Origin of the sequence: Synechococcus sp. MU1625 (assembly GCF_020514205.1) — a bacterium.
Lineage (GTDB): Bacteria > Cyanobacteriota > Cyanobacteriia > PCC-6307 > Cyanobiaceae > Parasynechococcus.
The window spans coordinates 111,397-223,412 of the sequence record NZ_VTLA01000001.1 but is presented as its reverse complement, the minus strand read 5'-3'; the positions used below and the strand labels follow the sequence as shown (position 1 = coordinate 223,412).

General features: G+C 58.0%; 120 protein-coding genes and 3 tRNA genes (1 of these 123 running past the window's edge). 53 read left to right on the top strand and 70 right to left on the bottom strand.

What is annotated here, in order from left to right; all coding sequences use genetic code 11:
* Positions 1 to 1,112 carry the 5' portion of a glutathione-disulfide reductase gene (gene gorA / locus FZX13_RS01280; RefSeq protein WP_226406573.1) on the bottom strand. It extends 247 nt beyond the left edge of the window, so the window shows 1,112 of its 1,359 coding nt (coding positions 1-1,112); its start codon is at positions 1,110 to 1,112; its stop codon lies off the left edge, out of view.
* A gap of 145 nt (positions 1,113 to 1,257) precedes the next feature.
* Here gorA and FZX13_RS01275 point away from each other — a divergent pair, with 145 nt between their 5' ends.
* From FZX13_RS01275 to FZX13_RS01265, 3 genes are read left to right on the top strand one after another with little or no spacing between them, the layout of a single operon-like run.
* A complete protein-coding gene (locus tag FZX13_RS01275; RefSeq protein WP_226397783.1) occupies positions 1,258 to 1,503 on the top strand; it encodes a hypothetical protein in 246 nt (81 codons plus the stop codon).
* Complete coding sequence (locus tag FZX13_RS01270) at positions 1,478 to 2,710, top strand: glutathione S-transferase family protein (protein ID WP_226406571.1); 1,233 nt, start codon at positions 1,478 to 1,480, stop codon at positions 2,708 to 2,710. Before FZX13_RS01275 ends, FZX13_RS01270 begins: the two co-directional genes overlap by 26 nt.
* 23 nt (positions 2,711 to 2,733) lie before the next feature.
* Complete coding sequence (locus FZX13_RS01265) at positions 2,734 to 3,402, top strand: ParB-like protein (RefSeq protein ID WP_226397785.1); 669 nt, start codon at positions 2,734 to 2,736, stop codon at positions 3,400 to 3,402.
* On the opposite strand, the gene dnaA is transcribed toward FZX13_RS01265, so the two are convergent.
* A complete protein-coding gene (gene dnaA, locus FZX13_RS01260; RefSeq protein ID WP_226406569.1) occupies positions 3,403 to 4,797 on the bottom strand; it encodes a chromosomal replication initiator protein DnaA in 1,395 nt (464 codons plus the stop codon).
* Positions 4,798 to 4,884: 87 nt separating this feature from the next.
* On the opposite strand from dnaA, the gene FZX13_RS01255 reads away from it, so the two are divergent.
* Genes FZX13_RS01255 through FZX13_RS01245 form a run of 3 tightly spaced genes read left to right on the top strand, consistent with a single transcriptional unit; the run spans position 4,885 to position 7,332 of the window.
* Complete coding sequence (locus FZX13_RS01255) at positions 4,885 to 6,012, top strand: trypsin-like peptidase domain-containing protein (protein ID WP_226408196.1); 1,128 nt, start codon at positions 4,885 to 4,887, stop codon at positions 6,010 to 6,012.
* 1 nt (position 6,013) lies between these two features.
* On the top strand, positions 6,014 to 6,655 hold the full coding sequence (locus FZX13_RS01250; protein WP_226406567.1) for a TIGR04282 family arsenosugar biosynthesis glycosyltransferase: 642 nt from the start codon (positions 6,014 to 6,016) through the stop codon (positions 6,653 to 6,655).
* Positions 6,643 to 7,332: a TIGR04283 family arsenosugar biosynthesis glycosyltransferase gene (locus FZX13_RS01245; RefSeq protein WP_226406565.1), complete on the top strand. Its 690-nt coding sequence runs from the start codon at positions 6,643 to 6,645 to the stop codon at positions 7,330 to 7,332. Before FZX13_RS01250 ends, FZX13_RS01245 begins: the two co-directional genes overlap by 13 nt.
* 29 nt (positions 7,333 to 7,361) lie before the next feature.
* Here FZX13_RS01245 and FZX13_RS01240 read toward each other — a convergent pair whose 3' ends face one another.
* Genes FZX13_RS01240 through hisG form a run of 3 tightly spaced genes read right to left on the bottom strand, consistent with a single transcriptional unit; the run spans position 7,362 to position 10,296 of the window.
* Positions 7,362 to 7,865 carry a GNAT family N-acetyltransferase gene (locus FZX13_RS01240; protein ID WP_226408194.1) on the bottom strand — a complete coding sequence of 168 codons (504 nt, stop codon included), beginning with the start codon at positions 7,863 to 7,865 and terminating at the stop codon, positions 7,362 to 7,364.
* Complete coding sequence (locus FZX13_RS01235; protein WP_226406554.1) at positions 7,865 to 9,643, bottom strand: ABC transporter ATP-binding protein; 1,779 nt, start codon at positions 9,641 to 9,643, stop codon at positions 7,865 to 7,867. The genes FZX13_RS01240 and FZX13_RS01235 overlap by 1 nt, the downstream gene beginning before the upstream one ends.
* Positions 9,643 to 10,296, bottom strand: a complete 654-nt coding sequence (gene hisG, locus FZX13_RS01230) for an ATP phosphoribosyltransferase (RefSeq protein ID WP_226406552.1) — start codon at positions 10,294 to 10,296, stop codon at positions 9,643 to 9,645. The genes FZX13_RS01235 and hisG overlap by 1 nt, the downstream gene beginning before the upstream one ends.
* Positions 10,297 to 10,336: 40 nt before the next feature.
* On the opposite strand from hisG, the gene gloB reads away from it, so the two are divergent.
* The 6 genes from gloB (at position 10,337) to FZX13_RS01200 (ending at position 15,059) form a co-directional block, all read left to right on the top strand.
* Positions 10,337 to 11,122: a hydroxyacylglutathione hydrolase gene (gloB, locus tag FZX13_RS01225; RefSeq protein WP_226406550.1), complete on the top strand. Its 786-nt coding sequence runs from the start codon at positions 10,337 to 10,339 to the stop codon at positions 11,120 to 11,122.
* Positions 11,123 to 11,150: 28 nt separating this feature from the next.
* Complete coding sequence (locus FZX13_RS01220; RefSeq protein ID WP_226406548.1) at positions 11,151 to 11,543, top strand: RidA family protein; 393 nt, start codon at positions 11,151 to 11,153, stop codon at positions 11,541 to 11,543.
* A gap of 45 nt (positions 11,544 to 11,588) precedes the next feature.
* Positions 11,589 to 11,816: a DUF3136 domain-containing protein gene (locus FZX13_RS01215; RefSeq protein WP_115023604.1), complete on the top strand. Its 228-nt coding sequence runs from the start codon at positions 11,589 to 11,591 to the stop codon at positions 11,814 to 11,816.
* A 316-nt stretch (positions 11,817 to 12,132) separates the two neighbouring features.
* On the top strand, positions 12,133 to 12,387 hold the full coding sequence (locus tag FZX13_RS01210) for a hypothetical protein (protein ID WP_226406546.1): 255 nt from the start codon (positions 12,133 to 12,135) through the stop codon (positions 12,385 to 12,387).
* A 373-nt stretch (positions 12,388 to 12,760) separates the two neighbouring features.
* Positions 12,761 to 14,149, top strand: coding sequence for a PhoH family protein (locus FZX13_RS01205; RefSeq protein ID WP_226406544.1), 1,389 nt, complete (start codon positions 12,761 to 12,763; stop codon positions 14,147 to 14,149).
* A gap of 31 nt (positions 14,150 to 14,180) precedes the next feature.
* Positions 14,181 to 15,059: an LOG family protein gene (locus tag FZX13_RS01200; RefSeq protein ID WP_226406542.1), complete on the top strand. Its 879-nt coding sequence runs from the start codon at positions 14,181 to 14,183 to the stop codon at positions 15,057 to 15,059.
* A gap of 110 nt (positions 15,060 to 15,169) precedes the next feature.
* Here the strand turns inward: FZX13_RS01200 and FZX13_RS01195 are convergent, their stop codons facing one another.
* Positions 15,170 to 16,300 (bottom strand): acyltransferase, encoded by a 1,131-nt coding sequence (locus FZX13_RS01195; protein WP_226406540.1) that lies wholly within the window; start codon positions 16,298 to 16,300, stop codon positions 15,170 to 15,172.
* A gap of 310 nt (positions 16,301 to 16,610) precedes the next feature.
* Between FZX13_RS01195 and FZX13_RS01190 the strand changes: the two genes are divergently transcribed.
* On the top strand, positions 16,611 to 16,886 hold the full coding sequence (locus FZX13_RS01190; protein ID WP_226406538.1) for a hypothetical protein: 276 nt from the start codon (positions 16,611 to 16,613) through the stop codon (positions 16,884 to 16,886).
* Positions 16,887 to 17,091: 205 nt separating this feature from the next.
* Here FZX13_RS01190 and FZX13_RS01185 read toward each other — a convergent pair whose 3' ends face one another.
* The 3 genes from FZX13_RS01185 to FZX13_RS01175 form a co-directional block, all read right to left on the bottom strand.
* Positions 17,092 to 17,439, bottom strand: coding sequence for a hypothetical protein (locus tag FZX13_RS01185; protein ID WP_226406536.1), 348 nt, complete (start codon positions 17,437 to 17,439; stop codon positions 17,092 to 17,094).
* A 263-nt stretch (positions 17,440 to 17,702) separates the two neighbouring features.
* Positions 17,703 to 17,966 carry a hypothetical protein gene (locus tag FZX13_RS01180; protein WP_115024281.1) on the bottom strand — a complete coding sequence of 88 codons (264 nt, stop codon included), beginning with the start codon at positions 17,964 to 17,966 and terminating at the stop codon, positions 17,703 to 17,705.
* 191 nt (positions 17,967 to 18,157) lie between these two features.
* Positions 18,158 to 18,334: a hypothetical protein gene (locus FZX13_RS01175; protein ID WP_170952131.1), complete on the bottom strand. Its 177-nt coding sequence runs from the start codon at positions 18,332 to 18,334 to the stop codon at positions 18,158 to 18,160.
* 233 nt (positions 18,335 to 18,567) lie between these two features.
* Between FZX13_RS01175 and FZX13_RS01170 the strand changes: the two genes are divergently transcribed.
* Positions 18,568 to 18,936 (top strand): DUF1622 domain-containing protein, encoded by a 369-nt coding sequence (locus FZX13_RS01170; RefSeq protein WP_115093588.1) that lies wholly within the window; start codon positions 18,568 to 18,570, stop codon positions 18,934 to 18,936.
* Positions 18,937 to 19,759: 823 nt separating this feature from the next.
* Here FZX13_RS01170 and FZX13_RS01165 read toward each other — a convergent pair.
* The 9 genes from FZX13_RS01165 to ftsH all read right to left on the bottom strand — a co-directional run bounded on the left by FZX13_RS01165 (position 19,760) and on the right by ftsH (position 25,344).
* Positions 19,760 to 20,218, bottom strand: a complete 459-nt coding sequence (locus tag FZX13_RS01165; protein ID WP_226406534.1) for an aromatic acid exporter family protein — start codon at positions 20,216 to 20,218, stop codon at positions 19,760 to 19,762.
* Between the two features lie 6 nt (positions 20,219 to 20,224).
* Complete coding sequence (locus FZX13_RS01160; protein WP_370630787.1) at positions 20,225 to 20,383, bottom strand: DUF1651 domain-containing protein; 159 nt, start codon at positions 20,381 to 20,383, stop codon at positions 20,225 to 20,227.
* 172 nt (positions 20,384 to 20,555) lie between these two features.
* The gene (locus FZX13_RS01155) at positions 20,556 to 20,798 is read right to left on the bottom strand and encodes a hypothetical protein (protein ID WP_226406530.1); all 243 of its coding nucleotides are present in this window, start codon (positions 20,796 to 20,798) and stop codon (positions 20,556 to 20,558) included.
* 297 nt (positions 20,799 to 21,095) lie between these two features.
* Positions 21,096 to 21,168: transfer RNA gene (locus tag FZX13_RS01150), tRNA-Ala, on the bottom strand.
* Positions 21,169 to 21,227: 59 nt separating this feature from the next.
* A complete protein-coding gene (gene lexA, locus FZX13_RS01145; protein WP_226406528.1) occupies positions 21,228 to 21,851 on the bottom strand; it encodes a transcriptional repressor LexA in 624 nt (207 codons plus the stop codon).
* Between the two features lie 66 nt (positions 21,852 to 21,917).
* Positions 21,918 to 22,142 (bottom strand): hypothetical protein, encoded by a 225-nt coding sequence (locus FZX13_RS01140; RefSeq protein ID WP_226397804.1) that lies wholly within the window; start codon positions 22,140 to 22,142, stop codon positions 21,918 to 21,920.
* 11 nt (positions 22,143 to 22,153) lie between these two features.
* Positions 22,154 to 22,465: a hypothetical protein gene (locus FZX13_RS01135; RefSeq protein ID WP_226406526.1), complete on the bottom strand. Its 312-nt coding sequence runs from the start codon at positions 22,463 to 22,465 to the stop codon at positions 22,154 to 22,156.
* Positions 22,466 to 22,467: 2 nt separating this feature from the next.
* Entirely contained in the window at positions 22,468 to 23,424 is a 957-nt protein-coding gene (gene argF, locus FZX13_RS01130; RefSeq protein WP_226406524.1) for an ornithine carbamoyltransferase, read from the bottom strand.
* Between the two features lie 45 nt (positions 23,425 to 23,469).
* Positions 23,470 to 25,344 carry an ATP-dependent zinc metalloprotease FtsH gene (ftsH, locus tag FZX13_RS01125; RefSeq protein ID WP_186571798.1) on the bottom strand — a complete coding sequence of 625 codons (1,875 nt, stop codon included), beginning with the start codon at positions 25,342 to 25,344 and terminating at the stop codon, positions 23,470 to 23,472.
* Between the two features lie 84 nt (positions 25,345 to 25,428).
* Here ftsH and FZX13_RS01120 point away from each other — a divergent pair, with 84 nt between their 5' ends.
* The 7 genes from FZX13_RS01120 (at position 25,429) to FZX13_RS01085 (ending at position 33,431) form a co-directional block, all read left to right on the top strand.
* On the top strand, positions 25,429 to 26,085 hold the full coding sequence (locus tag FZX13_RS01120) for an SOS response-associated peptidase (RefSeq protein ID WP_226406522.1): 657 nt from the start codon (positions 25,429 to 25,431) through the stop codon (positions 26,083 to 26,085).
* A gap of 82 nt (positions 26,086 to 26,167) precedes the next feature.
* Positions 26,168 to 26,863 (top strand): potassium channel family protein, encoded by a 696-nt coding sequence (locus FZX13_RS01115; RefSeq protein WP_370630786.1) that lies wholly within the window; start codon positions 26,168 to 26,170, stop codon positions 26,861 to 26,863.
* 159 nt (positions 26,864 to 27,022) lie between these two features.
* The gene (locus FZX13_RS01110; RefSeq protein WP_226406520.1) at positions 27,023 to 27,535 is read left to right on the top strand and encodes a hypothetical protein; all 513 of its coding nucleotides are present in this window, start codon (positions 27,023 to 27,025) and stop codon (positions 27,533 to 27,535) included.
* Positions 27,536 to 27,917: 382 nt separating this feature from the next.
* Complete coding sequence (locus tag FZX13_RS01105) at positions 27,918 to 28,895, top strand: hypothetical protein (protein WP_226406518.1); 978 nt, start codon at positions 27,918 to 27,920, stop codon at positions 28,893 to 28,895.
* Between the two features lie 287 nt (positions 28,896 to 29,182).
* On the top strand, positions 29,183 to 29,554 hold the full coding sequence (locus FZX13_RS01100; protein WP_226406516.1) for a hypothetical protein: 372 nt from the start codon (positions 29,183 to 29,185) through the stop codon (positions 29,552 to 29,554).
* Positions 29,555 to 29,679: 125 nt separating this feature from the next.
* Positions 29,680 to 29,994 carry a hypothetical protein gene (locus tag FZX13_RS01095; protein ID WP_226406505.1) on the top strand — a complete coding sequence of 105 codons (315 nt, stop codon included), beginning with the start codon at positions 29,680 to 29,682 and terminating at the stop codon, positions 29,992 to 29,994.
* Positions 29,995 to 32,933: 2,939 nt separating this feature from the next.
* On the top strand, positions 32,934 to 33,431 hold the full coding sequence (locus FZX13_RS01085; protein ID WP_226406501.1) for a hypothetical protein: 498 nt from the start codon (positions 32,934 to 32,936) through the stop codon (positions 33,429 to 33,431).
* A gap of 38 nt (positions 33,432 to 33,469) precedes the next feature.
* Here the strand turns inward: FZX13_RS01085 and FZX13_RS01080 are convergent, their stop codons facing one another.
* Positions 33,470 to 33,550, bottom strand: coding sequence for a DUF1651 domain-containing protein (locus FZX13_RS01080; protein WP_226397919.1), 81 nt, complete (start codon positions 33,548 to 33,550; stop codon positions 33,470 to 33,472).
* A gap of 214 nt (positions 33,551 to 33,764) precedes the next feature.
* Complete coding sequence (locus FZX13_RS01075; RefSeq protein ID WP_226408190.1) at positions 33,765 to 34,037, bottom strand: DUF1651 domain-containing protein; 273 nt, start codon at positions 34,035 to 34,037, stop codon at positions 33,765 to 33,767.
* A 55-nt stretch (positions 34,038 to 34,092) separates the two neighbouring features.
* On the opposite strand from FZX13_RS01075, the gene FZX13_RS01070 reads away from it, so the two are divergent.
* Complete coding sequence (locus FZX13_RS01070) at positions 34,093 to 34,311, top strand: hypothetical protein (protein ID WP_226406500.1); 219 nt, start codon at positions 34,093 to 34,095, stop codon at positions 34,309 to 34,311.
* 209 nt (positions 34,312 to 34,520) lie between these two features.
* Here the strand turns inward: FZX13_RS01070 and FZX13_RS01065 are convergent, their stop codons facing one another.
* The 3 genes from FZX13_RS01065 to FZX13_RS12865 all read right to left on the bottom strand — a co-directional run bounded on the left by FZX13_RS01065 (position 34,521) and on the right by FZX13_RS12865 (position 38,499).
* The gene (locus FZX13_RS01065) at positions 34,521 to 35,354 is read right to left on the bottom strand and encodes a PfkB family carbohydrate kinase (RefSeq protein WP_226408188.1); all 834 of its coding nucleotides are present in this window, start codon (positions 35,352 to 35,354) and stop codon (positions 34,521 to 34,523) included.
* A 2,471-nt stretch (positions 35,355 to 37,825) separates the two neighbouring features.
* On the bottom strand, positions 37,826 to 38,026 hold the full coding sequence (locus FZX13_RS01060) for a hypothetical protein (protein ID WP_115092853.1): 201 nt from the start codon (positions 38,024 to 38,026) through the stop codon (positions 37,826 to 37,828).
* A gap of 347 nt (positions 38,027 to 38,373) precedes the next feature.
* A complete protein-coding gene (locus tag FZX13_RS12865) occupies positions 38,374 to 38,499 on the bottom strand; it encodes a hypothetical protein (RefSeq protein ID WP_255617889.1) in 126 nt (41 codons plus the stop codon).
* A 303-nt stretch (positions 38,500 to 38,802) separates the two neighbouring features.
* Between FZX13_RS12865 and FZX13_RS01055 the strand changes: the two genes are divergently transcribed.
* Positions 38,803 to 39,312 (top strand): hypothetical protein, encoded by a 510-nt coding sequence (locus FZX13_RS01055; protein ID WP_226406499.1) that lies wholly within the window; start codon positions 38,803 to 38,805, stop codon positions 39,310 to 39,312.
* A gap of 67 nt (positions 39,313 to 39,379) precedes the next feature.
* On the opposite strand, the gene FZX13_RS01050 is transcribed toward FZX13_RS01055, so the two are convergent.
* The 6 genes from FZX13_RS01050 to FZX13_RS01025 all read right to left on the bottom strand — a co-directional run bounded on the left by FZX13_RS01050 (position 39,380) and on the right by FZX13_RS01025 (position 43,187).
* Entirely contained in the window at positions 39,380 to 39,634 is a 255-nt protein-coding gene (locus FZX13_RS01050; protein ID WP_226406498.1) for a hypothetical protein, read from the bottom strand.
* 342 nt (positions 39,635 to 39,976) lie between these two features.
* Positions 39,977 to 40,273 (bottom strand): hypothetical protein, encoded by a 297-nt coding sequence (locus FZX13_RS01045; RefSeq protein ID WP_226406497.1) that lies wholly within the window; start codon positions 40,271 to 40,273, stop codon positions 39,977 to 39,979.
* Positions 40,274 to 40,588: 315 nt separating this feature from the next.
* Positions 40,589 to 41,041, bottom strand: coding sequence for an MAPEG family protein (locus FZX13_RS01040; RefSeq protein WP_226406496.1), 453 nt, complete (start codon positions 41,039 to 41,041; stop codon positions 40,589 to 40,591).
* A gap of 50 nt (positions 41,042 to 41,091) precedes the next feature.
* Complete coding sequence (locus FZX13_RS01035; protein WP_226406494.1) at positions 41,092 to 41,523, bottom strand: hypothetical protein; 432 nt, start codon at positions 41,521 to 41,523, stop codon at positions 41,092 to 41,094.
* Between the two features lie 111 nt (positions 41,524 to 41,634).
* Complete coding sequence (ribD, locus tag FZX13_RS01030; RefSeq protein WP_226408186.1) at positions 41,635 to 42,699, bottom strand: bifunctional diaminohydroxyphosphoribosylaminopyrimidine deaminase/5-amino-6-(5-phosphoribosylamino)uracil reductase RibD; 1,065 nt, start codon at positions 42,697 to 42,699, stop codon at positions 41,635 to 41,637.
* Positions 42,699 to 43,187 carry a DUF3122 domain-containing protein gene (locus FZX13_RS01025; protein WP_115092858.1) on the bottom strand — a complete coding sequence of 163 codons (489 nt, stop codon included), beginning with the start codon at positions 43,185 to 43,187 and terminating at the stop codon, positions 42,699 to 42,701. Before FZX13_RS01025 ends, ribD begins: the two co-directional genes overlap by 1 nt.
* A gap of 71 nt (positions 43,188 to 43,258) precedes the next feature.
* On the opposite strand from FZX13_RS01025, the gene FZX13_RS01020 reads away from it, so the two are divergent.
* Positions 43,259 to 44,239: a helix-turn-helix transcriptional regulator gene (locus FZX13_RS01020; RefSeq protein ID WP_226406493.1), complete on the top strand. Its 981-nt coding sequence runs from the start codon at positions 43,259 to 43,261 to the stop codon at positions 44,237 to 44,239.
* Here FZX13_RS01020 and FZX13_RS01015 read toward each other — a convergent pair.
* The 3 genes from FZX13_RS01015 to FZX13_RS01005 are packed head-to-tail and all read right to left on the bottom strand — an operon-like array spanning position 44,158 to position 48,028.
* Complete coding sequence (locus FZX13_RS01015; RefSeq protein ID WP_226406492.1) at positions 44,158 to 46,656, bottom strand: GH116 family glycosyl hydrolase; 2,499 nt, start codon at positions 46,654 to 46,656, stop codon at positions 44,158 to 44,160. The two genes, FZX13_RS01020 and FZX13_RS01015, sit on opposite strands and share 82 nt — an antisense overlap.
* 59 nt (positions 46,657 to 46,715) lie before the next feature.
* Positions 46,716 to 46,958: a hypothetical protein gene (locus FZX13_RS01010; protein WP_226406491.1), complete on the bottom strand. Its 243-nt coding sequence runs from the start codon at positions 46,956 to 46,958 to the stop codon at positions 46,716 to 46,718.
* Complete coding sequence (locus tag FZX13_RS01005; protein ID WP_226406489.1) at positions 46,955 to 48,028, bottom strand: sulfotransferase; 1,074 nt, start codon at positions 48,026 to 48,028, stop codon at positions 46,955 to 46,957. The genes FZX13_RS01010 and FZX13_RS01005 overlap by 4 nt, the downstream gene beginning before the upstream one ends.
* A 32-nt stretch (positions 48,029 to 48,060) precedes the next feature.
* On the opposite strand from FZX13_RS01005, the gene cbiE reads away from it, so the two are divergent.
* Positions 48,061 to 49,320 carry a precorrin-6y C5,15-methyltransferase (decarboxylating) subunit CbiE gene (gene cbiE, locus FZX13_RS01000; RefSeq protein WP_226406487.1) on the top strand — a complete coding sequence of 420 codons (1,260 nt, stop codon included), beginning with the start codon at positions 48,061 to 48,063 and terminating at the stop codon, positions 49,318 to 49,320.
* A gap of 7 nt (positions 49,321 to 49,327) precedes the next feature.
* Here cbiE and FZX13_RS00995 read toward each other — a convergent pair whose 3' ends face one another.
* From FZX13_RS00995 to FZX13_RS00985, 3 genes are read right to left on the bottom strand one after another with little or no spacing between them, the layout of a single operon-like run.
* Entirely contained in the window at positions 49,328 to 49,771 is a 444-nt protein-coding gene (locus FZX13_RS00995) for a DUF192 domain-containing protein (RefSeq protein ID WP_226406485.1), read from the bottom strand.
* Positions 49,772 to 49,777: 6 nt separating this feature from the next.
* Positions 49,778 to 50,455 (bottom strand): winged helix-turn-helix domain-containing protein, encoded by a 678-nt coding sequence (locus FZX13_RS00990; RefSeq protein ID WP_226406483.1) that lies wholly within the window; start codon positions 50,453 to 50,455, stop codon positions 49,778 to 49,780.
* Entirely contained in the window at positions 50,452 to 51,360 is a 909-nt protein-coding gene (locus tag FZX13_RS00985) for an NAD(+) kinase (protein ID WP_226406481.1), read from the bottom strand. Before FZX13_RS00985 ends, FZX13_RS00990 begins: the two co-directional genes overlap by 4 nt.
* A 182-nt stretch (positions 51,361 to 51,542) precedes the next feature.
* Between FZX13_RS00985 and FZX13_RS00980 the strand changes: the two genes are divergently transcribed.
* Positions 51,543 to 52,532, top strand: a complete 990-nt coding sequence (locus FZX13_RS00980; protein WP_226406479.1) for a hypothetical protein — start codon at positions 51,543 to 51,545, stop codon at positions 52,530 to 52,532.
* A 449-nt stretch (positions 52,533 to 52,981) separates the two neighbouring features.
* Here the strand turns inward: FZX13_RS00980 and FZX13_RS00975 are convergent, their stop codons facing one another.
* From FZX13_RS00975 to FZX13_RS00945, 7 genes are all read right to left on the bottom strand, one after another.
* On the bottom strand, positions 52,982 to 53,827 hold the full coding sequence (locus tag FZX13_RS00975; RefSeq protein ID WP_226406477.1) for a formylglycine-generating enzyme family protein: 846 nt from the start codon (positions 53,825 to 53,827) through the stop codon (positions 52,982 to 52,984).
* A gap of 14 nt (positions 53,828 to 53,841) precedes the next feature.
* Entirely contained in the window at positions 53,842 to 56,238 is a 2,397-nt protein-coding gene (locus tag FZX13_RS00970) for an arylsulfatase (protein WP_226406475.1), read from the bottom strand.
* A 138-nt stretch (positions 56,239 to 56,376) separates the two neighbouring features.
* The gene (locus FZX13_RS00965) at positions 56,377 to 57,678 is read right to left on the bottom strand and encodes an NAD(P)/FAD-dependent oxidoreductase (protein ID WP_226406473.1); all 1,302 of its coding nucleotides are present in this window, start codon (positions 57,676 to 57,678) and stop codon (positions 56,377 to 56,379) included.
* A gap of 84 nt (positions 57,679 to 57,762) precedes the next feature.
* Positions 57,763 to 59,316: a DUF1254 domain-containing protein gene (locus FZX13_RS00960; RefSeq protein ID WP_226406471.1), complete on the bottom strand. Its 1,554-nt coding sequence runs from the start codon at positions 59,314 to 59,316 to the stop codon at positions 57,763 to 57,765.
* A 42-nt stretch (positions 59,317 to 59,358) separates the two neighbouring features.
* Positions 59,359 to 60,927: a DUF1254 domain-containing protein gene (locus FZX13_RS00955; RefSeq protein WP_226406470.1), complete on the bottom strand. Its 1,569-nt coding sequence runs from the start codon at positions 60,925 to 60,927 to the stop codon at positions 59,359 to 59,361.
* Positions 60,928 to 61,111: 184 nt separating this feature from the next.
* Positions 61,112 to 62,113 carry a DUF1254 domain-containing protein gene (locus tag FZX13_RS00950; protein WP_370630767.1) on the bottom strand — a complete coding sequence of 334 codons (1,002 nt, stop codon included), beginning with the start codon at positions 62,111 to 62,113 and terminating at the stop codon, positions 61,112 to 61,114.
* A gap of 172 nt (positions 62,114 to 62,285) precedes the next feature.
* Positions 62,286 to 63,317 carry a neuromedin U gene (locus FZX13_RS00945; RefSeq protein WP_226406468.1) on the bottom strand — a complete coding sequence of 344 codons (1,032 nt, stop codon included), beginning with the start codon at positions 63,315 to 63,317 and terminating at the stop codon, positions 62,286 to 62,288.
* Between the two features lie 331 nt (positions 63,318 to 63,648).
* Here FZX13_RS00945 and FZX13_RS00940 point away from each other — a divergent pair, with 331 nt between their 5' ends.
* Both FZX13_RS00940 and FZX13_RS00935 read left to right on the top strand, forming a co-directional pair.
* Positions 63,649 to 65,562 carry a hypothetical protein gene (locus tag FZX13_RS00940; protein WP_370630766.1) on the top strand — a complete coding sequence of 638 codons (1,914 nt, stop codon included), beginning with the start codon at positions 63,649 to 63,651 and terminating at the stop codon, positions 65,560 to 65,562.
* 46 nt (positions 65,563 to 65,608) lie between these two features.
* On the top strand, positions 65,609 to 66,529 hold the full coding sequence (locus FZX13_RS00935) for a hypothetical protein (protein WP_226406464.1): 921 nt from the start codon (positions 65,609 to 65,611) through the stop codon (positions 66,527 to 66,529).
* Between the two features lie 26 nt (positions 66,530 to 66,555).
* Here the strand turns inward: FZX13_RS00935 and FZX13_RS00930 are convergent, their stop codons facing one another.
* Positions 66,556 to 67,167 carry a ferric reductase-like transmembrane domain-containing protein gene (locus FZX13_RS00930; RefSeq protein ID WP_226406462.1) on the bottom strand — a complete coding sequence of 204 codons (612 nt, stop codon included), beginning with the start codon at positions 67,165 to 67,167 and terminating at the stop codon, positions 66,556 to 66,558.
* A 149-nt stretch (positions 67,168 to 67,316) separates the two neighbouring features.
* Positions 67,317 to 68,324 carry a phenylalanine--tRNA ligase subunit alpha gene (gene pheS / locus FZX13_RS00925; protein ID WP_226406460.1) on the bottom strand — a complete coding sequence of 336 codons (1,008 nt, stop codon included), beginning with the start codon at positions 68,322 to 68,324 and terminating at the stop codon, positions 67,317 to 67,319.
* A 71-nt stretch (positions 68,325 to 68,395) separates the two neighbouring features.
* On the opposite strand from pheS, the gene surE reads away from it, so the two are divergent.
* A complete protein-coding gene (gene surE, locus FZX13_RS00920; RefSeq protein ID WP_226397833.1) occupies positions 68,396 to 69,205 on the top strand; it encodes a 5'/3'-nucleotidase SurE in 810 nt (269 codons plus the stop codon).
* 296 nt (positions 69,206 to 69,501) lie between these two features.
* On the opposite strand, the gene FZX13_RS00915 is transcribed toward surE, so the two are convergent.
* Together FZX13_RS00915 and FZX13_RS00910 are read right to left on the bottom strand one after the other, a co-directional pair.
* Positions 69,502 to 70,248 carry a phycobilisome rod-core linker polypeptide gene (locus FZX13_RS00915; RefSeq protein ID WP_226406458.1) on the bottom strand — a complete coding sequence of 249 codons (747 nt, stop codon included), beginning with the start codon at positions 70,246 to 70,248 and terminating at the stop codon, positions 69,502 to 69,504.
* 606 nt (positions 70,249 to 70,854) lie between these two features.
* Positions 70,855 to 71,415: a DUF3611 family protein gene (locus tag FZX13_RS00910; protein WP_115023707.1), complete on the bottom strand. Its 561-nt coding sequence runs from the start codon at positions 71,413 to 71,415 to the stop codon at positions 70,855 to 70,857.
* 54 nt (positions 71,416 to 71,469) lie between these two features.
* On the opposite strand from FZX13_RS00910, the gene FZX13_RS00905 reads away from it, so the two are divergent.
* The 5 genes from FZX13_RS00905 to FZX13_RS00885 all read left to right on the top strand — a co-directional run bounded on the left by FZX13_RS00905 (position 71,470) and on the right by FZX13_RS00885 (position 75,058).
* Entirely contained in the window at positions 71,470 to 72,411 is a 942-nt protein-coding gene (locus tag FZX13_RS00905) for a bifunctional riboflavin kinase/FAD synthetase (RefSeq protein WP_226408183.1), read from the top strand.
* Between the two features lie 134 nt (positions 72,412 to 72,545).
* Positions 72,546 to 73,604 (top strand): thiamine phosphate synthase, encoded by a 1,059-nt coding sequence (locus FZX13_RS00900; RefSeq protein WP_226406457.1) that lies wholly within the window; start codon positions 72,546 to 72,548, stop codon positions 73,602 to 73,604.
* A 3-nt stretch (positions 73,605 to 73,607) separates the two neighbouring features.
* Positions 73,608 to 73,826 carry a sulfur carrier protein ThiS gene (thiS, locus tag FZX13_RS00895; RefSeq protein WP_186571736.1) on the top strand — a complete coding sequence of 73 codons (219 nt, stop codon included), beginning with the start codon at positions 73,608 to 73,610 and terminating at the stop codon, positions 73,824 to 73,826.
* 18 nt (positions 73,827 to 73,844) lie between these two features.
* Positions 73,845 to 74,792: a DUF1517 domain-containing protein gene (locus FZX13_RS00890; protein WP_226406456.1), complete on the top strand. Its 948-nt coding sequence runs from the start codon at positions 73,845 to 73,847 to the stop codon at positions 74,790 to 74,792.
* A gap of 98 nt (positions 74,793 to 74,890) precedes the next feature.
* A complete protein-coding gene (locus FZX13_RS00885) occupies positions 74,891 to 75,058 on the top strand; it encodes a hypothetical protein (RefSeq protein WP_226408344.1) in 168 nt (55 codons plus the stop codon).
* A 4-nt stretch (positions 75,059 to 75,062) separates the two neighbouring features.
* Here FZX13_RS00885 and larB read toward each other — a convergent pair whose 3' ends face one another.
* From larB to era, 6 genes are all read right to left on the bottom strand, one after another.
* A complete protein-coding gene (gene larB, locus FZX13_RS00880; protein WP_226406455.1) occupies positions 75,063 to 75,737 on the bottom strand; it encodes a nickel pincer cofactor biosynthesis protein LarB in 675 nt (224 codons plus the stop codon).
* Positions 75,734 to 76,117, bottom strand: coding sequence for a TIGR03792 family protein (locus FZX13_RS00875; protein ID WP_370630785.1), 384 nt, complete (start codon positions 76,115 to 76,117; stop codon positions 75,734 to 75,736). Before FZX13_RS00875 ends, larB begins: the two co-directional genes overlap by 4 nt.
* A gap of 60 nt (positions 76,118 to 76,177) precedes the next feature.
* A complete protein-coding gene (gene trmD / locus FZX13_RS00870; RefSeq protein ID WP_226406453.1) occupies positions 76,178 to 77,392 on the bottom strand; it encodes a tRNA (guanosine(37)-N1)-methyltransferase TrmD in 1,215 nt (404 codons plus the stop codon).
* 6 nt (positions 77,393 to 77,398) lie between these two features.
* Entirely contained in the window at positions 77,399 to 77,860 is a 462-nt protein-coding gene (locus tag FZX13_RS00865; protein ID WP_226406452.1) for a phycobiliprotein lyase, read from the bottom strand.
* 21 nt (positions 77,861 to 77,881) lie between these two features.
* Positions 77,882 to 78,784 (bottom strand): phytanoyl-CoA dioxygenase family protein, encoded by a 903-nt coding sequence (locus FZX13_RS00860; RefSeq protein ID WP_226406451.1) that lies wholly within the window; start codon positions 78,782 to 78,784, stop codon positions 77,882 to 77,884.
* A 64-nt stretch (positions 78,785 to 78,848) separates the two neighbouring features.
* Complete coding sequence (gene era, locus FZX13_RS00855; RefSeq protein ID WP_226406450.1) at positions 78,849 to 79,784, bottom strand: GTPase Era; 936 nt, start codon at positions 79,782 to 79,784, stop codon at positions 78,849 to 78,851.
* A gap of 62 nt (positions 79,785 to 79,846) precedes the next feature.
* On the opposite strand from era, the gene FZX13_RS00850 reads away from it, so the two are divergent.
* Positions 79,847 to 80,368: a hypothetical protein gene (locus FZX13_RS00850; protein ID WP_115092885.1), complete on the top strand. Its 522-nt coding sequence runs from the start codon at positions 79,847 to 79,849 to the stop codon at positions 80,366 to 80,368.
* Positions 80,369 to 80,377: 9 nt separating this feature from the next.
* Here FZX13_RS00850 and FZX13_RS00845 read toward each other — a convergent pair whose 3' ends face one another.
* The 6 genes from FZX13_RS00845 to FZX13_RS00820 all read right to left on the bottom strand — a co-directional run bounded on the left by FZX13_RS00845 (position 80,378) and on the right by FZX13_RS00820 (position 87,710).
* On the bottom strand, positions 80,378 to 81,796 hold the full coding sequence (locus tag FZX13_RS00845; RefSeq protein WP_370630784.1) for a sugar porter family MFS transporter: 1,419 nt from the start codon (positions 81,794 to 81,796) through the stop codon (positions 80,378 to 80,380).
* A gap of 136 nt (positions 81,797 to 81,932) precedes the next feature.
* Entirely contained in the window at positions 81,933 to 82,664 is a 732-nt protein-coding gene (locus FZX13_RS00840; protein ID WP_115092958.1) for a Bax inhibitor-1 family protein, read from the bottom strand.
* A 68-nt stretch (positions 82,665 to 82,732) separates the two neighbouring features.
* Positions 82,733 to 83,728, bottom strand: a complete 996-nt coding sequence (locus FZX13_RS00835; RefSeq protein WP_226406448.1) for a PhoH family protein — start codon at positions 83,726 to 83,728, stop codon at positions 82,733 to 82,735.
* An 8-nt stretch (positions 83,729 to 83,736) separates the two neighbouring features.
* Positions 83,737 to 84,129, bottom strand: a complete 393-nt coding sequence (rpsP, locus tag FZX13_RS00830; RefSeq protein WP_115023731.1) for a 30S ribosomal protein S16 — start codon at positions 84,127 to 84,129, stop codon at positions 83,737 to 83,739.
* A gap of 79 nt (positions 84,130 to 84,208) precedes the next feature.
* Positions 84,209 to 85,678, bottom strand: a complete 1,470-nt coding sequence (ffh, locus tag FZX13_RS00825; RefSeq protein WP_226406447.1) for a signal recognition particle protein — start codon at positions 85,676 to 85,678, stop codon at positions 84,209 to 84,211.
* A 55-nt stretch (positions 85,679 to 85,733) separates the two neighbouring features.
* Positions 85,734 to 87,710 carry an ARC6/PARC6 family protein gene (locus tag FZX13_RS00820; RefSeq protein ID WP_226406445.1) on the bottom strand — a complete coding sequence of 659 codons (1,977 nt, stop codon included), beginning with the start codon at positions 87,708 to 87,710 and terminating at the stop codon, positions 85,734 to 85,736.
* Between the two features lie 101 nt (positions 87,711 to 87,811).
* Between FZX13_RS00820 and pdhA the strand changes: the two genes are divergently transcribed.
* Positions 87,812 to 88,897, top strand: coding sequence for a pyruvate dehydrogenase (acetyl-transferring) E1 component subunit alpha (gene pdhA, locus FZX13_RS00815; RefSeq protein WP_226406443.1), 1,086 nt, complete (start codon positions 87,812 to 87,814; stop codon positions 88,895 to 88,897).
* Positions 88,898 to 88,943: 46 nt separating this feature from the next.
* Here the strand turns inward: pdhA and FZX13_RS00810 are convergent, their stop codons facing one another.
* Both FZX13_RS00810 and FZX13_RS00805 read right to left on the bottom strand, forming a co-directional pair.
* On the bottom strand, positions 88,944 to 89,885 hold the full coding sequence (locus tag FZX13_RS00810; RefSeq protein WP_115023736.1) for an RpoD/SigA family RNA polymerase sigma factor: 942 nt from the start codon (positions 89,883 to 89,885) through the stop codon (positions 88,944 to 88,946).
* 174 nt (positions 89,886 to 90,059) lie between these two features.
* Positions 90,060 to 91,583 carry an NAD(P)H-hydrate dehydratase gene (locus tag FZX13_RS00805; protein ID WP_226406441.1) on the bottom strand — a complete coding sequence of 508 codons (1,524 nt, stop codon included), beginning with the start codon at positions 91,581 to 91,583 and terminating at the stop codon, positions 90,060 to 90,062.
* Between the two features lie 51 nt (positions 91,584 to 91,634).
* On the opposite strand from FZX13_RS00805, the gene mnmA reads away from it, so the two are divergent.
* Positions 91,635 to 92,786: a tRNA 2-thiouridine(34) synthase MnmA gene (mnmA, locus tag FZX13_RS00800; protein WP_226397852.1), complete on the top strand. Its 1,152-nt coding sequence runs from the start codon at positions 91,635 to 91,637 to the stop codon at positions 92,784 to 92,786.
* Here mnmA and lnt read toward each other — a convergent pair.
* Complete coding sequence (gene lnt / locus FZX13_RS00795) at positions 92,738 to 94,153, bottom strand: apolipoprotein N-acyltransferase (RefSeq protein ID WP_226406439.1); 1,416 nt, start codon at positions 94,151 to 94,153, stop codon at positions 92,738 to 92,740. The two genes, mnmA and lnt, sit on opposite strands and share 49 nt — an antisense overlap.
* A gap of 53 nt (positions 94,154 to 94,206) precedes the next feature.
* Here lnt and FZX13_RS00790 point away from each other — a divergent pair, with 53 nt between their 5' ends.
* Genes FZX13_RS00790 through sodX form a run of 4 tightly spaced genes read left to right on the top strand, consistent with a single transcriptional unit; the run spans position 94,207 to position 96,086 of the window.
* Positions 94,207 to 94,536, top strand: a complete 330-nt coding sequence (locus FZX13_RS00790; RefSeq protein ID WP_115023741.1) for a phasin family protein — start codon at positions 94,207 to 94,209, stop codon at positions 94,534 to 94,536.
* Positions 94,537 to 94,587: 51 nt separating this feature from the next.
* On the top strand, positions 94,588 to 95,187 hold the full coding sequence (locus tag FZX13_RS00785; RefSeq protein WP_115023743.1) for an FKBP-type peptidyl-prolyl cis-trans isomerase: 600 nt from the start codon (positions 94,588 to 94,590) through the stop codon (positions 95,185 to 95,187).
* A gap of 42 nt (positions 95,188 to 95,229) precedes the next feature.
* Positions 95,230 to 95,703 carry a superoxide dismutase, Ni gene (gene sodN, locus FZX13_RS00780; RefSeq protein ID WP_226406437.1) on the top strand — a complete coding sequence of 158 codons (474 nt, stop codon included), beginning with the start codon at positions 95,230 to 95,232 and terminating at the stop codon, positions 95,701 to 95,703.
* 50 nt (positions 95,704 to 95,753) lie between these two features.
* Positions 95,754 to 96,086 (top strand): nickel-type superoxide dismutase maturation protease, encoded by a 333-nt coding sequence (gene sodX / locus FZX13_RS00775; protein ID WP_226406435.1) that lies wholly within the window; start codon positions 95,754 to 95,756, stop codon positions 96,084 to 96,086.
* Here sodX and FZX13_RS00770 read toward each other — a convergent pair.
* A complete protein-coding gene (locus FZX13_RS00770; protein WP_226406434.1) occupies positions 96,069 to 96,737 on the bottom strand; it encodes a hydantoin utilization protein A in 669 nt (222 codons plus the stop codon). The two genes, sodX and FZX13_RS00770, sit on opposite strands and share 18 nt — an antisense overlap.
* Before the next feature lie 67 nt (positions 96,738 to 96,804).
* On the opposite strand from FZX13_RS00770, the gene FZX13_RS00765 reads away from it, so the two are divergent.
* Genes FZX13_RS00765 through FZX13_RS00735 form a run of 7 tightly spaced genes read left to right on the top strand, consistent with a single transcriptional unit; the run spans position 96,805 to position 100,851 of the window.
* Complete coding sequence (locus tag FZX13_RS00765; RefSeq protein ID WP_226406432.1) at positions 96,805 to 97,191, top strand: cation:proton antiporter subunit C; 387 nt, start codon at positions 96,805 to 96,807, stop codon at positions 97,189 to 97,191.
* Positions 97,188 to 98,708: a proton-conducting transporter membrane subunit gene (locus FZX13_RS00760; RefSeq protein WP_226406430.1), complete on the top strand. Its 1,521-nt coding sequence runs from the start codon at positions 97,188 to 97,190 to the stop codon at positions 98,706 to 98,708. The genes FZX13_RS00765 and FZX13_RS00760 overlap by 4 nt, the downstream gene beginning before the upstream one ends.
* Positions 98,705 to 99,100, top strand: coding sequence for a hypothetical protein (locus FZX13_RS00755; RefSeq protein WP_226406421.1), 396 nt, complete (start codon positions 98,705 to 98,707; stop codon positions 99,098 to 99,100). The genes FZX13_RS00760 and FZX13_RS00755 overlap by 4 nt, the downstream gene beginning before the upstream one ends.
* Complete coding sequence (locus FZX13_RS00750; RefSeq protein ID WP_186571712.1) at positions 99,097 to 99,351, top strand: hypothetical protein; 255 nt, start codon at positions 99,097 to 99,099, stop codon at positions 99,349 to 99,351. The genes FZX13_RS00755 and FZX13_RS00750 overlap by 4 nt, the downstream gene beginning before the upstream one ends.
* On the top strand, positions 99,348 to 99,668 hold the full coding sequence (locus FZX13_RS00745) for a monovalent cation/H(+) antiporter subunit G (protein WP_226406420.1): 321 nt from the start codon (positions 99,348 to 99,350) through the stop codon (positions 99,666 to 99,668). The genes FZX13_RS00750 and FZX13_RS00745 overlap by 4 nt, the downstream gene beginning before the upstream one ends.
* Positions 99,665 to 100,171, top strand: coding sequence for a hydrogenase subunit MbhD domain-containing protein (locus FZX13_RS00740; RefSeq protein ID WP_226406419.1), 507 nt, complete (start codon positions 99,665 to 99,667; stop codon positions 100,169 to 100,171). Before FZX13_RS00745 ends, FZX13_RS00740 begins: the two co-directional genes overlap by 4 nt.
* The gene (locus FZX13_RS00735; RefSeq protein ID WP_186571709.1) at positions 100,168 to 100,851 is read left to right on the top strand and encodes an MnhB domain-containing protein; all 684 of its coding nucleotides are present in this window, start codon (positions 100,168 to 100,170) and stop codon (positions 100,849 to 100,851) included. The genes FZX13_RS00740 and FZX13_RS00735 overlap by 4 nt, the downstream gene beginning before the upstream one ends.
* On the opposite strand, the gene trpC is transcribed toward FZX13_RS00735, so the two are convergent.
* From trpC to FZX13_RS00710, 5 genes are all read right to left on the bottom strand, one after another.
* Positions 100,848 to 101,732, bottom strand: a complete 885-nt coding sequence (gene trpC, locus FZX13_RS00730; RefSeq protein WP_226406418.1) for an indole-3-glycerol phosphate synthase TrpC — start codon at positions 101,730 to 101,732, stop codon at positions 100,848 to 100,850. The genes FZX13_RS00735 and trpC overlap by 4 nt on opposite strands.
* 41 nt (positions 101,733 to 101,773) lie before the next feature.
* Positions 101,774 to 103,216, bottom strand: a complete 1,443-nt coding sequence (gene lpdA / locus FZX13_RS00725) for a dihydrolipoyl dehydrogenase (RefSeq protein WP_226406417.1) — start codon at positions 103,214 to 103,216, stop codon at positions 101,774 to 101,776.
* Positions 103,213 to 104,001 carry an RNA methyltransferase gene (locus tag FZX13_RS00720; protein WP_226406416.1) on the bottom strand — a complete coding sequence of 263 codons (789 nt, stop codon included), beginning with the start codon at positions 103,999 to 104,001 and terminating at the stop codon, positions 103,213 to 103,215. The genes lpdA and FZX13_RS00720 overlap by 4 nt, the downstream gene beginning before the upstream one ends.
* Positions 104,002 to 104,072: 71 nt before the next feature.
* Entirely contained in the window at positions 104,073 to 104,321 is a 249-nt protein-coding gene (locus tag FZX13_RS00715; RefSeq protein WP_115024300.1) for a hypothetical protein, read from the bottom strand.
* 35 nt (positions 104,322 to 104,356) lie between these two features.
* Positions 104,357 to 104,440: transfer RNA gene (locus FZX13_RS00710), tRNA-Leu, on the bottom strand.
* A gap of 150 nt (positions 104,441 to 104,590) precedes the next feature.
* Here FZX13_RS00710 and murA point away from each other — a divergent pair.
* The 5 genes from murA (at position 104,591) to FZX13_RS00685 (ending at position 108,960) form a co-directional block, all read left to right on the top strand.
* A complete protein-coding gene (gene murA, locus FZX13_RS00705; protein WP_226406404.1) occupies positions 104,591 to 105,892 on the top strand; it encodes a UDP-N-acetylglucosamine 1-carboxyvinyltransferase in 1,302 nt (433 codons plus the stop codon).
* A 33-nt stretch (positions 105,893 to 105,925) separates the two neighbouring features.
* Positions 105,926 to 106,008 (top strand) — tRNA-Leu (locus FZX13_RS00700).
* 13 nt (positions 106,009 to 106,021) lie between these two features.
* Positions 106,022 to 107,203, top strand: a complete 1,182-nt coding sequence (locus FZX13_RS00695; RefSeq protein WP_226397859.1) for an aspartate aminotransferase family protein — start codon at positions 106,022 to 106,024, stop codon at positions 107,201 to 107,203.
* Complete coding sequence (locus FZX13_RS00690; RefSeq protein WP_226406402.1) at positions 107,204 to 108,418, top strand: dihydrofolate synthase; 1,215 nt, start codon at positions 107,204 to 107,206, stop codon at positions 108,416 to 108,418. It abuts the gene before it with no gap.
* Between the two features lie 53 nt (positions 108,419 to 108,471).
* Positions 108,472 to 108,960 carry a pentapeptide repeat-containing protein gene (locus tag FZX13_RS00685; protein ID WP_226397861.1) on the top strand — a complete coding sequence of 163 codons (489 nt, stop codon included), beginning with the start codon at positions 108,472 to 108,474 and terminating at the stop codon, positions 108,958 to 108,960.
* 3 nt (positions 108,961 to 108,963) lie between these two features.
* Here FZX13_RS00685 and FZX13_RS00680 read toward each other — a convergent pair whose 3' ends face one another.
* From FZX13_RS00680 to FZX13_RS00670, 3 genes are read right to left on the bottom strand one after another with little or no spacing between them, the layout of a single operon-like run.
* A complete protein-coding gene (locus FZX13_RS00680) occupies positions 108,964 to 110,313 on the bottom strand; it encodes an FAD-binding oxidoreductase (protein ID WP_226406400.1) in 1,350 nt (449 codons plus the stop codon).
* Positions 110,314 to 110,331: 18 nt separating this feature from the next.
* The gene (locus FZX13_RS00675) at positions 110,332 to 111,612 is read right to left on the bottom strand and encodes an amidohydrolase family protein (RefSeq protein ID WP_226406399.1); all 1,281 of its coding nucleotides are present in this window, start codon (positions 111,610 to 111,612) and stop codon (positions 110,332 to 110,334) included.
* The gene (locus FZX13_RS00670) at positions 111,609 to 111,977 is read right to left on the bottom strand and encodes a DUF4359 domain-containing protein (RefSeq protein ID WP_226408181.1); all 369 of its coding nucleotides are present in this window, start codon (positions 111,975 to 111,977) and stop codon (positions 111,609 to 111,611) included. The genes FZX13_RS00675 and FZX13_RS00670 overlap by 4 nt, the downstream gene beginning before the upstream one ends.
* Positions 111,978 to 112,016: the final 39 nt, after the last annotated feature.

The following is a 112,016-nucleotide window of genomic DNA, read 5'->3' as shown; positions in this document are numbered from 1 at the left end:
ACGCCGTCCTCGCCATGGCGTTCAGTCGCCTCCTCTTCCGATAAGCCAACGGTCGCCAGCTCTGGATCACTAAACACGGCACTGGCCACCAGATCGTGGTTCACCTGCCGCTGACGCGAACCGAACACGCTGTCGGCGAAAGCACGACCTTCATCAATGGCGACAGGCGTGAGGTTGACCCGGTCAGTGACATCGCCGACGGCATGAATGTAAGGAACTGAGGTGCAGGAGTTGCCGTCAACCCTGATTCGCCCGTTGTCCACGGCAACACCAGCAGCCTCCAGACCCAGATCTGCAAGCCAGGGGCGACGCCCGGTGGCCATCAGCACACCCCCACAGTCGAGGGACTGACCATCCCCCAGTCGCACAGTCAGCGCACCGGGATCCCCCTCCACAGCCGCGACCGTCTGACCCAAGAGCACGTCAATGCCCTGGTCACTCATCCCGCTGAGGACTGCATCCGCCAACTCCCCATCAAACCCGCGCAGCAGCCGAGGGCCGCGCACCACCTGGGTGACCGCAACACCGAGGCCTCGAAGGATGCAGGCGAACTCACAGGCGATGAATCCTGCGCCGACCACCACCACCGCCGGAGGGACATCCTCAAGCTGGAACATGTCATCACTCACCCAAGTTTTTTCAATCCCTGGGATCTCCGGCCGTGCCGGACGGCCACCCACTGCCACCAGAAAACGAGGTGCTGAAAGCTCCGTCTGAACGGGCCCACCGCGTAAATCGGAGATGCCCATGCGATCCACAGCCGTGAAGCGACCCCAACCGGAGATCAGCTGAACGCCAGCCTTGTCTAGAAATCCAAGGTGGAGCGCATTGAGCCGATCCACCTCGGCGCGCACGCGCCGCAACAGGTCAGGCACATCAGAACGCACGGATTGGATGTGCAGCCCATAGGCCGATGCATCCGCCAGTTGATGCCGGGCCTGGGCGCCGTAGACCAAAAGCTTCTTGGGAACACAGCCGCGGATCACGCAGGTGCCCCCAACGCGATCCCCCTCAACGATCGCGACGCGGGCTCCATGGCTGGCAGCGCGTTTTGCGGCAGCAAGCCCACCGGAACCCGCCCCAAGAACAATCAGATCCAGATCAGCGCCCATGACAGCCGTTTGCTTCCCTCCATTCTTCTTCCCACGGGGGTGACGGAGACGACGGGCATATTCGTAAAGATGGAGTTATGGTCCGGGGAAGAGGGCCGTAGAAGCCCAAGACGAACCGGACGTATTTCAACAGCGTCCTTAAACCATGAAAAATCCTTCCAAACGTCGCAGGCATTCGCCTGACCCTGAGCTGCAGCAAAAGCGATTGCAGCGTCGCGAAATCGCGATGATGATCACCAGCGACGACATGAAGCTGCGGCTCAAGCAGCTCGCTGAGCAGGGCCGCCAACAAGACTGTCTGGCGCTGATGCATGAACTTGGCGACTGGCAGTCCTATGGACGGACCACGCTTGCGCCGATCCTGCATGCCCCCTACATCGGAATCAGCTGAACCACTGAGTTGGTTGGAACTGGCCGGGCTGGCGAAGGCTGAACCGGATCGAATTGAAGGGCCGACCAGTGCCCAGGCCAACTTGCGTTTGTTCGGTCAGCCTGAATCAAGCCTGATGGTCACGCTTTACCGCGACCATCACGCCTGGTGTCCCTACTGCCAAAAAATTTGGCTGTGGTTGGAGTTCAAGCGCATCCCCTACCGGATCCGCAAAGTCACCATGCGTTGCTATGGCCCCAAAGAGCCATGGTTCCTCGAAAAAGTGCCCTCAGGAATGTTGCCCGCCCTCGAGCTGAACGGGCAGCTGATCACGGAAAGTGATGAGATCCTGCTGGCACTCGAACAACAGTTCGGCCCCCTCGGCATGGCAATGACGTCGCCGGAAGCCCTCGAGCTGCGCCGTCTCGAACGGCTGCTGTTTCAGGCCTGGTGCATCTGGCTGTGTTCGCCACGATTGAGCCCCAAGCAACAGATCCTGGCCCGGGACCAGTTTCAGGGGATCGCCCGACGCTTCGAAAGTGAGCTAAATCAGGTTGAAGGTCCATTTCTGCGGGGGCAGGAGCCACAAACCGTTGATCTGATCTTCGTTCCCTACGTGGAACGAATGAATGCCTCGCTGGCCTACTACAAGGGATATCGGCTGAGGGCTGAACATCCAGCCATTGACCGCTGGTTCCGCGCCTTGGAGCAACTGGAGACTTACCGCGGCACCCAAAGCGACTTTCACACCCATGCCCATGACCTTCCTCCCCAGATGGGCGGCTGCTGGTCGGACGACGCAACGGAAGCGCAACGCCTGGCCGAACGGATCGACCGAGGCGATGGCCTTGGCGAAGACGAAGCCTGCTGGGTTGGGGTCAATCAAGCCGATCAGGCCAGCATCGCTCTCGGCAGGGTCCTCCGACACCAGCAGCGGCTACGGGAGGTCAATCCAATGGGTGCTGATGCCTTTGACCGGCCCCTCCGCTGTGCACTGACCCAATTGATCCACAACACTCCATGCCCTCCTCCATCTGGAAGTGCGGCGGGGCTCCGCTACCTGCGCGATCGGATTTCAGTTCCGAGAGATATGCCCTTACCGGCAGCTCGTTTGCTGCGTCGGGCGCTCGAATCCACCGCGCAACTGGACGGGCCTAAGCAAGCCAAGCCTCTCCCGGTGCGGGATCGCTTTGATCAGGATCCCCGTCCCTTCTTAAGTGGGTCATAGTGCGGAAGCGTCAAAACTGAGTCGTGCCCCTGCGGCTGCCTGCCTACCAACCGATTCCGGCCCCCGAGCAGGAAAACGAACTGATCGAGGTGTCAGCGGCACAGTTGCAGCCGACCCAATGGTGTGTGGGGCTGGCTGAGATCTGGTCACGCGAGAGTGATTTCGCCCAAGACACACGCCAGCAGCGTCTTGCCTACCTGCGCGGCAAACCCGTCCCCCTAATCCGCTCTGCCGATGGCGCCATGTGGATGCTGGATCGTCACCACCGGCTGCGGGGCCTGATCGGCATTGACCCAGGCGCCACCACCTGGGCTTATGTGGTGCAGGAGCTAGCGACAACTGATAAAAGTGCCGTGCTGTCGTTTCTGCAAAGCCAAGGGTGGCTTTATCTCTACGACGGTCGGGGCATCGGTCCCCGCCCAACCGAGCAGTTGCCCACCAGCCTGATGGGGCTCGAAGACGATCCCTACCGAAGCCTGGTCTGGAAGCTCAAGCAGGAAGGCTGGATTAAACCCCAACCGCTGATCCCATATCACGAATTTCGTTGGGCAGCCTGGCTACGCACCCGTCCCCTGCCACCCTTCAGCTCCAAGCGACTGGATCCGGCACTCGCGGCAGCACGCCAGCTGGTCTGCTCTGCGGCAGCTCAAGACATGCCGGGCTGGAAAGGCGACAAGAAAGCCTGCCGCTGATCAGCGCTTCTTTCTGGAATCGATCTGCAGCAGATCCTTCACTTTCTGCACCTGACCCGCGAGCTGGGGATCGGACGCCAGTTTTTTCTCGACTTGCTCAATCGCGTACATCACCGTGGTGTGGTCCTTTCCGCCGAAGTTGTCGCCGATTCTCGGCAGGCTGAGGTCGGTGCCCTGGCGCATGAGGTACATCCCCACCTGACGGGCCTGGCTGACGGCACGGCGACGGGTGCTGCTGCACATTTCCTCGGCCGTGACATCAAACACTTCAGACACCTTGTCGATCACCTGTTGCGGCGTGACCTCCACCCCCTGACCGGTGGGGTCCAGCATTGGCGCCACCGATTCCACGGTCATCGGCAACCCCGTGATTGAGGCGAAGGCCACAGCCCGGGTCAGGGCCCCTTCCAACTCGCGGATGTTCGAGGTGAAGCGCCCAGCGATGTACTGGATCAGATCTCGGGGCAGCGACATGCGCTCCTGCTCCGCTTTCTTCTGGAGGATCGCCATACGTGTCTCCAGATCAGGTGACTGAATGTCAGCGATCAGCCCCATCTGGAAACGGGAGATCAGGCGCTGCTGCAGGCGTGGGATCTGACTGGGGGGACGATCACTGGCGATCACCACCTGCCGCCCAGCCTCGTGCAGGGCATTAAAGGTATGGAAGAACTCTTCTTGGGTGTACTCCTTGCCTTCGATGAATTGAATGTCATCAACCAGGATCAGATCGGCGGCGCGATAGCGATCGCGAAAGGCCTGCATGCCGTCCTTGCGGATGGCCTGGATCAGGTCATTGGTGAAGGTTTCGGTGGAGACGTAGGCCACGCGAGCCCCGGGATCGATTTCCAGCCGGTAATGGCCAATGGCTTGCATTAGGTGGGTTTTTCCCAAGCCCACGCCGCCGCAGATGAACAGGGGATTGAACTCCCTCCCTGGCGCTTCGGCCACGGCAAGAGCCGCCGCATGGGCCATTCGGCTGTTGGGGCCGACCACGAAACGGCCGAACACATATCGGGGGTTGAGCCCGGGCAGGTAGCGCCGCGGTGAGCCGCTCCGGGCCGGAGCCGACACTGATTCCTGGGCGGCCGCAGGCGGCGCTGCATCACTCGCATCTGCGGAATCATCACTGGTTTCCTGCAGCGGCAGGGCGGTTTCCGCCAGCACGGTCACCTGAACGGGCTGACCGCTGATGCTGCTGGCCAGCTCCGCGATCGTGGGCAGCAGCTGCTCCCGCAATCGGACGCTGGCGAACGGATTGGGGGCCAGAAGCTTCAGCTCTCCATTGACAAAGCCACTGCAACCCGTCGGGCGAATGAAGGTCTCGAAGGTGGGCTTGCTCAGCTTTGCCTGCAACCCATCTCGCACCTTGATCCAGAGCTCTTCGCCCGTCTGCACCTAAAACCGCCATGCACCCGAGCGCTGAATCTACGCATGCCGATCCGCTCAGGCCGTCTTAAATGCATCAGCACACATCTCGTCGTGATGCCCAACGCCCAGCATTGGTTCGCCATCGTCCTGGCCGGGAGCGCACTCTCCGGTTGCAGCCTGGTGAGGGACCAGCTGGGCCTGACCCCCAAAGCACCGGTGGCACTGCCTCCTGTGGTGCACGATCAGCCCCGCAGCGCTCCACTGCAGCCGGGAGACAACGTGATCGTGAAGGCTGTGGACCGCGTCGGACCTGCCGTGGTGCGGATCGATGTAGTCAAAGAGGTGAACAACCCCTTCGGTGGGATCTTTGGCATGGGACCGTCCAGCCAGCGTCAGCAAGGCCAGGGATCAGGATTCATCACCAGGGCCAGCGGCCTGATCTTCACCAACGAACACGTCGTGCGCGGAGCGGATCAGGTGGCGGTGACCCTTCCGGACGGACGCAACTTCAAGGGCAAGGTGCTCGGCACAGACCCACTCACCGACGTTGCAGTGGTCAAGGTGGTGGCTGACAACCTACCGGTGGCGGCCCTGGGCAACTCCGACCAGCTCAGGCCGGGGGAATGGGCGATTGCCATCGGTAACCCATTTGGTCTCAATAACACCGTGACCGCCGGCATCATCAGCGCGGTAGGCCGACTGAATGCGATCAGTGAAGGCCAGCGGATTCCTTACATCCAGACCGATGCAGCCGTGAATCCCGGCAACAGCGGAGGCCCCCTGATCAATGCCGCCGGTCAGGTGATTGGCATCAATACGGCGATTCGGACCGCCCCTGGAGGCGGTTTGAGTTTTGCCGTTCCAATCAACCTGGCGAAGCGCATCGCGCAGCAGATTGTGAGCACCGGCCAGGCCTCCCATCCCTTCATCGGGGTGCAGCTCATGAACCTCACCCCGCAGCTGGCACGGGAGATCAATGCCACCAACAGCGCCTGTACGGTTCCTGAAGTGAATGGCGTCCTGGTCAAGGATGTGGTCAGCGGCACTCCGGCTGCTGCCGCTGGCATCCGCCAGTGTGATCTGATTCTCAAGGTGGAGAACAAGGCTGTTCAGACGCCCACCGAAGTGCAACTCGCCGTGGATCGCGGCCAGGTGGGAGAACCGATGGAGCTCACCCTCCAACGCAATGGAGAGGAGCTGATGGTGCAGGTGCGCCCGCGCGAACTGCCTCGGAACAACTGAGATGCTGCAGATCATCGTGATGGCCCGATGGCCATCACCGGGCCGATGCAAACGCCGCCTGTCCCGTGATCTCTACAACAGGCTGGGCTTGTCCAACAGCAGCGAGCGCGCCGCCAGGATCCAGACGCGTCTTACCGAGCACACCACCGCTGTGGTGCGCGGGCTCGCCGACGCGATGGTGATCGAGCCGGTGCTGGCGGTGAGCGGGCTTGGACCCAACGCTGCCGCACGCTGGGGACAACAGCTGGGGTTGCCGCTGGTGCGGCTGCAGGGGCAGGGGCAACTCGGCACCCGATTGCGACGGCAGTTGATGCAAGGCCATCGCCGCGGCATGCCATCCCTCGTGATCGGCACGGATCTGCCCGAACTCAATCCCGATGACTTGAAGCGGGCCATCGAACAACTGCAAACCCACGATTTGGTGCTGGGCCCAGCCTCAGATGGTGGCTACTGGCTGCTGGGGATCGGAGCGAACCTGATCCATACCCCCAAGCACTGGCCGCTGATTGGCATTCCCTGGGGCGGTCCGACGGTGCTGGAATCAACCCTGAAGGCTGCCAGCGCGCATGCAATCTCCACCGCACTGTTGCCCAGGAGGAATGATCTGGATCACTCGAGTGATCTGAAGCCATGGCAGGGCTGAGCGTCGTGATTCCGACCCTGGAGGAAGCCAACAGGCTTCCGCTGCTGCTGGCGGATTTGCAGCGTTGGCAAGGGGAGTTGGAGATTGTTATCTGTGACGGTGGAAGCAGGGATCAGACCCGACAAGTGGCTCACCTCGGCGGCGCCACCGTGCTCGACAGCCCGACTGCAGGACGAGGTCCGCAGCTGCGCTGGGGCGTCGACCACAGCTGTCATTCCTGGGTGCTGGTGCTGCATGCCGATAGCCGACTGCCTGGCTCCTGGCACCACAGGGTGGAGCAGATTCTGAACACACCGCAAGCGCGCTTCAGCGCCTGGAGCTTCGAGTTCAAAGTGGATACAGAGGCGCGGCCCATGCTGTGGCTTCTGGAGCGAATGGTGAACTTGCGCAGCCGTTGGCTGCAGCGTCCCTACGGCGATCAGGGACTGCTCATTCATCGCCAGCTGTATCAGCGCATCGGTGGCTACCGCCCGCTGGCACTGATGGAAGACCTGGACCTGGTGGAACGCCTCAGCAAGATCGCGACCATCCGCTCGTTGAACTGTGCCCTGCTGACCAGCGCTCAGCGCTGGCAGAAGCGAAGCGTGCTGATGCAGGCCTGGCGCAACGCCCGTCTGCGATGGCTATGGCGTCAGGGGCGATCAGCAGATCAACTGTTGCGGATGTACCAGCGCTGAACGATCCGATCAGTTCAGTTCAGTTCAGTTCAGTTGGCGTACCAGAAGGCACAGCGATGGCCCTGGGGCTCCAGATCCCAACCCTGGCCTTGATAGAAGCTCACGACGCCGGGGTCCGCGAACAGGCTGACGCGCTCTGTTCCCATCTGAGCCAAGGCGTTGAGGATGTACGCCATCATCTGCTTGCCAAGTCCATTGCCCTGATACAAGGGGTGCACCGCGACGTCCCAGACGGTGGCTTCGAAAACACCATCCCCGGTGCAGCGCGCAAAACCAATCAAACGAGGAACCCGAGCGTCGTGACGCCACAGCCCGACCTTGAGCAGGCTGTGAGTCAGTGCTTTGCGAACCCGTCGAATCGGACGGCGGCTCCAGCCCACAGCTTCCAGAAGTTGCTCAAGCTCCACCAAATCAAAGGGGTATTCCTGGCTAAAGACCAACGTGAGCTGGTCGTTGGCACAGGGGCAGAGACGGGCCCCCTGGCCGTACTGCTGCAGCAGAGGCTCAGCAGGTATAGGCAGGGAGGAACCGATCACAAACGCGCCAACCCCCGCTCCTGCAGCTCTGCGAGCTGGGCATAGAGGCCACCTCGGGCCCTGAGCTCGTGATGGGTGCCCTGTTCGATCAGTTCACCTCGGCGCAACACAAGGATGCGATCGGAGGCTTCCACCGTGGCGAGACGGTGGGCAATGACGATGGCGGTCCGTTTTTGCAGAAGACGGTCCAGATCGGCCTGAAGCGTCGCCTCCGTTGAAGGATCCATGAAGGCAGTGGCTTCATCCATCACCAACACCGTTGGATTGCGGATCGCCACCCGGGCGACAGCCAGCAATTGACGCTCTCCTGAGGAAAGATTGCCCCCACGCTCGCGCAGTTGCGTCTCCAATCCGTTGGGGAGTCGGGACAACAGCTCGTTGAGACCGAGCTCAGCACAGACCTGAACAAGCTCCTGATCACTGACCGGAACATTCAACCGAAGATTGTCGGCCACATTGCCGCTGAACAGGAATGTGTCTTGCAGCACGACCCCCAGCTCACGCCGCAGATCTGCCATCGGGATGCTGCGGATGTCACGTCCATCCAGAAGGATGCGTCCCTGCTGGGGGTCATAGAGGCGGCAGAGCAGACGAATGATGGTGCTCTTGCCGGAACCCGTGGGGCCCACCAGCGCCACATGCTCTCCAGGAGCGATGCGGAAGGAAAGATTGCGGAGGATGGGCTCATCCGGCCGGTAAGAGAAGCTCACGTTGTCGAAGATCACTTCGCCGCCACCGCCAGCAACGTGAGGATCAACCCCCTTGGCCTCGGCGATTTCGAGGGGCTGCTCCATCAACTCACCGATTCGTTCCACAGCAGTCAGTCCGCCCTGAATCTGCGTGAAGCGCTCGGCCAGCTGACGCAAAGGATCAAACAAACGCTGTGAATAAAGGATGAAGGTGGTGAGGGTGCCCAACCCCATCACGCCACTGGTCACCATCCAACCCCCCAGAGCCAGAACCAACGCAATGGCTGCGAGCGCGACCCATTCAAGAAAAGCGGAAATGCTGCTGTCGTAAAAAATGGTTCCGTTGACTGCGTTGCGGTAAGCCGTGCCCGTGCGGAGGAAGCGGGCACTGTTGACCGTTTCGCGGCGATACATCTGAACCACCTCAAGGCCCTGGAGGTTCTCCTGAAAGTCGGCGTTGAGCTGGGAGAGCTCTTCTCGAACGCGGTAGTTGGCCTTGCGGTAGCGACGCTGCAGCCAGAGAACAGCAAGCGTCACGGGCACCTGCGTGCACAGCAAAAGCAGCCCGAGCCTCCACTCGATGAAGAGCATCGTCGAAGCAATGACCAGAAGGCTCACCAGATCACCAAGCACCCCCACAGCACCACTGCCGAACACCTCGGCCAGAGCATCCACGTCACTCGTGAGCCGCGTGAGCAACTTGCCGACCGGCATGCCGTCGTGAAAGCGCAAAGACAGCGACAGCGAGTGCTCAAAGAGGTCGTCGCGGATGCGAGCGGTAAGGCGTTGACCGACGGCCTGAATGTTGAAGCTCTGCACCCCCTGCAAGCAGAGCCTCAGCAGCACCGAGATGAAATAGAGCCCGATGATGACGCGGATCGATCCGGAAAGACTCAGCCCCGAAAGCCACGGAAGACTGGGTTCTCCGCGCAAGACACTGACAGCCTGGCCGACGAGAAGTGGCTGAACGGCACCCGCAAAGGCCACGGGAACCAGCAGCACCAGGGTGACCAGAAGACGCCGACGATCCCGCACGAGATAACGGCCCAGACGACGAACCCGGCGCCAATCCGCAACAGCTCCCATCAGCTGGGACTCCCGACGGGCGTTCGTGCGGCGCGGATCGCCTCCACGATGGAGGCAAGGGGACCATGGTCCAGGCGAATGGACAGCGGATGCCCCACCAGCCGAGCCGTCGACTGGAACAGGTCCTCGATGGCAATCAAGCCGTTGTCCCGCAGGGTCCGACCCGTAGCCACAAGATCAACAATCGCTTCCGACATCCCTGTGATCGGCCCCAGCTCCACCGAACCATTGAGATGCACCAACTCGACAGGAAGATCGAGTGCATCGAAATATTCCCGGGCGCAGTGCGTGAATTTGCTGGCTACCCGGCAATGGGGAGGGAGATCTGCGGCTCGGGTGTAACCACTGCTCTCCTGAACCGCCACGGCCATTCGGCAACCGCCAAAGCCAAGATCCACCAGTTGGGCTACAGGTAGCTGATGTTCCTTGAGCACGTCGTATCCCACCACGCCTAGTTGGGCCTGGCCGTAGGCCACGTAAGTGGGCACATCACCGTTACGAACAAGCAGGGCCCTGGCACGTCCGCAGGGGGTGGGCACCATCAACTGGCGATTGTTCTTGTCGAGAACAGCTGAGAAATCAAGACCTGCCGCCGCAAATCGGGCGACCGAATCCTTAAGTAGCGCTCCTTTGGCCAACGCGACGGTGATCATGGGTCCAGCGCTGACCGGTTAACCAGGCAGGACTTTAACGATGCATTCCTCACTTCATGCCCTGCCTGTGCTGCAAGACAACGTGATCTGGGTCTGGGTGAAGGGAGCGGAGGCCGTTGTGATCGACCCCGCCATCGCCTCTCCGGTGCGTGACTGGCTGGAGCAACGACAGTTGACACTGGCCGCTGTGCTGCAGACCCATCACCATTCCGACCACATCGGAGGAACACCGGATCTGCTGAAGCGTTGGCCCAAAGCCGAGGTCATTGCATCCAGAGCTGACCGGGAGCGGATTCCTTTCCAAACCATGCCGGTGGGGGATGGTGACCAGCTCACCGTGCTGGGAGAGCAGGTGGACGTCATGGATGTCGCCGCCCACACCAGGGCCCACATCGCTTTTTTCACTCCGAACCTGCAAGACGAGGCCATGGGCCCCGTCTTGTTCTGCGGTGACACCTTGTTCGGAGCAGGCTGCGGCCGCCTGTTCGAAGGCACCGCTGAACAGATGCATGAAGCCCTGCAAAAGCTGGCCAGCCTCCCTGACGAGACCAAGGTTTGTTGCGCCCATGAATACACAGAGGCCAACCTGCAATGGGCCGTTGAGCAACGCCCTGAGGAAACGGTTCTGGCTGACCGCTTGCAGGAGGTGCGAACCCTTCGTTCAAAAGGCGCCCTCAGTCTTCCGAGCAGCATCGGTGTAGAACGTCGCACCAACCTGTTCCTGCAAGCCAAAACAGCCACCGAGTTGGGGGTGCTGCGCACACGGAAGGATCAGTGGAGACCGGGGACGCCCCAACGCGAAGAACGGGATCACCAACGGCGATGATCATGGTGATCGCGTGAAGAACCACCCCATGAGCGCCAAGGCCATCACCACTCAAGACGCGCCTGCACCGGTTGGGCCCTACAACCAAGCCGTCCTTGCCGGCGAGTGGCTCTACTGCTCTGGGCAGATTCCGCTTGATCCAACCACTGGGGAGATGGTGGGAAACGGTGATGTCGCCGCGGAAACGCATCAGGTGCTGAAGAACCTAGTCGCTGTCTTAAAAGAGGCCGGAGCCACGCCGAAACAAGTGGTTCGCACAACGGTGTTCCTGGCAGACCTCAGCGACTTTCAGACCGTCAACGGCATCTATGCCGACGTGTTTGGGAGCGGGGTCAGCCCAGCACGGGCCTGCGTTCAAGTGGCAGCACTACCCAAGGGAGCAAGGGTGGAAATCGACTGTGTCGCATGGCTTGGAAGCTGAGCCTGACCCACGGGGGCATAGGTTGGAAATGGCTTCAGTGGTCCTATGCCTCAGGCGAAACTCACCATCGGTGAATTAGAGGCGGGCTATCCGATGTATTGCAAGGCGCTGAGGCGCCTCCTCCAGCAAGGGAAAACAGCTCAAGACATTGAACGCACCGTCTGCTGGGGACATCTTGAAACCCTGAACCGCTGCCTCCCAACCCGTTACAAATCACCCTCCTACCTGCTGGCCCTGATCCGCCGCGATCTGGAAAAGCCTCAGGAAACCTGAAACTGATCAAATCAGAGGTTTCCCATACATCACTAGGCGAACGCTTCATTTTCAAGCGAAAAACACAGTTAAACCAGGGTGAGAAGCAAGGTCCTGGGAATGACCCGCTGTATTTTTCGCAAACCAAAACGGCAGTTCAGGTTCAGTCAGTGGCTTGCCGTGACAATGGTGATGCTGGGAGCTGCCCTGTGCCTGGAACTGCAGGCAGGGCTGAGCACCGACCAGGAAACAGGTGAGATGTCACCCTTAGTGGGCCAGCTTCACCATCCTTGATCGAAAACTGCTCTCAGCGAAGGGAGAGCATGACAATGCAGGGATGACCATTGAAAAGCTCGAGCAGCTTGCCGCGGTGATCGTGACGGCTGGCCTGGTGGCCGGCAATTTCCTGTTGTTCACCCCTTGGCGAGATGGCCGAGATCCGAGACAGCAACATCCTGAAAGCTCGATGCCTCAGAACTCAAGATCGCTTCGATTCATCGGCATGAATACAGATTTCAATGCAACAGATCATCGATATGAAAGCACTCAAATATCAGATAACCAAAAGCAGAACAAAAAGGCCAACACCTGAACCATCGGTGGCACCAGAAAAAATCAAAAAGAAGCCAAGCGAATAACTGGCCGAAACGGAAGACAGCCTGCTTTTGTAACGGCAAAGGTAAAGTACCTATTGCATTCAAACGCGAAAGGAGTAGAGAAGATACAGCCGAAAAAAAGAAAGATGAGGAAAACTACAATCACTTTTCAAGAGGCTTATGCGTCACGAGCCAATCCAAAAGCAGGCGGAGTCAATCTTTCTCTAAGAACCAGAAAAGAGAAACTCAAGACCCATCATGCAAAGCAAGGCATTGCCTAGAACCAGCAAAAATACGGAAAACAAATCAGAAAAACTAAGCTCGCCAATACTTGATCTAATTCCAAATAAATCTCCATGGTGAAAATCAATGAAAGGAAAAGTTGTTGTTCTCGACACCAATGTGCTGCTCCATGACCCCGAAGCTCCACACCGCTTTGGAAACTTGAGAGTCGTCATTCCAATGCAGGTGGTCGAAGAAATTGATCGATTCAAAAAAGATCACTCTGAGAAAGGAAGGAATGCCCGCAGGATTGCAAGACTCTTGGATTCCTATCGACAGCGAGGAAGCCTTGCTGATGGCGTGCTGATTGAAGGCACTAACAAGGGAATGCTGCAAGTGATTTTCTGTCAAACTAATGCCCTCAAAGAATTACCTCCAGAGCTGGGGGTTGGCGGCGGCGACAACAACATCCTCGCGGTGGCCTTGGAGCAGATGCGATGCAGTGGGCTGAAAGAGGCACCTGAGGTTGTGCTGATCAGCAAAGACATCAATCTGAGGATCAAGGCTGATGCGGTGGGATTACAAGCCGAGGACTACATCAACGACAACGTCTCCATCGACGATTTATACACGGGATTCCGTGAGCTCAGCACAGATGCTCAAACGATGAAGACACTGCATGACGAGGATCAACTCTCTCTCGCAGCAGTAACAGATAGCGAAGAACAACATCTCCAAGCCAATGAAGGCGTAGTGATGGTGGATCAGCACAACGACAGCCACACCCTGCTTGCCCGTCTTCAAGGCAACAGCAACACCCTCAAACCTCTGCACTGGCTGAATCGCGCCCATTTGGGGCGGATCAAGGCGCGGAACCGAGAGCAAAGCTTCGCGCTGGATTTGCTGCTCGATCCATCCATCGCTCTGGTGACCTTGGTGGGCAAGGCAGGAACAGGCAAAACATTGTTGGCCCTGGCAGCTGGTTTACACCAGGTCGCTGATACCCATCAATACGCACGATTATTGGTGACGCGCCCGCCGATCTCACTCGGGAAAGACATTGGCTACCTGCCGGGAACACTTGAAGAAAAACTTGGTCCATGGATGAAGCCGATCATCGACAACATTGACTTCATCACCGGCACTTCACCTGGCGATGCCGCTGAACAGACGAAAAGACAAAAGCAGCGAGAGCCACGTAACGCCTGGGCAGACCTCCAAGGCATGGGCTTACTGGAGGTTGAAGCCATCAACACCATTCGAGGGCGATCGATTCCCAATCAGTTCCTGGTGGTGGATGAGGCGCAAAACCTAACTCCCCTGGAAGTGAAGACCATCGTCACGAGGGTGGGCGAGGGCACAAAGGTTGTCTTCACCGGTGATCCCTATCAAATCGACAACCCCTATGTCGATGCGGAAAGCAACGGGCTCACATGGCTGGTCGAAAAGCTCAAAGATCAGCCCCTCGTGGGACACATGACCCTCACGAAGGGAGAGCGCAGTGAACTTGCTGAGCTGGCCGCAAATATCCTCTGATTCATAACGACATAACCAAGAACTCATCACCATGACTCAATTTGCTAATTACTCAAAACCCGAGCAAACCAATCTGGATGCCATTCTAAAATCAACAACCTACAAAATCGCCCATGAAGATCCAGAATTACTGAACAGCAGGGCCATGCGAGGCGTGAGAATGCTGCTTGAGATCACCAAACCAGATCTTCATCTACAAACAGCCGGCATTGAATCAACCATCATTGTTTTTGGTGGAGCCAGAATTATCGATAGAGAAACTGCAACACAGCGACTCAAGGAAGCAGAACAACACCTGAGTAAAAATCCAGGATCTTCAAGCTTAAAAAGACAGGTGATTCATCATCAACAGTTAGTGGAGCTATCTCGTTTTTACGATTCAGCCCGTGAATTCGCCCGCTTAGCATCTCAGCATGGCCAAGGCAACAAAGAAAACGACCATGGATGCTCATCACACGTGATCGTGACCGGCGGTGGGCCAGGAATCATGGAAGCAGCGAACCGTGGCGCCTTTGAAGCCGGATGCCGATCGATCGGACTCAACATCTCCCTACCATTTGAACAACACCCAAATCCCTACATCACTCCAGACCTTTGCTTTAATTTCAATTATTTCTCTCTTCGAAAATTCCATTTTGTGATGCGATCTATTGGAGCCATTCTCTTTCCAGGTGGATTTGGCACGCTGGATGAACTGTTTGAGCTACTCACCTTGAGACAAGTTGGTACAAAAGGAAGCATGCCAATTGTCCTCTTTGGTAAAGACTTCTGGAAGCGGCTTGTTGATTTTGAATACCTCGCTGAGACAGGCTTGATTTCAGGTGATGACTTGAAATTAATTCATTTTTCTGACACTCCAGAAGAGGCCTGGGACTACATACGAAGCCACACGGCATCAGCCAGACAATAAAAGCCCCGCCATTGCTGACGGAGTGAAGCGTGTGAGGCTTTATCGGGAGATGGATAGAGACAAACAGTGCCTTGCTCTTATCAATTCAAGCCAAGGCCTAACTACGGCCTTCAAAGCACTCTCGCCACAGCTGGAATACGTCTGAGCTGACCAGCAAGAGCGAACGAAACAATCGTCGTCACGACCGTTGCAGATATTGCAATGAGCCAAGGGTTGATTCCGATAAAACCAATTGCCATCAAAACCCCAACAAGAATCAATGAATGAATAACATACGCTCCATAGCTATTAACCCCAGCGGTTGCCAACCATTGGCCAAAGCGATCTTCATTGCGCTGGAACCACAAGATTAGATAGGAGAGAATTCCCCATGCGATGAAGGGATGGAAGAATTTACCAAGAAAGACTAATCTTGCCGGCTTATCCACAAGGCCAGGATTAAATGACAGAGTCAGGGCAAGGCCAAGGAAACATAGGATTAAAAACATGGAAAAGCGGAACCACTTCACAACAAGATGAGTGTCGAGCCTCTCAAACCAGCGATGGAACGATGCCTTACATCCCGCAAAAAACAAGAATGCATATGTAAAAATGTGCATTCCTTGTGCGCCCAGACCATTTAAAGGTGACTTCACTAAAGCAGACCAGAGTTCGGTTTGCGTTGTCATCACCACTTCAAGAGACCCTAGAACCACGGCACTGATCAACCATGAACGGATCCTTGGCGTGGAAACAGATGTATCGACTGCATATTGATCTCCTCTCAGCGCCACCCAGGCACAATAAAGCAAATCAAAAGCAAACAGAACGACTAAGAACCACAACACAATTACGGTATTAAAAGGAAGATTACTCAATGGCAATTTCGCAAAAGGGCTGGCCGGCGAGAGCCTGCTGAGCAGAAGTAAGCTGTTGTTAATCAACAGCATGCCAACCAAGAAGGGAACACCCAGCCGAAAGAGGCGGTCTTTCAAATAGTGCACCACTCCCTTCTTATGCACTGAGCGAGGAACGAAATATCCAGAGATCAAAAACATCATCGGCATGATGAAAGAATTTATCGCATACATGTACCAGGTGAAAAATCCTTTGAAGAATGGACCAACAGAATCCTCAACAGGAATGCGAACGCCAAGCCAGCCAATACCCCCTCCAAAAGCTATTGGGACATGGAGTGCAATGACGAGAGCAACCACCACTGCCTTGATTTGATCCAGATAAAGCGAACGCTTCACAGTCATTGATTGTCGAACGGTTATAGATCTAGTTTCACCAGGGATACCAGGTTATTGCTCCCCCATATGGGTGATACCTACCTGAGAAGTGAGTGAGTAATGAAGCCAATATGTGTCATTGAATGCTTTTGTATGGCAGTGCAACGCCCCTCGAATCCTCCGTCGCGGCTACGGCCTGCGAACAACTGCCAAATCCGGGGGTGTTTTTTACCCAATTTCAGCAGTCCCATCCACCAGTTGAGGGATGCGGGCCTGCGGGGACCCGGGTCAAACTTTCCGCATCAACAAACCATCAATGAAATATCTGCCACACCTTATGGCCCTCCTGCTGGTCGGGAGTACTGCTGCTCACGCACGCGTAAAGGATCACTTCGAGCAAGCTGTTATGAAGTGCATATCAAATCCAAGTGAGATGAATTGCAAAACGGCGGCAGAGTCAGCCGATCAATATGCCTACAGGTTGAGAAATAGCGATAAGAAGTGTCTTACCGTCATCGCTGTTGTTGGTGCTACAGCAGTAACAGCGCCATTTATGGGCAAACCCGAGCTGCTGATCGATGAATGGAACCGTTACCAAGAAGGATGCGGTTGAGGAATGTTGAAAGCAACCAGATCTCCATACCGGTTAGAGCCTCACTCCCAGGTGGCAACCCAGCAACCTGTCTGATCTTCGTGCGTCAGGAACGGGTAAAGCCAGTCCAGTAAAAGCTTCTCCACCACTGGCTCCCCAAGGTCTTTGCGCGCCCCCAGAAAAGATCATTCTCATCGACAAGCCTTCGATGGATTGGGGCTTGGATCTAAACACCACCGGCGCAACCGTTCCATTTGTTGCAGGGGCGTTCCCAGAACACACGCAGTTGCCCCCTGGGTGACTTGAAGATCAGTCCACCTTCCTCGGCGATGCGTTCGTAGCTCTTGCCCTGCTGGTCAGCAGCGAAGAAGTAAGCGACATTGTCGCGATAGACCCTGACGTTGCCTTGTCGTTGGCTGAAGCCGCATTCCTTCAGTTCAGTCGGTGAGAAACCTGTCTCCTGGGTAAAACACCAGACATCAGCAGTGTCGGCACGGGCTGGTGCTGCAACCAGGGCGGTGATGGCGATGGCTGCAGCGGCCAGTGTTGTGCGAATCATCGTGTCCAAGGGCATGGGTGGGTGTGCTTCCAATCAATCGCAGCGTGGACACTGGCGACCAGGTCGCCCAGCAGCGAAAGGGCAATGCGGGTGTCTTTAGACATGGAACAAACGTGACTGCCTTGAGGGTTCCCCTAGGTGGGTAAGCAATAAAAAAACCCAGGAGGGAAGAGAGGTCTCCTGGGTTGGGGTTTTCGTCCACTGCCACTTAAAGAGGATTCTTCAGATTTGTTCTGAGGCTCCGCTGAGAGTTTTGTTGGCTTCAGGCGCTTGCAGGCTCAGACCTTGTTTCCTTCGTCGTCCCAATACTCGATCCTGTTCACGTCCAGGTCTTCTTGCTTCAACTTGGCGACGATCTCCTTTGCTCTTGCCCTTAGGTACAACTCGTCGGTCACCAGACTTTGGTAAACGATCTCCTCCAGCGTCTCTTCAGGAGCTTCTGAGACGATCTGCTTCACATCGTCTTTGCTCAGCTTCACGTCAGTTCGGATGCTGACGGTCTGGTCGAAGTCGAACTCGATTTCGTTGATTACCGATTCCATTTGCTGGCTCTGTCTTGTGGTGAGAATCGCTGCTTGTCGTAGAAGCTAGCCCGCACCGGTTGATTGTTCTGCCTGACGGCAGTGAACCCAAAGCAGGGGGGATGGTGTCTTTGGAAGTTCCCGCCGGAGGGAACCTGCACCCAATGGAGCGGAGTCAGTTCAGCGTTATCAGGATGGATTGCCCAGGCGCGTCACTCCCCTGCTGGATTAGCGCGTTGGTAGTAGCCCTGTCCTGCGGGATTGCGCTGCTGGGCCTCAACAGTCGAAGGCATCAGCCCATTCACCGCAAGAAAAGCGGTCGCGCCCATAAGGGCACCTGCCAGACCACCGACAAAACCAGCAGCAACAGTGCGATGTAGACCTTTCATCAATTCAATTCATCTGACGACAAGGTCGCCGAAATGGCATGGCAGCACCTCCCCCATTCGAGCCATTGTTGTGCCTGATGTCAGGAGCACCACCCACCAGTCGAGGGATATGTAGCCCACGTGTCGCGCCCAGTCTTCTTAAGCCGTACTACAACTACAGGATTAGCTATTGAAATTTCATAATCAATTACTACCATTGAATTGAAAATCATACACACAAAAAGTCTCAGCGAATGGAATGGTTTGAACATCTGCTGACACATACAGCTGACGTATTACGCTTAATCCTTGAGTACCTCTCCGTTCTCTGTGTTGGCGTTGGCCTGATTGCAGTATTCAGTTCACGTGGACCACTTCGGAGCATCCTTCGGCGGCACCTCCCCCCTCATCTTTTACAGCGTGGACCATTGACAGCAGCCCGCTTGACGTTTGGCGGATGGCTTGCTTTGGCACTTGAGTTTCAACTTGGAGCTGATGTGGTGCAAACCACAATCAGCCGGGAAGCATCCGACTTGATTGCACTGGGCGCTGTGGCAGTAGTGCGAACATTTTTGAATTATTTTCTTAGCCTTGAACTCCAAGAGAAAAAGCAAACCACATAAATGGAATAAAAACCATCCAACTAAGGGGTAATTTAGACAGCCATATCCCTCAAATGGATAACCCAAAAACCCCACTATTGCTGAATGGCTGAAGTGTGAGAGGTTTTGTCGGGAGATGGATAGCGACAATCACAACTCCTCCTGCTTTTCTACGACGGGTTTTCTATAGCCTTAAGCCTGCTTCATAGACGCCGTCAGCAGGCTTAAGGCTTCCCAACAAAGCTGAATAGACATCAGCAATACATTTGCAAGTAAGAGCTATGACCTTGGTCCAGATGGCACCCGCAATGACGATGTCAATCATGATCATTGGTCTTGTTCTCTCTGAACCAACCCTCACAGATCCAGCTGGCATCCATCTCCCCCATTCGGGCAGTTGTTCTACCTGGTTTCAGGGCTTCTCCTCCCCAAATTGGTGAGGGGGCTTTTTAGTGCCCAAAGCACTGGTCAGTTGACCAGTACCTGATTCGAACAGCGCTGGTTCTTGGTCGAAGTCATCCTGTATTTGGAAGTTCCCAAAAGCTCGATCCAATGGTTATCAACAACCATAAGGCGCTATTGCGAGAACTGGTTCCTCTTCTCATCCAGAACAGCAAGCACAGCATTACTCGACTAGTGCTGCGCATTGTCACCAGCCTATTGTCAACATCAGGTGAGTTTGCTTCCTCCGAGCACCCAAAGCAGAAACAGGAGAGCAATCCAAGGGGTCATGAACGAACAATAAGTCTGGGCTAATACCAAGACCAAAACTGCTCCAATTGCTGTTCTTAGTGGGTACTTGATCATCTAGACATGATGTTTGCGACAACACGCTTGTTGTTCATTAATCTTGCTTGCTACTTTTGGGCCAGGCTTTAACCACAAAAAGAGCAACCGCTATCCCAAGCGCAACATCGACAAATCTTGCAGCAGCTGTAAACCACACCACAGATTTGTCTGGATCGCTGACGACCACCGTTAAGGCTATGGCGCCAAATCGTAGTGAGCTTGGGTGCAGCCCTGCAGCACGACATAGCAACCCAAGCAAAGCGATAGCCAGACCGTAATTGATAAGGTTGTATGCCGTAAAACTAACTTGCAGCGCCGCCAGAAAAACGCCAATGAGAGTGCCTACAAGACGACGACGGGCTGTAGCAGCAGCGCCTTCAAAAGCATCTAAAGAACAAACGATTGCGGAGATGGGCGCCCAATAAGGGTCTGGCAAATGAAGAGCTTGAGCTAAGCCCATTGAGACGACTGCAGCGACCGCCGTTTGAATTGGGCTGCTGATAAAAGATTGCATGGATACCTAGCGCATTGATGGTGTGCACCATGGCAAGCCTGTTTTGAGCATCTTGTCCCACGCCTCGATGGCGTTGTGCCTGAGCATTCGCCTGCGGGTTTGCGGCACTGGTGGGCGTGGTGGAACCCAGCGATCGTGGCGCACCGCAAGCCACTGCGCATGCACCGTTGCTGAGTCGGCCTTGAACTGACAAAGCAGCTGTTGCTCAGGACTCACCAGCCAACCCTTACCGCCGGAAAAACCGGGCGGTGATGGTTGGTGGCGCGGTCCTTACTTGGCATCCGCTGAAGTCTGGCCAGCAGTGAACACTCATGTGAGAAGCAAGTTGGCTGGGCGATCAAAAACCGCGCCCGTCACGTTCCCTCATTTCCAGGCGGAGTTGCTGGTAGCGAAGCAAGGCCCGCTCCTCATCCAACTGAGGGAACAACAAACGAGCCTCTTCCAGGCTCGCGGGCTCCAATAGCCAGTCATCAGAGCGATCCGGGGCCACCTGCTCAGGATTGCGATCCCATAGCTGACTGCCTGGCATAACCCAGCCAAACCAGCGACGAAAGCGATCGAACAGTTCGAGTGGATGCATCTGTGGTGCGGTCCTTGTTCGGCATGGGGTGGAGTCTGTCTAAGACCTTCGGCACAATGATCTGGTGCGATGAAACCATTGATGTGGGCAGAGCACCTGACGATCGCGAGATGCTGCACCTGCCTGGCTGAGCACGATCTGAGCGCTGCCATCTCAACGATGGGCACGGGGGCTCCACTGACTCCAGAGGGATCTAATCCTGGAGTCCGTACGGGTGGAGGTAGAGCAATTAGACGCTAGAGCTGGTTTGCTCTAGCTTTTGCTCTACTTGGGTTGATCCACTCAGTGAAAACCTAGTGGAGCCAAGGAGATTCGAACTCCTGACCCCCTGCATGCCATGCAGGTGCTCTACCAGCTGAGCTATGGCCCCATTGCGACGTGGAAGCTTCGTGCGACCGGCGTCGTGTGAGAGCTTACACCGCGAAGGCCTCAGACCTGACGCCAAACAGCAACCAGGCGACCTTGCACCTCAACCTGCTCGGCAGGGAGCTCAATCGGTTGATAGGCAGGATTAGCTGCTTCGAGAACCACCGTCGCGCCCTGGCGATGGAAGTGCTTCAGCGTGGTGCCGCTGCCGGCCACCAGAGCGCTAACAACCGTGCCGTTGCGCAGCCGCTGGGGATCCTGAACAGGCTCCATAAGCACCACATCACCATCAGCGATGTGGGAGTCGACCATCGAATCTCCATTCACCGTCAGCGCGAACAGACCACGGGTCTCCAGCACAGGCGCCAAGTCCAGGTGCTCTTGAACATCATCAAAGGCGGTGACCAGACCACCTGCAGCGACGGCCCCAAGAACCGGGATACCCGCTGCCCCCACCATGTCACCCAATAGCTGCAAGGTGCGTGCCTGGCCCTCCTGCCAGGTGATCCATCCTTTCTGCTGGAGATGACGCAACCGGCTTTGGATTGGAGCGGGCGAACGAAGCCCCATCGCGTGCATCATCTGGCGAATCGATGGACTATGGCGATGCGTGCCGATGTAGTCAGCCAGCCAGTCGTAAAGCTCTTGCTGAGCAGAGGTGAGAGGCTCCTGAAGGGCACGAGTCACCGCAGAAAAGGTTCGGGCAATACATTTGTACCGTTCCTCGCCCGGCTCCGCAACCGCTGACTCAGGTCAGACGAGCTTCCACACCGCAGGCTCTGGGATGCTCGGCGCCACGTTGAGATCTTGGGGTTCCTTGAAGACCACGCGCCATTCAGGAACACGGCAGGTGACGTAACCGGGATGTTCAATCACCAAACCCGGTTCATCGGTTTGGGTCGCCACCCAGCCCGACATCCAGTGCCCCTCCTCAGACAGGCCACCTTTGAACCAGACCCAACAACGTTCCTTGCGCATCACGAGGCTCTTCAGCGGTTCTTGTAGTTCTCAAGCTGTTGCGGGCACGCAGCCATCAGATAACCCATTAATTGCCCCGTGATCCGGGCCCGCTCCTGATCATTCGGTGCGGTAGGGATGTCCTCGTAGCGCATCGACGTGTCTCGCTCAAACAACGCTTTGAGCTCAGGGTCCGGCAACGCATAGAACGCATCCACGCCCATGGCGCAGATCTGCTCTCCTGTCCATCGGGCAATGGTGCTCTGCTGTTTTTTGCTGGTGGCTAGTACCGCTGAACCCGTACTGGCCGTAACCATCAACAGCAGCAAAAAAAACCAGACCACCTTCACAGACCTCCCATCAACACCGCCAACAGAGCCTGTTGTGCATGCAGGCGGTTTTCCGCTTGATCGAAGATGCGGCTTGCCGTTCCCTCCATCACTTCGGCACTGATCTCCTCGCCGCGGTGGGCTGGCAAGCAGTGCAGAACGATCGCTTCTGAGGACGCCAGATCCATCAGGGATTGATCCACGCAGAAACCGGCAAAGGCCTGCTCACGCTGCATCTGCTCAGCTTCCTGGCCCATCGAGGCCCAGACGTCGGTGTAAACGGCTTGAGCACCGGCCACAGCCTCCCGGGGATCGGTCACCACATCAATCGATGCCTCATGCTGCGCCAGGGATCGTGCCTGCTCGAGAACGCCCGGCAGAGGTTCGAAGCCCTCTGGACAGCCAATCCGCACATTCACCCCCAGCAAGGCACCGCACAGCATCAGGGAATGGGCGACATTGTTTCCGTCGCCTACATAAGCCAGGGTCTGCCCCGCAAGATCGCCATGGGCTTCCTGCATGGTGAGGAAGTCAGCCAAGGCTTGGCAGGGATGTTCCAGATCGGTCAAGGCATTGATCACCGGAACAGACGCCCAATGGGCGTAATCCACCAGCTCCTGCTGCGCGAAGGTTCGAATCGCCAGAACGTCGCAATACCTGCTGAGAACACGGGCCGTGTCCTCGAGGGGCTCCCCGCGGCCGAGCTGCGTCACAGAAGGATTGAGGTCAACCGTTTGACCACCGAGGCGGGCCATGGCCACCTGAAAACTGACGCGGGTTCGGGTAGACGCCTTGCTGAAGATCAGCCCCAGCACACGGTTGCCGAGATCGATCCGACGATCACCGCTCTTCAGTTGTGCAGCCAGATCCAGCAACGCCGCTGTTTCATTGGCGGAGAAGTCCGCCGATGACAGGAAATCACGGCCGCAAAGCGGAGAGAGGACAGCAGCAACACCCGCAGGAGCGGTAGCCATCGCAACGGTTCAAAGGACAGTTATCGGGGATGAGGCCCGCTGCCGTCAAGCGGTCACGCCTGAAGGCAGCACACTCGCCTCGAGCATGTGCTTGAGGTCATCACCCTCGATGACCTCTTTTTCAAGGATCTTCTGGGCGATCGTCTCGAGCAACGCCATGTTCTCCCGAAGGATCGCCAGGGCATCGTCATGGGCCTGATCCACGAGCCCGCGAACCTCCTTATCGATGGCCTGAGCAGTGGCGTCGCTCACGGAACGCCTCGGGTTGTTGCCACCCCCCAGGAAACGACCACCACCCTGCTTGTCGTAGGCAAGCGGCCCAAGGGTGTCGCTCATGCCGTAGGTGCCCACCATCTGCTCCGCCAGATCGGTGGCCCGCTGCAGGTCATTCGCAGCCCCTGTGGTGATCTTGCCGAACACAATCTCCTCCGCGGAGCGACCGCCCAGCAGCGTTGCAATCTGACCCTGCAGTTCCTCCTTGGAATTGAGGAAACGCTCCTCTGTGGGCAGCTGCAACGTGTAACCGAGGGCACTCATGCCGCGCGGAACAATCGAGATCTTGGCAACTTTGCTGCCGCCTGGCATGAGGTGACCCACGATCGCGTGGCCCACTTCGTGATACGCGACCACCTTCTTCTCGTCGTCCTGCAACACCCGGCTCTTTTTCTCCAATCCAGCCACCACCCGTTCGATCGCCTCTCCCAGGTCTTGCTGCTCGACGCTGGTGCGCATCGCACGAGCCGCCAGCAAGGCAGCTTCGTTCACCAGGTTGGCGAGATCAGCTCCAGCAAAACCACTGGTGGCCTGGGCAACGCTGTCGAGGTCAACCCCCGGTGCCAACTTCACCTTCTTGGCATAGATCTCGAGGATGGTTTTCCGGCCCGAGAGATCCGGACGGTCGACCAACACCTGACGGTCGAAACGACCGGGGCGCAGCAGCGCAGCATCCAGCACCTCAGGTTGGTTGGTGGCCGCGAGAACAATCACTGGCTTGTCCTGAGCGGTGAAACCATCCATCTCGGTGAGCAGCTGGTTGAGGGTCTGCTCCCGTTCGTCATTGCCTCCGACGACACCCATCGAGCCCGATCGGCTCTTGCCGATGGCATCGAGTTCGTCGATAAAGATGATGCAAGGTGCCTTCTTCTTCGCTTCTTCAAACAGGTCGCGAACGCGGGCGGCACCGGCACCAACGAAGAGCTCCACGAACTCCGAACCGGAGATGATGAAGAACGGCACCTCCGCTTCGCCAGCGACGGCCTTGGACAGGAGGGTCTTGCCAGTGCCAGGGGGGCCGACGAGCAACACGCCTTTTGGAATACGTGCCCCAATCTCGGCATAGCGCTCGGGCCGCTTAAGGAAATCGACAATCTCCGTGAGTTCCTGCTTGGCCTCATCAACACCCGCCACATCAGCGAAGGTGATCCGCGACTCCTCATCGGGCACGTACACCTTGGCTTTGCTCTTGGTGAAGCTCAAAGCTCCCTGCGCTCCACCACCCATCGAACGGCGGGCGAAGAACTGAAGCACCAGGATGAAGATCAAGGGGGGCACCACCCAGCTCAGAATGGTGGTGAAGATGTTGGGCTTCTTCGGGGGTGCTGCAGCGAATTCAACGCCCTTGGTCTCCAGGCGCTGGGGCAGATCCATGTCGAAGATCGGCGTGGTGGCCAGCACCGGAGGCGTGCCCTCTTCGGGATCACTCAGCTCGTAACGGATCTGGTCCTGAGTGATGAACGCCCGCTTCACCGCACCGTCATTGACCTGGTCAATAAACAGCGAGTAAGGCACTCGAGGCACCTGCTGCATGCCATTGCTGGGAATGAAGCTGCTGAGCAACAGCAGCACCCCGAAGCCAATCAGCACCAGATTGATGATCCCGAAGCGGCGGTTCGGCTGGTTGTCGTCCTGGCGGATCGGCATGGATGGCCTGAAGTTCCCGCCACGCTACGAGGGATCTCTTGCAATCAATGGGTGTGAGAACCGAACGGCACCTAGGTTCTGGCCATGTGCGGCCGCTATTGCCTCGAAACGCCTCGCGCTGAACTGCAGCGGGTGCTGAACAGCTGGCTTCGGCCGGACGACAGCGCATGGCTGGCCCACTACGCCCCCCGCGACTTGATCCGACCCCAGGAGCCGGTGCTTGCCGTGCGGCGTGAGCATGGCGAAGACCACCTCTCCCACATGCTTTGGGGTCTGCTGCCGGGCTGGGTCAAGGACCCGCTTCAGGCTCCACGACCGATTAATGCCCGCGCGGAAACCATTGCGGAAAAAGCCTCATTCCGCGGTCCATGGCGTCATCACCGCTGCCTTCTTCCCAGCACGGGTTTTTTTGAGAAGGGACATCTGATCCGTCGCAAAGACCGGCAGCTGTTCTGGCTAGCCGGCATCTGGGATAGATGGATTGGGCCCGATGGCAGTGAAGTGGAGACCTGCTGCGTGATCACGACACGACCGAACAGCATGGTGAAGCCGTTGCACGATCGAATGCCGGTGATCATTCCCGACGGGTTGGAAAGCATCTGGCTGGAACCTGGAGATGGGGCACACCGTCGCGCCCTCGAGCCGATGCTCACGCCATCGCCACCCGACCCATGGGAATGCCGAACGCTGAAGCCAGCATCCAGCAAGAACAACCACCAGCAACTGTCCCTCCTGGAGTGAACAGCGCTTGACAGCCGTCGCTTGTTGCCGACCCTGGGGGGCAGCCGCAGTTGCCAACGTGCTGGTGGGACTGGTTCAGCGAATCCTGCTGCGCGATGGCACACAGCTGAAACTGCTGCTGCTCTGCACCCTGATCGCCACCGTTGGCTTCGCCTTTCCTCGCTTGGACTGGGCGACTTACATCGGCTACACCCTGATTGCCTTACTGCTTACGCAGGTCATGGTGGGGAGCAGCAACGCTCCGGATTGGAGTGATGCTCTGTATCGCGGTCTGGGACTGTTCGCAGTTGCCACGATGTGGCTCTGGCTCCTCACACCCCTGGAGCTGATCTACAGCGGCATGCCGCTGGCCCTGAGCTGGAGCGTGCTGGTGGGCTGGAGCGTGATCCGCCTGGTTACACGCCTCGCCAGCACAAAACGCGTTACCGAAGCGCTGCTGATGGGCGCCACCGCGGGGTATCTGCACATCGGCCTCACCGCAGGGCTTGTGATGAGTGCCCTGGAGACCATCCAACCCGGCAGCTTCGAACCCCTGGACCTGACCAATTTCAGCGATACCAGCGTTCTGGCCAGCGCCCGCATCTTTTCAGCGATCAATTACTTCGCCTTCGTTTGCCTCACCACCGTCGGTTTCGGAGACATCAGTCCGGTGCTGCCCCTCGCTCGAATGGTGAGTGTGGCCACGAGCGTCGCCGGACCGCTCTACCTCGCTGCCGTGATGGGCGTGCTGATCGGCCGCTATGCCAGCAGCCTCGACCGGCAATCCAGAGACCAGTGAGTGCCAGCAGAAATGCAGCCACAGCAATAGTTTTTAGAAACTCAGCGTGACGCTTGAGTTGACTTGAAGCATCAAAAAGGTTGCTCTGGGCACCCACCTGGCAGAAGGAAGTTGGCTGGGCTCCTGAGGCTGGATATATGAGGGAGAAGCGGTTGAGGCATGACTCCGTTGTTTGGGCGGGTGTATTCATCCAATTCTCATCGAATTCACCCCAAATCAGGGAGGAGTTTTTTCATTGCAATTGCGATTATGTCTTCCGTAGCGCAAGCCTCATCCTTGAACCATATTAAATTGTTGAATTCAATCAACCCTTCAGGTCTCGCTGAAAAATTCTCTATCTCATTGATTTTGCTTGCTTTCTTGTCCGTAGTCACAGGGACCAAATCCAAAGCTGTTACTACCATGTCTCAACAGGAGGCAAGTGAAAAAGTGATTTTTCTCGCCGACGCGCTTTGTAAGGCAGCAAAAACGCAGAGACAGATGATGGGAATGTATGGAGGATTATCTGGAGGCAGTGCTAATGGTAGTAGTGCAAGTTCTGCACTCAAATTATTAGACGCCTGGGTAATTAGAAACTATACGGAATTGCGAGCATCGGAAGCAGAGTTTGGCTATTCAATGCAGGAAGTCTGGATTCAGCCAGCGAAGAACAGAATCATGCAAACTTGCTGATAAAGATCACACTCTCTTTCTCCACCAGCAACGGCGGGTTTTTTTCTTGCCTGAGCAGAGAGGGGAACACTCAAGGCAGTCACGACTGACCCATGACCAGCGACACCCGACTTTTCCCTTGGATTCACTAGCTCTTTACTGCAATAGAGAGCCAATTAAATGCTTACTAAAATATATTTATATGTTAAAATCAGATATTTATTTCAATACCAAGATTCGCTTGTTGATTATGGTAATTAATACGGTTCCGAGAGGGTGCTATGAAAATATTCCATGATCGCACCCATTGCCAGGCTTATCGTATTTTGGAACATAGACCGTAATTCATGATACCGCTTTTTGGGTTGACCCTTCTACATTAAGATCTCCTGTCACTGGCTAAATGAAAAATCTTCCTAAGTGGAACGCGAGTGAAGCGCAAATCTTTTTACAGGCTATGAATTCAGTCGGCAGCCTTGATGCCAATGGGAGCCCAGAAGCTATTATCCTTGAATTCATAAAATCAGTCCAAAGCCATGTTCTCCATAGCGATATTGATATTCAATACTTAGAGTCAATAACACCAGCCGCATGCGCAGCACTTATTAAGGACGAAGATAAAAGGGTTCAATTAATACAGATACTGATCTTGTTGCCCTACGTGGATATGAGCCTAAATTCACAAATGATTGACATGGTTGATGAGTATGCAAATGCATTTGGGCTTAATCCAAATACTTTAAGAGACTTGCACAAGGTCAAGGATAATCAGCTAAAGCGTCTTTTATGGGACTATGGACGTCGCTCAATGGATGAATTTCTTGGTTTGAACTCAGCGCCTAAGCTTGTCAAGGGATTTGTCGATGCTATTCATCAATCAGTTGGCGACCCAATATTAGCAAGCAAGTATAAGGGTCTCGTAAATTATCCCGAGGGGAGCCTTGGGCATTCAATTTTTTATTGGTATCGAGATAGGGAATGGCCGTTACCTGGTGAACATAAAAGCATGTCAGAACTCTTGATAAAGCATGACTGCTGTCACATTCTTGGAGGATTCAACACCGATACATATGGCGAAATGAATGTAGCTGCATTTCAAGCAGGACTTTTTAGCGACGGGTTTGGATTTGAATCTTTGCTAGAGGTAATTTTGGATTTTCATCTAGGGAAGAAGTTTTCGACTGTAGGCGATATTATTCCACCATCAACTGGTTCCTTTGTTCCCGATGATGCAATGGCTGGCTATGAAAAAGGGTTATGTTGTAATGTCAATATCATCCAGGACCTTGACTTCTGGTCTGTTGCCAATGTGCAAGTATCTGCTATCAGAGAAAACCTCGGAATTCCGAGAATAGATGGCCCTATTTTGATTAAGCCTTGATTACCGTATCACCATCTCGTGATTATTAAATACCAAACCCAAAATCTCATAAAAGTGTGACCATCCGCCAAAACCCATTGAAATCGAGGTTTTTTCTTTAATCACATCCATGGTCCCGAGAATTTCAATTTTATACCTTGCGCTACTTTTCCTTTAGCTCGCTTGCAAGGCATGGTGCGTCATTGCTTGTGCAGAGCGGGGAACACTCAAGGCAGTCACGACTGACCCATGACCAGCCGCTTGCATCGTGGCTAGTACTGCAGAAGTTCAACTGCTCAATGGCCCTAATGAAGCCAACCACCCTTCTTGGAACACTGATCTTGCTCAGCACCTGGAGCAGTGTGGGCGCCACTGAGGCCGGTACATATTCTGTTCAAAAAACCGACAACAGCATTGAGCAACGCATTGCAGCTGCACAAGGTGACGACAGCTGGTCGCACATGTTGAAGGCAAGGCTGCACCAACCGCTGGAGATCGCTGGGTGGGCTAACGGTGGCTATCGACGTGGCTGGGTTAACGGCGGTGGCGGTGGCTGGCGCAATGGTGGCGGTTTCGCTAATGCCGGGCGCGGTTTCGCTAATGCCGGTGGTGGTGGCTGGCGCAATGGTTCAGGTGCCTGGGGCAACGGTGGCGGGCGACGTGGCTTTGCGAATTGGTAAAACTGCGAGCTATCCATCTCTCGACAAAACCTCATACAAACCGCCCCGCTATGACAGGCGGGGTTTTTTATTGCCTACCTAGATGGGGGATAAAGCCTGCTGAATAAATCACTAGATCGGGGGAGGTGATTCCCAGCTGGAACGGAGATGGTGTGTTCACGGGGGACGACCTCCACAACACCAAAACTCAAATGAAACTCTTCACCGCAATCGCTACCGCTGTTGTTCTCGGCGGTTCACTGATCGCTACTGCAACCCCTACCTCAGCTCAGTACTACGGCGGCGGTTATGGATACAACAACAACACTCGGAACGGATATGGAAATGACCCCTATGCAAGCCCGCGTCGGAATACTTTCACCCAAAAAACCAATGCCTATGGCAGAACGTATATGACCAGCCCAGGCTTCAACCAACAGTGCGCTGGTTATGGCTGCTGAGCAATTCTTGTCGGGAAGCCTGATGCCTATTGGCTGAAAGCAATACAAAACCCGCAAGGGAAAAGCAGGGGGCGTTGTGATTGTCGCTATCCATCTCCCGACAGAACCCTATCCACCATCTAGATAGTCATGATCAACATCGCCGTTATTGCAGCAGTGATTGGGACAACAGAACTGCTCTTCGAACTTCTAGATAACTACGAATGAAAACACCATGACAGGAACCACAGCAAAAGCCCATCTTTATGACCGACTAATGGAACCCCTCAGGGGCTGCAGAGGGCTCAACATCTACCGACACAGCCTATTGAAGCGGGTCATGGAGATGACTGATCTAGAGGTCCGAGAGTGGTTGGACCAGCTGGAACAGCTCCACCAACCGTCCCCCTGATCAGCACCCCATCAGCAAAAAAAGATGGCGGGCTCTGTATATCTACCAAACACTTGACTCATGATGGCTAAAAACAATGACATTCATCCAGCACTAATAATTTCCTGCTTTGTAATGCTCGGAATCACCATTGGTACTGCGGTGGCAATGGAAAAGTTCCCTTTCTCTACAAGCCTAGAAACTACAGAACTTGAAGCAGAAGATTTAGTGTACCGAGGCTCATCATCAGGTTCACTACGTCCTGGAGTTGAGGTTAAGTAGGAAACAGCGATTGTCGCCATCCATCTCCCGACAAAACATTATTCACTAGCAACAAAACAACCATGAGAAGCAACTTCACCTACAAAAAAGACGTCTACTACGGTACGTTCGTTGCAATTGCTCTAGCCATAGCATGCGGATCTGCTGGATGGTGGCATTTCCATCGATTGCCCCATGGCGAGCAACCTCTTAAGGACTTTATCTTCAACGTTCACCGATGAGCACCGGATCTCTTAAAGCCCCGGTATTCGTTTCAATTCAATGAACCATGCCCCGTCAGATAAAGCAGAGAGAGGAAGCTTGCTGCTTATTATTCGCAGCAGTCGCATTGTTGCGAGGTGGTCACCGCGCATTCTTTCAAGGGGACCACTGATACGCAGCTAACGACATTTGAATCCCTAAATACCAGAACTTGAACTCCGCCACTGGGATCTTCAACCAATCCCACAGCGAGCCCAACTAGTTCTTCACCATTGGCATTCGTGTAGTTCAACAGCTCAAGACGTTGAAATTCCTCAGGAGTGGACATGAGCAAAAAATTCTGGAGAGCTGAATAACGCTGAACTGACTCCCCAGCAAAAATTTTGACAAGGGAGTCAGTGGGTTGTTCAGCGTCCAATGGGGCCGTTGCGAGGACCATTGGATGGAGGGGAAACTCCGATACCACCATGGCGATGGCGTGAGGTCAGCGCAGTTGAAATTGAGTTATTAGTGCCGACCAAATGAGATGAGGTCACGGCTCAACCTCAGCACCCCAAGTAGGGTCAGTGCCTTACCAGCCCAACCGCAAAAGCTCTTTCCAGCGTTGCTCTGCAGCATCGCGGGATAAGAGACAAGTCCCTCACCTTCAACCAAGTCGGTGCCTAGAGCTTGCACCGCTTCTTTAGATGCGGTCCCTGCTGGAGCTGCTTCTGCCTGAGGTTGCAGCCAACCATCGTGTAGCAGTGCTGATCGACGCCATAGGTGAAGTGCTGGGAAGTCATGCAACCCACTCCGCCTTTCCAGTTCTGCAGATCTCGCTCATCAACGAAGTCCCACTCCTCCATCACCGCCCAGCGTCAGTACATTAGTACTAGCCGGCGCAGTGGTCGACGGTCAAGCAGTGGAACCAACTGCTCGCAGGCAGCCAGGCACGCCACCCCAACATTCGATGGCTCAGTCCATCAAGGCAATGCGCCTTAATGCCGATGACTTTGTGCCCTAAAGGCACAAAACTGAGTGCATCGAAACCGGAGGAGCCCATGACGGCCGAAACTCCACCCCAGCAGATCAAAGAAGCAGACTGACTTTCTGGCCCCTGCTCCAACAGTCTCAAAAATGACCTGGGTTGGTCGTTTGGTTAGGTACACATCAGATACGTCACGCCAATCGACGCTCCACTTGCATCGTCTCAGGTGCCCTCGGAGAAAACGACCCAACACCTAGAGCAAATGGCCCCAGGGCGCCTCTAGCCAGAAGCTTCGACCCTCTCTCTCTTCAGCAGTGATGGGTTGAACCATGCACAAACGAGCGAGCTAGGCCGTCTCTCCACCGGGAGGGGCGGCCTTCCTCTTTGGGCATTAGATCTTGCGCCTGAAGACAAGGCCGAACAGTAGAGGCAAAAAAGTAACGAGCAATACATAATTCGAGAGCATCTGTAACCGCACGAACACGTTCCATCGGTTACAAAAAGACGGCCATTGGCTCTTCTGTCATGTTCGAAAAGCTTGTTGTTATTCAGCTTGGCGCTCTCCTATTCGCCAACACTCATGATCACGACACGGAATGGGTGAAGTGGGGAGGGATCGTCGTTTCTATTGCAACTGTCGTTGTGGGTGTAGCGACTTAAGGCCGATCGGCCTAATGGTCGACTAACCCTGCATAAGCGAGCTAGGCAGTCTTTCCACCGGGAAGGGCGGCCTTCCTCTTTGAAAAGGCTAGAAATTGTTCCCCTAAGCAGCCTTGCTGTTTTTGCAGGGACGTTCACCTCGCCTCAACTTGAGCCACATCGCTTTCTCCAGAGCCGTGAGCTTTGGAGACGTTTCATGCAAAGCAGCTTGAGCACGTGCCCTGGCCGCAATGATGAAGCGGGCTGTCTTGTCTACCCCGTCGAATGCCATGTCCATAAAGAGGAAGACAGTCGAAAAGTAGAGACCCGAAATGAGCGCGCATCGAATGACAGTGAGCCCTCACTTGAGTGAGTGATCATTGGCTCGAATATCTACAACCCCAAGAAGCTCGCTCCCACCGACCGGCATATTCCAGTCAGTGCCCCGGGATTTAGGCAACGAGAAAAATCGCATAATCCTTGCCAGAACTGACGACAGAGGAGCAATCACTAGTCTTCCGGCATGGACGCATTGCTTCTAGCCACCGATTAGGAACTGGCGCTTTCGCTACCGCCTTCAAGCGATTTCTCCAGCTGATCAACATCCTTCTGCAGTTCCTCGACCCGCTGCTGCAGTTCTTGCTCACGGGCGTGCTCGGCCTCATCCATCTGCTGGCGGCCGCCGTTGAACGGGCCATGGCGATCCGAAACACCACGAGCTTCGATCAGCTCTTGCTGGACGGCGAAGGCTCAACGCTGCATGACCTCATCGCGGATCCGCAAAACACCAACAACCTGGATCAGCTGGATTGGGATCTAGCCGCCGAAGCCATCGAAGCAGTCTTACCCGAAGACGACGAACGCACCGAATGGTTCAAACGCAATCAGCTGCAGGGCGAAACCCTCAAAGCGATGGCGGAAGCCAGCAGTCCGATGGAAAGTCGACCGAGCATCGGACAGGTGCGATTGCGCGAATGATGGCGCGGTTTGTATCGGTCGTCACACAATGACTTCAATCAACGCACCGGCGGCCTGCACCGACGCCATCCTGTTTTCAGCATCTTTTCCCACGCCTCGATGGCGTTGTGCCTGGTGATTACAGGACCGATCGTGATTCAGCCTCGCTTGCTGTTCCTATTGGATATTGAACGCCGCAATGGACAGGCCAAGGCATTAAATGGCTTGTGATTGCCGTCAAAGATGAGTGCGCCGATTGGTTGAGAATGTGCGATGTGGATTTCCATGATTTCTCCAATGACTGAGTAGGTCTAGCGAACCGTTTTGAGCAGTTGGTGCGTCACCTGACACCATTCATCTCACTGGTGGTGAACACAGCCGCCAACCTGTTTTGAGCATCTTGTCCCACGCCTCGATGGCGTTATGCCGAAGCATCCTTCTGCGGGTTTGCGGCACCGGTGGGCATGGTGGAACCCAGCGATAGGTGCGCACCGCAACCCACTGCGCATGGACCGTTGCTGAGTCAGCTTTGAACTGACAAAGCAGCTGTTGTTCAGGACTCACCAGCCAACCCTCACCGCCAGGCTTTTCCTGCGGGGGGTTGGTAGAGCGATCCTTGTTCGCCATGGGGTGGAGTCTGGCCAGCACCCTCGCCAAACTGAAGCGTTGCCAGCGAACGCCCATGCCGATCCCCTGGGGTGATCACCTCGATCTGGCCCGATGTGTGGCCCTGATCGGGGAGGAAGACCTGGGGGAGGCCACCACAATGCTGGGCCGATGCCTGATTCACCTGCAGCGGGACCTGCTGCTCGAGACCTTGCGCGTGCGCACAGAAGAACCGCCCATGGCCCGGCCACGCGCACAAATCTGCGCACATCTACCGGCAGATCAGTTGCAATAACTGAAAAAAGAGGCCGCTATGCCAGCAGCCTCGACCGGCAATCCAGAGACCAGTAAGCACCAGTCAAAATTAGAGATGAATGGGGGTGAGCCAGGCACCAGCCGAGCGAGACGGTCAAGGTCTGGTGACCACCACGGCCCGTCGGCAGAAGAAACCGGCCCGAACCGATGTGGAGGGGATCCTCGGTCAGGGCGAACCGTCCAAGTTGACTAGCCGTAGGGTCCAAAGCGCGTCGCACAGGCGGCACCACACTGCGCACCCAAAGCGATGGCCTTCGCCAAGGACCATCGCGCGGCAAGGCCGGTGACCACCCCCGCCGCAAAGCTGTCTCCGCAGCCATAGCTCTCCACCACTGGCCCTGGGAGTGGCGCTGGGTCATAGCGCCCGCCAGGACGACTGAGGCCCCCTGCGGCACCCTCCGTGCGAATCAACGTGTGGGGAGCTGGGTTCAACTGCTCCGGCTCCACCCGCTCACCCGGATCAAGCCCACTGCCAATCAGGGCGTCGAGGGACACCTTGGCCTGTTGAAGCACAGGCAAACGAACCCGCGGAGTCGCGGCAAGGACTGCAGCAGAGCGGCAGGCTTTCAACAGAGGGGCGTCAGCTGCCGTGACGAAGAGGCCGTCGCACTCGCCCAGGGTCTCCCAGGGCAGGTCATCGTCGAGTGATGGGGTCAGCCGCTCGCCGATCACGGTGATCGCCCGATCCCCCTCACCATCGACCAAGCTCAGGCCCCGCCTGGTTTGCGCCTCCCTCCAGGCGACATGCACCTCAAGGCCCAGATGTTCGAGCCGCTTAACGCAGGCTTCGCCGACCGAATCACGGCCTAGGGCCGTAAAGAACTGGACGGGCTGCTGCTGCAACCGTGCCATCTGCACAGCAACGACAGCACCACCGCCGGCGGGTTCCTGCAGGGTCCGCAGGGCGTGACCAATGGCCCCGGGTCGGGGCAATTGATCCACCGCCAGAAATTCCACCCACTCGACATGGCCGACGACGGCCAAGCGCAAGGGCGGCAGGGCTGAGGCGGAAGACAACGGCAGTCCCAGACGACTGGACCCCCATCTTCTCTGGTGATGCAGCCCGAATCACAAGAGAGGATGGGGTGAGGGATGGGTCGTGCTGCCCTCTTGCGCGTCAGATGTAAGCCGATAGGCAGGTTGATCTGCACATGGACCGGGCGTGATGAACCGGCTTTTATGCGCCTATCGAACTTTCTCTTACTGGTGCTTGGATGCTCCGATGGGGCAATGTGACACAGCCATTTGCCTCATGATTGCTGCTATTGCGGTCTGATTGTTGAATGCGCGATAGACAGAGAGCTGTTTGCTCAATTCGTGGCATGTCTTCTGTTGGGAGTCCATGAGTAAACCCTTGGCACAGAAATCATGGCCTCAGTAAGCATGGGGTAAATGTGCCAAATGCCACAAAATGAAATTGACGTGCGTCGAAGGCTTCAATGGCCAGACTAAGCATTAATGCTCCTAAAAGTTTTGTGTGATCAATGATGCAGAACCACCGCAATCAGCTTATTAAGGTTTAGTTGGCAAGCGAGATGGCCATGGGATTTACTATTCCAACGTTCTCAATCGGAGTCGTTTTGTATATCTTCTTTCACTTTTTACTGGGTGGTGTATTCAGCTAGTTCACGCAGCCTGGCTTGATTAATCAGACCTTGAGCGCTGCCACGAGGTCTGCCGTCGCGTTGGCTTTGGCAACCGATTGGCGCAAAGAAGAGCGACCGCCCAATCAACCCCAGGAGATTGGGCGGTTCACCCCCTCTCGTCGGGCGTGGAACAACCCGGCTTTCAGGATTTCGCTTCCTGACGATTCAATGCTTGTCAGAAAAGAACGCACCTGTGCTCTATATGCGGCATCCGCATGGCAGCATCAGCCTTGGTTCTGAGGGGTGTTCCCGTAGAAGATTCCAGCGACAACCAATATCAAGCCAGCGAGGGGCAAAACGAACAGAACCATTCCCCAGGGATTCAAGAGGATTCAAGAGGAACACGCTGTGAGCGGATCGCCCTGGCAAATATTACTTTTAAAAGTACATGGCCCGGAGTCTGGCTGAATCAGTCAGTCGCTTACTGCAACAGGACGGAACCACATCACTGAGCGATAAGCAATGCGGTTCCGCCACCGGTAGCCCTGCATTCATAACCACCGGCTCTTCATTCTTATCCCTGGCAATTGCCGGAATTACGCGTCACTTACTACAGAACGCAACCTTTTAAATAGACCTTCTCCAAGCCCTAACCAAAAGCAGGGGCATAGAGGTATGGGGTGGAGGATTGACGACACTGCTAAGAAGGGTCGTCAACGCTGAGTTTCCCCACTCAGGCTCCACCGAGTCAAAGATGGCTCAAAAGACCTGATAAGTCAGTGCTGTGGCTGAAATCTGAGGAGATATGGCTATCGGCGGGACAGATTGTGTTTTTGGGGGTGATTGTTCCTAGACAATCGTCATCAGGGTCGAATTCGACAGAAGTTGGGCCGCAGAGATGCAAGCCATGGCTGAGCAAAGCCGTTTGCATGCGGACTGCAGCGGCTTTGTACCCACGGGAACGGATCAGCGTCTAGGGCCTTAGGCCGTTGCTTTGACGACGAAAGCCATAACAAGCACTGCAATCGCAACGGTTCCACTGAAGTAAGCAACGTTCGTGTGGAGTCCTTTCATGCAGCCTCTGGGGTTTGCATGAGTCTGCTGTTTTTTTCTCTCGCCGGTGGCTAAGGCTTAATGCCTAAATCCTCCTCAACGAGGAAGGCCGCCCTTCCCGATGGAAAGACGGCCTAGCTCGCTCGTTTGTGCATGTTGAACCCGTGAGTTGTTCAGGGGTTGAGAGGCCAGCCCACCTACGACAGGAATGGGGTGACCTCTCCTATTGCTCGCTTCCGACACCCCCGCTTTCCCAAGACAGGGGCCATGCCGCATGCCATTGCTGGCGAGAGGCGAAGTGTCGGGCTCTTCAAGCGTCTGGGGCCAAGGTTCCAGGTGGTGGACTCTCTGACTCTGGTGAGTGCCCCCCGGCGAGACGGTGCCGGGATTTAGGGCAAGCCCATGGATGGTGAGAAAACCTGTGGAGCAGTGGCTTGAAAAGTCAGGCGACTTCTGCGTTTTGCTGCGGTGGAGTGTCGGCCGTCATGGGCTCCTCCGATCTCAATGAACACACTCTCGTCAGCGGTGCAGGGTCTGGCAATCAGCTGTCGTGCTTATTGCCTTCTGAGGCTGATCGAACGATTGTGGGGATGGCGTGCCAAGCCCAGTTTCCGGTCAACACTGACGAGGCAGAGACGTCGTCAGCCTGCAGGCCATGCCACGCATGGACGACGCCACATGTAGAAACACCCCGACAGAGAAGCCGGTCGGCTAGGGATGCCTGGTGAGCCCTGTAGCCATCGTGCTTGCCCAGAAAACCCCTTGGACAAAGACGGGATTTATGACCCCAAACCCTGTGCTGATGATGGTCATGCCGGGAATAACAAATCTTGCTCTAGCTATGGCTATAGCCACTTATTCGCAGCAACCACCTTGTTGCAAGGGGATCACTGTTACGTCGTTGACGACATTTGAATCAATTAGTACCCGTACTTGAACGCCACCATTGGGCTCTTGGCCTAATTCCACAGCAAGCCCAACGAGTTCTTCACCGTCAGGTCGCGTGTAACTCAACAGCTCAACCCGAGCAGGTTCTTTGGCAATGGACATCAGCATCTCTAAAAGCAGTTCAACGCTGATCTGACTCCCTGCATCGTCAGAAGGGAGTCAGTGGTGTTACCAGCGCCCAATGGCTGTGGATCCATTGGATGGAGGTCTTGGGGACTCCAAATTCACCTTGACGGCGACCATAGGGACAGCACCGTTCAAATGAGTCACTGGCAGCGACCAAATGAGCTGCAGGAGAGTTGTGGCGCTCTTCACCACCAATCCAGTGACCATTAAAAAACCCCATCTTTCGACGGGGTGAAGAGTGAATGCAAAGCGTGAACGCAAAACGTGCATTCAACCCATTTCTCTTCCCCACAGGAATCAATGGAGCCCAGCCAACTTGCTTACACCAGTCATACTTTCACCTCACGGAAGTTGGTGGAGTAAGGGAAGCGGTAGCCAAGCTCCATCTCCTCCAGCTGTTCTTCAGCCAGATAAAGGCTGCGGGTGAAGAAGCACAAATTCTCGCTATTACACACCAAAAATTTACCGTCGTCGATTCTTTGAATGGACGAACCTCGTGGGGTCTGAGCAATCAGATCTTCTGAAGCCATTGAACTTGCCAAGAAAGCCCCTTTGTCATGGCTTTAATCATCAAAGCCATGGCGTTACAACGCTCACAGTTCGCCAATTTTCCAGCCTATGAAGACCAGCCCCATAGGTGCGACAAAGAGAATTCAGCGAACTATTGGTAGCAATAGATACTCAAGTTAAGCATTGAGAAGAATTTCTTAGCATCACCAGCAAATAAGCTAAAAACAGTCTCACCGAAAATAGGCAGCATGAAGTGGCTTCTCTCAAAACTAGGGCTGTTAAGACAAGAAAAAAACACCCAAACCTTGAAGAGAGACGTCTCCTTCCTCAAAGCCTCGGCCAAGTCCAATACAATTAGTTGCGAATGGGGCTTGAGAAAGCAGACGCAGCAATTAATAAGTCAGAACCAAGGCACGACGTTAATGATAAGAATCAGAGATGCATCAGGCGATGGAACTATTGCTAACAAATCCATTGAAATTGGACGTCATGCCACGCAAGCCCAGATCGACACCCCTTTTCCAAATGGCCTAATCCTTCTCGAGCTTGGCTACAAAACACCGGAAGGCGACTTCATTACCCTTGAATATAGATTTATAGACCTTGGACCTAAAAAATGCACGACGCCGGAATTAACGAATTGGTTTACGAATGAATCAAAGAATATTCACCAAGAAATGTACGACTTAGCGACCCGAGGAGTGACACTTGGAGGATCCGAGCGAATAAGAGTCGATCAGCAAACCATCAGCCAATAGCCATAACTATGCGAAACCTCGCCATGACAACCGCCCCATAACAACCGCGTGCACGAGGCTTTGGGAGTCAGTCAGATCCAAACCCTTTCTTGGGGGCTTTGCTGATCTGAGGCCTAGGCTTATTACTTTTTGACATCACAACTGCATCATCCTTGAATATCTTACCTTCAATCCAAACCGTCAACGCATAAACAAGTATAAGCGCTGGAACAAGAATTAGCCATTCGTTCTGAAATTCGTAAGGAATTTGTCTAACACCAAATACAGTTAGATACCCTGTAGCCAGCGTGAGAATGAGGCGTCGAATGGTGCCAGAGTTCAACTGTTTCAAGCCAGATCCTTAATGCTACCAACTAGATCCAACCTCAGCATCTATCTATCTCTGATCTCATATTAATTTCATTTTCCGTGAATCAACTCGCCTAAACCCTGCACATTCCTGGAATGTCATCACTGAAATCAGCTCTGCCCACTTTTAATTGCTTAATCTGCTCCAAAGCAGGCATTACTGCTGCATTCATATGGCTTCAACTTGAAGTCACATTTTGAGCCTTCACTCTTTTCACTTACTGACTTAGAAGCAAATCTTCCCCAAGCAAGTTAATCATTAGGCATTTCCCACTCCATTACTGGGTTGTGCTCAGCAAGCCGCGTCAAAAACTTCTCATTTCTCTTCACGAGATTTTTTCACGGCTAAGCCGGCTTCAACCGCTGTTCCAGCCGCCAGAGCGATGAATCCAACCAGGCCAACCAATTGGTTTTGAATGTCCTGGGCACCCTCTGCTCCTTGGCCAAGCACTGCCCCAAGCACGAACCAGGTCGTGGCCAGAGCAGATGTAATCCAGTAGGCCTTCCAGCGGCGCTGGTACAGGTACCCGGCGCCTAAACCCGGCACCACGTTCAAGGTGACGGCCACCCAGCCTGCTGATGCGGCGAGGATCTCTCTCTTGGTGGGGGCCATAACGCCAAATGTTTCTAACTATCTTTGCGGGCTTCGACGCCTGCCGTGCCTCGCGGCGCCCTTAACCGGGAACGCGACCTGCTGCTGGAGATCTGGCGTGTGCGCACGGAAGAGCAACCGATGCCTCAGCTATGCGCACAGACTCCGACAGATCAGCTGCAATAACTAGAGAACAAGGCCGCTACGCCAAAAGCCTTGAACGCTGGCAAACAAAACAAAAACGAATCAACTTGAAACTCAGAGAGTGGACTCACAGACAAGACCCAGTCAAAAGACATCCACCTCAATCACCTCAAGAGCTATCAACATCGATCGCTATACAAGGGCTGCCAATCCCACGCCATAAAGAATTCCACTGCACAGCAGACCCAGGAGCCAAGCCACGGATCGAGCGATGGGAACATTGAAGAGATAGGCACTGATGTAAGCAACACGTAGCGCTGGATGCGCCAAAGCCACCGCAACGGTGATGGACGGAAGGGTTTGTCCGTTCAAAACAGCAACAACAGCAAGCAGTGCCGCAGGTGCATGGATCGTGAAGGCTTCAAAACTGTTTTGCTGTGCCCAACTAGCACGCTTTCCCCACGCCGGAAAACGATCAAACATGGAACGAAGAGCCGCCAGATCCTTGATTTCAAGCCTTGCGCTGAATCGAGCGATGTAGAGGAGGAGGATGCTGATCAGCAGCGTGGCGAACGACAGCACCAACGACCACAGATAAGGCGCGGCACTCGCAACAGTCGATTGCGACAAATCAGAAATCAACATTCACAAATCAAGCCTTCTTCAATGCTAAAGACTTTAGGCTCAAAAGCAACTTAATTTGATGTCTGACGAAGGCTTGCGATGAACGCCGCCACGCAAATACCCCATATCACTCCTTTAACAATAATCCCATTAATATCTTCAATGGGATGATCTGGCCGAAAAGTCGCCCCACGAAGATATGCTTCTAAGTGCGCAAAGAAGGGCACGAACATTCCTCCTGCCGAATATCCCCAAGCACCAGCCAAATAAATCGTGGACTGTGCAAGCTTGGCAGTGCATGCGGCAGCAGCAAGGATCAGCAAAACTCCCGACCCATAATCCTCAAGCATCGTTGTTGCATTGATCGCAAAATAATCAAGGCCTCGACGTGCTGTTTCTCCAAGAATAAATATTGTTCCCATGGCGTAGGCCATGGCCTGAGTGCCCTTCATACATTCATTTGATTCAAATTTCATTCTGAGGGCTGATGCCGAATTGTGCATGCAGCTCACGTTGCACAGCTGCATCGTTCGAGAACAATCCGATCGTTCCCTGAACTAGAGACCCAAAGTTGTTCATCACCTGAGGGGAAGACTCACTGAAGAGGAATGGATTCAGGAGCTGCTGCGCCAACGCAGCAACCAGTCCTGCCCCAGCGGCTCGCACTGGTGCCATCCCCCTTGAAACACCTCATCCATGGCGCTGAAGTCCAGCTCCCCCAGAGGAGTGCGGGCTGCTGTGCCCCCCATCAGCTTCGGTGCCACCACCGCCGCAATCTCCTGCACACAGCCCTGTCGGATCGCCGCGGCCGCCAACTCGGGGCCGCATTCCCACAGCACTTGGTTGCAACCGCGCTGCGCCAGGGCCTCCATCAGCTGCAACGGATCACAGACCGAAAGCCCAAGCCCCTCTGGGCCGCATGGCAGACGATTGGGATCAGCATCGGGCCCATGGGCCACCAGGGTCGGAGCCACCGCGGTGTTCCAGAGCTGCGCCTGATCCGGTAAGTCCAAACTGCGGCTCAGTACCACCCGCAGCGGTTCCGGTGAACGCCTGCCCCGGCTGGTGAGTAACGGATCATCGACGCGAACCGTGCCGCCCCCCACGATCACAGCATCCATGCCACTGCGCAGCAGATGCACCCAATCACGCGCCGGCGGGCCGCTGATCCATTGGCTAGCGCCATTGGGCAAGGCGGTGCGGCCATCCAGGCTCATGGCCCACTTCAGAATCCCGAAAGGCCTGCCGGTGCGCAAGCGATGCAGGAAAGCCCTGTTCTGCTGCAGGGCCTCGTCGCGCAGCACTCCGCTGATCACCTCCAGGCCAGCCTCACGCAGTTGGCGAATCCCCCCCCCATCCACACGAGGGTCTGGATCCTCAAGAGCAACCACAACACGACGGATACCGGCTTGCACCACCGCCTCACTGCAGGGGGGAGTGCGGCCGTGATGGCAGCAAGGTTCCAAGGTCACCACAAGGGTCCCTCCACGTGCCGCAGCGCCGGCTTGCAGCAGGGCACCCACCTCGGCATGGGCTTCACCGGCCCGCGCATGAAACCCCTCGCCGACGAGACGCCCATCCCGATCCAGAACCACAGCCCCCACCAGGGGATTGGGGCTGGTATGACCTTGGGCAAGGGCAGCCAGGGCCAGCGCCCGCCGCATCCAGATCTCCCACATCAGCTGAGGGGAAGTTCCTGCAGCGAGCGCCATTCACCAACGACGTAGGGAGGTACGGGCAACTCGGTGAAGACTCCCGGCAACGCCAAGCGAAGCGGCCGATTGTTGCTGAGATCGTTCAGCAAGGGATCGAGGGCAAATTCAGCCGCCGCCTCACGACCATCCGTGGCCAGCACCGGATTGGCCATGGTGATGTCATCCAGCAGCCATTCGCGTCGACCCGCCAGCACCTGAAGACCCACCGGGTGATCCAGACGCAATCTTCCGGGATAGCCCACAACGCGCAAGACGACTGGCTGACCAGGAGGCCCCTCGCGATAGGCCACCGCCTGCCAGCTGTCGTAATCGAGATCCCGCAGGCTCTCCAGAGAGCGCACCATGGCGACACCGGTCTCACTCTCGTGTTGGTGAACCTGGGCCCAGGCCATCCCTGGCGTGAGCAACAACAGCCCTAGAGCGGCCATCAGACAACACAGGAGACGGCGCATACCGGAAAAATCAGTCAGAGAATTCTCACAACAAATCATCCCAACAGGTGAGTTTGACCAACAATTGACCGATGAAGCTCGACTTCAACTCAGCTCGAGGCCTCGGCGCGACCCTCCGAACACTCGGCTTTGAGATTGATGTGGCTCAATTGAGCCAGGGCGCTCTCGATGGAGTCTTCCACCTGGGTGGTTCGCGGCAGCTGCCGGTCTTGTCGATCCAGACCAATCAAGACCTAGTGCTTCACGGCAACAGGCGCCCGGGGATGTTGCCCATCAGCTTGAACACCACCGATCAGCAGCCGGTGGTTCGTGGCGCGGAAACTCATCCGGGCTCCATTCATGGTTTTCATGCAGGCCTGACAGACACTTTTTTTCTGCTTCCCTCAGGGGCTCACATCCAGGTGGCGCTCGTCTCGCAGAGAAGGCTTGAACAGCTCGCCACCACCACCGGCGACCACCAAGTGCTTGAGGTCATCCATGGTTCCAATTCCGCCAACCTCCACCCCCAACGGTTTCAAGAAATCAGCGCGTTAATCCAGGACCAACTGATGGGAGTGGCCCAGGAGGATCTGGTCGAGGTCGCGATGCTTGAAGCCTTGACACCGCATGAGCTGAAGGGAACAGCGAGTGGTGAACTCGGCGTGGGGACCGCCCTAATGAAGGATCTGGTCAGATGGGGGTTCGAGAACAGCCGCCAGGCCATCACGCTTGACGATCTAAGCGCAACGATCTTTGCCTCACGCTCCTCCATCGTTCAGCACTGTCGTCAGACCTTCGGCATCGGTCCCATGGCGCTGCTCAAACAGATCCGGCTCGCTCAGGTGCAACACGCCCTGGGAGAGCCGGACGTGCAACACGCCATCCGCTGTCGAACGGTGCAAGAGGTTGCCTCCCATTACGGTTTTCAAAGTCGCAATCACTTCGCTCGGGATTACCGCAACCAATTCGGAGAATCCCCAAGAGCGACACTTCAACGGGCATCCGATCCGGGGATTGGACTCCAGTCGGTCTCGGTCGCCCAGAGTCCCCAGATCGCCATGGCCCGGAGGTAATGACAGGCCCGGTAGGTGTTCACAGCAGTGATGGCTTCAGGGGTGCGGAACTGCAAGCCGCCGGAATACACCTGCTCGACCACCGCGGAGCAGATGGCTTCCGCCGTCTGCTTCTCGCCCATCAATCGGTAGTAGCTGGCAATCCCGAAGTTGATCCCCGTCCACACCTCCAGGGGGTGGGTGCCATTGGGATCCAACGGAGTGCCATCCCGGCGTAAGCCGTTGGCTACACCAAGGGATCCGCCATCAAAGGCCTCGAAACAAGCCTCTTTGACGGCCTTCAACGTGCTGCGACTGTTGCTGTCACTCACCACCGGCGGAAGACCTAACAAGCGTGCATAGAAATCTCCGCAAAGCTGATCGGCCATGACCACCGGCGTGCCGCTCTCGGCATCGATGTCGTAGTACTCGCCGTTCCAGAGCAACTTGTCGAAGTTGCCACGGGATTGCTCCAACCAACCGCTGAATTCCTTCTGCTCGGCTGAGGTATCAAGACCTGTCTTGAGCTGCAGAGTCTGGGCAATGGCAAGAGCAGCCTCGAGAGCCGCGATCCAGAGGGCACCGCAATAGGCACTCACCCCCTTCAGAGGCCAGTCATCGAAGGTCTGATCTGGAGCACCGCCGTTGTCGGGCAAGCCATCATCGTTGACGTCGAAGGTCTTGAGGTAGCGGAGGGCCTCGACAGCCGCCGGCCAGCAGTCGGCCAAGAAACGAATGTCTTCACCGCTGGGCGCCAGCTTGGACGTGCGCCAAACCTGCAGGACAAAATCACTACCGAGATCTTTCCAGAGGTTGCAGTCCTGATAAGCGGTGTAGTTGGTTGCATCCCAGGGAATCTCGTTGGGAGCCCCTAGATCATGGGGCGTGGCTCCTTTCACCTTGCGGTCTGCCTCCACCCGGCCTTTGCCCTGGGTGAAATACCAACCGATCGGCCGCTGCGTGGCATCCGCCGCCGGAATGGCCCGGGCAAAACTGCGCAACACGGCCTTGTCGAGCTCGGGCCAGAGCTGCAACAGGGCAAAGGATCCATACAGACGAACATCGAGGCTCTCGTACCAGGCGTAGTCGAGGCACTCCAAAACGCCGAAGCGGCCGTGGGGATCATCGGCTGAGGCCGCGCTCCAGAGACTGCCGCCACTGCAGAGGTCGTAGAGCTCATTGAACAGAGCCATCCGCAGCGGTTCCGGCAAGTCCTGGCGTTGCAGCACCGGCTGCTGCCAGGCCTCGATCTGCTGGCGCCACGTCTGCCAGTCGCGCAGCGCTTCAGCGGCAATGGCAACCGCCTGGTTGCCATCAGCACCGAAGAAGTCGGTATAGCGGCGCAGAGCTTGGCTGCCGGTTGCAAAAGCCGTCACGGGAAGATCCCAGCTAATCACCACCGGGATCTCGATGCTCTGCCCGGGAGCCAGCTGACACTGCACCGCCAGAGCCGCGCTGAGGGGATCATCGGATCCACTGCGTCGATCGTTGTTGCTCTCGGGGATGGAGCCATCGGCACTGAAGCTGTCCCACAACTCACGGCCATCGCCGCTGGGATTCCATCGGCTACAGCGCTGGACGGTCACACCAGGCTGCTCGGCCGTGGCGATGCACCACTGCCCCTCGCCTTCGGCGACGGGTTTGGAGACGTTGCCCTCCAGCACCACCCCCTTGAGGGAGCCATCCTCAACGCAACGATTGCGCTGACCGTTGGTCATGCCGATGGCCGGGGCGTAATTGTGCTCGGGGCTTCCGTCATCGCGGAAGTGAACCTCGGCCGAGGCATCGGTGTTGGTGAACCAGCCCGTGGTGTTGCGCCAACTCAACAACAACGACAAATCCAGAGGCTGGTCGGTGGGATTGCGCAGCGTCCAGACGAACACCGCGACCGGATAACTGGTGCGCTGATAGTCCCCAGGCAGGATCGGACTGAAGGCCTCACATCGCACCTCAGCGTCATAAACCCCCTCGTAGCTGGTCCAACTCAGCGGGTAACGGGCGGCGTAGATGCCGGTGCTGCGTTCCGGCGTGCTGGCCGGATACCACTCCCAGGCCTTTAGGGGCTGGCCAGCCTCCGGACGCGACGCATCCTGATGGGGCTGAACCGCCAGGGCATGAGCCCGATTGCCCCGACCATTCCCCTCAAACAGAGCGAACTGGCAGTCGGGTAATACGCCGAACCAGTGCTCACCACCATCGAGGTGCCAGAGGTTGATGTTGCCGTCGGGGGCACGACCGAAGCAGCCCGCCCCGAAGCCCCCAAGCGGCATGCCGTGGTTGGGCCCGTCATCGAGGTTGCTGACGTAGCGAACCGTGTAGGGCTTATCCCAGCCCAGGCCAAAGGGATGGCTCCAGCAGGCCTCCGGTGGTTGCCAATTGGAGGTTTTGGCGCCGCGGCCCAGCAGGGAGTTCAGAGCGGACCAACCGAACGAAGCCATGCAGGGGCCGAGAGTCGCCCCAGATTGCCAGGTTTACCGCGATCAGCCAGCGGTTCAGATCAGCCCGTGGACAAGGGTGATGGATTGTCCTCGGCGTCGAGCAGGGCATCCAGCGTGACCGCCGTGCGAACCAAGGATTGGTAACGCTGGAGGCTGCGCCGGTTCTGATCCAGCCAACGACCGGGGGCCGTCCCCTCAAGGTCGGGCTGATCAGGATCGAGCAAGGGGAGATCGTCCTCCCGCGCAATCAGGGCGATCACAAGTTCATGCAAACGCTGACGGCGATCGTGGGATGGGGTCATGCCACCTCCATCAAGTCGTGCAGGCGCTGTTGCGCTTCAACGGGCAGGGTCACAGGATCGGCGATGTAGCTCCGAGCTTGGGCAATCCGAGCCTGAATCGGTGCCTCCGCCACGAACCAACTGCTGAGCCCAAGTTCGTCATAAATCCGCTTCACCGCCGCAAGGGGTTGGCTGACCAGCGCGTCGTAGGGCAGCTCAATCAACTGACCCTGAGGGATCCGATGCCGAGACGCCTCAAAGGCCTGGAGCAGCTGGCGATGGGCCGCCACCGTTTCCTCCACCTGGGTCACGGCATCGGGCACGGGCTGGAGCCCCACCAAGCCACCCAATCGCTGCTTCACCTGAACCAGCGAACGGATCGAAGCCTGCGGATCACGAGACAGCACCACGAACCGCGCCTTGGGGAAATGCCGCAGCACCAGCTCCACCCGGGCGGAATGAGCACTGTTCTTGATCAGCAGACCAGTCTTGCCCGGGCCGTCGTGGAGCCAGGTGAGCTTGGTGAAGAGCAGCCACTCTCGCTCAAACGCACGGGACAACCCCAGAACGTTGCGACGGAAAAACCATGTGTAGGCCTGTGGGAAAGCCATCCCCGCCATGTTGGTGTCCATGGTGAGTCGTGCCAGACCAACCTCATCTTCCTGGGGATCGTCCGGTCCCCAGGGCACCGCATCGATCGGCCGCTGCCGCGTCATGAACGCTTTGAGTACCGAACGAATCCAGGGTTTGAGCAGCAACGCCACCTGCGGCGCCATGGTCAGCGAATTGCGTGCCGTCGCCAGCGTTGGGTCGCAGGCCAGCAACTGATGCAGATAGGTGGTGCCACTGCGCCAGTGGCCAATCACCACGATCGGGTCGTCTGGAAGTTCGACCTTCTGCAACCGGCGAGCAAACAGCCAGGACTGAACCCAAGCCAGGGGCTCCACCACCAGCCCACTGAGTCCCATCACCAGGCTCACCCTCCAGCAGGAGAGGGCCGGACGACGAAGCTGCAAACCTCGAAGCAGCACCGCAGGTCGCACAAAGCCTCCCGCCACCAAGCGATCGACCAGCAAATCCCCCCGTCCCATGGCCCAACAAACCCTGACACCAGAATGACGGGATGATCGATGTGATCGGTACCGACGCGGGGGCTCCAGCCTCGCTGCCCGCTCCACAGCAGAAGCTGCTGCGGACTGCCGCGCTGATTGCTGCGCCACAACGGTTGCAAGCCGCTGTGAGGGAGTGGCTGGGGGACGACCTGCAGGAACTGATCAGCAGCGACGACCCGCGGGCTCTCGTGGGCAGCCTGCAATCAAGACCGGCGGCACAATCTGTGGTGGTGCTCGCCAGCGGTGATCCGCTCTGGTTCGGCCTAGGGCGCATCCTTTGCGACCGCATCGGTGCGGAGCGGCTTCGGTTTCATCCCGCCCCCACATCGCTGCAACTGGCCTTCGCCCGCATCGGTCGCCCCTGGCAGGACGCCGACTGGGTCAGCCTGCATGGACGGGACCCCGAGATCCTGGCCAGCGCCTTGCAAAAACGACCGGCGGCCGTGGCGGTGTTGACGGACCCCAACCAGGGTGGCGCTAGCACCGTGCAGCGGATGTTGCGCAGCAGCGGCCTTGAAGCCAGCACAGACCTGTGGCTCTGCGAAAACCTCGGGCACGCCGATGAGCGGGTGCAGCAGATCGCCCCAGGCACGGCCCTGCCGGAGGATCTGCATCCGCTGCTGATTGCACTGCTAATCGCACGGGAACCCGCCGTGCCGGATCTGCATGAGCTGCCGTTGTTCGGGCTCGATGACGGGCTCTACCTGCAGCACAGCGATCACCCCGGACTGATGACCAAGCGGGAGGTGCGCGTCCAACTGCTGGCCGAACTCGCCTTGCCTGAGCACGGCGTGCTCTGGGATCTGGGGGCGGGTACCGGCAGCGTCGGACTGGAAGCTCTGCGCCTGCGCCCACGGCTGCAACTGCTGGCAGTGGAACGGCGCGCCGGTGGCGCTCAACTGATCCAGCGCAATGCGCAACGGCTAGGCGTCAGCCCCGCAGTAGTGCTGGAAGCAGACGCCATCCAGGTCATGAATGGCGCCCTTCCCAAGGAGCTCAGCCATCCAGATCGTGTTCTGCTCGGAGGCGGAGGGGCGCAACGGGAGCGCTTGCTGCAGCTGGTTGTGGAGCGTCTGCGGTCTGGAGGCGTTGTCGTGATTCCCCTGGCCAGCCTGGAGGCGTTAGCCAGCGTTCGGCCCCTGCTCGAGAACGCCGGGTTAGCGGTGCGCGTGCAACAGCTGCAGGCCTGGCGAGGACAACCGCTGGGGGACGGCACACGCCTGGCTCCGATGAACCCAACCTTGATCGTGACTGGAACGAAGCCAGATTGAGACGACTTCAGTTGGAGGGTGTGACCGGGGCAATCTGAACCGGATCGCCGACGCCAATTCCAAGCCGCTCCGCCTCCCCGGCACCGATCTCGATCACCGCTTCAACAAAATCAGCCCGTCCGTTGCCATCCGCATCAGCGGCGTAGGACCGACAGGGCAGCGCAGCGCAGGTTGGAACTGCGCGAACCAAATCGAGCACCCGCCCATCGCGAACAAAGATCATGTCCAGAGGCGCAAGGGTGTTGAACATCCAGAAGCGCTGCGGCTGCGCGGTGGAGAAGGGGAACCACATCCCGCGCAAGGGCGGCAGGGCTGGCCGCCGCATCAAGCCCAGCCGCTGCTGCTCCGGAGTGCGGGCCACCTCGAGATCAATGCAACGCTGCTGGGCCACGCACCAGCGGGCACCAATCGGCAACCACTGCGGGGGCGGCTCAGGGGGCAGAGCATCCATGGCCGCTCAAGCCTCCGGCAACACCTGACCAAGGCAGTAGCCCCGGCCGCGCACGGTGTGCAGCAGACGGCGCTCACCGCCAGCCTCCAGCTTCTGGCGCAGATAACGCACGTACACCTCAACAACATTGCTGCTGGACCGCTCCCCTTGCCACACCTCCTGAAGCAAGAGATCACGGCTCAACACCTGGCCCCGTCGCCGCAACAGCACCTGCAGGAGCATGAATTCCCGCGCCGTCAAAGCCAACACACGCCCCCCGCGACGCACCGTTCGGCTGGTGGGATCAACGCTGAGATCATCGAGCTGAAGCAGCACCGGTCGCTGACCCGACCGCTGCTGGATCGTGCGGTGCAGGCGCAGACGCAGCAGCAGATCGCTGGGCCCGATCTCAGACAGCCAGAAATCGTCGGCGCCGGTTCCCAGGCAGGAGGCGCGCGCTTCAACGCTGTCGCGTTCCAGGTCCAGCAGGATCGGCATGCCCCCGAAACGGTTGCGCAGATCCTGAATCAAAGCGGCCTGATCGGCCGCCAGCACAGCAGCCACAGGGGATTCACCCGGTTCAGGGGCATGGGCCGAAGGGCCGGCACTGAGCCAGTCGAGGGTGGCGTAGCCCGATGCAGCTAGACGGGGCGCCAGGGAAACCGCCGAAGGGCCTGCCAACAGCAACAGGGGATCAGCATTCATTCCCGCTCGGGCTTGGCGATGTGGGGCAGACCCCAACCCAGTTTGTTGCGCAGCACCTGGAAGAACTCATGGTCGGCGAGGCGCACAAAGCGCACGGGGTGATCGCTGCGACGGATCAACACCCGATCTTCCGGCCAGACATAGCAACCAGCACTGCCGTCCACCACCATCATCAGGCGCTCCGGCGTGGCCGGAAACACCGTGACAGGTTCACGGTCGCTGAACACCAAGGCGCGGGACGCCAGGGAATGGGGCGCGATCGGGGTGAGTTGCAGCACCGGACAATCGGGCGTGATCACCGGCCCACCGGAGCTGAGGGCATAGGCCGTGGATCCCGTCGGCGTGGAGAGGATCACACCATCGGCAGCGATGTCCACCGGGGCATGGCGGCCAATGGCGATCTCGAAGTGACACATGCTCGTAAGCGGCTCACGGTGCAGTGCCATCTCGTTGAGAGAAAGCGCCTCCCAACGGCGCTGATCGCCCCGCATCACACTCACCACGAGGTTGCTGCGTTCCTCGATCGTCCATTGCTGGGTAAGCACCACGTCGAGGGCCCGGTCCAGATCATCGAGATAGGCCTCCGCCAGGAATCCCAGATGACCGGTGTTGATCGTGAGAATTGGGATCCCTATAGGTGCGGTCTGACGCGCTGCGGAGAGAACCGTGCCGTCACCACCAAGCACGATGGCCAACACCATCGATTGGTCGAAGCCCTGAGGCACGCAGGCGCTGTAGCCCCGAAGCCGCAGGTGCTGATCGGGGTTAGCAAAGCCCACCATCCCCCCGGAGCTGCTGGCCCGCTCCACGGCATGGCCGGCTGCCTCTAGGCGCTGCTGAATCGTGTCCGCCGTCTGCACCGCCAGCGGCTTGCCGTCATTGACGATCAGTCCAATGCGGGGCACTGACCGCCTCAGATGCAGAACGAGATCACTTTATGAGCCTTGGCGGAAACGGAATCAGGCTGGGCTGCATTCGACACAGAGGCCCTCCGTGGGGCGGTACAGGGCCTGGGACGATTCGAGCGTTTTTATTTGTCGGCCAACAAAAAACCTCTAATTTTGATGGGATTTCTACCCAGATCGGCATGCGTCGCCTTCTTCTACCGCTCGCTTTTGCCATCCCTGCACTGTTCAGTACAGGTGCTCAAGCGTCGGAAGATCTGGCTTGGTCTTACACCCCTTGGGTGACTCAAGACTTGCTTGCTCAAGCCGAGGGTGATGAGACTGCTTCAGAGGAAGAGGACGATGACAACGACTGGCGGCTTTACCTCGATCTCTACGGATTTCTACCGCACGAGAATGAAGGGACTATCAAGCTGGATGGAAACACCAACAAGGGCAATTTGAGTCTTAGCGACATTCTTGAGAATGTTTCCAGCATTGCGACAGTTCGTGCAGGTGTAGAACGAGGGCGCTGGGGCCTGCAAACGGGCATTTTTCACGGAGCTGTTGACTTCAACGACAGTGGATCGAAATATGTAACGCGTGATCACTCACGCGTCCGGAAACTCACCGGCGACAAAGTGACGCGCAAACTCACCCTCAAAGGTGATGTCGAAGGAGATTTTCACCTCGACCAAACCTTGATCGATCTCGCTGTGCGCTACCGCGCGGGTGATGTTCAGCGACCAAAAATGGACCAAGGAAGCTTCAGCTTTGTTGGCTTCGCAGGAGCACGCCTCGTGGATGGCACCATCAAAACCGATATCGACGTTGAGTTGTCTGCGTCCTACGAGGGCCCAATCGTTAAGGCTGAACGCTCCAAGAAGCAAAGCTTTGGCGATTCCTGGTCACACACCTGGGTGCAGCCATTGATCGGAATGTACGCCACTTATGCCTTCAGCCCTGACTGGCAAGCTTTTATGTATGCGGACGCCGCTGGTTTCGGTCTGGCCGGTGAAAAGGATCTCAGCGGGAACGCACAAGCAGGCATCGCCTACGCAGTCGGAAATTCAACCCAGATTTCGCTGTCGTACAAAGTCTTCGGCCTGGAATATTCAGCCTACGGCAATGACAACGGATACAAGACCTTCTCCCACGGACCCAACATTGGCATTCGCTTCCTCTTTGACTGAGACTGAACAAGAATCGGGATATGACTCCATCGCATCCCGATTCTTGTTTGGGTCATTTCAATGAAAAAGCTTCAGATGAATACTCAACGGTTGTCTTGTCTGATTGAACTTGCAACAGGAACAGCATTGCTGCTGACGCCTGGGCTGGCAATGACGCTGATCGTTGGATCATCCCTTCCCAACGGCGGGAATCAGATGGCCCAACTGTTTGGAGCCGCAATCATCTGTCTCGGGTTGTCCTGTTGGTCCAACAACCAATCGTCAGGCCAAGGTCTGAGGCCAAGCATTGGCCTGACGATGTACAACATCATCAGCGGCCTCCTGCTGGCTATCTTCGCTTTCTCAGGCGATGCAATGGCCTCTGTTGCACTCCCTGCAGCCCTGCTTCACATCGCACTTGGCGTCGTTCTACTCAGGAGAGAACTCAAGGGCCGGCATTCAAACCAGCCCTAACGGTCGGCAGCGCAGCGAAAACCCATGTGACAGGTTGCTGTGTCCAGCGTTTGGCCCATCAAGGCAGAGGGCCGAAACCGATGGCAATAGTTGTCGGCGCAAAGAAATGAACCGCCCTTGATAACACGTCGTTCCTGCTCACCTTCAGGAACCGCGTACGGCGTTGACGTCCACTCCCAGACGTTCCCGCAAACGTCAACAAGTCCGTAGCCGTTGGCAGGGAAGCTTCCAACGGGTGATGTCCAAAACCAACCATCGGTCTCTTGGTTGTCCCAAGGGAAAGGGCCCTGCCAGACATTGGCCAGCCAACGACCATCAGGAGTCTTGTCGGCACCCCAGGCGTAGTCCTGATCCACCAAACCACCACGCGCCGCAACCTCCCACTCGTCTGCCATAGGCAACCGTTTGCCAGCCCAATCGGCATAAGCAAGGGCGTCCTCGAAGGCGACATGGACAACGGGATGCTGCATCAATCCGTCGAGGTTGGTGTCAGGCCCCTGGGGATGGCGCCAGTCAGCACCAGCAATCAGTGCCCACCAGGAAAGAGGTTCACTGCGATCCACCGTTGGGGGCGGCGGCAAGAAAACAACAGACTCGGGAATCTGCTCTTCAGGCGGAAGATCCGGATACAGCGTTGGATCAGGAGGACGCTCCGAAACCGTTTGGTAGCCGGTGGCTTCCACGAATTGCAGAAACTCTGCGTTGGTGACCGGTGCATGATCGATCTGAAATGAATCAATCGACACCTGTCGGATGGGAGCTTCCTCGGGGTAAAAGCGATCAGAGCCAACTTGATAGTCACCGGCCGGGATGGCGATCATTCCATCCCGGCAATTCGACATCGAACTAGACACGATCAGCCTTGCTTGGCATCAGTGTCTTTGGGGTAGATCTGAAGTGTCACCTTGTCGATCTGGCCGCCATAGGCGCTGTAACGACGGGGCCCGATGGTCTTGATGGTGACCGCTGAGCCACGGTCGAGACCAACATCAGCACCTTCGTCAATGGAGAAGCGCGATGCAATCGTCTTCTCCAGGCGGCCTTCAGCGACCACCTCACCGTTGAGTTTCAAGCGAAGATCAGCTCCTTTTCCAGCGCCACCGCCGTCGTAGTCGAGTTCGAAACGAATTTCGGATTTACCGGCGGGCAATGGCTTTTTGCTCGTCAGGGTGATCAGCTCTCCCATGTAGTTATAGGTATAGGAGGGCTTGTTGTTTTGAACATAAAGCGACCATCCACCAAATCGACCACCCTGGGAGAAGATCACGCCATCTTCTTCGCCACCTTTCACATCAACAAAGGCCGTTACACTGTTCGACACGTTCTTCACATTGAGAATCGAGTCTTCGACCATGTTCCAGGCATAGGGATACAAATCCATGGATGTCCGATCACCCAAAAGTGTCGGCCGGCCAGCAACAGAAGGAACTAGGCGCTCAAGGAGACGATCATCAAGGGGCAGCACCTGATTTTCAATCGCCTCTTCCATAAACTTCTTCTTCATTGCTTCAAGGCGTTCCGGCTCCTGATCAGCAAGATTATTCGAGAGACTGAAATCCTTGGTGGTGTCGTACAACTCCCAACCATCATCTGCCGCAACCGTGTTCATTCTTTCAGGCGCCATCCAGGGATACATGATTGTTGCCCGCGCCATCCAGCCGTTGTGATAAATGCCTCGGTTGCCGATGATCTCGAAATACTGCGTGTTGTGCTTTTCTTTGGCATCCGGGTTGTCGAAGGTATAGATCAGGCTGGTTCCCTGCATGGGAATCTGTGGGATGCCATTGATTGTCTTGGGCATTGGCAAATTGGCGGCCTCAAGGATCGTTGGCGCAACATCATTCACATGAGAGAACTGCGTGCGCACACCACCAGCTTTATTGATGCGTTCGGGCCAATGAATCACTGTTCCGTTGCGGGTGCCACCGAAATCACCAGCCACTTGCTTGGAGAGAGCAAAGGGTGAATTGAAAGCGATGGCCCAAGCCATGTGATACATGGGATAGGTGGTTGGGCCACCCCACTCGTCAAGCTTGGCCTCCTGTTCGTCAGGGGTTTCTCCAACACCATTGAGATAATGGTTCCAATTCCATTGACCTGTTCGATCTCCCTCAACACTGGCGCCATTGTCGCCGGTGATATAGATCACCAACGTATTGTCGAGCTCGCCCAGATCTTCAATCGCCTGAATCAAACGGCCAGCTTCATAATCAGAGTATTCCGTAAAAGCAGCAAAAACCTCGGCTTGACGCGCATAGATTTTTTGCTGTTGCGGCGTGAGGCTGTCCCATTTGGGAATACTGTCTGGCGCCTTGGCCATCTGAGTGCCTTCGGGAACGATCCCTGCCTTGATCTGATTCTTGAGATTGCGTTCCCTGAGAACATCCCAACCTTCGTCAAACTTGCCTTTGTACTTGGCAATCCATTCCTTGCTCACATGGTGAGGGGAGTGAGAACCGGCGGATGAGTAATAGATGAAAAATGGTTTATCTGGCTTGATCGCTTTCTGCTGCCGCATCCAACCGATCGCCTGATCGGTCATGTCTTCAGTGAAGTGGTAACCCTCTTTCTGAGGTGCATCGACAACGGTAACGCCATCGTGGATGGTGGGTTCCCACATGTTGTCTTCAGCGCCAACGAAGCCGTAGAACTTCTCAAAGCCCTGACGCGTTGGCCAGCGGGTTTGAGGGCCGGCCGCCGTGGTTTCACGGCCAGGAGTCTCATGCCACTTACCGAAGGCAGCTGTGTTGTAACCATTCAGTCGCAGGATTTCTGCAACAGGCACCGCATAATCCGGCGCCACAGTGGAGTTACCGGCATATCCAGTTGCAATTTCTGGAATCGATCCTGTATTAACTTTGTGATGATTACGGCCGGATTTCAACGCCGCGCGGGTTGGAGCACAAAGGGCTGTGGTGTGAAATTTGTTGTAGCGAAGCCCATTATTGGCGAGCTTTTCCGCCGTCGGCATGTTCACCGCACCACCAAAGGCGGAGGGTGCGGCATAGCCCACATCATCAAGAAGGATGATCACCACATTGGGGGCATCGGCAGGTGCCGTCACCTCCCACTGGGGAGGCAATGGCACCTCTGAAGGGAGAACCTTGGTGACCTTCTCTGGCCTCGGCTCAGCAATCGGCAGATTTGTGCGATCAAACTGAGCACTATTGGCTTTATTTTGAAGTCCGAGATGAGTGGAGCAGGCGGCAAGAGCAAGGATGCCACCGCCTAAAGCAATCAGACGGAGTTTCATGAAACCTGAGATCAGATACAGGTGACTTAAACCTAGCCACATGCAGATCAAAGGGACGCCAATTTAACAGTTAGAAAGCAATCAAAACATCATGGAAATTGAATAAATGCGTCTTTTTTGTACCAAAAGAATCTTAGGTCACTTTGCAAGACTGCTAGCGATCCCGAGTGCCGCTCTCGACCCACTGGCGATCGCTCCCTCAATGAAGCCACGCCAGGCTTGGACATGGTCGCCAGAGGCAAACACAAGATTGCCCTCCTGCTGCGGCAGGGCATTGGCAAACCTTGCGATCGTGCCGGGCCGATACGTGCACCAGGATCCCTGGGACAAAGCATCGTCCCCCCAGTCGTGGCCAAAGGTCGACAGCAGCTTCACGCCTGGAAGGAATTCTTCGAGAACAACTTGCCATTCATCAACGGACTTATCCAAAGCACCGGGTTCGAGGCTGAATCCAGCCAGAACGGAGTGTTGTTCGCCGCGCTTGTAGGTGAAGCTGCCAATTAGGGGAGAATCTGTTGAACGCGACAGGGTCATCACCGCACCGGGATCGCCCTCCACCTCAAAAAACACCTTGTAGCCACCACCAACATGCTTGAGGGTTGAGGCCTCCTGCTTCGCAGCAGACAACGGTGGTTCGAAGCTGACGCTGTTGAGCAGATTCAACGGCACGGTGACCACCGCACGCTTGGCATTGACAACGTCACCGTCGGTTGTTGTCACCACAACGCCAGCCTCCGATTGCTGAACTGAAGCAACAGACGTGTTCAGCTCCACATCGAACCCACCATCCTCAGTGATGGCATCAACCAATTCCCCCGTTCCATTGGTGAACTTGTAGCGGGCTGCGGTGTCGTTAAACAACTCATAGTTCCAACCCGTCAGCGACCAACAGCGCATCATCTCCACATAGGAGGCGTTCTCGGGTTGGTTCATCGAAAGGATCTCGAGGAATCCACCGATCGCTGTGCGTTGCAGGGGGGTGAGCTCCAAGGCGGCAAAGCGATCAGCAACGCTTTGTGAATCGTGGACACAGATGGCATCCCAACAGTGATCTTGGTCGTAGGGCCGTTCCCAAACCTGCTTGGCCTCCGCAAAGAACAGCTCGAAGCCCTGAAGAAATTCAGCGAGCTGATCTTCCTGCAGGTCATGCACCTGCCCATTCACTTTGATTACCACACGATCGGCGACACAGCCAGGGGTTTCCTGCACCTCCAAGCCATAGCGCTCCTTTTCTGCCCAAACAAAGGGTTGGGTCCAGTGAATCCAGGTTCCGCCCAGTTCGACATGGAACCCATTCACCTCCTTGTGCCAAGTACGACCACCAAGGCGATCACGGGCCTCGAGCAGCAACACATTGAAGCCGCGATGTTTGAGATCACGAGCCGCCGTAATCCCGGCGAAACCACCGCCGATCACAACGACATCAACTGAGCGAGGCATCAACAGAGAGGCAACGGAGAACAGGACAACAAACAAGACTCATCGGTGGATGCAACACCCACCGATGAGTTCCAAGGGAATCGATCAGAGCTGTTCGATCGCGCCGAGTTTCCAGCTGCGGTCAAACCATTCCTGACCCGGGCCGTAAAGACGGAAGATGCCGAACCAACCCTTGCCGGGAACCGTCTTCACCCAGTTGGCTTCTTGCCCTGCAGGGGCTTCAGGGCCGAAGTAGAGATCAATGCTTCCGTCAGCATTTTTCGCCATCTCGGGATTGCGCTTGTTGTTTTTGCTGGGGTAAGGCATCTCCTTGCTCTGCAACATCGAGCGGGTTTGCGGGTCGTAGACCACAAACGACCAAAAGCGCTGAGCCGGGGGATTGGCAGGGATATTGACTTTGTAGGTTTTGGAGCCATCCAAATAGGCACCGCTGCTGTCCCGAGAGCTGAAGGTGTACTGAGAACCCACGCCTGGAAGTTCCAGCACCATCGCCGGTGTGTTCACCGTGGCGAGGTAGAAGAACAGGGTGCGACCGTCCATGTCACGCCCACCATTGCCGCCATCGACGAGATATTCATGGTTGCCTCCAGGGAATCCGGTTTGCCAATAGCCAGCCTTACCGGGGTAGATGTAGGCCTTGGGGTCTTGCGGGGCAAACAGAATCGAACGAGCCGTGGCATTACCAATGGCAACCGCATCGGTCAGCAGGGCTTTTTGTTCACTCGATGGATTGAATGGCTTGCCTTTTTGAATCCCGATCGCCGATGCCATGCCCAAAAGCTCAGGCGAGAACATCTCGGAGGGCTCGCGCTGGATCACCTCGTCCAGTTCCTCGTAGAACTTGAAGTCATTGGCATGGATGGTGTTCACATCTGACCCGGTGAGGTTGGTGAACGTGTTTGCGGGAGGGTTGTTCCTTTGAGCAAAGGGATACACCTTGAGGCCATTCTTGAACGCAGCCTTCGCCGTATCAGGCTTGCCTTTGTCATCAAGAAAACCTCGAAGGATCAGCCAGTTGATCTTGCTTGGCGTTTTGGCAACGAAGTAGCCATTGGTATTGGCGGGTGCTTGATGACCAGGGCCAAGAATCAGATATTTACCGCCTTTGCCTTTGTCTGGGCCAGGGCCGCCCATGTCGATCACAAAGCGGAAGAAGGCGTCATTGACCGTGCCGGGACCCGTGCCCGGTGGAACTTCGACCACCACTGGGCCATTACTGAGGTCTAAAAATGCGGAGGCATACACCGTATCGGTGTTGCCGGTGAGCCAGAGGGATGTGGAGCTCATCAGCTCCTCAAACAAACCAATGTCACGATTCGGCTTCAATCCATAACCATCGCGATGCCCGACGTAGAGCATCTCCAGAGATGCAGCCGGCATGAAATTCAGGAAGGTCTGAACGCCGCGCCCGAGATCCACCTGACGACGGGCGGCCTTTTTGGTGGCATCGTCCGGGAAGCCATCGAAGTAGCGAAAGGTGCCGATGCGGGTACGAACAATATCTGGCGTTAAGACATCTTCAGGAATCGGAGTGTTGTAATTCTTGGGAGTGACATCCTTCGCTTGAACCGAAAGTGCAGAGCTTCCGATCAAAAGAGTGGAAGCCAAGAGAGCTGAAACAGAATTGAGGCCTTTCATGACAAATCAATGAATAAAGATGGGGAGACTTGAATCGTTCGTTCAATCGAGTACTTCGATATTGTTCAGCTTCCAGGTTTGATCAAACCAGGGTTGCAACGGGCCATAGAGCCGGAAGGCCGTAAACCACCCTTTTCCAGGTACGGTTTCAATCCAATTGGTTTCCTTACCCACAGGTGCTTTGGGTCCGAAATACAAATCCACCGAACCATCAGCATTGGCGACCATATCTTTGTTGCGCTTGTTGTTCTTAGCGGGGAAGGGCTGACTGGTTTGCAGCTGAGATCGCGTCTGGGAGTCATACACAACGATGGACCAGAAATCCTTGGCAGGTGGATTCTTGTCAATGGTTAATTTGTATGATTTCCCACCATCAAGAACAGCACCATTTTCATCCGTACCAGCAATGGCATATTGAGAGCCAACGCCAACCATTTCCAGCACCATGGCCGGAGTGTTGACGGTGTAAGCCCAGAAGAAATTGTTGCGGGCATCAAGATTTCGGCCTCCCCGGCCACCATCTTTGAGCCACTCGTAACTTCCCCCTGCGAAAGCTGTGAACCACTGGGGATTGCCCTCATAGGTATATGCATCTGCAGCACGAGGAGTCACCATGTCGGAGCGCACATAGGCCACACCCACCTGGACGGCTTCCTCCATCAAGGCTCGATCCGCTGCTGAAGGATTGAAGGGCTTTCCTTTTTCCATCCCGATACCAGCAGCCAAACCCCGAATTTCCGGATCGAGGAAATCGATGGGCTCACGCTGAATCACCCGGTTGAGTTCGTTGAAGAATTCAAAGTTGTTGGCATGAACCGTATTGAATACCTTGTCGCCGCCTTGGACGAAGGTCATCTTGGGCGGGTTGTCTTTTTGCGACAGCGGATACATCCGCAGACCATTCTCGTAGTTCGCAACTGCCTGATCAGGTTTACCCTCATCATCCAGGAAGGCCCTCAAAATCAACCAGTTGGAATACGTGGGTGAACGGAAAACAAAGTAGCCATCAGTGTTTGAAGGCTCTTTATCGTCAGGCCCCAGAATCAAATATTTTCCCCCCTTGCCTTTGTCCGGACCAGGGCCACCGGTATCGGCCACGAAGCGGAAGTAAGCATCATTGATCGTGCCAGGCCCCAGACCAGCTGGCACCTCAATCACCAAAGGGCCTGTCTGTTGAAGGTTGAAAAAAGCCGAGCCATAAACAGTATCTGTGTTACCGGTTAAAAACAAGGGATTGGAATTCAACGGTGACATCAAATTCACCTTGGTGTGATCATCCACACCGATTTGTTCATGGCCATGGCGCAACATTTCAATGCTTGCCGCAGGCATCAACGTGAGGAATGTCTCGTAAGCCCGAATAAATTTGAGATTATCGAAACTCGCCTTTACCGTTTCCGGATCAGGCATGCCGTCGAAGAAGTTGAAGGTGCCTACCGACGTGCGCACCTTGTCTGGTGTGAGCAGCTCTGATGGGATCGGAGTGGTATATCCGGCTGGAATGGCATCAGCCCCTGCTTTCGCTCCGGTGGGCACACCGAACAAAACACCCGACAGAGCAAGGAAAGACAGACCCTTGGAGGCGCCCTTCATCCATGTTGCGCTCAGCATGCGATGCAATCGACTTCTTTTTCAAGCTAGGCAGAGAAAGAAGCTCGGTCAGCGGTCGATGGTCCGAAAAAACCTTGATTGAACAGCAAAATGAGAAGAGGCCTGCATGGGCCTGAAGACCCCCGCAAACCTAGTCAAGTCAACAAAAGCCTTCAAAACATCAGCAATGATTAAACGCGCCGATTCATTTGAACTCCAGCTCAGGCCGGATCCATGAACCATCGAAATAGGCGGGCTTCGGGTTGTAGATCCGCAAGGTGGCGTTCCACCCCGGGTAGATCTCCAGATGGTTGTCTTGGTTGCTGTCTCCACCCAAGTTGATCACCACATCACCAGCCGCGTTGGGCTTGGCAAAGGCACTGTTGAGGTTGAAGGAGCTGCCACTGGGAAAGCCATCCTTGTCGTACACCGTCAACGACCAAAAGGCATTGACCCCGTTGGGAACATCTTTAAGCGTCAGCGTTTGAGGCTCAGATGACGATGGCGTGTAGAAGAGATAAACAGCGCCTTCCTTGGGTAATCCGCCGATCCCCACAGCCACACCCATGTTGTTCTGATCAGGAGTGACCTCCCCCTTACGGCCGAACAGGTCTTCCGACTTCACACCTTTCTCATTCCGCTCTTCGTTGTAAGCGGCACGGAGAGCCATCATCTGCTCAAGATCCCATTGATTGGGTTGGATATAGTCGCCTGTTTCAGCCTGAGATACTGACAACTTGGCCTGCAGAGCCTGGGCTTGGGCCACATCCTCAGGATCCTGAATGTTCACACCGGTGCGGAATGCCACCAAGGCATAGCGGGTCCCCACCTCTTTTTCCGTAAGGGTGTAGTCACCAGGATCTTTTTCCACATACACATACCCTTGACCATTCACAACCATGGCGCTCTGGTAGCGGCCATTTGTTTGTGGAAGCGTAAACGTCGCCGGAGTGATCAGATCGAGAATCAACCAGGAATACAAAGTGTCGAAGTTAATGCGGATCACCGTGCGATCCTTGGGATCCGCAGCCTTCTGGAGATTCAAAATCGTTCCCAAACCTCCGGTGCAGGTAGCGGCTGCAACATCGGCGATGTACTTCGCAAACACCGTCTGCGTTTCGGCTTCGGCATAGTTGGCCTTGGTAACGGGCACCACCTCATTGCTTGCTAAGACCACGGCGGGCTGTGGGCAAGTGGATTCTGCCAAGGCTGAACCTGGTGCTGAAGCGAGGCCAGCAACGGAAACCAGAAGACTGGCAAAGATGGACGAGGTGGTCTTTACTGTGGAGGAAAGCAAAACAGAGAACACTATTTAGGTATCAATAATTAGATACAGGAGAAGAGGCTCGTAACTTCACGGTCTCTTCTCCTGCTCAGAGTCACTTCTTAGCAGTAGGAATAAGGAACTGAACCTGGGTGCGGATCGTCCAATCCCCCATCAGCTCTTCCCCACCAATTTCAGGCTTAATGGCGTTGTAGTAAGCATGCAACGACACATTGATAGGTTGCTTACCAAGTGTGAATACTCGTCCAACACCAGCACCGACAGGGACCGTCCATCCGTTGTCCTCATTCTCCCAATCCGCCGTGATGATGGGTGAAACCGATAGATACCAACCCTCGGGAAGATTGTAGTTAATGAAAGGTTGGATCAACATTTTGTTCACATCTTTGCGGTCATCATCTCCCGCGAAAGACCACATATTGTTCACCAAGCCACCGACAACCCAAGGCCCTTTGGTGTAAACACCAACGAGCGCAGGGCCGGCAGTCCACTTGCCGGTGCTCAGCGGGATCTTGTTGGAAGGAAAACTGAGGGTGGGACCGAAACCAAAGGTGAAATCCCCCTCCAGGGTTGGCACAAAAAAACCGGTGGGATTGACATCACCAACACCAAAAGTGTATTTCTCCCTCCAACCATCAAAGTAAGGTTCACCTGCTGGGGTGATATCGAACTTTGGTTTGGCGAATGGGGCGTTAATGAACGGAACAATGGTGCGCGTCACCAGCGTCCAGTCGTCACTCAACTTGAACGGAAAAACAGGTTGAACGTTGACCACATTCATGACCCTGTCATGCTTGGCATCGGGGTCCACTGAATTCGGTGCCCACTGGGTCCCAGGTGTGGCATTCCACTGGAAGGGAATGCTGATCATGCTGGCGATGGGATTTTGTGCCGCTTTGGCCAGAGCTGCTTGATCCGGGCCAGCGGCTTCTGCCGCAACAACACCAGGGGCTTTGTCTTCCGAGGCAATCTGCTGAGCCTGAGCGATTTCGTCTGGCTCCGTCTCTGTCAGAGGGCTGTAATCAAAACGGGATTGAGCCTCGACCTCGCTGATCTCTTGCGCAGTTGAACAAGTTCCAGCAAGAGCGGAAACCGCAATCGTGCTGAGCAGAAATCGACGAAGCATGAAGGCTCCTAAAACTGTCCAATTCTGACGAGCCAAACAGCAGAGGCGGTACAAATCGGTCGGTTATCGCGAGACTCAACAAGAGAACCGCCGGATCTTTTTAGTGAGGCAGCGGCTTGCCGTCATTGACGATCAGTCCGACGGGACTGGCATAAGCCCATCCGTACGTGATCTGTATCGAAACGCTGCGCAAATTTCTTTTTCTCCCTAGACCAAAATAAACGTATTGACGTCCATGAAAGCCTTCAAAACGCTTGGGCAGGTCCTCGCCCTGAGTGCACTGACTCTCGGGACAGCAACAGGATCTGTCGAAGCCCGAGGGCATTCAACCTTGAACGGGCAGATCTCCTTGAAGGGTCAGCCGGTGAGCGGCTCATCCATCACCCTCTGGCAAACCCAAGCAGGGCAATTCCCCAAACAACTGAGCACCCATCGCTCGAACAAAAGCGGTGCGTTCCGATTCAAGGTTCAAGCAACGCAAGGGGTCGTCCACTACCTCGTGGCCCAGGGTGGCGACATCGGAGGATCCAGCGCCGACCAACTCACCATGCTCACGGTGCTCGGCGGAGATGAACATCAGCAGGTGGCCATCAACGAGCTCACCACGGTTGGTTCGGTTTGGCCCAATGCTCAGCTGCTTGAAGGCACAGCTTTGGAAGGGAGCCAAAGCGCCCTAGCGATCGGATCGAGCCAAGTGGAAAACCTGGTGAACCAGAGCACAGGACGCTTTGGAGCAACGTTGCTGAAGAGCACCAACCTGCTGAATTCCGAGACTGCGGCTCGAATGAATGTGCTCTCAGATCTGATTGCTTTGTGCGGGCAACCGACGCAATCTCAAGCATGCGATCAGCTGCTAGCACTGACGAGTTCAGAGAACACACTCTCGGCAATGACGTCCATTGCCCGTCAACCCTGGAAGAACGCCGGCGCGCTCTATCAGCTGTTCCAAAGCGCATACCCGATCAACAAAGCGACACAGCTGCGCACAACTGCAACCGCTCCCTATTTGCTGTTTCAACCCAAAAGCTTTTCCCTCTCCCTGGTTTTTAACGGTGGCGGTGCTTTAGGGCTCGGGAAGTTGATGTTTGACGGCAAGGGAAGCATGTGGAGTGGAACCAACTGGATGCCGGGATCTCAATCCGGCGTGGTGAACAACATCGGCGGAGGTGTGACCCACTTCGGCCCAGGTGGCACACCCCTCTCACCAGCAATTAACGGTTACAACGGCCAAGGCATCAACGGTGTGGGCTGGGGGACCGGCGTCTCAGAAAAATATGCCTGGGTTGGTGCATTCAACAACATGGTTGGGGTGTTCGACCTCAAAGACGGCAAAGCCCTCGGGCCAGCCAACATTGATGGGGAAGTGGGTCAGCTTCAGGGCGTCGCCACAGCCGCCAACGGAGATGTATGGATTGCCGACAACACCGCAAACCACATGATTCATTTCCCAGGTGGCGATTACACCCAGGGAGAACGAATCACAATCAATGGGCTCCAAGCACCCTTTGGTGTTGCCGTTGACGCGCAGAACAGAGTGTGGGTGAGCAGCAGTTACAACAACAAACTCACCGTGTTCCCAGGGGACGCTCCTGATCAGGCCAAAACGATCGAAGTGAACCTTGGGGCACGTGGTGTTGCCGTTGACTCAACAGGGCACGTGTGGATTGCCCAGCAATCTAATTCTCCTCAAGGAGCACTACCTCCAGGCGCGAAAATGCCTCCCAACATCCCCGCCAATGCACCACAACCCAAGACCATCATGGAGGAGTTTGAGGCCGGTGCTGAATACCTTTTAACCAACCCCAACATCACGCAAACTGGCATAGTTGGGTTGATTTCACCCGACATGAAAATTCTCAAGCAGGACATCGCTAAAGGCACCGCTTATATCCCATGGGGTGTGACAATCGACGGCAATGACAATGTCTGGGTTGGCAATTTATATGGTCAAAGCTTGACTCACATCTGCGGCGTCAATCCCGCCAAATGCCCCGCAGGAAAAACCACTGGGGATGTGATTCACAACTACCAAAGCGGCGTTATTCAAATGACCACCGATGTGATCGTTGATGACGCTGGAAATCTCTGGAGCGCCAACAACTGGTTCGACGGTGAAGTCGTGATCAACCCCACCTACAGGGGCCGCACCTCCACATTTGGAGGGGGCCAGGGATTCGTTGTGACCTATGGCGTTGCCGGACCGGTTCAAAACCCCCTGATGGGTCCTGTGCGCAAGCCACGCTGATGGCTTCGTCTCTATCAATCGCCTGATTCTTCCGTTCCAAAACCCGATGCGTCTCAACCGCCTGCTTGGCCTCGCCACTGCCTGTTTGCTCGCTCCGCTTGCACTGCCGTCTACCGCAGAGGAAGCCGCAGACAAGGACAACGACACCCGCGTATATGTGGAGGCCTACGGGTTCTTCCCCCTGGAAACCCACTCCAAAACCACACTGGACAACAACAGCACCAAAGAAACGCTGGATCTCAGCGATGTGCTGGACATGCTCACCGGTGTGTTCAGCGGCAAGGTGGCTGTTGAGAAAGGTCGCTTTGGCCTGCAAGCGGGGCTGGACCATCTCAGCTTCAGCACATCCGAGACGGTCTCGTCCTGGAACAGCTCGAACCCCATTCAGAATGAACGCCACCCGCTCCTGCCGGAGCGGAGGGTCAACTCCAAGGGAACGATTAAGTCGGTCACCAACACCGAGCAAACCATTTTTGATCTAGCCCTGCGCTACCGCGCTGGTGAGATTCAAAAGCCAAAGATGACGCCAGGTTCGGTCAGCTTCATTGGCTTCACAGGGATGCGATTGATCGACGCCTCATTGGACATGGACGTGTCGTTCAAAGACGACGTCACCGTCGAAGGAATCCTTCCCTCAAGGCAGCTTCAACGCGACATTGCCGATGCAGCCAGTGAGACGTGGCACAACACCTGGGTGCAGCCCCTCGTTGGCATGAACACCACCCTTGCTCTGGGCGAAGACTGGCAAGCCTTCCTGGCCATGGATGCCGGTGGTTTTGGGCTCAACGGAAAACAGGATCTGTCAGGAACCATCGAGGCGGGTGTGGCCTACGCCCTGGGCAATTCCGCCCAGATTTCCCTGGCCTATCGCTACTTCGGGATCGACTACGCAGCCCACAACGGACGCGACGCCTACTCCTCCACACAAAACGGGGTTTCAATGGGATTCCGCTGGTTGTTTGACTGAGCTTTTATTCAGAGAGACCTGAATGTTTATCCACTCACGGGGCTTAACGGGCTTTTTGGTTTGATGTGGCCAACCCAGCGGATGACCAAAAGAACCAGGGTGAACACAAGAAAAGGTGCATAAAAATCAGCTGGCCCTTTCTTCACATGGCTCACATACGTGAGGGCGAATTCTGCCCAAATCCAATAGGAGCCAATCACGTGCAATCGCTTCCAGTGCTTCATACCCATCCATCGCTGGGCCGCATTCGTCGACGTCAGGGCCATCAAGGCAATCAACAGATATGCCACACCCCCAACCAGCCACTTCCCCGCGGGCTGCTCACTCAAGAATGGATCCGGAAAATCCAGAGACATCGCAAGGATCAAGGCCAGATGAATCCCGTGGGACGACGCGAAACTCAACCCGATCCAGCGCCTGTTTTGAAGCATCCACTGACTCAGGGATGACGGCCAGAGGCGTTGCACACTCGAAGCCACAAAGGCCATCGAAAAGAGAACCAGGGAGCTACGTCCCGTTGCATCGATGCCTGCCGCGACTGACGTTGACGACCAACCAGAGACGCCGAAATGCAGCGCCAGACCCGCCACAATCGCGAGCGTTGCGAAGGCGGTCAGTCGCCAGCCAAGACGTGCCATCGACTCTCCCCTAAATCTCTTTTTTAAACACGCTGTTCAGGGTTGCCAACGGCAAGTCGAAGACGCCACCGAGGAGAGCAGGGTGCGGAGAGACGCTTGGCTCTGTTCAAGCTTCAAAGTCAGCGCCTCTGAAAAACAGTATTTGCCCCTCAGAACTGCTCCAGGAAACGAAGATCGCTGGTGTAAAGCCGGCGGATGTCATCGATGCCGTGACGCACCATGCAGAACCGCTCCACACCCAAGCCCGCCGCGAAACCGCTGTAGCGCTCAGGGTCCAGCCCAAGGCCCTCCAGCACAGCGGGATCGACCATGCCGCATCCCATCACCTCCAGCCAGCGGCCGCGCCACTGCACATCCACCTCAGCTGATGGCTCAGTGAAGGGGAAGTAGCTGGCCCGGAAGCGCACCGGCAGGTCGCCGAAGAAGGCCTTGAGAAAGGCCATAACGGTGCCGCGCAGATGACTGAAATCCAGGCCTTCATCGATCGCCAGCACCTCCACCTGATGGAACACCGGCGAGTGGGTGGCATCGACGGCGTCCCTGCGATACACGCGCCCGGGAGCCACGATGCGCACCGGCGGCGGATTCTGTTCGAGATGGCGGATCTGCACCGGTGAGGTGTGGGTCCGCATCAGCAAGTCAGCCCCGAGATAAAAGGTGTCCTGCATGTCCCGGGCTGGATGATCCTCGGGGATGTTCAACGCGGTGAAGTTGTAGTGGTCCTGCTCCACCTCAGGCCCCTCAGCCACGCTGTAGCCGAGGCCCAGGAACAGATCGACGATCTCTTCTGTGGTGGTGATTAGGGGATGGCGATGCCCCATCGGCACCCCTGAAGCCGGAGCGGTGACATCCAGACTTTCCTTGGCAATCCGCTCCGCCATGGCCACCTGCTTCACGGCTTCAAGCCGCTCGCCCAACAGTGTCTGCACCTGCGTTTTCAGCACATTGGCGCGCTGACCCACCAGGGGGCGCTCCTGACCCGGCAACTTGCCCATGGCACCCAGCACACCGGAAATGCGACCTTTCTTGCCCAGCAGCCCGACCCGCAGCTGCTCAAGCGCAGCGGCATCGGCCGCCTCGGCGATCTCGGCCGCAGCCTGCTGCTCGAGGGCATCGAGTTGATCGGTGAGCTGCTGCAGGGTGACCGGTGCGCTCACAGGGACGTGTCTGACAGCTGCCGACTGTAAGCAGCCAAGCCGCTTAGGTTCACCGCAGTGCAAATACCGCCATGGCCCCGCTGCGGATCCTGATCAGCAACGACGATGGGGTCTTCGCCGACGGCATCCGAACCCTGGCCGCTACTGCGGCAGCCCGTGGCCATCAGGTGACGGTGGTCTGCCCGGATCAGGAACGGTCCGCCACCGGCCATGGCCTCACCCTGCAGACGCCCATCCGTGCCGAGCGAGCCGACGAACTGTTTGCTCCAGGAGTCACCGCCTGGGCCTGTAGCGGCACCCCTGCCGACTGCATGAAGCTTGCTCTGTTCGAATTGGTGAAGGAGAAGCCGGACCTGGTGCTCTCCGGCATCAATCACGGCCCCAACCTTGGAACAGACGTGTTCTGTTCCGGCACCGTTGCAGCAGCCATGGAGGGCACCCTGGAAGGCATTCGTTCGCTTGCGGTCAGCAGCGCCTGCTTCCAATGGCGTCAATTCCAAGCCGCCGCCGACCTGGCCATGGAAGTGAGTGAACAGGCCATCGAAGACCAGTGGCCCGAAAACCTTCTGCTCAACCTCAACATCCCCCCCTGCTCCAGGGAGGAGATGAATGCACTGCGCTGGACCCGTCTCTCAATCCGGCGTTACGACGAGCAATTCAGCCGCCGGGAAGACCCCCGTGGTCGCGCCTACTACTGGCTGGCCGGGGAAGCGGTGCAGGATTTGGAATCGGCCGGTGAAGGCCCCCGGGATTGGCCCAGCGATGTGGCCCAGATCCATACCAATTCCCCTTCCCTCACGCCGATCCAACCCGACCTGTTCTGGCGGGGGCCACTCAACGGCCTCCCAAATCTCAAGCTCAACGATCAGCTGGTGCGCTAGATCGACTTTCCAACAGTTGCTGACAGGGAGTCAGAAACTGTTTAGCGCCTGGAGGACAACAGAAAACGTCCCAAAGAATCAAGCCAGACAGACGATTACAACCAACAGCGTTCTGCACAAAGGGCAGAGGCTCAATGCACTGGGACAGACTTGACTGAGCCGACAAGCCGCAGTGCGTACACAACTCAAAGGCCTTTCAGAAGGAATTCAGCCAGATGTTTTGGCAAGGTTTCTGGCTTGGCATGGGTACAAGCCGCTTGATTGGCTTGCACCCAGGATTGGCTGAAAAGGTCAGGTCAAAGACCAAGGAACATTGCAGGGATTCGGTCGAGTGCGTGAATGCCAAGCATTTGTGACACTACATTCACGAGCATTCCAGCGAGGTGAGCACCACCCACGAGAGCCAAACCACGCCACAGCTTTTCATAATTTGCGGGTGGCTTGCCTCCCAGCCATGCAGCAGACATTTGTACATATTCTGGCGCCGGCGGCACATGAATAGCAATGGATACTCCGCCAGCAAGATTGCTACGGAGAACGCTATCGCTCCCTTTCGATCGATCACTGCTTGCAAAACCTTGCTCAAGAGCCGCAATTCGAACAAAGTTTTGCATCGACATTCCACTTGCAGAAGTGAACGATCGAACATAAGGAATCGTATTATCCCCAAAGACTTCTGCATACTCCGCAGAATCAATAATTGAGTCAATCAGTCCATCGAACCCGTGCTCAGATTGGATCGCAGCTGAACTAATAATTTCTTGCTGATTAAGAGGGGGTCGACCAAGCAAATGCTTGAAATTCAACTCAATCCCTCTGTAGGCAGAAACTTCAAAGAAATAACGGGATTTATACAACTCACTCTTGGCGAGACGACGAACAAATTCACGAGCACAAAGACGTCCGTCGGCGAATTCTGCTTCTAGAGAATCACAGCGCTCATAGGCCATGACATGTGCATTACCCAGAACCTGCCGGTATGCGGCATCAATACACTCGCGCAGAGCCTCTCTATCTGAGGGGGAAAAACGATCAAACGTCACCCGATGCGGACACTCAGCATGGTCCCTTGGACCTACACCAATACGCATCTGTGCACACGATTGCCTCAGATATTCGGCATTCGTCAGAGCGGCTGGACTCATCCCTCTGCGGGCCTGAGACGACGCAAAACCAACGTCCATTGACTTGGACTCAGCGCCGAACCTGTACTTGGGTGAGAGGGAAGCGTTCATTTAAAGCAGAATTACTGAAAGCCTTTGCCAAGCAATTGCGAGCACGAAAGACCGTTGACGGCGCAACTCCAACGGGAGCGCATTGAGAACTTAGTTGTGAAACACCAATTTCCTCTGAACGCGAAAAAAAATTAAATTAAAGAATCATTAGTTATCTTTAGTTTCCTAAAGCCTTGCAGCATCACTGAGAAGCGACTGCTTTGAAGATCCAAACAGTCCTGGACGCAAGCCAATTCAGCCTTCAACAGTTCAGCGAGATTTGCGCATCCAGACGTCAAGCGAAGAGCTTTGGTTTGCAATCAAACCCAATCATCGAGGCTCGACCTGATGCCTCTCTCCCCAGATCAGAACCACGAAAAAGCCTTAAGGCATTCATTCACTGATGGAGAGGCAACCGGAGCCAAAGAGATCCATTCATTGCGTGCGATAAACCCGTTGCAGCAGCCACAGGGAGAACAACACACCGATCAGATGGGCGAACAGCACCTGGGTGTTGCTGAGCACGGACAGCATTTCCAATGACGTAATCGCCAGGTTGTCGGCCATGCCGCGGCCGCCGATGGCAATACCGGGGGTCTGCATCGAAGCCTGCACGAACAGACTGCCGGCGAGGGCCTGATAGCCAATCGTGGCGAAGGTGAGGCCCAGCAGATCCGCCAGCAGCCCCCGCTTGATCAGCCGTGCCACCTCCCCCCGACTGGGTCGGGCAGCACTGTCGATGGCCCGACCGGCACGAACGATCAGCCAGCCCTGCCAGAGGCTGAACAGCAGCACGAGGAAGGCCAGGGAGGTGAGCGACAGGCCAGGCCCTAGGCCGACAGCACGTTCGGAATTGCGGGCCAGGCTGCCGCCAATGTTGTTGAACAGGAGAACACCCACCACAACGATGCCGAGAACCACCTGAATCCAGAAACGGATCCATCCCATCCGACGCACGCCGAAGGACAACTTCTGGAAATCGAGGCGATCGGCCATGCCCTGGTGCTCGGTCGTTCAAACTTGCCACCAAAGCGCACCTTCTGCACCTCCTTGATTCCGCTCTGCTCTCCAGAGGAGGCCCGTCGGCCAACAGCCCTCGCTCTGGGGAGTTTTGATGGCCTCCACGCAGGCCATCGTCGTGTGATCGATGAGGCCATCCAGGGCATCCCAGAGGAGGCCGTTCCCTCGGTGGTGAGCTTCTGGCCCCATCCCCGTGAGGTGCTGTTCGGCGAAGCACGCCTGAGGCTGGATCTGCCAAGCGAAAAACTCGCCCTGCTTGAACCCCTTGGCATCCAGCAGCTCGTGCTGGTGCCCTTCACCCGGGAGCTCGCTCAGCTGAGTGCGGAAGAGTTCGTCAAAACCGTTCTATTGAGCACCCTTCAGGCCAAGCGCATTGCGGTGGGCACCAACTTCCGCTTCGGCCATCAGCGGCGGGGCGACGCCGAGATGCTGGAACGGCTCGCCGCTCGCGGAGGCGTTGAGGTGAAGGTCGTGCCCATCGTTGAAGACCGTGAGGGCCGGATGAGCAGCAGCAGAATCCGCGCGGCCCTCGAGCAGGGAGATCTAGAGGCAGCCAAAGGATTGCTTGGCAGGGCCTACCGCTTTCAGGGCCGGGTGGTGCGGGGCCGAGGCCTGGGGCGAGAACTGGGCTGGCCCACCGCCAATCTCCAGGTGGATGGCCGCAAAGCACTTCCAGGGCTCGGTGTCTACGCCGCCTGGGCCCAACTGGATGGGGCAGGCGATCGCCTGCCAGCCGTGATGAACCTCGGCCCCCAACCCACGATCGATCCCACATCTCCCTCTGCCGTGGAAGTGCACCTGCTGGATCAGAGCCTGGAGCTGGAGGGGCGGCACCTGGGCGTCGAGCCGGTGCAGCGCCTACGCGGCCAGACCAAATTCAGTGGTCTCGAGGAGCTCAGCAGCCAGATCGGCCGCGACGCAGCCCAAGCCCGCAAGATCCTTCAGACAGGCTCTCAGGCCACGGTCGGATAGGCATTCACCAGGCCCCAGACGATGAACACGCCGATGCCACCTAGAAGAACGATTCCCCAGACCAGAACGTGCATGGTGCTTTCAGAACCACCGTTCTCCATGACCGACGCAGAAACCGTTGCCCACAGGGTGCCATGAATCCGACCCCTAGCGAGACATCCCTGGATACACGGGTGGCACGCCTGATCGATGCCAACCTCGACCGTGCCCGGGAAGGCCTGAGGGTTGTCGAAGACTGGTGCCGCTTCGGCCTAGAGCAGCAGAACTTGGTGGTGCGCCTCAAGGACTGGCGACAACGGCTGGGACGGCTCCATCACGACAGCTACAAGCAAGCCCGCTCCACCAGCACCGACACCGGCGCTGGACTGGAGCATCCAGCTCAACTGGATCGCCACAGCCCCGATCACGTGGTGGCGGCCAACTGCGCCCGGGTGCAGGAAGCGCTGAGGGTGCTGGAGGAGTACGGACGCAACATCGACCCTGCCCTGGCCGCTGAAGCCGCTGCAATTCGCTATGGCCTTTACGACCTGGAGGTGGTCTGCCTCAACGCCACCCTGGGGGCCAGGCGACGCACCAAGCTTCAGGACTGTCGCCTCTGCCTGATCACAACCCCCTGCGTTGACCTGAGCGATCGGGTGGAGGCCGCCCTGCAGAACGGGGTGAGCATGGTGCAGTACCGCTGCAAAGCAGGGAACGATCGCGAACGCCTGCAAGAGGCCCAGCAGCTCCGGCAGCTCTGCAACCGATTCGGGGCGCTGCTGATCATCAACGACCGTGTTGACCTAGCCCTCGCGGTCGATGCAGATGGGGTGCACCTGGGCCAGGAGGACATGCCCAGCGAGGTGGCACGCGCTCTGCTGGGGTCCGCGCGTCTGCTGGGCCGCAGCACCCACAGCATCGATCAGGTTCATCAAGCTCAGCAGGAGCCGATCGATTACCTCGGCTTCGGCCCCATCCACTCCACGGCCGTCAAACCCGAGCGATCCCCTGTTGGCCTGGAGTCGGTGCGTGATGCCATGGCGACCAGCCAACGCCCCGTCTTCGCCATTGGTGGGATCACCCGTAGCAACCTCCCGGCTTTGATTGCGGCTGGTGGCCAGCGCGTGGCGGTGATCGGCGCAATCATGCATGCAGATGACACCGGGCAGGCCTGTCGGCAACTGCTCCAGCACCTGGACCACGCCACGTTCTGAACCATGCCTCTCACCCTGATGGTCAACGGTGAAACCCGCGAACTGGATCCAGCGCCGGAACCCGCCAGCCTGGCTGCCGTTGTTGCCCAGCTGGCCAACAACCCCCAGTTGGTGGTCGCCGAGCACAACGGGGTCATCGCCCCCCGCAGCCGTTGGGACAGCATCCTGGTGAAGGATGACGACACCCTTGAGATCGTCACCATCGTGGGTGGTGGTTCCTAGAGTCGCCGGATTGATGCTGTGGGCGCTGCTGTGGCCACCCCCCGACTGTTGACACGACCCCGACGACTGCTCGCATCACTGCTGCTGCCTGTTGTGCTTGCGGGGCTCTGTCTGTTCCAGGCACAACCAGCGGATGCTGCCCGCGGTGGACGCATGGGAGGGGGTAGTTTCCGAGCTCCCTCGATGCCCCGATCCAGCGGCGGTAGCTACGGCGGTGGATACCGCGGAGGTGGTTACCGCGGCGGGGGGATGGGCTTCCCCTTCATCATTCCGATCTTTGGATTCGGTGGAGGTGGTCTGTTCGGGCTGCTGATCCTGATGGCCATCGCGGGTGTGCTGGTGAACGCCGTCCGGGGCGGCGGCGGTGCTCCCGCCATCGGTGGTGCGGCAGCAGCTCCAGCCATGCCACGCAACGTGAACATGATTCAGGTGCAAGTGGGGCTGCTGGCCAGTGCCAAATCCCTTCAGGACGATCTGCGCTCTTTGGCTGCCTCCTCCGACACCAGCAGTTCAGCCGGCCTCCAAAGGCTGCTTCAGGAAACAACCCTGGCCCTGCTACGCCAACCGGACCTCTGGGTCTACGCCAATGCAGAGAGTGGAAGTGTTCCGTTCAGCTCCGCTGAATCGACCTTCAATCGCCTCTCCATGAACGAGCGCAGCAAACTGGACGCTGAGCTCACCAGCAATGTCGGTGGTCAGCGGATGAGCGACACCAGCAGCAGCGCTGGCGAGGCAGATGCCACCAACGAATTCATCGTCGTGACGCTTCTCGTCGCGTCAACGGCAACGGCCAAGCTCGGTGGAGCTGACACCGGGGAAGATCTGCGCCAGACCCTGCGCATCCTCGGTTCCACCGCCTCCACTGAACTCATGGCCCTCGAAGTGATCTGGCAACCGGAGGGCCGCGGTGATGTGCTCAGCGCCAACGACCTCGTCACCGCCTACCCCAACCTGCAGCACCTCTGAAGAACTAAAGATTTTCTTCGCCGATTTTCTGGGTTTCTGGGTATTCCTTCTCAGGAATCAGTCTTAATTTACTGATAACCAAATTTGGACTTCCGGCGTTGGCCCCCGACCCCCGCTCCATGGAATGGCAACAAGATGGCGAGCTGGCTCGGGCTGATCTGGATGCTCTTGTAAATGCACTGCTGCGCGTGGAGTGCGACCGCAACTCTGCCGAGCTCCAGCGACTGGGCCAGATTGATCCACCTGCTGCTGCTGCTGCCGCCTAAATAATCAGCCCAATTCTGCGGGCTCGACTCCTTTGAGGATCCGCAATGCAGCCATCGCGGCACCGTAGCCATTGTCGATATTCACCACCGTCAACCCGGGGGCACAGCTGGCGAGCATCCCTTCCAAAGCGGTCCTCCCCCCTGAGCTAATCCCATAACCAACAGAGACCGGGACGCCAATCACCGGCTGGGAGACAAGACCGGCTAGTACCGTCGGGAGAGCACCCTCCATTCCCGCGCAGGCGATCAGGATCCGAGCCGTTGCCAAACGGGGAAGTTGATCGAGAAGGCGATGCAATCCGGCAACGCCAACATCCATCACAGGGTCAACGCCAATGCCATGGCAACGCAGGGCAAGAGCGGCTTCAGCCACCACAGTGCGATCACTGCTGCCTCCACTCAGCACCACCACCTCAGCAGGAGGCGGTGGTACAGGAGGCAGAGAGCCCAAGGTCAGGCAGCGGGCATCAGGGTGCAGCTCAACCTCCGGCAACATCTCGAACACCCGTGCCGCCTTCTTGGCATCCACCCGGGTCACGAGCCCCAACTCTCCTGCTGTGGCAAAGGTCTCGAGGATGGCGATGATCTGATCGGCCGTTTTGTGTTCCCCCCAGATGGCCTCAACCATGCCCAACCGCTGGCGGCGCCGCAGATCAAGACGAGCATCAGGGATGTTCACTGCGGCAACAGTTCTCCCTCAAACACAAGGGGAAAGGGGTTGCCCTGGTTCTGTCCCGTGTGCTCACAGGCCAGCATCTCGAAGCGCGCCTGAACCCTCTCCACCTCCGCAGGAGGAATGGATTTCCAAGCCTCACGACTGCTCCAACGAATCAGCAGCGTCCCCTCCTCAGTTACCGGATCCCAGAAGAGATCACGACCCAAAAATCCAGGCTGGTGCTTCAGCCAAGGCTCCCAGCTGCCGCGTTCCGCAACCATCCAATCCTCTCGACTCTCCTGGGGCACCTTCAGCCGCAGGTGCTCAATCACGGCCACCTTGTCACCAACTTGAAGGTCGGCCCATGCCTGATCCCGTGCCTCCGAAATCCCTCCCAACAACAGAACCAATGCCAAACAAGGTCCGATGACCCTAAGCAAAACAAGCCTGAGTCGATGCACGATTCAGCTCCTCTGCAGAAGTGCCACAGCCTGGCAACTGATGCCCTCTTCCCGTCCCTCTGGACCCAAGCCTTCGTTCGTGGTGGCCTTCACACCTACAGCGTCAGCGGCAATTCCGATGGTTGATGCCATCGCGCTGCTCATCGCCGCGATATGCGGTTTGAGCTTCGGGCGCTCAGCAATCACAACTGCATCGATATTCACCACCGACCAGCCACGCTCTTTGACCAGCTTCACCACTTGATCCAGCAGCTTCAAGCTGTCGGCTCCTTTCCATTGGGGATCAGTCGGTGGGAAGTACTTGCCGATATCGCCAAGGGCTAGGGCCCCGAGCAACGCATCCATCACGGCATGCACCAGCACATCGGCATCACTGTGACCATCAAGACCAAGACCGTCGGGATGCTCCAGGCTCACGCCCCCGAGGATGAGGGCCCGTCCGGGCACCAGCCGATGGATGTCGTATCCGTTGCCGATGCGCAGCTCCATGCCGGGGTCTATGGGGTCGAAAGGGACATCCATTGTTGCGGCCTGCCAGCGGGCGAACAGGTCGGGCCGCCGTTCGCGGGTCCGCTGCTCCCGCTGATCCTGACGCCATCGGGCGATAGCACCGTGATCACCACTGCGCAGCACGTCGGGAACCGTCATGCCGCGAAAGTCAGCGGGGCGGGTGTAATGCGGGTGTTCGAGGAGGAGTGCACTGTGGCTTTCCTCCACAAGCGAATCAGCCGTCCCCACCGTGCCGGGAAGTAGGCGAACAACACCGTTGATCACCGTCATCGCCGGCAGCTCACCGCCGGTGAGGACGAAGTCCCCCATCGACACCTCCTCATCCGCCAAGCCGCGAATCCGCTCGTCGAACCCCTCGTAGTGACCGCAGAGGAAGACCAGTTGATCGTGGTCGGTGGACCAGCGTTGCAAATCCTGCTGCTGCAGGGGACGCCCCTGTGGTGACATCAACAGCACCCGGCTGCGGGAGCTACGGGGGATCGCCTCCATCGCAGCAAACACCGGTTCCGGCTTGAGCACCATGCCGGCACCGCCGCCATAGGGCTCGTCATCCACCTTGCGATGGCGATCCGTGGAGAAGTCCCGGGGATTGTGCAGGTGCAACTCGGCAATTCCTGCCTTGAAGGCACGCCCGATCACCCCCAGCTCCAGCAGAGGGGCAAACGCCTGCGGCGCCAGACTCACCACATCAAGGCGATAGGGCGCCATGCCGCCTCAGGCCGCGGGTTTGGACACCCTTCGGATGTCCGTGCAGAAACTGCCCTGAACCGGTGTTCCTTGCGCGTCAACAGCTGTGGTGCTGCGCAGGCGCAGATTGACCCGCGTGAACCAGATCCTCTCCTGAACACACACCCCATCGGCCCGGCTGAGGTTCAACTCCATGCTGCCGTCGGGCCAGAACCTCCAGCTACCAGGGGCATCACCATCCAGGATCAGCTGTCCATCAGCGGCAAAGGTGAGGGTGCTGCAGGTGCCTCCAGGGGCCTGAACCTGCAGTTGACCGAGAGCCCCCTGCTCTGCCACGCAGCGGACAGTGAGTTCACCCCGCTCGCTGCTATGCCAGTCGTCATCACCTCCAGCAGCCAGCTCAAAGCAGCTGCGAAGGCTCATCCACTCACCGTCGCAGAGATTCAGAAAGGAGGCAGGGTCTTCCGGGGGAAAGGCTTGTTCGCTCATCAGACCATCTTCTCAGCCGGGTCACCAGCTGATGGGGAGAAAGGGATAAGGGCGGTTCCAGCCATAAAGCGCAAGCCGCTGCTGTCCCTGGGCGGCGGCACCACGACGGTGAAAGCCGAAGACATCCGCCAGCACCAGGGTGTTCGCTGGGCAGGTCAAGGCAACGGGCTTGGGCAGCCCCAGCTCTGCCAGGGATTCTTCACGAATGCGGAACGAACCAGAGACATCCGGCTGCCGCCGTTGTTCAGCTGCAGCGGTGGCCGTGGCCTGTTCCCAACGCAGGCGAGGCGCATCGAGGCGATGGCTACCCGGCACGTATTCGAAGGGTCCGTCCTGGCGTTGCACCGGCCGCAGAAAAAACCAGAACTTGAGAGCACGAAAGAACGTGTCGCGATGCAAATCCTTCTGCAAATCGTGCGTCCGGGTCTCCTCGCCATGCACCGTCAGGTAGATGTCGAGCTTGCGCGGATTCATTGGCAGCCCAATGATCTGACGCGATCCCTCATGGAGCCGCTGATCGTGGGAGAAGGCAGCGGCCCGAGGCATCTGCTCGGGATCGATGTGGAGAAAACGGTTGAGGGTTCCACCATCGAAACGGTCAAAACCTCCAGGAAAGGGTTGTTTCGGGCGAAAGCCAGGCCGGGTGTTGTCTGGTGCTGGATGGGAGCGTGACGCGCAACTGACCACAGCCTCCACCTCGTCACGCAAGGCATCAAACTCGTGTTGCGGCAGAAAGTTCTCCAGCACCACAAAGCCATCCCGCTCCAGGCTGGCCAGTTGAACTGGTCGAAGCAGACGTCTCCAGAGGCAAAGCGTCTCCGCCAGCTGCACACGGTGTCGATGCAGCTGGCCGCATCTGTTCAGGCCAGGGTGACCGACCCAGGGATCCCGAAAGCTCTTGGTGCGCGTCAGCAGCGAAAGCATGAGCGGGACATTACGTGCTCATGCCCCATCGGAAGGGACTCACACACATACGTGTAGCAGGCGTTCAGTGGTCTCCTGTGTACCCAAGTTCAGCCAAACGGGCAGGTTTGCTTCGCCAATCCGGCACCACCTTGACGAACAGCTCCAGATACACCGGGCCATCGATGAGCACCTGCATCTGCAGACGCGCCCCCTGGCCGATCGTTTTAAGCATCGCCCCGCCTTTGCCGATCAGGATTCCCTTCTGACTCTTGCGTTCCACCAGAACCGTGGCCAGTACTGCGGTCCGCCCCGTTCCTTTGCCCTTGGCCGGCATCTCCTCAATTCGATCAATCGTGACGGCGACGCTGTGGGGCACCTCTTCTCGCGTATGGAGAAGCACCTGCTCGCGAATGAGTTCCCCCAGCAGCACCCGCTCCGGTTGATCGCAAACCATCTCAGGCGGATAGAGCTGTGGCCCCAAGGGCAACTGAGCTGCCATCGCTGCTGTGAGCTCGGCGCAACCGTCTCCTGACAGGGCGCTGCAGCGATGCACCGGCCAGTTGGTCTCCTGCAAAAGGGCGTTGTAAGCCTCCTCCGCCTCGGACTGATGCCCCTCCGCCACCTTGTCCCACTTGTTGAGGGCCACCAACACCGGCAAGGACTGCTGCTGCAGCAGATTCACGATGAAGGCATCACCCCGCCCCGGGCGCTCACACCCCTCCAGAAGCAACACCACCAGGTCCACCTCACCGATGGCACTACGAGCACTCTTCACCAGTCGTTCCCCAAGCAGATGGTGGGGTTTATGGATGCCAGGGGTGTCCACCAGCACCATCTGAGCCATCTCAGTGGTGAGGATCGCCCTCAGGCGGTTTCGCGTGGTCTGAGCCACAGGGGAGGTGATTGCCACTTTTTCCCCCACCAGCTGATTCAACAGGGTGGATTTGCCCACATTCGGGCGGCCAATCAGTGCGATGAAGCCAGAGCGGTAATCCTCTGGCAGCGGAGTTGGGTGCATGCCCCAAGTCTGCGCCGCCGTTGAATCGTTCAATAGCCTGAGGGGAGGATTTCGAGAGGGCCATGGCGGATCAGCAGCCCACCTTCCAGCAGGCGATGGAGATCACTGCCGCTTGGCTGCAGCAATGGGACAACGAGGAGATCAGTGATGAAGTGCTGGCCGACCGCATCGGTGAAATGGTGGCCAGTCGAGATGGCGCCCGGGGATTTTTTGTAGTGAGCCTTGCGGGCGACAGTGTGCTCATGGATCGGTTGCCCGACGCCGTTGTCGGGCAACTGCGCAGCGCTGGTGATGGAGTGGTTGATCTGAGCGTCCGCAATCTGGCCATGAGCACCGCCATGGCCGTTCAGCACCGACGATCGGGGGATGCAGCTCAGCAGGCCGGTTCGGAGCGGGTCACCAGCCGCTGCATCGAACTGCTCAGGCTGCTGGAGCCGGCAGACGTGAAAGAGCGCCTGGAGCAACTGCTGGCCGCAGCCCTCGACAACCGCGGCGAGGATGTCCCCTTCCTCAAGAAGTGGGGATATGACGCCGAGCAGAAGCAAGCCATCGGAGACAGCGTTTATGCCGTGGCAGAGGGCTGAGCGGAGAGCTCAGGCCATGTCCTCCAATTCCTTGCCACTGGTTTCCCGAACGAAGAACAGCACCAGAAAAAAGGAGATTGCAGCAGCCGTGGCGTAAAGCCCATAGGCAAGGGCAGGCCCAGACGCCTCCAACAACGGCGGGAAGGTTCGGGCGATGAACCAGTTCGCGATCCAGTTGACCATCGCGCAGAGACCGAGCGCGACGGCACGAATGCGGTTGTTGAACATCTCGCCGAGCATCACCCACATCACCGGTCCCCAGGAGAAGCCGAAGGCGAAGACGAACAGGTTTGCGGCCAATAACGCCACACCAGCTGCCATGCCCGCAAGCGGAGGAGCGCCGTTCACCACCGCAGCCCCAGCAAAGACCCAGCTCATCGAGCCCAGGCTGAGGGCCATCACCACGGAACCGATCAGCAGCAGAGGTTTGCGGCCGATGCGATCAATGAACAGGATCGCCACGAAGGTGGTCACCACATTGGTGACCGACGTAATCACGGTGACAACCAGACTGTCGGTGGTGCTGAAGCCCACCGCCTGCCAGAGAACACTGGAGTAGTAAAAGATGACGTTGATGCCAACAAACTGCTGAAAGATCGCCAGCATCACGCCGGTCCAGACCACCGGTAACAGCAGATTCCTCGCGTCGAGCAGATCCGTCCAACGTCCGTGATCGGTGTTCTCCAAGCTGTGCTGGATTCTGGCGATCACCTGCTGAGCCGGCTCGTGCAACGTTCGTTCAATCACCAAGCGGGCCCGCTCAGGCAAGCCTTTCTGCACGAGGTAGCGCGGACTTTCCGGAATCCCCAGCACCAGCACCCCATAGAGCGTTGCGGGCAAAACCTCCGACAACAGCATCCAGCGCCATGCCGCCAAAGGACCAACGGCTGACACCGGATTGCGATCCGGCGTGAACAGCACGATCGCGTAGTCGAACAGCAGGGCCAGAAAAATTCCCACCACGATCGCCAGCTGCTGCAGTGATCCCAGACGGCCACGCTGCTCAGCAGGTGACACCTCGGCGATGTAAGCCGGTGCCAACACGCTGGCGAAACCGACCCCAAGGCCACCGATCACCCGCCAGACGATCAGACCGGTCAGAGTCTGCGCCAAGGCGGAGCCGATGGCACTGACCAGGAACAAAGCAGCGGCCACCACCATGCTGTGGCGGCGACCGATCCTGTCGGACAACCAGCCCGCGACCAAGGCACCGATGGCCGAACCGATCAATGCCGATGCCACCGCACGACCCAAGTCGCCCGACGACACCTGAAACACTTCGCCAATGGCACCAACAGCTCCATTGATCACCGCGGTGTCATAGCCGAACAGAAAACCGCCAAGGGCCGCCGAAATAGCGATCTGAAGGATGAAGCGCAAGCGCCGCCGTTGCCGCTTCAGCTCGGGAGCAGAGGCCGAAGGATCCAAAGTCAACCGCAGGGCTATCCCAAATGCAGCGACCTGATGACTTGCTGTCAGCTGCTCCGCAAGGAATCGAAACCGGATCGTCGGACACAAAAAAGCCCCGAACTGGCCGGGGCAAGGGATTCATTCAGGGCGAGCGTCAATCGCGACGACCACCGCCATTGAGCACGATGATCAGGCGCAGGATGAAGATGAACAGGTTGATGTAGGTGAGGTACATGCTCAGGGCACCTGCCAGGTATTGGTCATCCCGGTAGGAGCGGGGCATCGTGTAGAAGTCGACGAAAGCAGCGCCAACGAACAGCACGGTGCCAAAGCCGGCGATCATCAACTCAAAGCTGGTGCCATGGAAGATGGTGGGGGCAAAGATCCCGCCAATGAACTGGACGACCATCGCCAGAATCAGGCCGATCAAGCCGAGGCCAACCACGCCGGAGAGGGCCTGACCGACGGAATCGCTCATGCGACGGCCAACGATCGACGCAATCACAAAGGTGATGCCGGTGGCCAGGGCAGCGGTGCCGACCGCACCGATACCGGCGACGGCTCCAGCGAAGGCCACGAGACCGCTCAGGGTGAATCCGGTGATCAGGCTGTAGATCGACAACAGCGGCAAGGCTGTGGCGTTGTTCCCCTTCATCGCGACGTTCTGCGCGACGAAGAACAGAACCAGGTTGCCGATCACTGCCACCCAGAACAGGGGCATGAACAGCGGGGTGGCCATCATCGACAGACCACCGATCACCCCGATAGAGGTGAGCACCATGCCGCCACCGACGTAGGGCAGCGCTTTATTGACAACGTTGGGCCCGACAAGGGCGCTGGATTGCGCCTGGCGGATCGCCTCCTGGAAATTGCTGCTTGCTGGCATGTCGACCAGGTCACCAAAGAGTCCACATATCCTGCCAGCGATGGCAAGGGGGTGGAGTGTGGATGTCCCTATCGACGCTGAGGCTTGGCTGTTTTGCGTTCGTCCCGTCGGGCATAGGCCTCGACCACCCGCTGGACAAGGGGGTGACGTACCACATCGGCCGAGGTGAGACGACAGACAGACACGCCTTCCACACCATCCAAAACGTCGGAGGCCTCCACCAAACCGCTCTGCACGGTGGCTGGAAGATCCACTTGTGTGATATCGCCCGTCACGACCATCCGAGAACGCTCTCCAAGACGGGTGAGCACCATGCGCATCTGGGCAGGCGTGGTGTTCTGAGCTTCATCAAGGATCACAAAGGCATCGCTGAGGGTGCGGCCCCGCATGTAGGCCAGCGGAGCGACCTCAATCACCCCCTTCTCCAACAGCACGCTTGTTTTCTCCGCTCCAAGAAGGGAATGCAAGGCGTCATAGAGCGGGCGCAAATAGGGATCGACCTTCTGCTGAAGGTCGCCCGGCAGGAACCCCAGGCGTTCCCCAGCCTCGACAGCCGGCCTGGTGAGAATCAAACGCTCCACCTTGCGTTCGGTGAGCATCCGAACAGCAAGAACTGTGGCCAAAAAGGTTTTTCCTGTGCCCGCAGGCCCGAGCGCAAAGGTGAGATCGTGGCGCTCCATGGCATCCACATATTTCTTCTGTCGCAGGGTGCGCGGTCGCAGCAGATTGCCCTTTTGGCTCTTTGCCAAGACCTGCTCACCCATGGCGGCATGGTCATTGCCACGGCCGGTGTTCAGCGCTCCAAGAGCCGACTGAAGATCCACGGGAGAGACCGACTGACCCTCCTGCCAGATCGGGCGCACTAGTTCCACAACCGCAGCGGCCCGTTCAATCTGCGTCGGCCGCCCGGTGATCACCAACTGAAGACCCCGCAACACCATGGAGGCTCCTGTCAGAGCTTCGAGGCGATGCAGGGTTGTTTCTGCTTCACCGGCCAAAGCCAATGCAGCATCGGGATCAGGCAGGTCGAGAACGAAACGGCCGCGTTCGCCGTCGTCAGACACCGGAATGATCAGCCCTCGGTGGATTCGGCTTCAGCGGAATCGGAAGCAGCCGCTTCAGCTTCAGCAGCCTTGGCATCAGCAGCATCCTTAGCGGCCTGCTTGGCATCAGCCTCACGCTTGGCCGCTTGCTTGGCCTTACCGACAGTTTCTGCAGAACGCACGGTCTTTTCAAGAAGACCGCCGCGCTCGAGCAGCGTGCGCACGACATCGGTGGGCTGGGCACCCTGACCCAAACGCTCACGGATGGCCTCGGTATCGAGACGCGTTTCCTTCGTCCGCGGGTTGTAGAAGCCCAGCTCCTGGAGGGGACGACCGTCCCGACGAGAGGTGCTGTTACAGGCCACGAGGCGGAAGCTCGCTTCCCGCTTCTTGCCAAACCGCTTCAGGCGGAGCTTGATCATCGTGGCCCTGGAATGAAGGAAAAGAGGTGGTCCGGCGGCGCCTAAACGCCCGCCAAACAACCACCATACCGTTCCGCCTTCACAGATCTCCGAAGCCCTTCTTCTTCTTGGCCGGTCGCTGCCGCTTGGGCGGTCCGCCGCGACCGGGGCGGCCACCGCCAGCAGGCATGCCACCCATTCCTGGCATTCCACCCATTCCTGGCATTCCAGGCATACCGCCCATCCCAGGCATGCCACCCATTCCTGGCATACCGCCCTGACTCATCTGCTGCATGAAGCCACGCATTTTCTGGAAGTCGGCCAGCACCTTGTCCACATCAGCGGGCTGATGACCGCTGCCGCTGGCAATCCGCCGACGTCTTGAGGGTTGACCCGCCAGCAAGTCGGGGTTTTCCCGCTCCTGCTGTGTCATCGAGCCGATCATGGCCTCGATGCGCTTCAACTGCTGCTCTCCCTGCTTGAGCATGCCGTCGTCGATTTTGTTCATGCCCGGGATCATTTTCATCAGGCCACCGAGCGAACCCATGCGCTTGATCAAGCGCATCTGCTTCACGAAGTCCGAAAAGTCAAACGTCGCCTCCTGAAGCTTCTTCTGCATCTTCTCGACGTCGGCGAGTTCGACCTCCTTCTGGGCCTTCTCCACCAGCGTCAGCACATCACCCATGCCGAGGATGCGACTGGCCATCCGTTCGGGATGGAACGGCTGCAGCGCCTCCACCTTCTCGCCAGTACCGATGAACTTGATCGGCTGACCGCTCACCTTGCGGATCGAGAGGGCCGCACCGCCGCGGGAGTCACCGTCGAGTTTGGTGAGCACTGCTCCAGTAATGCCCACCTGATCGTGGAAGGCACGGGTGAGCTCGGCCGCCTCCTGGCCAATCATCGAATCCACCACCAGCAGCACCTCATCGGGCTGCACGGCGGAACGGATCCGCACCATCTCCTCCATCATCTCGGTGTCGATCTGGAGACGACCGGCGGTGTCCACCAGGAGGGTGTCGAACCCCTCCTGCTTCGCTTTGGCCAAACCAGCCGCTGCGATGTCCTCTGGCCTGGCTTCAGCTCCGAGGCTGAACACCTCCACATCGATCTGAGCACCCAACGTCTTGAGCTGCTCGATAGCCGCCGGTCGATAGACGTCGGCACCCACCATCAGGGCTCGACGTCCCTGGTCCTTGAGGTGCAGACCAAGCTTGGCCGTGGCGGTGGTCTTACCCGCACCTTGGAGGCCAGCCATCAGCACGACGGTGGGAGCCTCGGCCGCCTTGGCCAAAGGAGCGTTATCACCCCCCATGACCTCCACCAGCTGCTCATGGACCACCTGGATGAACTTTTGATCCGGGTTGACCCCTCGCACCACTTCAGCGCCGACGGCTTTATCGCGGACCTCAGCGACGAAGTCCTTCACCACCGGCAGGCTCACATCCGCTTCAAGCAACGCCCGACGGACGTCCTTCAGCGCCCCATCGACGTTGCTCTCGCTGATCGTGTCCTGTCCCCGCAGCCCCTTGACCGCATCCTCAAAACGGGCTGAAAGCTCGTCGAACATCGGCGTAACGCCCCTGGATCAATGAAGTGATCGTAAAAAGCGACGGTCCTGCTACTCAGGATCCCGGCATGTAGTCATGCAAACGCCATTGGGTTCCGTCCCTTCCGAGCACATAGGTCACGCTGAAATCACTCGGTGCTGTCTCTTCGATGACAGCACCATCAGCACCCTGGAGACGATCGCTGTAGGCCACCTGGGCCCGCAGCTCAATTCTCAGAGGTTTTCTGTCCAACACTTCGATGCTGGTAATTGAGGCATCAATCGACTTCAACCGCCCTGCTGCCGCGTCAACGGCCCGTTCACGCTCCACGCGCTTCAACAGGGGATCCCTCGCCACAACGGAGAGGTCCGCCGGCTGACCGGACAAAGCCAAAGCCTTGGCATCGAGCCATCCCTGCACCAAAGCCTGCAGCTCCGCTTCCGTCGGCGCATCGCTAACGAGCGGTTTGGAGGGAGCGGAGGGCCGCAGGGCCGGCTTCAGGCTCGCGACGGGCTCATCGGCCGGCTTCGCTGGAGAAGGAGAAGCGTCGATCCTTAGTTGCTCTTCAACCTCGTTTCCTTCAACCTCCGTGGTTTCTGAAACCGTTTCCGGTACCAGTGGCGCGTAATCCAAATTGCGTCTGACGAGGGCGATGCCTCCAACGGCGATCCCGAGCAGCGCAAGAGCCGCAGCAGCAGGACGAACCCAGCGTTGCTGCCAGAACGGCAGCGGCACGGACACGTCTTCGGACTCAGCATCCGGATCCGGTTCACCCAGGTCGAACGAGGAATCGAGTGATGCCGTCCCTGCTGTTGACCAGTCCAGGGGCATCTCTTCGGTAAGGGGCTGGCGCGAGGCCTTGCGATCGAGACGATCGACGTAACCCTGCACATCACGATCGGCAAACCAGGCATCTAAGTCAGCAACCGATGCGTCGACATCGCGATAACCGGGCAAGACATCGCGCTCAAGCCAGGCTCGGCAGTACTCACATTGGGCAGCGAGCCGGTCACCGGGATGATTCAGGAACCAGGCCTGCAGGTCTGCATCACGCAGAACAGCGAAGTGCCGCTCAGCATCCTTGACGTTGCCCAACAGCAGATCCAGACAGCCCATCAGCGGCATGGGGTCGAGGTCGGCATTGGCAAGCGTTTGTATCCGCTCGCGCGCCTGCTCGAGGAACTCGGGCTTACGCCGCGAGAAACCAGCGGCGGTCAGCGCCAGAACCGTGAGGAAACCAGCATCAGCAGCGCCTGCCTCAAACCAGCGACTGAACAGATCGATCTGCTCCTGAACCGTCAAAAAGCGACGGATCTGGTGAAAAAACGATTCGAAATCGGCCTGAGTCAGGCTTCCTTGGTGATCGCCATCAACGTCGGCAGCCTCCAGACCACCACGGGCCACGACCAACTCATCCAGCAGGGTCAAGCCCCGCTGGTGTGAGTCCTGATCACCAAGATCACGGCTGAGCAGATCCAGAATCCGGAAGGGTGTGAGCGCCTGCAACGCGTCTTCCAGCAGGCGCTGCTGATCGGGCAGCTTGCCCATCCGCTGTTGCAGCTGGATGCCGTCGATCAGCAGTTGAGCAGCCGACTCATAGCGACGCTGGTCCTGCTCCTCAAGCGCAGCATCGCGACAGGCCAGGGCAGCCAGGAGAGTCAGATCCGCTTCACGGCCGCTGCCAAGGGCTGGTGCCTGAGGAGGCTGGAGCCCCTGCCGTGCCAGCTGAAAAGCCTCAACAGCTCCGTGGGCCTCCCAGAGCAGAATCAGACCGGCCACCTCGCTGCTGGTCGGGAGATCCAACCCCACCGTTCCGTTCGGATGGGATTCACTGAGGCGTAGCAAGGCAGCTTCGTAGTCAGCCCTGTCGGAGGGGTCGGTCAGCAGGTCGGCGGATCGACGCAGGAGGTCGGCCCGCTGGAGCAGCGCTTCGTGGGTGAATCCCTGGTCCGGCGGACTGTCGCAACGGGTTTGCAACCGGCGCAGAATCGCTTCTGGCTCTGCCGATGGACTGACGCCCAGGAGTCGGAAATGATCAATGGGCAGATCCAACAGCAACGCTGCGAGGAGACGCGGATCTTAGTCAGTGTCTGGGGTTTTGCCCATCGCTCATCGGCTGGCCCTTAAAGTTCACTCCAAAGCATTAGGTGGACATGGGTCAGGACCTCGCTGTCGATTCCGCTCCGATTGGCACTGCGACTGCTGGTCCCCACGCCGAACGGCTCTCAAAACTGGTCACAGCACAACGGGCCAGCGTGGACCGGGACACGGGCCTTGATCTCTACCGGGACATGACCCTGGGCAGGCGCTTCGAGGACAAATGCGCCGAGATGTACTACCGCGGCAAGATGTTCGGCTTTGTTCATCTGTACAACGGTCAGGAAGCTGTCAGCACCGGTGTGATCGGTGCCATGAAGCGTCAGCACGACTGGTTCTGCAGCACGTACCGCGATCACGTCCATGCCTTGAGCGCCGGCGTACCAGCCCGCGAGGTCATGAGTGAACTCTTCGGCAAAGAGACCGGTTGCAGCAAAGGTCGCGGCGGTTCGATGCACCTCTTTTCCAAGGAGCATCACCTGCTTGGTGGTTTTGCCTTCATCGCTGAAGGGATCCCCGTGGCGCTCGGGTCGGCCTTCACCAGCCGGTACAAACGCGATGCCCTCGGCGATGCCTCCAGCAACGCAGTGACTGCAGCGTTCTTCGGTGATGGAACCTGCAATAACGGTCAGTTTTTCGAGTGCATGAACATGGCGCAGTTGTGGAAGCTGCCGATCATTTTCGTGGTCGAAAACAACAAGTGGGCCATTGGCATGTCCCACGACCGGGCCACAAGTGATCCAGAAATCTGGCGCAAGGCAAGCTCCTTCGGGATGGCCGGCGAGGAAGTGGATGGAATGGACGTTCTGGCGGTGCGGGCAGCAGCTCAACGGGCCGTGGAACGGGCCAGGGCCGGCGAAGGTCCGACCCTGCTGGAATGCTTGACCTATCGCTTCCGTGGGCACTCCCTCGCTGATCCAGACGAACTTCGCGCGGAGGAGGAAAAGCAGTTCTGGGCCAAGCGTGATCCCCTCAAAGCTCTTGAACGGGATCTGACAGACGCAGGCCTGGTGAATAGCGATGAACTGCGCGCGATCGAGAAGGAGATCGACGGAATCGTTCAGGACTGTGTTGACTTCGCCCTCTCAGCACCAGAACCCGACCCATCGGAACTCACGCGCTACATCTGGGCTGAAGACTGATTCAGCTGAACTGGTTCAGTTGTAAAGAAGCCGGCTCCGAGCCGGCTCAGATACCGCTCGGAAGTCGACGGGTGAGATTGCGCAGCTTCCGCAAGGCCTTGAGTTCAACTTGACGGACACGCTCCCTGGACACTTCCATGAGACGTCCGATTTCAGCGAGGGTGTGACGTTCATTGCCCTCAAGCCCAAAGCGCATGCGTAAAACGTGCTGCTCCTGCTCGCTCAAGTGACTCAGCCAGCGGCCCAGTTGTTCGTGATGAATCCGCTGCTCCACGATGTCGAGCGGTTCATCGAGGGATGAATCAGCAATCAGATCACCGAGGAAGCTGCGGCCCTCTTCGCCGTTGACTGGAGCATCCAGGCTGCTGGTAGTGAGGGCCTGGCGCAGCAGCGAATCGAGCTCATCCAAGGGAATATCCATGGCTTCAGCGATCTCCACGCGGCTGGGCATGGCACCGAGCTTGTGGGCCAGATCAAGGCTGACTTTACGGATCGTGGTGAGCCGCTCACTCAGGTGAACCGGCAGTCGAATCGTGCGCGACTGACAAGCAATGGCTCGGGTCATGCTCTGGCGGATCCACCAGAAGGCATAAGTGGAAAATTTGTAACCCCGGGTTGGATCGAATTTTTCAACAGCACGCTCCAGCCCGAGGGAGCCCTCCTGAATCAGATCGAGCAATTCAAGACCCTTGCCCTGATATTTCTTGGCAACACTGACAACCAAACGAAGGTTGGCCTTCATCATCCGCTCTTTGGCGCGCCGACCGATCCTCAGGAGACGACGCTGCGCCGTGGTGAGTTCTCCATCCGCAAACTCGCGGGAGCCGTCTTCGGTGAGGGCCATCATGGCTTGCACCTGATTGCCCAGCTCGATTTCCTCAGCTGGTGTTAGAAGAGGGATTCTGCCAATGGTGGCGAGGTACCAGCTGACAGGGTCGCTGCTGCGCCGACGTTGAGTCTCCAGCGGCTTGGATGCGGTGGACACCATGGGTGCTGCGGAAGTGAGATGACTTTCCTACGAACAGAAAGAATGTCGATGTGTTTTCAGCAACCCTTCAGATTCAGAACAGCAAATCGAAACATTTCAGATTTGCGAAAGATTTAAAACCAGCAAAAGCTCTTTGGACACAAGCAAGCCGAGTGAACAAAAAGAGTCATTTGTTCAGACTTTGTTGAACATCGTTGTTTGCTTTTTCTGACACCGCGCTGCAAGGATTTTCAAACAATCCGCAATCGCCGAAGCATCACTTGATTGAGCACGACGTGCCGCCAAACCATGCAAAGCCGTGCTGGCAACAAAGCTTTCAAGCCCTGGCTGCTGCTGTGCCGCGACGACCTGAGCACCCCAACCAGTCACAAAACCGGCCAGCAGGTCGCCGAGTCCAGTGCGAGCAACCCGAGGAGACGTGCCTGTCAGCACCACCGCCGCACCCGATGAATCCGCCAGTACCGAATGCGCACCCTTCAGCAAAATGCAACAACGGCTGCAGCGTGCTGCTGCGATCACCCTCTCCAGCGCATCACCCTCGCCACAATCAGGAAACAAACGCGCGAACTCAGCAGCATGGGGTGTCAGCCAGGTTGGACCCTGACGCTGTAACAGCCAGCGCCACCCCTCCGGACTGGACGCCAGGGCATTGATCCCATCTGCATCGAGCACCAGCAAACCAGCGACGGTGCGCAGTTGCTCCGACCACTGGTTCCACCACCGAGACGGGTTGCCAAGCCCGGGACCGACCAACACCGCATCCAGCCGGTCTGGAATCACCCCCTCCTCCAGTTGCATCACCTCCGGCAACACCTGCCACAAATTCGATTGAAGACAGGGCGGCACAACGGCCTGAATGCAGCCGCAGCCACTGGCCATGGCCCCCCGCAGCGCGAGATGTGCTGCGCCGGGGTAGCGATCACTGCCCGCCACCACCAGACAGCGGCCCCGTTCGTACTTCATCGCTGTGGGCGGAAGCGCTGGTAACGGGGCCTTACAGGCCTCTCCAACCGGCAGACGGCGCGGCAAGACCGCAGCGGCGTTGCCCATCACCGCAGGCGGCAATCCCAGATCAATCCGCACCAACGCCCCAACCCAAGGACGGGCTGGGTCCAGACACAACCCGCGCTTCAACCAGCCAACGCTGAGGGTGGCCGAAGCACAAGCCGCCTGCTCCCCCAACACAGTTCCGTGGTCCGAACAAAGACCTGACGGCACATCCAGGCTGATCAGCGCACCAGGCTGCAACTGCTGTCGGCACCGAAACAGATCTGCCAAGCAGTCGGGCAGCGCCCTGCTCTGACCAAGCCCGAAGATCGCGTCCAGCCACAGCGCAGCGTCGGCTGGATCCGGGTCTTGACGCAGGAGCCGAAGACCGAGCCACTTCCCATGGCGCAGATGATCAGCGGTGAGTTGCTTGCGAATGGCAAGGGGACACCACAGCGAGACCTCAATGCCAGCCAAATGCAACTCCCTCGCCACCACCAGGCCATCGCCACCGTTGTGGCCCGGCCCGACCAAAACCAACACGCCATTCCGCAGCAGATCCCGGCGCTTCAGCAGCCAAGACGCCATCGCAAGCCCCACCTTCTCCATCAATGCGGCGACGGGCATTCCGCTGTCGAACAGGCTCTGTTCCAGACCCCGCATGGACGAGGCATCCACGAGCAGATGATCGGAATCAGCGGGAGGCCACACCAATCGCAGGTTGCCGGGACCTCACTATGGAGAGAACTCCCTGCGCCGCCCATGGCCATCGGATCCACCACAACCCGCGCTGGTGAGGCCGCTCTTGAGCGTCTTAGGCAATGGCCTGGAGAGCATCGCGTGGCCGTTGGTCTCTCCGGCGGTGTCGACAGCTCGCTAACAGCGGCGCTGCTGGTGGAAGCGGGTTGGCAGGTGGAAGGCCTGACCCTTTGGCTGATGAGCGGGAAAGGAGCCTGTTGCGCTGAAGGACTGGTGGATGCGGCCGGCATCTGTGAACAGCTGGGCATTCCCCACCACGTGGTGGACACGCGGGAGACGTTCCAACAAGAGATCGTCCAACGGCTGGTGGACGGCTACCGCGATGGGATCACGCCACTGCCCTGCTCCCAGTGCAATCGGTCGGTGAAATTTGGACCGATGCTCAATTGGGCCCTCCAAGAGCGGAACCTGCCCCGCATCGCCACCGGCCACTACGCCAGGATCCGCCATGGGGGCGATCAACAGCGTCATCAGTTGCTGCGGGGCCTCGACGGTCGCAAGGACCAGAGCTATTTCCTCTACGACCTTCCCCAGGAGGTCTTGGGACGCATCGTTTTTCCCTTGGGAGAACTCACAAAGCCCGACACGCGGCTCGAAGCCGCCCGACACGGTCTGCGTACTGCAGAGAAACCAGAAAGCCAGGATCTCTGCCTGGCGGACCACCACGGATCCATGCGAGCGTTCCTTGATGCCTATCTGCCACCCCGCCAAGGGGAGATCGTGCTGGGCGATGGAACCGTTGTGGGCGAGCACGACGGCATCGAACACTTCACCATTGGTCAGCGCAAGGGGCTGGGTGTGGCCTGGCGAGAGCCGCTGCACGTCATCCGCCTTGATGCTGCGATGAATCGGGTGGTCGTCGCTCCTCGCGCCGAAGCGGGCCGAGACAGCTGCGTGGTGGGCGCGGTGAACTGGGTCTCAATCGACCCCATCCAGGCCCCACAAAACATTGAGGTTCAGGTGCGTTATCGCAGTGCACCGGTGCGTGCAGAGCTGGTCCCCCTGGAGGCCACCGAGGCGGATCAGCAACGGGAGCGGCCTCACCGCTGCCGTTTGACCTTTGAAGAGGAGCAGTTCTCCATCACCCCAGGACAAGCTGCGGTCTTCTACGACGGTGAAGTCGTGCTCGGTGGAGGGCTGATCCAACGGGAGTAAGCCGTGGCGCGCTTACGAACCTGAATGACGGTCTGCGCCACGCCGGGGGCCTCAGGTGGAAGCAACCATTCCACCCTTCCATCAGCCGAAATCAGCGCACTCGGACCCGTGTTGCCAACGCTGAGCAAATCGCGTCCGCTCTCGATCGCCCTTAACTGCGCCAGAGCCAGGAACTGCTTCTGCAACTGACGGGGATAAGGGTCGAGGTTGGCAATCGCGAGGAGCCAGGTCGCGCCATTTGCAGCGGCGCGTGCCAATGCAAGGCCATCAGCAATCTCATAACAAATGGCCACAGCAGCCGGGGGCTCAACCACGGCCATCGTGCGGGGAACCGGGCCAGGGGCCAAGCCACCCACCGCAGACAATCCCGCCGTCAGGCCGGCCGGCAGCGGGGGCATCCATTCCCCGATCGGCACCAAACGATGCTTATCAGCCAGGGGAACGGGAAACCGGTCCGGCGGCTCGTACAGCAACAGAGAACTGCGTTGCTGACCTCGCACCCAACGAAATCCTCCACTGATCAGGGGAATGTCTGGAGCCTCCGGCGGCACCAGAAAATTCGCAGGCAGAGCCCCTTCCGGAGCCACCACAGCGACAACGTCGTTCGTCTCCAGCTGACGCATCGCATCCACCAGCCGCGTGGGCAACGCTTGTTGACGCTCCAGATTGAATTTTTCTCGTGTCGGAACAGCGGGCTGCCAGACCCCCATTGCGACGGACCCGACCGACGGCGGCGTCGCCCACAACAGCAGGCTCCCCAACCCATGGGCCAGCAGCACGCTGGCCAATCCGATCAGACCCCAGCGTCGCCAAGCCGCGGGCTGCTCGAACAGCGCCAGCAGGCAACAGCCCCACCACAACTGCAGCAACGTCAACCCTCCGGAGCCGAACCAGCGGGCCACCCCCGCCAAGGGGCGGTCCCAGGGCAGGGTGGTGCCGCCGACGCCGATCCAGAACAGCGGTGACCCCGACAGCACCAGCTCAGCCAGGGCCCAGAGCCCAGCCAGCAGCATCAGCCGCCAAAACCACGGCCAGTGGCGAGGTAAAAGTCGCGCCAGAACAGACCAGCCGGCGACGAGCAGAGCGGCAAGGATGCCGCAGGCCAGCCAGAGGGACAGCGCCACAGGCAGGCTGAGCGCGGTGGGGACTCCCATCCAGGTGAGCGGATGCAGGGCCAGCAACCAGCCGTGGCTGATCAAAACGGCCAGCAGAGCCCAAAAAGCCGACCAACGGGGGCGCTCAGCCACGGACCAGAGCAGCGCCAGAGCAGGAACCATCAGCAGTGGCCCGCCCAGGGATGGAGCCACTCCAGCCAGAACACCCCCGAGCAGAGCGCGCCATCCGGGATGCAGTTGGTGATTGCCCATGGTCAGCAGTCCCGGCCGGGGGCATCCTGGATCGGACCCGCCCGCCTGTCGCTATGGATCCCGCGAATCCTCTTCAGCAGTTGCTGCTCCGGGGCCTGGGGACGACCACCCTCGTCGCTGAACGTCTACGAGGCGTCACCCAGAACTGGGTCAGCAGTGGCCGGCTTGATCCGAATGAAGCCTCCGCCCTGGTGGATGACGTGCTCAAGGCACTCCGCGGTGAAACGCCCGAACTGGAGCAGCAGATGGGGCGCAACCTGGAAAGAAATCGCGACAACCTGCTCCAAGATTTTGGCGTTCCCAGTCAGAAGGAAGTGGATGAACTGCGAGGACGCATTGATCGGCTTGAGCAGCAGCTGCGGCAGATGAACCGGCCTGAGTGAACACCGGCGATGCGGACCAGAGGCCAGAATTAGAGCAACAGAAGCCTTTCCGTGCGCGACATCATCATCAGCACAACGGTCTGCGTGGCCTGCCTTCTCCTGGCCTTGGTCAGCCAGATCGTGGCCCCCTCCACTGTTGACGCCGCCCCCGTACAGCCAGCTGCCGTGCGGTCCGAGGCTTCGAAACCACAACGGGCCTTGAGCTTCGAACTCGACCCCGACGACCCCAATCCGACCCTGTTTGCCATGGCCAACGATTCCGCTCGCGCCGACGCTTCGGCCCTCGGCGGCCCGCTCGATGCCCCTGACACCACCATCACAGCCAGTGGTCTGAAAATCACTGAGCTGGAGGTGGGCACAGGTGAGGAAGCAAGTGCAGGCCAGACGGTGGTGGTGCACTACCGCGGCACCCTGGAGGACGGACAGCAGTTCGATGCCAGCTACGACCGGGGCACCCCCTTCAGCTTCCCTCTTGGTGCTGGCCGGGTGATCAAAGGATGGGATGAAGGTGTCGCCGGAATGAAAGTGGGCGGCAAACGCAAGCTGGTGATCCCCTCCGACCTGGCCTATGGCACCCGGGGCGCCGGTGGGGTGATTCCTCCCAATGCAACCTTGATTTTCGAGGTGGAACTGCTCGACGTGAAGAAGTGAGCGGAAGCTAGGCTCAACTCAAGCCAATTCCGCTCTGAACCGATGCTGCGCACGGCCCTTTCCGCCATTGCATATGCCCTTCCTGCCCCCGTGGCAGAAGCCCATTGCGACGGTCCTTGTGGTGTTTACGACCCGGCTTCCCCTCGTGTGGCAGCCGAAGCAGTGCTGTCCATGACCAAGAAGCTGAAGGGCCTTGAGGCCCCCGCCGCGGGTGACGCGGCTGCTTTGGCCGCCTACAACAACACCTTCGGTCGCTACGTCGCCATTAAGGAAGAGGAAGCACAGAAGACCAAGAAAGAGTTGTTGATCCTCTGGACCGACTACTTCAAGCCCGACCACCTGGCCACCTTCCCTGATCTGCACGACACCTTCTGGAAAGCAGCCAAGCTCTGCAGCGCCTGCAAGGTGAACATCGATCAGGCCAAGGCAGAGGAGCTGATGGCCGCCGTTGAAAAAATCCACGGCATGTTCTGGCAGTCCAAGGGTCGTTCCGACGCCTGGGTCACCGCATCCTGAGTTCGAACAGGTCCAATGCCCCTATTGCAGCAGCAGGCCTTCGGGATCTGTTGCTGCTTTTTTGTGGCCTTCGGCTGCTGCTACGCATCGAAGGGCGATCGATGCAGCCCACCCTTGAACCGGGAGACCGTGTTCTGGTCAGGCGTCTGAACTCGAACTCGACCCTGCGTTTGGGATCCGTGCTCGTGACATGGCATCCGCAGCGCACCAACCTTCGCCTGATCAAACGCCTGAACAGGTTGGACAGCACGGGGCTGTGGTTGTTGGGAGACAACCCAGCCGAAAGCACCGACAGCCGCCAACTCGGACCAGTGGCGACAAGCCTGCTGATCGGAGAGGTGGTGGGTCGGCTCCCCAGCAGGGGATCAGAACAAGACCGGTGAGGTCTTCTGGAGCCAGAGGGCTCCGGTGACGATCGAAAGAGCTCCAGTGCCACCCACGAGGAAAGGCATCAGTCGAGCACCGCTGCGAACCGTGAGGAACGACACCACCGACACGACGGCCACCATGGCACCGATGGATCCAAGCAAGTACGCCACCAGATAGCCCACTGCCGCATGGGGCGGCAGTGCCAAAGCTGGGATCACCGCCAGCAGGTGACTGGCCCCCGCCAGGCCATGCAGCAAGCCGAGTCCAGAGGAGGCGTGAACGTGGCGCCGGTGGTTGCTGGCACCGCGCACATGCAGATGGAGGTGACGATGCTCGGTGGAACCTTCATGACGATGCTCATGGGTGTGCAGTTCAAGCCCGAACGCGGTGCGAACCGCCAGGGCTCCCACCACCAGCAGGGCCACACCCACCAGAAATTCCGCCCAGGACGACATGGCTTCGACGTGGGCCAGGTCTTTGAGGCCAATGGCGATCAGGGCAAGAACCACGACGCCGGCGGAGTGACCGGCCCCCCAGGCCATGGCATGCCGAAAGGCGGACAGAGGCTTGTTCAGGGAGAAGGGCGCCATCGCCACCAGGTGATCAGCACCACCCACCACATGCACGGCCCCGGCGGCAATGCCGGTCAAAAGGCTAATCAGCACAAAGAACCGCCTGAATATCCCGATTCTGCATCAGCAGTTGTGAGGCTGTTCGTGCCATACGATCCTGTTGAACCAGGAGACGGTGGTGCAACTGTCACCCATTGCCCCCATCGGTACGGCTGTGATCACCGTGCTGATCGGCTTGAGCGGATTCACGCTGCGACGAAGTCTGCTCTCCAAACTCTTCGCCATCGATGTTGCAGCAACAGGCGTTGTCACCTTGTTCATCTTGGTGGCCTCCAGAACTGGTGTTGCCTCGCCCATCGTTGTGGATGCTCAAATTGTCGGTTCATACATCGCGGATCCCTTTCCCCAGGGCGTCATCCTCACTGCGATCGTGATCGGCTTTTCAGTGGAAGCCCTGGCTCTGGTGCTGCTTCGGCACATGGCCCGTGAGCATCCGCTGCTCCGTGTTGATGACTTCGACAACGAGGTCGTCGAACCATGGCCGTGAACAGCGTCGTCATCGGATGGTTGCTGCTTCCAGCCATCGCAGCATTTGTGGCCGCCCTAAGCCCAAGGCTGGGGAGGCCTTTGTTGTGGGCGGTACCTCTACTGAGCCTGTGCGTGGCTCTCATGTTTTTAGGGCCCAACGCATCGCTCCTGCCCCTCAACATCAGCACGAATCCAGCGGTCACCCTCCAACTGGATACGCAGCAACTTCCGTTTGTGCTTCTCAACGCGCTCGTGCTGCTCTCCATAGCCCTGCAACAACAACGGCAGCACAACAATCACCTTCAACCTGTTTTGCTGTTGGTGCTGCATGGTGCCCTCAACTCGATTTACCTCGCAGCTGATCTGGTCAGCATCTACGTCGCAATCGAATTGATCTCGATCGTGAGTTTCCTGCTGATGGTGGATCTCAAGCGTCGAGCCACGCTCTGGGTTGCCTTCCGCTATCTGATGTTGGGTGATCTGGCGATGTTGCTTTTCCTGCTGGGTGTGTTGGTGGTTTACGCCAAGACAGGATCATTTGCCATCGATGCGGCGGCAACTGCACCTGGGGTCGCCATCCTGTTGATCCTGGTTGGTTTGTTGATCAAGTCAGAAGCCTTTCTTCCAGGGTTCTGGCTGCCAAAAACCCATGCCGCCATCTCCGCAGAAATCTCAGCCCTTCTGTCGGGCAGCGTGGTGACAGCCGGCATCGCCCCCCTCAGCCGACTTGGCCTGATCAACGTCCAGGCCGCCCAACTTTTGTTGGTTTTAGGGCTGTTGAGCGTTGTGATCGGCGGCGTAGCGGCCCTGGTGCAAAACGACATCAAGCGGCTGCTGGCCTGGAGCACGGTGTCTCAAATGGGATTTGCACTGATCGTTCCCCCTGTCGCCGGCCTCTATGCCTTGTCCCATGGGCTGGGCAAAGCCGCTCTCTTTCTCGCCGCAGGCGGACTCCCTCATCGGTCCATCCGCACCCTGCAACAGACAGGGATCCACGGGCGCCTCGGTTGGCCGATGCTGCTCGCAAGCCTTGCCTTGATTGGTCTCCCCCTCAGCCTGGGCTACGGAGCCAAGACTGCACTCGTCAAACTCCTACCCATGCCACTAGCCGCAGTGGTGGGCTGGCTTGGCGTGATCACGGCACTGGTTTTGGTCAAGCTCCTACCCGATCGCTGGCCGAGCCCATCAGCCAAGGACGCGAGCAGCGGCCAACTCAGCACTGACCTTGCAAATACTCAGATTGCGGGCACGGATACAGCAATCAGGGTGCGGGGAATCTGGTTGCTGTGCATTGCACTCTTTGTTCTCCCCTATGTGCTGCAGCAGCCCCTCGGCCTGAGTGCGTCTTCCCTGCTGAAACTGGCGCTCGTGCTGGGCATGGCAGTTGTGGGAGAACGACTGATCCGGCCAGCACTACGGATCTGGACACCACCCGATCTGGAAAATTTCAAATCCATCGTGCTGGCCATCGGCATCACATTGCTGGTGGGGACTGCGATCAACAGCACCGTCTCCACGGGAGCTTCACTGCCATGAAACGAACAACAACACCGCTTCAGATCGCCGGAACATTGGTCGCCTGGCTCCTGCTCACAGCCAGCCTGAGCACGCTCAATGTCCTGATCGGTTTAGGCATTGGTCTGCTGCTGCCGCCCCTAACCCTCCGCAAAACCAACCGCGGCAACCTGATCACCATGCTCCGGCTGATTCCTGGAACAACACTCCAAGGCATTCGGGAAGGCCTCACCCTGCCGCTCCAAGGGCTCCGAAGTCGACCGGATATCAGTGAGGATCCTTGGCCTCAATGGGCACAGCGGGACCCGATGCTGCGGTTTGGCTGGTTGGTGATGGTCTCATTCACCCCAAAAACATTGGTTTTGGGAACCAGTACAGACACGGTGCGAACCCACCTGGAGAAAGTGTCATGACTCCAACGGAACTTGCCCTCGATCTGATGGAGCTTGCTGCGCTACTTGCCACGCTGGCTCTCGTCGTAACCAGTTGCCGAATGTCGCGGATCGCCTGCCTGGGCAGCCTGTCCGTTCGACTTTCGGTCATTCTTCTGGTTCTTTCAGTCATCCGAGATGACTGGATGCTGGGTTTGGTCGCGGTGATCAGCCTGATCAGTGGTGATGCCGGACTCGTTCTTCTGGCCCGCTGGGCGGGAGACAAGCCATGACCACGGTCCTTTCCATCCTGGCCTGGTTCTTGATTGGGCTTGGCATCTTGCTCTGGTTCTGGGGAACGATTCCCCTGCTCTTGCGCCGGTCGATCTTCTTTCGACTTCATGCCCTCACGGTTTCCGACACCATCGGCTCCCTGTTGATCGTGGGCGGCCTGCTGCTACTCCGCAGCCGTGAATGGCCCTTGCTGCTGCTCAGTCTTGTCAGCCTTGTGCTGTGGAATTCCACCTTCAGCATCGTTTTGAGTCGATTGGCAGCAGAGGACGCAACCGATCCTCAAACCGGGGTTCTGCAGGAGGAGGCCATCCGATGACTCCCTCTTACGTCATCCCACCCCTCCTGGGCATCCCCCTGATTGGCCTGGCCCTTGTGCGTTGTGACGATCCCTGGAAAGCCGTTGTCTTGCGAAGCAGTCTGGGTGGCTTCGCTTCTCTGCTATTCGCAACATATGGCGCTGTAGATGTGGCCGTCACTGAAGCCCTTGTGGGCACGTTGCTCTCCACGTTGCTCTATACCGTCGCAATCAAAAGCACCACCACATTCCGACTCCTCCAACATCCCCAAGCCTCGATGCCCCCTGAGCAAGAGCAACAGCTCAGACGACTTCTTTCCATGGTGGGGCTGCGTCTCGAACTCATTGGAATCGCCCCGTCTTCAGCAACTGGTGACCTTCATGCAGCCTTCATCCGGAACGATGAGAACCAGCCCACGGTTCTCATCCGGCATCGCTCCTTACTGGCCGAGCTCACCGCCCGTGATTCCCACGCCGTCAGGGAGATGAATCTCATTCTGGATCCCTCTCTCGGAAGCCGATGATCGCGTCAATCATCCCCCTACTTGCCTTACTCGGTCTGCTGATCACGCTGACCAGCACAGGGCTCGGACTGGTGCAAGGGATGGAACAGGTCGTTCCTGCCCCGCTTTCTGTCAATGCACTGGTGGATCAGTTCGGCGTACCAAACGTGGTCACGCCCATCGTTCTGGATCTCAGGCTTTACGACACTGTCGGCGAAGTGATTGTCTTCACATTGGCCTCAATGGGCGTGCATCACCTGTTGAGCAGCGAAACGGCCGAACACGATCTCAAACCAGCCGACGACGAAGCGGCGGTGGTTCTCTTCCGCCTCGGCGCCGTTCTCAACACATTGATCGCCGTCGAACTCGCCGTGCGAGGTCACTTGAGCCCAGGTGGTGGATTTGCCGCTGGAGTTGCAGGAGGGACTGCACTCGCTCTTGTGCTTTTGTTCGGCGGCTCCGCTGAGGCAACGGGGGCTTATCGCAGGATTCACGCCGAGACGCTTGAAGAAAGCGCTGTGCTGATCTTCATCGTGCTGAGCCTGTTGCTGCTGGAGGGGTTCAATCTGCCCAGCGGAGAGTACGGGGCTGTCCTCAGTGGTGGCTTGCTTCCCATCCTCAATATTCTTGTTGGGCTGAAAGTGACTCTGGGTTCATGGGGAATGATCCAGCGGTTTCTCACGACCAACCAGCTGCATTAGCCATTCATGAGCTGAAGCAGACCCTCCTCAACATCTGGCTGCCGCATCAGGGCTTCTCCCACCAACACCGCTGCTGCACCGGCGGCCTGAACCCGATCAAGATCAGCTCTACTGAACAGACCCGACTCACTCACAAGCAGTGCATCTTCTTGCTTCAACCGGTCGTTGAAGTCGTTCAACAGCCGCTCAGTCGTACCCAGATCCGTTTCGAAGCTGGTGAGATCGCGGTTGTTGATCCCGATCAGTGGGAAGCCACCAATGCTGAGAACCCTGTCCAGTTCGGTGGCGTCGTGGACTTCCACCAACACCGTGAGGTCCAGAGCCGCTGCGGCCTTGTTGAGATAACGAAGATCCTGGTCCGACAGGATGGCCGCGATCAGCAGCACCGCATCAGCGCCCGCTGCCCGGGCCTGAAACAGCTGATATGGACTCAGCACAAACTCCTTGCAGAGCAGAGGAAGGTCAACCGCCTGGCGGACCTCCACCAAGACATCGAAGCCCCCCTGAAAAAAGGTCTTGTCGGTGAGCACCGACAGGCAACTTGCACCGCCAGCTGCATAAGCCTTGGCGATCGCAACCGGATCGAAATCCTCACGAATCACTCCTTTGCTGGGACTCGCTTTTTTCACCTCAGCGATCACCGCCGGTGTCTTAGCGGCAGACCGAAGAGCCCCCAGGAAATCCTTCGTGGCAGGCAACTTGGCAATCTGCTGCTTCAGGTTGTCCAGGGGGACCTTGTCGCGGGCCACATCGATCTCACGATCTTTTGCCCAGACAATTTTTTCGAGGATGTGACGCGGCTCCTCGTCATCGTGAGGAACCGCATATTCAAGATGGGCCACCCGCACCTTTGGGTTTGGGGGACGACGGCGGATCTCCATGGAAAAGGGGAAAAGCTTGAACGAGAAACGGGTTCGCGGGATCAGGCAGCCACTTGGGCGGCAGCCTGCTTGTAAGCAACCTCAACCACCTCGCTGAGGGTTGGGTGGGTGTGGACTTCGGTGGCGAGCTGACGCACGCTTTGACGGCGGGCAACGGCATTGGCCACCTCCTGGATCAGATCGGCGGCGTGAAGGCCATAGATGTGGGCCCCCAGCACTTCACCACTGGACTTGTTGAAGAGCAGCTTCATCAGGCCGTCACTGTCCAGCTCAGCCAAAGCTTTGGAATTGGCCTTGAAGTAGCTGCGAACGGAACCGAGCTGGAAGCCATCCTTCTCGGCTAAAGCTTTGGCATCCGCCTCGCTCAGGCCAACAGAGCTGATCTCGGGATGGGTGAAGGTGGCTGCCGGAATGCTGCGGTAATCGATCTCACGCGCATGGCCAAGGATGTTGTCCACGGCAACGGTGCCTTGGGCAGCAGCGGTGTGGGCCAGCATCAGCTTGCCTGTCACATCTCCGACGGCCCAGAGATGGGGAACAGGCTGGTCGTTGACCAAGACCCGCATGGCGTCGTCGATCGGGACGAAGCCGCGGTTCGTCTCCACATTCAGCGACTCCAAGTTGAGGCCCTTGCTGCTGGGAACACGCCCTGTCGCCACCAGAACGGCATCAACCTCAAGGGTCTCCACCAATTCACGGCTGTTGAAATCAGCCAGTTCGATCTGCACCGGACAGCCTGGGGTGACTTTGCGGGCCAGCAGACCGGAACGTGCATCGATATCGCGACCATCAATCAGATGACGCCCAGCGATCTTGGCGATGTCGGGATCAAAGGTGGGCATCACCTTGTCCATCGCCTCGATCATCGTCACTTCGCAACCGAGGGCGGTGTACACATCAGCAAATTCAAGGCCGATATAACCGCTGCCGATGATCGCGATCCAGCGGGGCAGCCATTCCAGGTTGATGGCCTCGTCACTGGTGAAAACCGTGCGGCCATCGGTTTCGATGCCAGGCGGCACAAAGGGATCAGACCCCGTGGCGATGATCACGTCCTTAGCGGTCAGAACCCTGTCTACACCGCTGGGTTCCCGCAGCCCGACTCTCTGGCTGCCCTCGAGACGGCCATGCCCCCTGAGGATTGTCACCCCAGCCCGTTCCAGGGTCTTGGTGAGATTGGTCCGGATGGTTTGAACGAGCTGATTGGCGTGGTCAGCGATCTTTTGCCGCTCGAAACGCACAGGAGCCGCATGAATTCCAAAGCTCGACAAGTGCTTGTCGTCCGCCAGCTCCCGCACCTTTCCGCTGGCGGCAAGCAAAGCCTTAGAGGGAACGCAGCCCCTGTTCACACAGGTGCCTCCCATGTCGCGGGATTCAACAATCGCCGTCTTCAGGCCATGGTCGGCGGCATGTTTGGCGGCATCGAAGCCGCCATAGCCGGCACCGATAACAATGACGTCGAAGTCGAAGCTGGCGTCGCTCACCCGAACTGCTGCGATGTGGCGGTCATTGTCGCTCTTCGCCGCTCCAGGAGGAGAGGAACCGCTGCAGACGCCACATTCAAGGATTCAACGCGTGAGCTGTGGGGAAGCGTGACGGCATGGGTACAGCAGGCCTGCAGATCCGGATGCAGGCCTGCACCCTCGGTTCCCAGCACCAGCGCCGTCGGCCGTCTCCAGTCGAGATCCCAGTAGGGAGATGGGGGATCACCTTTCGTCGGATCCGGTACCAGGGTGGCTACCACCTGCAATCCCGACGCCACCAGCTGCTGGAGTTGCTGCTGAAGCAGCTGGATCGCCATCTCTTCGCTGGGGCCAAAGCGTTGATGCGGCATTTGAAGCAGAGCACCAGCAGACGCCCGCATAACTTTCGTCCCCAGGGGGTCAACGCCACCGCCCATCCAGACCGCGTTCACATCAGCGGCAAGCGCCGTCCTCAACAACGTGCCCAAGTTGCCCGGATCCTGAATGCGATCCAGAACCAGGACGAAGTCCAACACCGACGGAACGGTGGGCAAAGCCTCCAGTGGGCTCAGGCAGGCGACGCCATCGGGTGTGACCGTTGTTAGCGCTGCCCGCAACACCTCATCGGTGACAATCCGCCATCGCGCCTGGGAACAACGTTCGGCGAGTTCCGGATGACGCTCCAGCCAGACCTCCGTTGCGATGATTTCCTCCGGCGCCTTCCCTCGCGCCAGAAGCTCTTGCAAGAGATGGGTGCCCTCCAGGAGCAACAGCCCTTCGGCCTCACGCCCAACACGGGTGGCCAAGCCTCTAAGACGCTTGACCAAGGGATTGCGTCGGCTGCTGATCAGGGGGGAGGAGGATTCCAGAGAACGAATCAGAACTCTGCGTGTTTACGCACGTTCAAGCCTTTGTGAACGCTGAGATTTTCACCTTCAAGTTCAAGCCCATTAATGGCTGCGATTTCGCCCTTAATCCCTTCCGCCGCAAGATTTTCAATCAGCTTCTTAATGACCTGATCTTCCACAGTCGTGTGGTCGATGGAGTCGGGGGTTAGAAGCTCAATGAACTTTCCAACCTTGGAAGCAACCACCTCCGAGGCGTTGGAGATCTTGAGAACGATCATTGTTGCCGGGAGAAGCTTGACTTCCGACAAACTAGTGCGGATGGGGAGACTTGAACTCCCACGATGTTGCCACCACTAGTACCTGAAACTAGCGCGTCTACCAATTCCGCCACATCCGCTGGCGTGTCGAGATTCGACCGGATGAACATAGGGCATCACCGATCCCTAGATCCAACACCCTGGAAGCAAACTGTCCAGTTTGAACGCCGGCCGTCTAGACGGTCTCAGTGAGTATTGGCAAAATCCTGTCATCGGGGATCAGGCAATTGATGATGGCTGTTGCAGAAGCGTCTCAGGAGAGTCTCAAGCAACGCCTGAACGTCAGTGGCGGCCACGACCTGAACGGCACGCTTCGCGTCAGCGGGGCGAAGAACTCCGCGCTGGTGCTGATGACGGCCAGCCTCCTGAGTCAAGAGACCATTGAACTCACCAATATTCCTGCCCTGACAGACATCGATGGCATGAGTGCCATCCTTGAATCGCTGGGAGTGCAGGTTGATCGGGCCTCTGACCGCATTCGCCTTACCGCCTCCGAACTGAGTGGTTCAGCTCCGCCCTACGAACTGGTCAACAGCCTGCGCGCCAGTTTCTTCAGCATCGGACCTCTGCTGGGACGGCTGGGACATGCCCGGGTTCCCCTTCCAGGGGGATGCCGCATCGGAGCACGTCCTGTCGTCGAACACATCCGCGGCCTAAAAGCCCTCGGCGCCATCGTCAATGTGGAGCATGGGATCGTCACGGCGTCCGTTCCGGGCAGTAAAAAACGCCTGTCAGGGGCTCAGATCGTTCTCGACTGTCCCAGCGTCGGAGCCACTGAAACCATCTTGATGGCCGCCGTTTTGGCGGAAGGGGTCTCAACAATTGAAAACGCCGCCCAGGAGCCTGAAGTGCAGGACCTGGCCAACCTGCTCAACACCATGGGAGCTCGCGTCACCGGAGCTGGTGGCCCGGTGATCACCATTGAAGGGGTGGAACAGCTCCGAGGATGCAGCAACTATCCGGTCATTCCTGATCGGATCGAAGCCGGAACTTTTCTGATGGCTGCGGCAATCACTCGCTCACAACTGGTGGTGGAGCCGGTTACTCCGGAGCATCTCAGCGCTGTGATTCAGAAGCTCCGGGATTGCGGCTGCACCATCGACATCAACGGGAGGTCCGTCACGGTCACCCCAGGTGAGATCACTGCTGTAGACATCACCACCCAACCTTTCCCAGGGTTCCCAACCGATCTTCAGGCACCGTTCATGGCCCTGATGTGCACGGCCAAAGGAACAAGTGTGATCACCGAAAAGATCTACGAAAACCGTCTGCAGCATGTGGCCGAACTTCAGCGCATGGGAGCGTCCATTCGTCTCAAGGGAAGCACTGCCATCGTTGAGGGGGTGGCCCAGCTCAGCGGGGCCCCCGTCACTGGCACCGACCTTCGTGCAGCCGCTGCCATGGTTCTGGCAGGCCTTTCAGCCAAAGGCATCACCGAGGTGTCTGGCCTGAAACACCTCGACCGGGGTTACGACGACCTCGAAAGCAAGCTCAGCGCTGTGGGTGCTGAGGTGAAGCGCAACATCCCCTGAAGCGGGGCCCTTCAATCAATACAATCCCTGTGCGGGAGCCTGGCGGAATTGGTAGACGCAGCTGACTCAAAATCAGCCGGCCACTGGTCTTGGGGGTTCAAGTCCCCCGGCTCCCATCCATCCGCTGTGATGAACACCTACGGCCGTTTTCCTCTGGCTTTGGCCAAAGGGAAGGGTTGTTGGGTCAAAGACACGCAAGGTCGGAGATACCTCGATGCGGTCGCTGGCATCGCGACCTGCACGCTTGGCCACAGCGACAGGGCAATGCATCGCGCTCTGCGCAGACAGCTGGGACGACTCCAGCACGTATCAAATCTCTATCAGATTCCTGAACAGGAGCAGCTGGCGAGGTGGCTGGTGAACCACAGCTGCGCCGACAGCGTGTTCTTCTGCAATTCCGGCGCCGAAGCCAATGAAGCCGCCATCAAGCTGGCTCGTAAACATGGCCATCAACGTCGGGGCATTGAACAGCCCGTGATCCTCACGGCGGCAGCCAGCTTCCATGGCCGCACCCTCGCTGCTGTTACAGCCACTGGTCAACCCAAATACCACAAGGGTTTTGAACCCATGGTGACCGGGTTTGATTACTTCCCCTACAACGATCTCTCGGCCCTAGAAGCCCTGATCAACCGCTATGAACAAGCCGGCCCCTCCATCGCGGCTGTGCTGGTGGAACCCCTCCAAGGAGAAGGTGGCGTCAATCCCGGAGACCGCGCGTTCTTCTCACGCTTGCGCGAAATCTGCACACAACGGAACATCCTGCTGATCCTCGACGAGGTGCAGGTGGGCATGGGACGAAGCGGCCGCTTGTGGGGCTACGAACAACTGGGCATTACCCCTGACGCCTTCACCCTGGCCAAGGGGCTGGGGGGTGGCCATGCCATCGGTGCCCTGCTGGTGAACGCATCAGCTGACGTGTTCGAACCCGGAGACCACGCCAGCACTTTTGGCGGCAATCCCTTCGCGTGCCGGGCCGGGTTGACAGTGGCGACCGAGATCGAACGGCGGGGGCTACTCAACAACGTCACAGCCCGAGGTGAACAGCTGCGCGACGGACTCCAAGAACTGGTGAAATGTTTCCCAGAGCACCTGGAAACAGTGCGGGGTTGGGGCCTACTGCAAGGCATCGTGATCCGTGAAAGCAGCAGCTGGAAGGCTCCTCAGCTGGCTCAAGCCGCCATTGATCAAGGCCTTCTGCTGGTAGCGGCCGGGCCCTCCGTGCTGCGCATGGTTCCCCCCCTGACCATCAACCAGCGCGAGATCCGCGAACTGCTGCGCCGTCTGGCGGCGACCCTCTCCAGCCTCAGCTGAGTGGATGAGCTCTCTGATCTGATCCCACGCTTCGACCTGCGTGGCATGGATCTGCAGTTGGATCGCATGCATGCGGCCCTCCAAGACCTTGACCATCCATGTCAGGCGGTTCCCGCGATTCAGGTGCTTGGCACCAACGGGAAGGGGTCCATCGTCAGCTTTCTGGAATCAGCCCTCTGTGCCGCAGGACTCCGCTGCGGGGTCACCACCTCCCCGCACCTGGTGAGCTGGTGCGAACGGATTCGGATCCAGGGAGAGCCGATTGCCGTTGAAACTCTGCGATCCCAGTTGCAGGCTCTCCAACCCCTCAACGAACGGCATCGGCTGACCCCCTTTGAACTGCTCGTGACCGCAGCATTCTTGGAATTTCAGCGGCACGCCTGTGAACTCCTGGTGCTGGAAGTAGGCCTAGGGGGACGGCTTGACGCCACAACAGCGCATCCCCACCGGCCCGTGATTGCCGTCGCCAGCATTGGACTGGATCACTGCGAGCACCTGGGAAACAACCTCACCGCCATCGCGATGGAGAAGGCGGCGGCGATCCCGCCGTACGCCACCGTGATCAGCGGGGCACAAGATCCCGCCGTGCAGACCGTCCTGGACGAGACGTGCCGAAAGCAGCAGGCCAACCTGACGTGGGTGCAGCCCCTGGAATCATCCTGGGAGCTGGGCCTGGCAGGAGCAATCCAGAGAAGCAACGCCGCTGTAGCACTTGGAGCTTTAAAGGCCTTGTCGAGCTTGGGCTGGACCCTGCCTGATGCAGTGATCCGTGAGGGGTTAGCGACAGCCCGCTGGCCCGGTCGTCTGGAGACCGTGCGTTGGAGGGAGCACCGGCTTCGCCTTGACGGAGCTCACAATCCACCCGCCGCGGTGCAGCTGGCCGAGGAACGCGTTCACTGGACCAACGCATCCATAGGTGTGGTCTGGATCCTGGCCATTCAGGCCCACAAGGATGCTGCCGCCATGCTCGAGGCCTTGCTTCAGCCCCAGGACCAAGCCTGGATCATTCCAGTGCCGGGCCACAAGAGTTGGTGCCGGGCGGCCCTCCTCAAGGAACTCCCAGACCGCGGCAACCAGTTGCAAGAGGCCGACAGCCTTGAAACTGTGCTGAACCAACTCAACAGCGATGGATGGCCAACGCCGATGCCAATTGTTGCCGGATCGCTGTATCTGATCGGGGACCTGTTCGCTCGCGGCGTTGTAACGGCAGAGTGAACGCAGCTTGCGCGTGGACTGTGCTGCGAATTTCCTGGCTGCTGAGCCTTCTCATGCCCCTCCTGTTGATGGGAACTCCGGCCCAAGCCCTGGACACCTCCGCCGGGGTGGGGTTGCAGGACAGGGCCTTGTTCCAGGAAAAGGTGGATTACACGCTCACCAACCAAAGCAACGGAGATTTCCAGGGACAGAACCTGGCCAACACATCCTTTGCAGGAGCCGTTGGCCGCGGCGCGAATTTCCAAGGCGCCAACCTCCATGGGGCGATCCTCACCCAGGGGGCCTTTGCCGAAGCTGATTTCCGCGATGCTGATCTCTCCGATGCATTGATGGATCGCGCCGACTTCGTGGACACCGATCTACGCAACGCCGTGCTCACGGGGATCATCGCGTCAGGCAGCAGCTTCAGTAATGCCCAAATCGAGGGGGCTGATTTCACCGACGCACTGCTCGATCGTGATGATCAACGCCGGCTTTGTCGGGAGGCCGAGGGCATCAACCCCAGCACCGGAGTCGCCACCTTCGACAGCCTCGGATGCTGATCGTCAGAGGCGCTCCTCCCAGCCCCGCAGCTTGCCTGGATTGAGCAGGCCAGCGGGATCAAAGCGGTGCTTGGCCGCCACCTGATCAGCGTCGATGACGCCAAGGCCGCCATCCTCCACCGTGATCACATGGGGGTTAAACAGCACGGCACCCACTGCCCTGCAGTCGTCCATCAATCGGTCCAGCTGCTCAGCCCCCTTCCACCGCACCAGCGGCAGGGCGGCCAAGCGTGGACAGCCCTGCTGGCGCACAAGCTCGAGATGCCAGATCAGGTCGTCTCCCCACCGCTGCCTCAACGCTGCAATTGCTGGAGCCTCCGGCTGCGGCAACAGCATCTGCAGGTAGGTCCATCCCGGCTCTGAGGCCCGCACATGCAGGGTGGTGTGATTCCAGCTCAGCTCACGCAATCCATTGCCCCCTGAAAGATCTTCAGGCCCGAGATCCCGCAGGGTGGCCCCGGCTGACTGCACAATCCGTTGCAGGCTGGTGAGCCCATCCGGCGCGACGAGCAACAGCAACCTGTGCGCAGATTCGGCAGGACCTCCCCAACTGGGCATCCGCGACAGCAGCGGCTGTTCAAGCAGGGTTCCTAGATGAAGATCCAAGGCGGATGACGCGACCCTGTGCATCAACTCAATCGCCTGCTCCCAACGCTCGCAGTCCACACTCACCTGTTGCCAGTTGACCACTGGAGCGGTGGCCAATCTGAGGGCCGTAATGATGCCGTTCGTGCCGTAGGCATGGTTCAACGCTTCGGCATCCACCTCGCCGATCTGATGGCGTTGGGCATCGGGACGGAGCGGTACGACCTCCATCCCGAGCAAATGGCCTGGATCGCGCAAAAAGCCCCAGCGCAACGAACCGATGCCACCGGAGCCCCCAGCAACGAAGCCACCGATTGTGGCGCTGCGCCAGGTGCTCGGCATCAAGCGCAGCTGGCGCCCATGCCTGCGCAGCTCCTGATCCAGATCGCGCATCACACACCCCGGTTCCACGGTGACCACCCCCGTCGCCGCATCAATTGATCGGATCTGACGCAGGGATGTGGTGAGCATCACCACGCCTCCTTGCAGGGGCACACATTGGCCGTAATTCCCCGTACCGGACCCGCGCAGGGTCAGGGGAACCTGATGCTCGGCGCAGGCTGAGGCAAGCCGTTCAACGGCCTCCACAGTGCGAGGCCGGGCCACCAAGTCAGCACGACATGGTTCCAGTCGTGGTGTCAAAACCGGGGAGTACTCGAAGGCATCCCGGGAAAAACGCTGAAGGTCTGCTGGTTCAGCCAACAGCGCAAGATCAGGGACAGCGCTGAGGGCTTGCCGCAGTGCGATTAAGGCTTCGGCGCGACCCATGACGATGCTGAACTCTGGTCAGGGTCTAGCGCCCGGAGACGACACCCAGTGGCCGTTTACGAGAACCTGGCGCTGCGGGGGACATCGCATCAGATCCGACCATCCCTGGCCCTCCATGCAGATCAGATCCGCAGGAGCACCAGCCCGCAGCACCCCATCCCATTCCAGTTGAAGAATGGCCGGCGGTGCCGTCGTGAAGGGGGCCAGGCCCAGGCGCTGCCACGGCAACAACTGGGTCAACGGCATCGACGCGGCCAGGAGGGCCAATGGATCGAAATCGCCTCCGGGGAACCAGGGGTCGGCCACGTTGTCACCCGCTACCGCCACCGTGACGCCACAGCGTTGCAACTGACGGATCGGGGCTTGCGGACGCTGAAGCGGGGTGGCGTCGTCCGATCGCGCTAGCAACCAGGCATTGGTGAGGGGTAGTGCGATCACGCGGAGCTGCGCTGCCGCCATGCGCTCTCCCAACCGTGCCAAGCGTGGAGGCGGCAGCAGAGAAAGACTGCTGGCATGGCTGCAGGTGACAGGAACCTGGACGGGCACGCGCCGCAGAGCCTTCAGCAGCTGACCCATGCCCTCGGCCGGGCCATGGTCGGCCTCATCAATGTGCAAATCAACGCCGCAGCTGTGGCGATCGGCAAGGCGCAACAACTCCTCCAGCTGATGAGTCACCGCAGCCGATCTACAGGGAGGGGTGAGAACACCGCCGAGGCAGCCACCACTGGCGGCGACGCGACGTGCCAAATCCTCCGCTTCAGCTGAACACCAGAACTCCAGGGGAACAAGCGCCACCAGCTGAAGATCGATGCGGCTGCGCCAGCGCTGCTGAAGGGTGAGCAGTGCCTCCCAGCTGGGCTCGGCACCGGAACCACCACTGTCGACATGACTACGCATGGCACGCAGCCCATGGCCGAATGCCCTCTCCAACGCATGCTCCCCGCGCTGGAGAACGGATGCCACGGTTCGGGTGTTGTGCTCCTGCAGGTTGGCGTCCAGGGCACCTCCGTAGCTGCCGCTGAGGTTGGGGTGCTCCTGCCAGGTGTAGGCCTTGTCCAGATGAACGTGGCAGTCCACCAATCGCGGCAGCACCATCCGCGATGGTGGCGACTGATCAGCCGTCAGGGGCCTGGGCTCAAGCAGACGTCCCTGTTGCCAGGCGAGCCGCACAGGCGTCAGCCCCTGTTTCTGGATTGCTGGCAGGGGCGTCGCAGGGTTGAAATCAACCAGCCCCAGGGGAACCCAAGCCTCAAGGACACCACTCTCAGACTGTGACTGGAGCGACTTGGCATCCGTCACTCCTCTGCACCGTTGATGGCGTCGGTTCTGAGGATCACAAAACGACCTGCCACACCAAGGCTCAGCACATCGAAGCCGGGCAGACGCAGCCCCGGCAACAACTCCTTGCCTTCCATCCGGGTGGAATACAAGCTGGCCACCCCTAAGTTGCGACGGGTGGTGAACTGACCGGCCAGCGCCGCCAGAGCATCCCGCTGAGAGGCAATCAACTCAGGGCAATTGCGAATCCAAAGACGCAGCACCATGGGCAGGTTCGGTGCCTCGCACAGTTCCTGGGTGCCCAACTTGACCAACTGAGCTCCGGCATGGGCCTCGTAATCGTCCATGGACGGATTGGAGAACACCAGCGACAGCACACCGGCCATGGCGACACCCCCCGTCAACAGCGCCAGTGCAGGCACACG

Bases quoted from the DNA above. Each gene is read 5' to 3' on its own strand.
- FZX13_RS01235 (WP_226406554.1), bottom strand. From the start codon at position 9,643: ATGGGAGCTGTTGCGGATTGGCGCCGGGTTCGTCGTCTGGGCCGTTAT.
- FZX13_RS00960 (WP_226406471.1), bottom strand. From the start codon at position 59,316: ATGAAAGGCCTCAATTCTGTTTCAGCTCTCTTGGCTTCCACTCTTTTG.
- era (WP_226406450.1), bottom strand. From the start codon at position 79,784: ATGCACCCAACTCCGCTGCCAGAGGATTACCGCTCTGGCTTCATCGCA.
- cbiE (WP_226406487.1), top strand. From the start codon at position 48,061: ATGATCGATGTGATCGGTACCGACGCGGGGGCTCCAGCCTCGCTGCCC.
- FZX13_RS00990 (WP_226406483.1), bottom strand. From the start codon at position 50,455: ATGAATGCTGATCCCCTGTTGCTGTTGGCAGGCCCTTCGGCGGTTTCC.
- FZX13_RS01175 (WP_170952131.1), bottom strand. From the start codon at position 18,334: ATGAAAGGTCTACATCGCACTGTTGCTGCTGGTTTTGTCGGTGGTCTG.
- argF (WP_226406524.1), bottom strand. From the start codon at position 23,424: ATGGCTACCGCTCCTGCGGGTGTTGCTGCTGTCCTCTCTCCGCTTTGC.
- FZX13_RS01120 (WP_226406522.1), top strand. From the start codon at position 25,429: ATGTGCGGCCGCTATTGCCTCGAAACGCCTCGCGCTGAACTGCAGCGG.
- FZX13_RS01195 (WP_226406540.1), bottom strand. From the start codon at position 16,300: ATGACTGTGAAGCGTTCGCTTTATCTGGATCAAATCAAGGCAGTGGTG.
- FZX13_RS01005 (WP_226406489.1), bottom strand. From the start codon at position 48,028: ATGGGACGGGGGGATTTGCTGGTCGATCGCTTGGTGGCGGGAGGCTTT.
- hisG (WP_226406552.1), bottom strand. From the start codon at position 10,296: ATGATCACCGTCGCGTTGGCCAAAGGAGCGCTACTTAAGGATTCGGTC.
- FZX13_RS01245 (WP_226406565.1), top strand. From the start codon at position 6,643: ATGGCAGGGCTGAGCGTCGTGATTCCGACCCTGGAGGAAGCCAACAGG.
- FZX13_RS01075 (WP_226408190.1), bottom strand. From the start codon at position 34,037: ATGGCGAACAAGGATCGCTCTACCAACCCCCCGCAGGAAAAGCCTGGC.
- sodN (WP_226406437.1), top strand. From the start codon at position 95,230: ATGCTGCGCACGGCCCTTTCCGCCATTGCATATGCCCTTCCTGCCCCC.
- FZX13_RS00740 (WP_226406419.1), top strand. From the start codon at position 99,665: ATGACTCCCTCTTACGTCATCCCACCCCTCCTGGGCATCCCCCTGATT.
- FZX13_RS01015 (WP_226406492.1), bottom strand. From the start codon at position 46,656: ATGGCTTCGTTCGGTTGGTCCGCTCTGAACTCCCTGCTGGGCCGCGGC.
- ribD (WP_226408186.1), bottom strand. From the start codon at position 42,699: ATGTGGGAGATCTGGATGCGGCGGGCGCTGGCCCTGGCTGCCCTTGCC.
- FZX13_RS00860 (WP_226406451.1), bottom strand. From the start codon at position 78,784: ATGCTTTCGCTGCTGACGCGCACCAAGAGCTTTCGGGATCCCTGGGTC.
- FZX13_RS01055 (WP_226406499.1), top strand. From the start codon at position 38,803: ATGAAGTGGCTTCTCTCAAAACTAGGGCTGTTAAGACAAGAAAAAAAC.
- FZX13_RS00900 (WP_226406457.1), top strand. From the start codon at position 72,546: ATGAATCCGACCCCTAGCGAGACATCCCTGGATACACGGGTGGCACGC.
- FZX13_RS00970 (WP_226406475.1), bottom strand. From the start codon at position 56,238: ATGAAACTCCGTCTGATTGCTTTAGGCGGTGGCATCCTTGCTCTTGCC.
- FZX13_RS00695 (WP_226397859.1), top strand. From the start codon at position 106,022: ATGAACACCTACGGCCGTTTTCCTCTGGCTTTGGCCAAAGGGAAGGGT.
- FZX13_RS01100 (WP_226406516.1), top strand. From the start codon at position 29,183: ATGAAGCCAACCACCCTTCTTGGAACACTGATCTTGCTCAGCACCTGG.
- FZX13_RS01270 (WP_226406571.1), top strand. From the start codon at position 1,478: ATGCCCCCTACATCGGAATCAGCTGAACCACTGAGTTGGTTGGAACTG.
- FZX13_RS00670 (WP_226408181.1), bottom strand. From the start codon at position 111,977: ATGGCCGGTGTGCTGTCGCTGGTGTTCTCCAATCCGTCCATGGACGAT.
- surE (WP_226397833.1), top strand. From the start codon at position 68,396: ATGGCCCCGCTGCGGATCCTGATCAGCAACGACGATGGGGTCTTCGCC.
- ffh (WP_226406447.1), bottom strand. From the start codon at position 85,678: ATGTTCGACGAGCTTTCAGCCCGTTTTGAGGATGCGGTCAAGGGGCTG.
- FZX13_RS01185 (WP_226406536.1), bottom strand. From the start codon at position 17,439: ATGCCCTTGGACACGATGATTCGCACAACACTGGCCGCTGCAGCCATC.
- FZX13_RS00955 (WP_226406470.1), bottom strand. From the start codon at position 60,927: ATGCTGAGCGCAACATGGATGAAGGGCGCCTCCAAGGGTCTGTCTTTC.
- FZX13_RS01060 (WP_115092853.1), bottom strand. From the start codon at position 38,026: ATGCTGATGTCCATTGCCAAAGAACCTGCTCGGGTTGAGCTGTTGAGT.
- FZX13_RS00685 (WP_226397861.1), top strand. From the start codon at position 108,472: ATGCCCCTCCTGTTGATGGGAACTCCGGCCCAAGCCCTGGACACCTCC.
- FZX13_RS00975 (WP_226406477.1), bottom strand. From the start codon at position 53,827: ATGTCGAATTGCCGGGATGGAATGATCGCCATCCCGGCCGGTGACTAT.
- pdhA (WP_226406443.1), top strand. From the start codon at position 87,812: ATGGGTCAGGACCTCGCTGTCGATTCCGCTCCGATTGGCACTGCGACT.
- FZX13_RS00755 (WP_226406421.1), top strand. From the start codon at position 98,705: ATGAAACGAACAACAACACCGCTTCAGATCGCCGGAACATTGGTCGCC.
- gloB (WP_226406550.1), top strand. From the start codon at position 10,337: ATGCATTCCTCACTTCATGCCCTGCCTGTGCTGCAAGACAACGTGATC.
- FZX13_RS01210 (WP_226406546.1), top strand. From the start codon at position 12,133: ATGACCATTGAAAAGCTCGAGCAGCTTGCCGCGGTGATCGTGACGGCT.
- FZX13_RS01070 (WP_226406500.1), top strand. From the start codon at position 34,093: ATGCCGATCCCCTGGGGTGATCACCTCGATCTGGCCCGATGTGTGGCC.
- FZX13_RS01020 (WP_226406493.1), top strand. From the start codon at position 43,259: ATGAAGCTCGACTTCAACTCAGCTCGAGGCCTCGGCGCGACCCTCCGA.
- FZX13_RS00980 (WP_226406479.1), top strand. From the start codon at position 51,543: ATGCGTCGCCTTCTTCTACCGCTCGCTTTTGCCATCCCTGCACTGTTC.
- FZX13_RS01275 (WP_226397783.1), top strand. From the start codon at position 1,258: ATGAAAAATCCTTCCAAACGTCGCAGGCATTCGCCTGACCCTGAGCTG.
- FZX13_RS01250 (WP_226406567.1), top strand. From the start codon at position 6,014: ATGCTGCAGATCATCGTGATGGCCCGATGGCCATCACCGGGCCGATGC.
- FZX13_RS00865 (WP_226406452.1), bottom strand. From the start codon at position 77,860: ATGAGCGAACAAGCCTTTCCCCCGGAAGACCCTGCCTCCTTTCTGAAT.
- FZX13_RS01035 (WP_226406494.1), bottom strand. From the start codon at position 41,523: ATGCACAATTCGGCATCAGCCCTCAGAATGAAATTTGAATCAAATGAA.
- thiS (WP_186571736.1), top strand. From the start codon at position 73,608: ATGCCTCTCACCCTGATGGTCAACGGTGAAACCCGCGAACTGGATCCA.
- ftsH (WP_186571798.1), bottom strand. From the start codon at position 25,344: ATGCCGATCCGCCAGGACGACAACCAGCCGAACCGCCGCTTCGGGATC.
- FZX13_RS00790 (WP_115023741.1), top strand. From the start codon at position 94,207: ATGGATCCCGCGAATCCTCTTCAGCAGTTGCTGCTCCGGGGCCTGGGG.
- FZX13_RS01010 (WP_226406491.1), bottom strand. From the start codon at position 46,958: ATGACCCCATCCCACGATCGCCGTCAGCGTTTGCATGAACTTGTGATC.
- rpsP (WP_115023731.1), bottom strand. From the start codon at position 84,129: ATGATCAAGCTCCGCCTGAAGCGGTTTGGCAAGAAGCGGGAAGCGAGC.
- FZX13_RS01215 (WP_115023604.1), top strand. From the start codon at position 11,589: ATGCCTCAGGCGAAACTCACCATCGGTGAATTAGAGGCGGGCTATCCG.
- FZX13_RS01155 (WP_226406530.1), bottom strand. From the start codon at position 20,798: ATGCATCCACTCGAACTGTTCGATCGCTTTCGTCGCTGGTTTGGCTGG.
- FZX13_RS01255 (WP_226408196.1), top strand. From the start codon at position 4,885: ATGCCCAACGCCCAGCATTGGTTCGCCATCGTCCTGGCCGGGAGCGCA.
- FZX13_RS00930 (WP_226406462.1), bottom strand. From the start codon at position 67,167: ATGGCACGTCTTGGCTGGCGACTGACCGCCTTCGCAACGCTCGCGATT.
- FZX13_RS00840 (WP_115092958.1), bottom strand. From the start codon at position 82,664: ATGCCAGCAAGCAGCAATTTCCAGGAGGCGATCCGCCAGGCGCAATCC.
- FZX13_RS01040 (WP_226406496.1), bottom strand. From the start codon at position 41,041: ATGTTGATTTCTGATTTGTCGCAATCGACTGTTGCGAGTGCCGCGCCT.
- FZX13_RS01200 (WP_226406542.1), top strand. From the start codon at position 14,181: ATGACTCAATTTGCTAATTACTCAAAACCCGAGCAAACCAATCTGGAT.
- FZX13_RS01190 (WP_226406538.1), top strand. From the start codon at position 16,611: ATGGCCCTCCTGCTGGTCGGGAGTACTGCTGCTCACGCACGCGTAAAG.
- FZX13_RS01025 (WP_115092858.1), bottom strand. From the start codon at position 43,187: ATGCGCCGTCTCCTGTGTTGTCTGATGGCCGCTCTAGGGCTGTTGTTG.
- FZX13_RS00735 (WP_186571709.1), top strand. From the start codon at position 100,168: ATGATCGCGTCAATCATCCCCCTACTTGCCTTACTCGGTCTGCTGATC.
- FZX13_RS00935 (WP_226406464.1), top strand. From the start codon at position 65,609: ATGCGTCTCAACCGCCTGCTTGGCCTCGCCACTGCCTGTTTGCTCGCT.
- FZX13_RS01165 (WP_226406534.1), bottom strand. From the start codon at position 20,218: ATGCAATCTTTTATCAGCAGCCCAATTCAAACGGCGGTCGCTGCAGTC.
- FZX13_RS01045 (WP_226406497.1), bottom strand. From the start codon at position 40,273: ATGGCCCCCACCAAGAGAGAGATCCTCGCCGCATCAGCAGGCTGGGTG.
- FZX13_RS01170 (WP_115093588.1), top strand. From the start codon at position 18,568: ATGGAATGGTTTGAACATCTGCTGACACATACAGCTGACGTATTACGC.
- mnmA (WP_226397852.1), top strand. From the start codon at position 91,635: ATGGCCATCGGATCCACCACAACCCGCGCTGGTGAGGCCGCTCTTGAG.
- FZX13_RS00745 (WP_226406420.1), top strand. From the start codon at position 99,348: ATGACCACGGTCCTTTCCATCCTGGCCTGGTTCTTGATTGGGCTTGGC.
- FZX13_RS01110 (WP_226406520.1), top strand. From the start codon at position 27,023: ATGACTCCGTTGTTTGGGCGGGTGTATTCATCCAATTCTCATCGAATT.
- FZX13_RS00680 (WP_226406400.1), bottom strand. From the start codon at position 110,313: ATGGGTCGCGCCGAAGCCTTAATCGCACTGCGGCAAGCCCTCAGCGCT.
- FZX13_RS00810 (WP_115023736.1), bottom strand. From the start codon at position 89,885: ATGGTGTCCACCGCATCCAAGCCGCTGGAGACTCAACGTCGGCGCAGC.
- FZX13_RS00750 (WP_186571712.1), top strand. From the start codon at position 99,097: ATGACTCCAACGGAACTTGCCCTCGATCTGATGGAGCTTGCTGCGCTA.
- FZX13_RS00995 (WP_226406485.1), bottom strand. From the start codon at position 49,771: ATGGATGCTCTGCCCCCTGAGCCGCCCCCGCAGTGGTTGCCGATTGGT.
- trmD (WP_226406453.1), bottom strand. From the start codon at position 77,392: ATGGCGCCCTATCGCCTTGATGTGGTGAGTCTGGCGCCGCAGGCGTTT.
- FZX13_RS00910 (WP_115023707.1), bottom strand. From the start codon at position 71,415: ATGGCCGATCGCCTCGATTTCCAGAAGTTGTCCTTCGGCGTGCGTCGG.
- FZX13_RS01180 (WP_115024281.1), bottom strand. From the start codon at position 17,966: ATGGAATCGGTAATCAACGAAATCGAGTTCGACTTCGACCAGACCGTC.
- murA (WP_226406404.1), top strand. From the start codon at position 104,591: ATGATGGCTGTTGCAGAAGCGTCTCAGGAGAGTCTCAAGCAACGCCTG.
- FZX13_RS00850 (WP_115092885.1), top strand. From the start codon at position 79,847: ATGGCGGATCAGCAGCCCACCTTCCAGCAGGCGATGGAGATCACTGCC.
- FZX13_RS01140 (WP_226397804.1), bottom strand. From the start codon at position 22,142: ATGCGCAAGGAACGTTGTTGGGTCTGGTTCAAAGGTGGCCTGTCTGAG.
- trpC (WP_226406418.1), bottom strand. From the start codon at position 101,732: ATGGAGATCCGCCGTCGTCCCCCAAACCCAAAGGTGCGGGTGGCCCAT.
- FZX13_RS01220 (WP_226406548.1), top strand. From the start codon at position 11,151: ATGAGCGCCAAGGCCATCACCACTCAAGACGCGCCTGCACCGGTTGGG.
- FZX13_RS00945 (WP_226406468.1), bottom strand. From the start codon at position 63,317: ATGCTTCGTCGATTTCTGCTCAGCACGATTGCGGTTTCCGCTCTTGCT.
- FZX13_RS01205 (WP_226406544.1), top strand. From the start codon at position 12,761: ATGAAAGGAAAAGTTGTTGTTCTCGACACCAATGTGCTGCTCCATGAC.
- FZX13_RS00965 (WP_226406473.1), bottom strand. From the start codon at position 57,678: ATGCCTCGCTCAGTTGATGTCGTTGTGATCGGCGGTGGTTTCGCCGGG.
- lnt (WP_226406439.1), bottom strand. From the start codon at position 94,153: ATGGGCAATCACCAACTGCATCCCGGATGGCGCGCTCTGCTCGGGGGT.
- FZX13_RS01105 (WP_226406518.1), top strand. From the start codon at position 27,918: ATGAAAAATCTTCCTAAGTGGAACGCGAGTGAAGCGCAAATCTTTTTA.
- FZX13_RS00715 (WP_115024300.1), bottom strand. From the start codon at position 104,321: ATGATCGTTCTCAAGATCTCCAACGCCTCGGAGGTGGTTGCTTCCAAG.